This is a genomic window from Arthrobacter ginsengisoli, from assembly GCF_031456935.1.
GTDB lineage: Bacteria > Actinomycetota > Actinomycetes > Actinomycetales > Micrococcaceae > Arthrobacter > Arthrobacter ginsengisoli.
Genome location: NZ_JAVDVQ010000012.1, coordinates 1 through 115,343, shown reverse-complemented (window position 1 = coordinate 115,343; position 115,343 = coordinate 1). Strand labels below are relative to the sequence as shown.

Annotated in this window: 90 protein-coding genes and 1 pseudogene (1 of these 91 running past the window's edge); 49 read left to right on the top strand and 42 right to left on the bottom strand. The window is 64.0% G+C overall.

Features of this window, described 5'->3' with window-relative positions; genetic code table 11:
• On the top strand, positions 1-803 hold the 3' portion of the coding sequence (locus tag J2X01_RS14560) for an adenosine deaminase (RefSeq protein ID WP_310058749.1). It extends 289 nt beyond the left edge of the window; only the last 803 of its 1,092 coding nucleotides appear in the window; the start codon falls outside the window, past its left edge; the stop codon is at positions 801-803.
• A 177-nt stretch (positions 804-980) separates the two neighbouring features.
• Positions 981-2,714 carry a SulP family inorganic anion transporter gene (locus J2X01_RS14555; RefSeq protein ID WP_310058744.1) on the top strand — a complete coding sequence of 578 codons (1,734 nt, stop codon included), beginning with the start codon at positions 981-983 and terminating at the stop codon, positions 2,712-2,714.
• Positions 2,715-2,877: 163 nt separating this feature from the next.
• On the opposite strand, the pseudogene J2X01_RS22040 reads toward J2X01_RS14555, so the two are convergent.
• Together J2X01_RS22040 and J2X01_RS14545 are read right to left on the bottom strand one after the other, a co-directional pair.
• Positions 2,878-2,937 (bottom strand): annotated as a pseudogene (locus tag J2X01_RS22040) (hypothetical protein); the annotation flags it as partial.
• Between the two features lie 262 nt (positions 2,938-3,199).
• Positions 3,200-3,547 (bottom strand): nuclear transport factor 2 family protein, encoded by a 348-nt coding sequence (locus tag J2X01_RS14545; RefSeq protein ID WP_310058740.1) that lies wholly within the window; start codon positions 3,545-3,547, stop codon positions 3,200-3,202.
• Between the two features lie 198 nt (positions 3,548-3,745).
• Between J2X01_RS14545 and J2X01_RS14540 the strand changes: the two genes are divergently transcribed.
• The 5 genes from J2X01_RS14540 (at position 3,746) to J2X01_RS14520 (ending at position 7,770) form a co-directional block, all read left to right on the top strand.
• Positions 3,746-3,985 (top strand): hypothetical protein, encoded by a 240-nt coding sequence (locus J2X01_RS14540; RefSeq protein WP_310058737.1) that lies wholly within the window; start codon positions 3,746-3,748, stop codon positions 3,983-3,985.
• A 59-nt stretch (positions 3,986-4,044) separates the two neighbouring features.
• Positions 4,045-4,932 carry an NAD(P)-dependent oxidoreductase gene (locus J2X01_RS14535; protein ID WP_310058778.1) on the top strand — a complete coding sequence of 296 codons (888 nt, stop codon included), beginning with the start codon at positions 4,045-4,047 and terminating at the stop codon, positions 4,930-4,932.
• Positions 4,933-5,104: 172 nt separating this feature from the next.
• A complete protein-coding gene (locus J2X01_RS14530) occupies positions 5,105-5,743 on the top strand; it encodes a hypothetical protein (RefSeq protein WP_310058734.1) in 639 nt (212 codons plus the stop codon).
• A 216-nt stretch (positions 5,744-5,959) separates the two neighbouring features.
• Positions 5,960-6,832 (top strand): pullulanase X25 domain-containing protein, encoded by an 873-nt coding sequence (locus tag J2X01_RS14525; protein WP_310058731.1) that lies wholly within the window; start codon positions 5,960-5,962, stop codon positions 6,830-6,832.
• Between the two features lie 140 nt (positions 6,833-6,972).
• The gene (locus J2X01_RS14520) at positions 6,973-7,770 is read left to right on the top strand and encodes an alpha/beta fold hydrolase (protein ID WP_310058728.1); all 798 of its coding nucleotides are present in this window, start codon (positions 6,973-6,975) and stop codon (positions 7,768-7,770) included.
• A gap of 314 nt (positions 7,771-8,084) precedes the next feature.
• On the opposite strand, the gene J2X01_RS14515 is transcribed toward J2X01_RS14520, so the two are convergent.
• Together J2X01_RS14515 and J2X01_RS14510 are read right to left on the bottom strand one after the other, a co-directional pair.
• Complete coding sequence (locus J2X01_RS14515; RefSeq protein WP_310058725.1) at positions 8,085-9,860, bottom strand: glycoside hydrolase family 13 protein; 1,776 nt, start codon at positions 9,858-9,860, stop codon at positions 8,085-8,087.
• A 131-nt stretch (positions 9,861-9,991) separates the two neighbouring features.
• The gene (locus J2X01_RS14510; protein ID WP_310058722.1) at positions 9,992-11,260 is read right to left on the bottom strand and encodes a mechanosensitive ion channel family protein; all 1,269 of its coding nucleotides are present in this window, start codon (positions 11,258-11,260) and stop codon (positions 9,992-9,994) included.
• Between the two features lie 189 nt (positions 11,261-11,449).
• Between J2X01_RS14510 and J2X01_RS14505 the strand changes: the two genes are divergently transcribed.
• From J2X01_RS14505 to J2X01_RS14495, 3 genes are all read left to right on the top strand, one after another.
• On the top strand, positions 11,450-12,169 hold the full coding sequence (locus J2X01_RS14505; protein ID WP_310058720.1) for a hypothetical protein: 720 nt from the start codon (positions 11,450-11,452) through the stop codon (positions 12,167-12,169).
• Position 12,170: 1 nt separating this feature from the next.
• On the top strand, positions 12,171-12,959 hold the full coding sequence (locus J2X01_RS14500; protein ID WP_310058717.1) for a hypothetical protein: 789 nt from the start codon (positions 12,171-12,173) through the stop codon (positions 12,957-12,959).
• A 96-nt stretch (positions 12,960-13,055) separates the two neighbouring features.
• The gene (locus J2X01_RS14495) at positions 13,056-14,090 is read left to right on the top strand and encodes an alpha/beta fold hydrolase (protein WP_310058714.1); all 1,035 of its coding nucleotides are present in this window, start codon (positions 13,056-13,058) and stop codon (positions 14,088-14,090) included.
• A gap of 12 nt (positions 14,091-14,102) precedes the next feature.
• On the opposite strand, the gene J2X01_RS14490 is transcribed toward J2X01_RS14495, so the two are convergent.
• From J2X01_RS14490 to J2X01_RS14480, 3 genes are read right to left on the bottom strand one after another with little or no spacing between them, the layout of a single operon-like run.
• Positions 14,103-15,362, bottom strand: coding sequence for an ABC transporter permease (locus tag J2X01_RS14490; RefSeq protein ID WP_310058711.1), 1,260 nt, complete (start codon positions 15,360-15,362; stop codon positions 14,103-14,105).
• Between the two features lie 4 nt (positions 15,363-15,366).
• Entirely contained in the window at positions 15,367-16,329 is a 963-nt protein-coding gene (locus tag J2X01_RS14485) for an ABC transporter ATP-binding protein (protein ID WP_310058708.1), read from the bottom strand.
• A 53-nt stretch (positions 16,330-16,382) separates the two neighbouring features.
• On the bottom strand, positions 16,383-16,646 hold the full coding sequence (locus J2X01_RS14480) for a YegP family protein (protein WP_310058706.1): 264 nt from the start codon (positions 16,644-16,646) through the stop codon (positions 16,383-16,385).
• 198 nt (positions 16,647-16,844) lie between these two features.
• On the opposite strand from J2X01_RS14480, the gene J2X01_RS14475 reads away from it, so the two are divergent.
• The 8 genes from J2X01_RS14475 to J2X01_RS14440 all read left to right on the top strand — a co-directional run bounded on the left by J2X01_RS14475 (position 16,845) and on the right by J2X01_RS14440 (position 23,985).
• The gene (locus tag J2X01_RS14475; protein WP_310058704.1) at positions 16,845-17,150 is read left to right on the top strand and encodes an acylphosphatase; all 306 of its coding nucleotides are present in this window, start codon (positions 16,845-16,847) and stop codon (positions 17,148-17,150) included.
• 95 nt (positions 17,151-17,245) lie between these two features.
• Positions 17,246-17,869 (top strand): dihydrofolate reductase family protein, encoded by a 624-nt coding sequence (locus J2X01_RS14470; protein ID WP_310058702.1) that lies wholly within the window; start codon positions 17,246-17,248, stop codon positions 17,867-17,869.
• A gap of 98 nt (positions 17,870-17,967) precedes the next feature.
• Positions 17,968-18,303, top strand: a complete 336-nt coding sequence (locus tag J2X01_RS14465) for a cupin domain-containing protein (protein ID WP_310058700.1) — start codon at positions 17,968-17,970, stop codon at positions 18,301-18,303.
• A 57-nt stretch (positions 18,304-18,360) separates the two neighbouring features.
• A complete protein-coding gene (locus tag J2X01_RS14460; RefSeq protein ID WP_310058698.1) occupies positions 18,361-19,713 on the top strand; it encodes a diacylglycerol/lipid kinase family protein in 1,353 nt (450 codons plus the stop codon).
• Between the two features lie 190 nt (positions 19,714-19,903).
• Positions 19,904-21,175: an alpha-hydroxy acid oxidase gene (locus J2X01_RS14455; protein WP_310058696.1), complete on the top strand. Its 1,272-nt coding sequence runs from the start codon at positions 19,904-19,906 to the stop codon at positions 21,173-21,175.
• Positions 21,176-21,259: 84 nt separating this feature from the next.
• Entirely contained in the window at positions 21,260-22,162 is a 903-nt protein-coding gene (locus J2X01_RS14450) for an ABC transporter substrate-binding protein (RefSeq protein ID WP_310058693.1), read from the top strand.
• 6 nt (positions 22,163-22,168) lie between these two features.
• Positions 22,169-23,221, top strand: coding sequence for an amino acid ABC transporter permease (locus tag J2X01_RS14445; RefSeq protein WP_310058690.1), 1,053 nt, complete (start codon positions 22,169-22,171; stop codon positions 23,219-23,221).
• Positions 23,218-23,985, top strand: coding sequence for an amino acid ABC transporter ATP-binding protein (locus J2X01_RS14440; RefSeq protein WP_310058688.1), 768 nt, complete (start codon positions 23,218-23,220; stop codon positions 23,983-23,985). The genes J2X01_RS14445 and J2X01_RS14440 overlap by 4 nt, the downstream gene beginning before the upstream one ends.
• A gap of 64 nt (positions 23,986-24,049) precedes the next feature.
• Here the strand turns inward: J2X01_RS14440 and J2X01_RS14435 are convergent, their stop codons facing one another.
• Together J2X01_RS14435 and J2X01_RS14430 are read right to left on the bottom strand one after the other, a co-directional pair.
• On the bottom strand, positions 24,050-24,466 hold the full coding sequence (locus J2X01_RS14435; RefSeq protein WP_310058685.1) for a hypothetical protein: 417 nt from the start codon (positions 24,464-24,466) through the stop codon (positions 24,050-24,052).
• 172 nt (positions 24,467-24,638) lie between these two features.
• Positions 24,639-25,583 carry a TM2 domain-containing protein gene (locus tag J2X01_RS14430; RefSeq protein ID WP_310058681.1) on the bottom strand — a complete coding sequence of 315 codons (945 nt, stop codon included), beginning with the start codon at positions 25,581-25,583 and terminating at the stop codon, positions 24,639-24,641.
• Between the two features lie 447 nt (positions 25,584-26,030).
• Here J2X01_RS14430 and J2X01_RS14425 point away from each other — a divergent pair, with 447 nt between their 5' ends.
• Positions 26,031-26,723, top strand: a complete 693-nt coding sequence (locus tag J2X01_RS14425) for a DUF2510 domain-containing protein (RefSeq protein WP_310058675.1) — start codon at positions 26,031-26,033, stop codon at positions 26,721-26,723.
• Between the two features lie 136 nt (positions 26,724-26,859).
• The gene (locus J2X01_RS14420; protein ID WP_310058674.1) at positions 26,860-28,221 is read left to right on the top strand and encodes an MFS transporter; all 1,362 of its coding nucleotides are present in this window, start codon (positions 26,860-26,862) and stop codon (positions 28,219-28,221) included.
• On the opposite strand, the gene J2X01_RS14415 is transcribed toward J2X01_RS14420, so the two are convergent.
• Positions 28,157-29,329, bottom strand: a complete 1,173-nt coding sequence (locus tag J2X01_RS14415; protein WP_310058672.1) for a sigma-70 family RNA polymerase sigma factor — start codon at positions 29,327-29,329, stop codon at positions 28,157-28,159. The genes J2X01_RS14420 and J2X01_RS14415 overlap by 65 nt on opposite strands.
• 306 nt (positions 29,330-29,635) lie before the next feature.
• Here J2X01_RS14415 and J2X01_RS14410 point away from each other — a divergent pair, with 306 nt between their 5' ends.
• Complete coding sequence (locus J2X01_RS14410; RefSeq protein WP_310058670.1) at positions 29,636-30,055, top strand: ester cyclase; 420 nt, start codon at positions 29,636-29,638, stop codon at positions 30,053-30,055.
• 174 nt (positions 30,056-30,229) lie between these two features.
• Here J2X01_RS14410 and J2X01_RS14405 read toward each other — a convergent pair whose 3' ends face one another.
• The 3 genes from J2X01_RS14405 to J2X01_RS14395 form a co-directional block, all read right to left on the bottom strand.
• A complete protein-coding gene (locus J2X01_RS14405) occupies positions 30,230-31,312 on the bottom strand; it encodes a glycerophosphodiester phosphodiesterase family protein (RefSeq protein WP_310058667.1) in 1,083 nt (360 codons plus the stop codon).
• Between the two features lie 160 nt (positions 31,313-31,472).
• Entirely contained in the window at positions 31,473-32,381 is a 909-nt protein-coding gene (locus J2X01_RS14400) for an alpha/beta hydrolase (protein WP_310058665.1), read from the bottom strand.
• On the bottom strand, positions 32,368-32,820 hold the full coding sequence (locus J2X01_RS14395; RefSeq protein WP_310058661.1) for an SRPBCC family protein: 453 nt from the start codon (positions 32,818-32,820) through the stop codon (positions 32,368-32,370). The genes J2X01_RS14400 and J2X01_RS14395 overlap by 14 nt, the downstream gene beginning before the upstream one ends.
• Positions 32,821-33,005: 185 nt before the next feature.
• Here J2X01_RS14395 and J2X01_RS14390 point away from each other — a divergent pair, with 185 nt between their 5' ends.
• From J2X01_RS14390 to J2X01_RS14380, 3 genes are all read left to right on the top strand, one after another.
• Positions 33,006-33,170 carry a hypothetical protein gene (locus J2X01_RS14390; protein ID WP_310058658.1) on the top strand — a complete coding sequence of 55 codons (165 nt, stop codon included), beginning with the start codon at positions 33,006-33,008 and terminating at the stop codon, positions 33,168-33,170.
• A gap of 131 nt (positions 33,171-33,301) precedes the next feature.
• Complete coding sequence (locus J2X01_RS14385; RefSeq protein ID WP_310058656.1) at positions 33,302-34,795, top strand: APC family permease; 1,494 nt, start codon at positions 33,302-33,304, stop codon at positions 34,793-34,795.
• A 96-nt stretch (positions 34,796-34,891) separates the two neighbouring features.
• Entirely contained in the window at positions 34,892-35,260 is a 369-nt protein-coding gene (locus J2X01_RS14380; RefSeq protein ID WP_310058653.1) for a hypothetical protein, read from the top strand.
• A gap of 48 nt (positions 35,261-35,308) precedes the next feature.
• On the opposite strand, the gene J2X01_RS14375 is transcribed toward J2X01_RS14380, so the two are convergent.
• The 4 genes from J2X01_RS14375 to J2X01_RS14355 form a co-directional block, all read right to left on the bottom strand.
• The gene (locus J2X01_RS14375; protein ID WP_310058650.1) at positions 35,309-36,058 is read right to left on the bottom strand and encodes an ArsR/SmtB family transcription factor; all 750 of its coding nucleotides are present in this window, start codon (positions 36,056-36,058) and stop codon (positions 35,309-35,311) included.
• A gap of 340 nt (positions 36,059-36,398) precedes the next feature.
• Entirely contained in the window at positions 36,399-36,962 is a 564-nt protein-coding gene (locus J2X01_RS14365) for a dihydrofolate reductase family protein (protein WP_310058647.1), read from the bottom strand.
• Positions 36,963-37,446: 484 nt separating this feature from the next.
• Positions 37,447-38,946: an FAD-dependent monooxygenase gene (locus J2X01_RS14360; protein ID WP_310058643.1), complete on the bottom strand. Its 1,500-nt coding sequence runs from the start codon at positions 38,944-38,946 to the stop codon at positions 37,447-37,449.
• 192 nt (positions 38,947-39,138) lie between these two features.
• Complete coding sequence (locus J2X01_RS14355) at positions 39,139-39,792, bottom strand: TetR/AcrR family transcriptional regulator (protein ID WP_310058638.1); 654 nt, start codon at positions 39,790-39,792, stop codon at positions 39,139-39,141.
• Positions 39,793-39,847: 55 nt separating this feature from the next.
• On the opposite strand from J2X01_RS14355, the gene J2X01_RS14350 reads away from it, so the two are divergent.
• A complete protein-coding gene (locus J2X01_RS14350; RefSeq protein WP_310058634.1) occupies positions 39,848-40,360 on the top strand; it encodes a VOC family protein in 513 nt (170 codons plus the stop codon).
• A gap of 291 nt (positions 40,361-40,651) precedes the next feature.
• Positions 40,652-41,032, top strand: coding sequence for a VOC family protein (locus tag J2X01_RS14345; RefSeq protein ID WP_310058632.1), 381 nt, complete (start codon positions 40,652-40,654; stop codon positions 41,030-41,032).
• Between the two features lie 268 nt (positions 41,033-41,300).
• Here J2X01_RS14345 and J2X01_RS14340 read toward each other — a convergent pair whose 3' ends face one another.
• The gene (locus J2X01_RS14340) at positions 41,301-41,624 is read right to left on the bottom strand and encodes a hypothetical protein (protein WP_310058629.1); all 324 of its coding nucleotides are present in this window, start codon (positions 41,622-41,624) and stop codon (positions 41,301-41,303) included.
• A gap of 131 nt (positions 41,625-41,755) precedes the next feature.
• Here J2X01_RS14340 and J2X01_RS14335 point away from each other — a divergent pair, with 131 nt between their 5' ends.
• The 10 genes from J2X01_RS14335 (at position 41,756) to J2X01_RS14290 (ending at position 60,313) form a co-directional block, all read left to right on the top strand.
• Positions 41,756-42,214 carry an excalibur calcium-binding domain-containing protein gene (locus J2X01_RS14335; RefSeq protein ID WP_310058626.1) on the top strand — a complete coding sequence of 153 codons (459 nt, stop codon included), beginning with the start codon at positions 41,756-41,758 and terminating at the stop codon, positions 42,212-42,214.
• A 37-nt stretch (positions 42,215-42,251) separates the two neighbouring features.
• Complete coding sequence (locus tag J2X01_RS14330; RefSeq protein WP_310058624.1) at positions 42,252-42,923, top strand: class F sortase; 672 nt, start codon at positions 42,252-42,254, stop codon at positions 42,921-42,923.
• A 325-nt stretch (positions 42,924-43,248) separates the two neighbouring features.
• Positions 43,249-43,731 carry a hypothetical protein gene (locus J2X01_RS14325; RefSeq protein WP_310058621.1) on the top strand — a complete coding sequence of 161 codons (483 nt, stop codon included), beginning with the start codon at positions 43,249-43,251 and terminating at the stop codon, positions 43,729-43,731.
• Positions 43,731-46,505, top strand: a complete 2,775-nt coding sequence (locus J2X01_RS14320) for a vWA domain-containing protein (protein ID WP_310058618.1) — start codon at positions 43,731-43,733, stop codon at positions 46,503-46,505. Before J2X01_RS14325 ends, J2X01_RS14320 begins: the two co-directional genes overlap by 1 nt.
• Before the next feature lie 58 nt (positions 46,506-46,563).
• Positions 46,564-50,118: a tubulin-like doman-containing protein gene (locus J2X01_RS14315; protein WP_310058615.1), complete on the top strand. Its 3,555-nt coding sequence runs from the start codon at positions 46,564-46,566 to the stop codon at positions 50,116-50,118.
• A gap of 1 nt (position 50,119) precedes the next feature.
• Positions 50,120-52,795, top strand: coding sequence for a hypothetical protein (locus J2X01_RS14310; RefSeq protein ID WP_310058612.1), 2,676 nt, complete (start codon positions 50,120-50,122; stop codon positions 52,793-52,795).
• Positions 52,796-52,880: 85 nt separating this feature from the next.
• Positions 52,881-55,352 carry a SaeA-related protein gene (locus J2X01_RS14305; protein WP_310058610.1) on the top strand — a complete coding sequence of 824 codons (2,472 nt, stop codon included), beginning with the start codon at positions 52,881-52,883 and terminating at the stop codon, positions 55,350-55,352.
• Positions 55,342-58,107: a GAP1-N2 domain-containing protein gene (locus tag J2X01_RS14300; protein WP_310058606.1), complete on the top strand. Its 2,766-nt coding sequence runs from the start codon at positions 55,342-55,344 to the stop codon at positions 58,105-58,107. The genes J2X01_RS14305 and J2X01_RS14300 overlap by 11 nt, the downstream gene beginning before the upstream one ends.
• Before the next feature lie 185 nt (positions 58,108-58,292).
• Complete coding sequence (locus tag J2X01_RS14295; protein WP_310058603.1) at positions 58,293-59,156, top strand: hypothetical protein; 864 nt, start codon at positions 58,293-58,295, stop codon at positions 59,154-59,156.
• A gap of 290 nt (positions 59,157-59,446) precedes the next feature.
• Complete coding sequence (locus J2X01_RS14290) at positions 59,447-60,313, top strand: hypothetical protein (protein ID WP_310058598.1); 867 nt, start codon at positions 59,447-59,449, stop codon at positions 60,311-60,313.
• A gap of 167 nt (positions 60,314-60,480) precedes the next feature.
• Here the strand turns inward: J2X01_RS14290 and J2X01_RS14285 are convergent, their stop codons facing one another.
• The 8 genes from J2X01_RS14285 to J2X01_RS14250 form a co-directional block, all read right to left on the bottom strand.
• Positions 60,481-61,062: a TerD family protein gene (locus J2X01_RS14285; RefSeq protein ID WP_310058595.1), complete on the bottom strand. Its 582-nt coding sequence runs from the start codon at positions 61,060-61,062 to the stop codon at positions 60,481-60,483.
• Between the two features lie 62 nt (positions 61,063-61,124).
• Complete coding sequence (locus tag J2X01_RS14280) at positions 61,125-61,715, bottom strand: TerD family protein (protein WP_310058592.1); 591 nt, start codon at positions 61,713-61,715, stop codon at positions 61,125-61,127.
• Positions 61,716-61,770: 55 nt separating this feature from the next.
• Positions 61,771-62,883, bottom strand: a complete 1,113-nt coding sequence (locus J2X01_RS14275; protein WP_310058588.1) for a DUF475 domain-containing protein — start codon at positions 62,881-62,883, stop codon at positions 61,771-61,773.
• Between the two features lie 368 nt (positions 62,884-63,251).
• Positions 63,252-64,736, bottom strand: coding sequence for a GmrSD restriction endonuclease domain-containing protein (locus J2X01_RS14270; RefSeq protein ID WP_310058585.1), 1,485 nt, complete (start codon positions 64,734-64,736; stop codon positions 63,252-63,254).
• A gap of 307 nt (positions 64,737-65,043) precedes the next feature.
• Positions 65,044-65,166, bottom strand: coding sequence for a LacI family DNA-binding transcriptional regulator (locus tag J2X01_RS14265; RefSeq protein WP_310058581.1), 123 nt, complete (start codon positions 65,164-65,166; stop codon positions 65,044-65,046).
• A gap of 79 nt (positions 65,167-65,245) precedes the next feature.
• Positions 65,246-66,184: a lipid kinase gene (locus tag J2X01_RS14260; protein WP_310058579.1), complete on the bottom strand. Its 939-nt coding sequence runs from the start codon at positions 66,182-66,184 to the stop codon at positions 65,246-65,248.
• 35 nt (positions 66,185-66,219) lie between these two features.
• Positions 66,220-67,893 (bottom strand): thiamine pyrophosphate-binding protein, encoded by a 1,674-nt coding sequence (locus J2X01_RS14255; protein ID WP_310058577.1) that lies wholly within the window; start codon positions 67,891-67,893, stop codon positions 66,220-66,222.
• Between the two features lie 119 nt (positions 67,894-68,012).
• Positions 68,013-68,516: an Lrp/AsnC family transcriptional regulator gene (locus tag J2X01_RS14250; protein WP_310058574.1), complete on the bottom strand. Its 504-nt coding sequence runs from the start codon at positions 68,514-68,516 to the stop codon at positions 68,013-68,015.
• Positions 68,517-68,609: 93 nt separating this feature from the next.
• Here J2X01_RS14250 and hisC point away from each other — a divergent pair, with 93 nt between their 5' ends.
• Entirely contained in the window at positions 68,610-69,707 is a 1,098-nt protein-coding gene (gene hisC, locus J2X01_RS14245) for a histidinol-phosphate transaminase (protein ID WP_310058571.1), read from the top strand.
• A 52-nt stretch (positions 69,708-69,759) separates the two neighbouring features.
• Complete coding sequence (locus J2X01_RS14240) at positions 69,760-71,172, top strand: amino acid permease (RefSeq protein WP_310058569.1); 1,413 nt, start codon at positions 69,760-69,762, stop codon at positions 71,170-71,172.
• A gap of 609 nt (positions 71,173-71,781) precedes the next feature.
• On the opposite strand, the gene J2X01_RS14235 is transcribed toward J2X01_RS14240, so the two are convergent.
• Complete coding sequence (locus tag J2X01_RS14235) at positions 71,782-73,347, bottom strand: RNA-directed DNA polymerase (protein ID WP_310058566.1); 1,566 nt, start codon at positions 73,345-73,347, stop codon at positions 71,782-71,784.
• Between the two features lie 303 nt (positions 73,348-73,650).
• Here J2X01_RS14235 and J2X01_RS14230 point away from each other — a divergent pair, with 303 nt between their 5' ends.
• From J2X01_RS14230 to J2X01_RS14200, 7 genes are all read left to right on the top strand, one after another.
• Positions 73,651-74,007, top strand: a complete 357-nt coding sequence (locus J2X01_RS14230; protein ID WP_310058563.1) for a hypothetical protein — start codon at positions 73,651-73,653, stop codon at positions 74,005-74,007.
• Positions 74,000-74,245, top strand: a complete 246-nt coding sequence (locus tag J2X01_RS14225) for a hypothetical protein (protein ID WP_310058559.1) — start codon at positions 74,000-74,002, stop codon at positions 74,243-74,245. The genes J2X01_RS14230 and J2X01_RS14225 overlap by 8 nt, the downstream gene beginning before the upstream one ends.
• Positions 74,246-74,751: 506 nt before the next feature.
• On the top strand, positions 74,752-77,871 hold the full coding sequence (locus J2X01_RS14220) for a DEAD/DEAH box helicase (RefSeq protein ID WP_374724975.1): 3,120 nt from the start codon (positions 74,752-74,754) through the stop codon (positions 77,869-77,871).
• 197 nt (positions 77,872-78,068) lie between these two features.
• Entirely contained in the window at positions 78,069-79,388 is a 1,320-nt protein-coding gene (locus J2X01_RS14215; RefSeq protein WP_310058554.1) for a hypothetical protein, read from the top strand.
• Positions 79,385-80,527 (top strand): hypothetical protein, encoded by a 1,143-nt coding sequence (locus tag J2X01_RS14210; protein WP_310058552.1) that lies wholly within the window; start codon positions 79,385-79,387, stop codon positions 80,525-80,527. The genes J2X01_RS14215 and J2X01_RS14210 overlap by 4 nt, the downstream gene beginning before the upstream one ends.
• Positions 80,524-82,284 carry an Hsp70 family protein gene (locus tag J2X01_RS14205; RefSeq protein ID WP_310058549.1) on the top strand — a complete coding sequence of 587 codons (1,761 nt, stop codon included), beginning with the start codon at positions 80,524-80,526 and terminating at the stop codon, positions 82,282-82,284. Before J2X01_RS14210 ends, J2X01_RS14205 begins: the two co-directional genes overlap by 4 nt.
• Positions 82,285-82,287: 3 nt before the next feature.
• Positions 82,288-83,625, top strand: coding sequence for a hypothetical protein (locus J2X01_RS14200; RefSeq protein WP_310058545.1), 1,338 nt, complete (start codon positions 82,288-82,290; stop codon positions 83,623-83,625).
• Between the two features lie 144 nt (positions 83,626-83,769).
• Here J2X01_RS14200 and J2X01_RS14195 read toward each other — a convergent pair whose 3' ends face one another.
• The 8 genes from J2X01_RS14195 to J2X01_RS14160 all read right to left on the bottom strand — a co-directional run bounded on the left by J2X01_RS14195 (position 83,770) and on the right by J2X01_RS14160 (position 100,631).
• Positions 83,770-86,922: a helicase C-terminal domain-containing protein gene (locus J2X01_RS14195; RefSeq protein WP_310058543.1), complete on the bottom strand. Its 3,153-nt coding sequence runs from the start codon at positions 86,920-86,922 to the stop codon at positions 83,770-83,772.
• Positions 86,912-88,792 (bottom strand): phospholipase D-like domain-containing protein, encoded by a 1,881-nt coding sequence (locus J2X01_RS14190; RefSeq protein ID WP_310058540.1) that lies wholly within the window; start codon positions 88,790-88,792, stop codon positions 86,912-86,914. The genes J2X01_RS14195 and J2X01_RS14190 overlap by 11 nt, the downstream gene beginning before the upstream one ends.
• Positions 88,785-89,993: a DUF6361 family protein gene (locus tag J2X01_RS14185; protein WP_310058537.1), complete on the bottom strand. Its 1,209-nt coding sequence runs from the start codon at positions 89,991-89,993 to the stop codon at positions 88,785-88,787. Before J2X01_RS14185 ends, J2X01_RS14190 begins: the two co-directional genes overlap by 8 nt.
• Positions 89,994-90,150: 157 nt before the next feature.
• Entirely contained in the window at positions 90,151-93,228 is a 3,078-nt protein-coding gene (locus tag J2X01_RS14180; protein WP_310058535.1) for a type III restriction-modification system endonuclease, read from the bottom strand.
• Between the two features lie 5 nt (positions 93,229-93,233).
• Positions 93,234-95,234, bottom strand: a complete 2,001-nt coding sequence (locus J2X01_RS14175; protein WP_310058532.1) for a site-specific DNA-methyltransferase — start codon at positions 95,232-95,234, stop codon at positions 93,234-93,236.
• A complete protein-coding gene (locus J2X01_RS14170; protein WP_310058529.1) occupies positions 95,219-95,929 on the bottom strand; it encodes a DUF4391 domain-containing protein in 711 nt (236 codons plus the stop codon). Before J2X01_RS14170 ends, J2X01_RS14175 begins: the two co-directional genes overlap by 16 nt.
• Complete coding sequence (locus J2X01_RS14165; RefSeq protein WP_310058526.1) at positions 95,926-99,246, bottom strand: helicase-related protein; 3,321 nt, start codon at positions 99,244-99,246, stop codon at positions 95,926-95,928. The genes J2X01_RS14170 and J2X01_RS14165 overlap by 4 nt, the downstream gene beginning before the upstream one ends.
• Before the next feature lie 470 nt (positions 99,247-99,716).
• Positions 99,717-100,631: a GIY-YIG nuclease family protein gene (locus J2X01_RS14160; protein ID WP_310058524.1), complete on the bottom strand. Its 915-nt coding sequence runs from the start codon at positions 100,629-100,631 to the stop codon at positions 99,717-99,719.
• Positions 100,632-101,307: 676 nt separating this feature from the next.
• On the opposite strand from J2X01_RS14160, the gene J2X01_RS14155 reads away from it, so the two are divergent.
• Positions 101,308-102,075, top strand: a complete 768-nt coding sequence (locus J2X01_RS14155) for a hypothetical protein (RefSeq protein ID WP_310058521.1) — start codon at positions 101,308-101,310, stop codon at positions 102,073-102,075.
• Between the two features lie 22 nt (positions 102,076-102,097).
• Here J2X01_RS14155 and J2X01_RS14150 read toward each other — a convergent pair whose 3' ends face one another.
• The 3 genes from J2X01_RS14150 to J2X01_RS14140 all read right to left on the bottom strand — a co-directional run bounded on the left by J2X01_RS14150 (position 102,098) and on the right by J2X01_RS14140 (position 104,851).
• The gene (locus tag J2X01_RS14150; protein ID WP_310058518.1) at positions 102,098-103,129 is read right to left on the bottom strand and encodes an NAD(P)-binding domain-containing protein; all 1,032 of its coding nucleotides are present in this window, start codon (positions 103,127-103,129) and stop codon (positions 102,098-102,100) included.
• Between the two features lie 74 nt (positions 103,130-103,203).
• Positions 103,204-103,599 (bottom strand): TfoX/Sxy family protein, encoded by a 396-nt coding sequence (locus J2X01_RS14145; protein WP_310058515.1) that lies wholly within the window; start codon positions 103,597-103,599, stop codon positions 103,204-103,206.
• 328 nt (positions 103,600-103,927) lie between these two features.
• Positions 103,928-104,851: an Ltp family lipoprotein gene (locus J2X01_RS14140; RefSeq protein WP_310058512.1), complete on the bottom strand. Its 924-nt coding sequence runs from the start codon at positions 104,849-104,851 to the stop codon at positions 103,928-103,930.
• 600 nt (positions 104,852-105,451) lie between these two features.
• On the opposite strand from J2X01_RS14140, the gene J2X01_RS14135 reads away from it, so the two are divergent.
• Positions 105,452-105,808, top strand: a complete 357-nt coding sequence (locus J2X01_RS14135) for a hypothetical protein (protein WP_310058508.1) — start codon at positions 105,452-105,454, stop codon at positions 105,806-105,808.
• 327 nt (positions 105,809-106,135) lie between these two features.
• Here the strand turns inward: J2X01_RS14135 and J2X01_RS14130 are convergent, their stop codons facing one another.
• The 4 genes from J2X01_RS14130 to J2X01_RS14115 are packed head-to-tail and all read right to left on the bottom strand — an operon-like array spanning position 106,136 to position 112,938.
• Entirely contained in the window at positions 106,136-107,413 is a 1,278-nt protein-coding gene (locus J2X01_RS14130; RefSeq protein WP_310058504.1) for a Wadjet anti-phage system protein JetD domain-containing protein, read from the bottom strand.
• The gene (locus tag J2X01_RS14125; RefSeq protein ID WP_310058501.1) at positions 107,403-110,852 is read right to left on the bottom strand and encodes an ATP-binding protein; all 3,450 of its coding nucleotides are present in this window, start codon (positions 110,850-110,852) and stop codon (positions 107,403-107,405) included. The genes J2X01_RS14130 and J2X01_RS14125 overlap by 11 nt, the downstream gene beginning before the upstream one ends.
• A complete protein-coding gene (locus J2X01_RS14120; RefSeq protein WP_310058498.1) occupies positions 110,849-111,499 on the bottom strand; it encodes a DUF4194 domain-containing protein in 651 nt (216 codons plus the stop codon). The genes J2X01_RS14125 and J2X01_RS14120 overlap by 4 nt, the downstream gene beginning before the upstream one ends.
• The gene (locus tag J2X01_RS14115) at positions 111,496-112,938 is read right to left on the bottom strand and encodes a DUF3375 domain-containing protein (RefSeq protein WP_310058495.1); all 1,443 of its coding nucleotides are present in this window, start codon (positions 112,936-112,938) and stop codon (positions 111,496-111,498) included. The genes J2X01_RS14120 and J2X01_RS14115 overlap by 4 nt, the downstream gene beginning before the upstream one ends.
• Before the next feature lie 277 nt (positions 112,939-113,215).
• Here J2X01_RS14115 and J2X01_RS14110 point away from each other — a divergent pair, with 277 nt between their 5' ends.
• A complete protein-coding gene (locus J2X01_RS14110; RefSeq protein ID WP_310058493.1) occupies positions 113,216-113,953 on the top strand; it encodes a hypothetical protein in 738 nt (245 codons plus the stop codon).
• Positions 113,954-114,064: 111 nt separating this feature from the next.
• Complete coding sequence (locus tag J2X01_RS14105; RefSeq protein ID WP_310058491.1) at positions 114,065-115,255, top strand: acyltransferase family protein; 1,191 nt, start codon at positions 114,065-114,067, stop codon at positions 115,253-115,255.
• Positions 115,256-115,343: the final 88 nt, after the last annotated feature.

Here is a 115,343-nt window from a genome sequence, read left to right as displayed (position 1 = left end):
CCGTGCTGCGGACCGAGCAGGACTTCGCCGACATGACCCGGGCATACCTGTCCCGGGCTGCGCTCGCCGGTGTCCGGCATGCCGAGATTATGCTGGACCCGCAGGCGCACCTGTCCCGTGGAGTGGCCCTGGAGACCTGCGTGAACGGTGTAGCTTCCGTACTGGCCGTTTCGGAGCAGGAGTTCGGCATTTCCACCCTGCTCATCGCCGCGTTCCTGCGCGACCTGTCCGAGGACTCCGCCCTGGAGGTGCTGGAGAAGCTGCTGGCCATGGACGCGCCGATCGCCGGCATCGGCCTCGACTCGGCCGAGGTGGGAAACCCGCCGGCCAAGTTCGAGCGGCTGTTCGCCCGGGCCAAGGACGCCGGGCTGCACCGGATCGCGCACGCCGGCGAGGAGGGGCCGCCGTCGTACATCATTGATGCCCTGGAGATCCTGGACGTCGAGCGGATCGACCACGGCATCCGCTGCATGGAGGACCCCGAGCTGGTGGAACGGCTGGTGAACGAGCTCATGCCGCTGACCGTGTGCCCGCTGTCCAACGTCCGGCTCCGCGCGGTGGACACGCTGAACGAGCACCCGCTGCCCGCGATGCTCGCGGCCGGGCTGAATGTGAGCGTGAACTCGGACGATCCGGCGTATTTCGGCGGGTACGTCGACGACAACTTTGCCCAGCTCAGGTCGGTGATTGGGCTGTCCGAGTTCGATTGTGTGCGGATGGCGGCGAATTCGATCCGTTCCTCGTTCGCGAGCGACGAACGCAAGGCGGAACTGCTGGCCGAACTGGCGGCCTCCGGGCACTAACCTTCCAGTTGCCCTATCACTCCTGGTTGCTAAAACCGGCCGGTGGGAACCAAAACTGACAGGGCAACGTGGGCGACGGCGGTCAGCTCGCCGCACCCACCAACGCCGCCGGCCGGCTGACCCGGTTCACCCTCGGCGGAGGATGTACCGGAAGTCGCGGCGCGGCAGAGTGCTGCTATGACCGAGACCCGACAGCGGCCGACGGGCTGGCTGCGCCAGTTGATGCCCGGGTTCGACGTCGCCGCGCATTATCAGAAAAGCTGGTTCGGCAAGGACGTCGTTGCCGGAATCGTCCTGTCAACCCTGCTCGTTCCGCAGGGCATGGCGTACGCGGAATTGGCGGGACTGCCGCCGATCACCGGGCTGTACACGACGGTCCTGTGCCTGCTGGCCTATGCGGTGTTCGGCCCGTCCCGCATTCTCGTGCTGGGGCCGGACTCTTCGCTGGGCCCGATGATCGCGGCGACGGTCCTGCCGATCGTCGCATCCGATGGGGACCCGCAGAAGGCTGTGGTGCTCGCGTCGATGCTCGCGCTCATGGTCGGCGTCATTATGATCCTTGCGTCCGTCGCCAAGCTCGGCTTCATCGCAGACCTCATCTCCAAGCCCACGATGATCGGCTACATGAACGGTCTCGCGATCACCATCCTGGTAGGCCAGCTCCCGAAGCTCTTCGGGTTCAAGGTGAGCAGCGAGGGCTTCATCGGCGGCGTGGTCGGCTTCGCCCAGGGCCTAGCCGGGGGCGAGGCGGTGGTTGCCGCGGCCGCCGTCGGTATCGCCGGAATCGTGTTGATCCTTGCCCTGCAGCGGTGGCTGCCCAAGGTCCCGTCGGTGCTCGTCATGGTGGTGCTCGCGATCGGGGCGACGTCTCTCTTCGACCTCGCCGACCGGGGCGTTTCCCTCGTTGGGGAACTGCCGCAGGGCTTCCCTCCGTTCACGATTCCCTTCCTGGAGTTTTCTGACTTCGCCCTGATGTTTGCCGGCGCCCTGGGGATTGCGCTGGTGTCGCTGACGGACACCATCTCGACCGCGTCGGCGTTCGCCGCGCGCTCCGGTGAGGAGATCCGCGGCAACCAGGAAATGATCGGCATCGGTGCGGCGAACCTGGCCGCGGGCCTGTTCCAGGGCTTCCCCGTGAGCACCAGCGGCTCCCGGACAGCGGTCGCGGAACGTTCCGGCTCGAAGACCCAGCTCACGGGCGTGACGGGTGCCGTGCTGATCCTCCTGATGCTCGTGCTGCTGCCGGGGCTGTTCCGGAACCTGCCCCAGCCGGCGCTGGCGGCCATCGTGATCACCGCATCAATCTCCCTCGCCGACATCCCGGGCACCATCCGGCTCTGGCACCAACGCAAAACCGAGTTCAATCTCTCGCTCGCGGCATTCCTCGGCGTGACGCTGCTGGGGGTCCTGCCGGGCATCGGCATCGCGGTGGGGCTGTCCATCCTCAACATCTTCCGCCGGGCCTGGTGGCCTTATGAGACGGTGATCGGGCGGGTGCCGGGGGTCGAGGGATTCCACGATGTGCATTTCCATCCGGACGCGAAGCACCTGCCCGGCCTGGTGATCTACCGCTTCGATGCGCCGCTGTTCTTCGCCAATGTCAGGCCGTTCCGCGACAACATCCGGCGGCTCGCGCGCACCGAGCCCAAGCCGCGGTGGATCGTCATCGCGGCCGAGCCCATCACCGACGTCGACACCACGGCCTCGGACGTGCTGCTCGAGCTGGACCAGGAGCTGAACGCGCAGGGCACGTCGCTTGTGTTCGCGGAGCTCAAACACGGGGTCCGGGTAAAGATCGAGCGCTACGAACTGACCAGCCAAATCGACCCGCGCCACTTCTACCGCACCGTCGACGCCGCCGTGGCCGCCTACATGGCCGAAACCGGCGCCGAATGGAGCACCGGGGAGTAACCGGGCACGACACGGAGAGCAGGCCCGCCTCGAACTTCAGGACGGATTCCAGAATGGGCCGCAGCAGGTCGTGGGCCTTCGGGGTCATACGGACGAGCGCACCGCGGCCGTCCTGGGGGTTGATGTCCCGCTGGACCAGCCCCGCGTCCCGGAGCTTCTTGATCCGCTTGGTGGCGCCGGCGCCGGAGATGAGGAGTTCGGCCGCGAGCTGGGTTGGAGCCATCGGCCTGCCTGTACGGGCCAGCAGCGACAGCATGTCGAACTCGGCCCGGGTGATGCCGTTCTCGGCCAGCAAGGTGTCGCTGCGCAACTGGATAATCTGTGCGATCCGGTTGATCCGGGCGACAATGTCGACAGAGCCTATCTCCAGGCCGGGGAAAATCTGCTCCCACTGCTGCCGCACGCGGTCGGCATAACTCCCATCGATGATAAAACGATGGAGGCCGTTCCCACCGAGGGAGCGGCCTCGGCGTGAGCGGCGGGGATTACGCCCAGATATACTCTTCGGCGATCGCTCCGGCACGCCACTTCGCGACCGTCACCATTCGGCTGCCATCCTCGAACTCGCCGATGACACAGGTCCACTCGCCGGATCCGAAGGCGATCGGGTGGGAGATGATTTGGGGCGGTGTGCCACCCACTGAATCGACGAAAGCCTTCATCGCGTCAATGTGCTGTTCGACCCCGCGCGTGGGTTCCTGGCCCTTCCAGTCAACGAGAACGTCATCAGTGTGGTGATGGGCAAAGGTGCCGCTCCAGTCGGCCTTGTTCCAACCGTCGAAGTCGAGATCGTCCATTCCTTTGAGGTTGCGGTCAACGTGTTCGTCCTGCATTGGCTTCTCCGTTCTCCAGGCGCGCCGACGTCGGTATCCGGTCGCGCTGCCGTTCCAACCTTGAGCTTGACGCGCCCAGCGTAGATGAGCGGTCAACGACGTACAACAGTTCCAGCAAACACGGTCCGGTTAGACCCAGGTTTTTGCCAGCGCCGCGTGGCCCCTGCCTGCCTGCCTGCCAGCTCGTTGGCGACGCCGGTGCAGACCTTCGCCCCGACGTATGTGAACATAGGGCTGAACCCGGTAACCATCCACCGTGCGATCGCGATATCCGGTGGAACCTCGCTGCTGCCCCACAACGGATTCCTGGCCGTGTTCAACGGCCTGGCAGGGTTCAAATTGAAGGACTCGTTCGTTCGGGGATTCATCAGTTTCCATGTCCCGCACTACATCGGCATGGTCATCCTCGTCACCATGGCGTCCTTCGGCCTAGCATGACCGCAGGGGCCCGTCACGAGAACAATCGTGAGCGCTGAGGGAACAACCCGGCGCCAGGGATCCCGGGCCACCACCGGGATCGAGCAAACAAGAATCGGAAGGATCTGATCATGAGCAAGAAAATCGGTTTCGTAGGACTCGGGACCATGGGACTTCCCATGGCCATCAACTTGAACAAGGCCGGCTTCGAGGTCATCGGTTATGACGCCTACGAGGGTTCCCGCGAGAAGGCGAGGGCCGCCGGAATCACCGTCGCCCAGACCCTGAAGGAAGTCGCCGAACAGTCCGACGAAGCGATCGTATCGATGGTCCGCGACTACGCCCAGAACGTCGACGTCATCCTGGGCGAGGGCGGCCTGCTCTCCGCCGGGCCCAAGAACGTGACCATCATCGTGATGAGCACGCTGGACCCCGACACGATGAACGAACTCGGCCAGCAGGTCGAGGAAATCGGTTACGCGAAGCTCATCGCCGCCGCCGTCAGCGGCGGCGCCACCGGCGCCCAGGCCGGCACACTCTCGATCATGGCATCAGGCCCGGAGGACGTTGTGACTGCCGCCCGGCCGTACTTCGACGCCGTCGGCTCCAACACCTTCTACTACGGCAGCAAGCCCGGCAACAGCCAGGCCGCGAAACTGGTCAACAACCTCGTCCTCGGCATCAACATGAACGCCGTCGCCGAAGGACTGAAGTTCGGTGCGCAGTACAACCTGCCCGAAGCCGAGCTGCTGAACCTGTTCAAGGTCAGCACCGGTGACAGCTGGGTGGCCCGGAACTGGGACTCCGTCTCGGAGTGGACCGCGGACACCGCCCTCGCAGTGCTGCTCAAGGACCTGAAAGCCGCGCACCTCAAAGGCCTCGAGCACAACGTGGCCATGCCCTTCAACGCCCTGTCCTCCACCCTGCTCTTCGACTCCATGGGCCAGGAGAAGCCGGAAGCCAAGTAGCCGAACCGGAAGATCCTTGCACGGCGTCCCGGGATTGGACTATCCCGGGGACGCCGCTTTGGCGTGTGGCCGAATTCGCCGCTCATGACCTGTTCGGCGGCCGTGGCCTGCCGGGGCGGAGGAGCGGGCAAGGCCCTATCCTCGAATTAGCCGATTCAAAGGAGAACGCATAATGGCTGACTGGCAGGACACCCTTCCCCTCTGGGCCGGCGCCTGGGCCGCCGTCCGTGGACAATCCTCCGTTCCGGAGGGCTCCGGCGTCGTCACCGCACAGACCGGGGAACACGCCCATCCGGAGTACATCCTGGCCTGGCCCGGGAGTGATGCCGACGGCGCCGCCGACGCAGTCAGCCAACAGCCCGGGGCGGTCCTGACCCTGGTGACCGCCGACCCGGCGGCGGCAGCAGGTTACGCCGCGGCCCGCGGCCTGGCCTCGGTAGATATCGCCGTGCTGCTCACCGCCCCCACGAACGAACTGAACACCCGACTGGACCTACCTGAGAACGCCGAGCTTGCCCAGGCACCCCTGGAGCTTTACGACCTCGTGGAAATATCGGTGTTCGACCACCCAGTCGCCAGCGGCCGTATCAGGATCGAGGATGGCCTGGCCTTCATCGGCGGTGTGCAGACCGACACGCCGGAATCCGGAGGTAGCTTCGAGGCGGCAGTTCTGGCAGCCCTGGCGGACGAGGCCTACGTACACGGCGCGGACACGCTCTACACGGTCCTCGGCCCGGGCCAGGTGGCAGCCTACACCGCCTCGGGATGGACCGTGGCCGCCCATGTCATCAGCCTCAACGCGCCCGCGTGAACCCTGAATCCCGCCGGACTTACTGGTGCGATTCACGAGGTGCGGATTCCGCACCGAAAAAAACTACTCACGAGTACAGCTGCCCTTGACCCCTCGCGCCCACCGGGATGCGGTGTAATAGTGGGTCACGACACACAGAGTTAACCTATGCTACTCGCGGGAACCTATCCGTTCTTGGCAAAATGCAGGTGGAACAATTGCTTCTAGAGGAGACCCATGGGCGCGAATACTGCGGAAAACACCACCCGTCGACTGAAAGCTGTACTGGACGTCCTGACCGAGGGGGTGTGGACGGATGAGAAGCTGAATGCCGGAACGGTACTCGGCGAGGCAATCGCACGCGTTCCCCTCAACGAGGATGAGAGTGAGTTGCTGAGCGGCGGGATTCCCCGCGGCCACAAGTCGCTGACCACCGCCACGGCGAGACTGGTCAAGGCCGGCTGGCTGGTCAAGGGCCGTTCGGGCTGGACCATCACCGAAGACGGCCAGCGCGCCACCGTGGCGTTCGCTGACCCGGCCGCCTTCGCCGCAGCGCTCGACGCCGGAACTCCCGTTCCCGCCGACACCCCGCTGCCGTCCGCGCCCGCCGGGAAGCCGGCTGTTAAGGCCGCCCCGAAGGCGGCGAAGGTTGCGGAGAAGGTTGCCGGCAAGGCTGCCAAGCTGGTCGAAGAGGCCGTTGCTCCGGTCGCCAAGGCGGTCCGCAAGCGCAAGGCCCCGGCCGCTGAGGCTCCGGCCACCGGTCCGGCGGCGCCAGCTGGCGACGTCCCCGCCATCAGCGTCGAGACCGTTGAGCAGCCGGAAGCCGTTGCCGTTGCCGGCGACTTCAACGTCCTGCTGGGCGCGCCGGCCAACTGGGCACCCCAATACGACGAATCCCAGATGGAACTGGATCTTGTCGATCAGCTCTGGAAGATCGCGGCGGACCTACCGGCCGGTTCCTACAGCTTCAAGATTGCGCTCAACCGCTCCTGGGATGTGAATTTCGGGGCCTTCGGTGCTTTCGACGGCGCCAACCACGAGGTGCACCACTCCGGCGGCCCGCTGGTCATCCACTACGACCACCGGACCCGCGACATCATCCTGGCATAGGGGCCGAAGCGCACCCTTTTTTGCCCTAACACCAACGACCCTTCGACGCCGGAATCCCGGCGTCGAAGGGTCGTTGGCGTGTCTGGCGTTGGCCGCGTGCGGGCCCTGCCGGCAACCGCGGACCGGCCTAGCATTGGATCATGGAAACAGTCGAGGTTGACGGGCTGCGGATCGCTTATCAGCGGGTTGGCCAGGGACCGGCGCTGGTCCTGTTCCACGGGGTCGGGGAGGACAGCCGGATCTGGGGTCCGCAGCTGGAAGGTCTCTCGGACGAGTTCACGGTGTTCGCCTGGGACGCTCCGGGCTGCGGGCAGTCGGACGACTCTGCTCCCGAGTTGTCCGCCGGGGAGCTCGGCGCACTCACCGCCGGATTCCTCCGCGCGGCCGTACCCGCGAAGCCACACCTTCTCGGGCTGTCGTGGGGTTCCATGGTGGCACTGGAGCTTTACCGCGGGTATCCCGGGGTGCCCGCGTCCCTGGTGCTGGTGTCCGCCTATGCCGGCTGGGCGGGCTCCCTGCCGCCCGAAGAGGTGGAGCGGCGCTTCGCCCAGGTGCTGGCCGAGATCGAGCAGCCGCCGGAGGTTTTTGTCACCGAGTGGCTGCCCACCCTTTTTACGGACAAGTCCGATCCCGCCGTGGTTGCTGAAGTCAGCCGGATCATGGCCGACGTGCGCCCGGCCGGGATGCGGGCCCTGCTCTCCGCCAGCGGCCGGGCCGACTACCGACCCGTGCTGCCCACCATCAGCATTCCCACGCTCCTGGTGTACGGCACAGACGATCAGCGCTCCCCGCTGAGCGTGGCCCACGAACTGCACCGGCAGATTCCGGGCTCAAGACTCGCGGTGATTCCCGACGTCGGGCATCTCGCCCCGATGGAAGCGCCCGACGCCTTCAACGCCCAGGTGCGAAATTTCCTGCACGGCATAGCTGCGGCGTGAGTCGGTCCGCAGACTAAACCACGCTAGAACCGCGTCGGGTCCGGCCGCGGCGGGATCGGGCCGGGATCCGGAATCGGCAGCGGACCGGGGGTGGGGAACGGCCCGGGCACCGGCGAGGGTCCGGGTTCCGGGATCGGCGCCGGGGGCGGGACAGGTCCGGGCTCCGGCGGGAAGGGATCCCCGGGTTGCGGCTCCGGCGTGGTCGGCCCGGGTTCCGGTGGAAACGGCTCAGGTTCGGGTGGCGGCGGGATGGTCATGTCAGGCTCCCTCACTCATCGTTGAACGTGTGTTTCACGGGGTTGGTGGTCCGCGGCTTACCGATCCGGCCGCGCTGCCCCGGCGCGCAGGACCTTCAGCTCCCACGGCCGGAGATGAAGGCGGGGCGCCGCCTCGGCGGGGTAGTTGCCCAGCACCAGTTCCGCACTGCCCCACGCCAGCGGAACGTCGGCGTCGTCAAGCGTCACCTCCTGGTCCTGACCGGAGAAGTTGCCGAGCACCAGCAGCCGGGTATCCGGCAGCGACCGGACAAAGGCGTAGACGTGCTCGTCCCGCGGCAGCAGCATCGTGAAGTCGCCGTGCGAGACTAAGGGCTCCGTGTGCCGCAGCTCGATGACCTTCCGGTAGAAGCTGTACACCGAGTCGGGGTCCTCGACCTGCGCGGCGGCGTTGATGTGGTTGGCGTTGGGGTTGACCGCAATCCAGGGTGACCCGGTGGTGAAACCGGCATGCCGCGACGCGTCCCACTGAACCGGCGTGCGCGCGTTGTCGCGGTTCAGCGGCGCCAGCGCGGCAAGGACCTCCGCGTCCGTGTGGCCCAGATGCGTGGTGGCCTCGCGGTGGTGGTTGAGGACCTCGATGTCGCGGTAGTCGCTGATCGTCCCGAAGGTCATGTTGGTCATGCCCAGTTCCTCGCCCTGATAGACATACGGCGTGCCCCGGTGCAGGTGCAGGATGCCGGCGAGCATCTTGGCGGAGAGTTCACGGTACTGGCCGTCGTCGCCGAAGCGTGACACTGCCCGGGCCTGGTCGTGGTTGCCCCAGTAGAGGCTGTTCCAGCCGCGCTCCGCCAGGCCGGTCTGCCAGTGCCCGAGGGTCTTCTTGAGGTCGGTGAGCTTGAGCTTCTTGGGCCGCCATTTGTTGCCGTCCTCCTGGTCCAGGGCGACATGCTCGAATTGGAACACCATGTCCACTTCGGCGCGCTCCGGGTCGGTGAACAGGACGGCTTCGTCCACGGTGACGCCGGGCATTTCGCCTACGGTGAGCAGCGGGCCGGGGCGGCCGGCGAAGACCTCCCGGTGCATCTCCTGCAGGAATTCATGGATCCGCGGCCCGCCGATGTAGAACGGGCTCCCGTCTCCGTGGAGCATGCCGGCGGCGATGGGCCCGTCCGGCAGAGCGGTGTTCTTGGAGATGAAATTGATGACGTCCATCCGGAAGCCGTCCACGCCCCGGTCCAGCCACCAGTTCATCATCTCGTAGACCGCGGCCCGGACCTGCGGGTTTTCCCAGTTCAGGTCCGGCTGCTTCCTGGAGAAGATGTGGAGGTAGTACTCGCCGGTGGCCTGGTCGAACTCCCAGGCGGGTCCGGAGAACGCCGAACCCCAGTTGTTCGGCGCAGCGCCCGGGCCGGCGCCGGTGCCATCGGCAGCTGCCTCCCGCGGCGGCCGCCACCAGTACCAGTCCCGCTTGGGGTTGTCCGTGGAGGAGCGTGATTCGACGAACCAGGGGTGCTCGTCCGAGGTGTGGTTGACCACGAGGTCCATGACCAGCTTCATGCCCCGGGCGTGCAGCCCGTCCGTCAGCTCCCGCAGGTCCTCGAGCGTGCCGAAGATCGGGTCGACGTTGCGGTAGTCGCTGATGTCGTAGCCGTTGTCGTCCTGCGGGGAGGTGTAGATCGGGGAGAGCCAGACGACGTCTACGCCGAGCCGGTGCAGGTAGTCGAGCCGGCTGATGATGCCGCGCAGGTCCCCGATGCCGTCCCCGTTGGAATCGGCAAAGCTACGCGGATAGATCTGATAGACGACGGCGCTCTGGAACCAGTCGCGGGCAGGAGCCGCAACGGATTCTTCAGCGGGCTGCTCTACCGTCATTGGGGAACTCCTCAGCTGCTCCAGCGGGCTCCGGCGGGCAGCGCCGACGCTGACTCACCGACGTCTGATTATTGAACAGTTCCCGCAGGCAGGGAAGACCCTCCCAGCCCAGGCCGGCCGCCGCGGCCGCATCAGTTCTGCGCGGCGATACTCTTCTCCCGGTCCTCGAACACTTCATCGCTGGGGCCGGTGAACGCACGGGAGCGCTGAATCGCTTCGATCGATCCGGTGAACAGCTGGGAGTCGTGCGGATCGGCCGGGTGCCGGCTGTCCGCGGCGGAGACCCTGCCGGGCCGCTTGGCGGAGGCGGCGGGGGCGGCGGCGGTCGCATCGGGCGATCCGGACCCGAGCGAAGCGGCACCGAGCGATTCGAGCCGCAGGTGGGGGAGCGCCGTCGGGTGTTCCTGCTGCAGGAACAGCACCAGCTCTTCGCGGATCAGGCACCGAAGGTCAAAGAGCGTTGCGCTGTCGGCGGCGCTGACCAGGATGCGGACCCGGACGAAGCCGGACGTCGCGTCGGTGATCTGCAGGATGCCCACACGTTCGTCCCAGAGCTCGGTGGAGGCAAGGACCCTCTTGAGTTCGGCGCGCATGTCCTCGACCGGGGCGCGCCAGTCGAGATCGAACTCCACGGTGCCCATGACTTCGGACTGCCGCCGGGTCCAGTTCTCGAACGGGGTGGTGGTGAAGTAGGTGGAGGGCAGGATCATCCGCCGGTCGTCCCAGATGTGGACCACCACGTAGGTCAGGGTGATCTCCTCGATCCGGCCCCATTCCTTCTGCACCACGACGACGTCGTCCACCCGGATCGCGTCCGTGAAAGCGAGCTGGATGCCGGCGAAGACATTGACCAGGGAGGTCTGCGCGGCGAGGCCGGCGACGATCGAGATCACCCCGGCGGAGGCCAGCAATCCGGCGCCGAGGGCCTGGATCGCGGGGAACGTCAGCATCGAGATGCCCAGCGCCACGATGACGATCAGGGCGACTCCGATCCGCCGGGCCAGGATCACCTGGGTGCGGAGCCTGCGGGCGCGGCGGTTGTCCGCCACGTCCACCCGGTAGCGGGTGAGCACCATGGTCTCGATGATCAGGAGCACCGCGATGGCCAGCCACGCGAGGGATCCGATGAGCGCGATCTGCAGCGCGTGGTCCACGCTGCGGCGCCACCCGGCATCCTCCGTGGTCAGGCCCAGGGCGATCCGGACGCCGATCAGGCAGAGCCCAAATCGCAGCGGCAGCCGCGCCACCCGGGAAGTCTCACGGAGGGCTGGCTGGTTGCGGTTGAGCCGCAGCACAATCCGGCGCACCAGCCAGGAGGCAAGGAGTCCGCCGGCCACCGCGAGGGCGACTGCGAGGATAGGGGCCAGGAAAGGCATGGCGGGATCGAGGACATTTTGCATTACTTAAGCTGTAGCAAGCTTCCGCGGCCAATTGAAATCCTCGGGGTGCAAGGTGGGAAGCGTCACGGCGGCCAACACGGGGACATGCCGCCAGGGACCACAGGGTGCCAAGGGTCCTAAGGCCCTAGTTTCCTCGCGGAAACACCCGAGAATTGTCCAACCAGTCGATTTTTCCCAGGGGGAGGGGCCATGGGCCGCGCCGCGTCATTCGCCACATCCATTTCCGCCCTAAGCGCGGCGGTCATCCTGGCTGGATGCGGGTCACCGGCTGCGGCCCCCGCCACCAGTTCCCCGACGGTGACGCCCGCCACGACCAGCGCTTCGCCCGCGACTGCCACCCCCGCACCGACCGTCACGGTCCCGGCGGGCTGGAAGACGTTCACGACGTCGGACGGCTCGCTCGCATTCGACTACCCGGAGACGTGGACCATCAAGGACCCGGCCGGTGAACCCGCCGAGGGCGGCGTCTTTGTGGAGCTCGTGAGTGACTACGGCAAGACGATGGCGACCCTCCGGACAAACATGGTCACGGGCGCCGAGTGCACCGAGAAGTTCCCCTTCATGACGTACGACGCCGAGCCGGTCCCGGCGCTGACCCAGGGCGGGGTGGCGCCGCGGTTCGTTTACGAGAGCCGGACCAACCCGGCCTCGAGCGATCCGTCGACGTCCCTGAGCCTGGCCTACGGCATCACGTCCGCGCCGGAACCCGCCGGGGAGACCGCCTGCCCCATTTTCCACTTCTTCACCTGGCCGCCCAGCGGCGCCATGTTCGGCGGTGTTTACGACCCGTTCGACACCACCCCGGGAGGTCCAATGCATGTGGATACCCCCGAGGTGTACATGGACACCACGGAATACAAGGACGTCAAGCAGGCAATCACGTCACTGCGGCCGGTCGGAAAGCAATGACGTGAACTGGCCGGCGGTTTCACCCGGCACCGGCCGCCTGGGCCCCGCTGTGGGCATCGCTGTCAGCTCGGTCCTGCTGCTGACGTCCTGCGGATTCCCGGCATCGCCGCCGGCAGGCACCGCACCGGCCAGCCAGACCCAGGGCAGCACCACGACGCCGTCCACCACGACGCCGTCCGCGACGACGCCGGCGTCCGAGGGACCGGCGTCGGGCTGGACGACATTCACAACGACAGCCGGGGAACTGTCGTTCGACTACCCCGCCGGCTGGACGGTCAAGGACCCCGGCGGGGCGCTCACCGGAGAGTTCGTGGATGTCCTGAACGCCGAGGGGAAACCAATAGCGGGGCTGCGGACGAACATCGTTACCGGGGCGGAATGCGTCGACAAGACCGCGTACCAGGTCTACGATTCCGAGCCGATGCTTGCCCTCGCCGAGGGCGGCGGCGGCGACGGCGGGGTGCCCCGCTACGTGTTCGAGTCCCGGGGCGAGGACACGGATCCGGTGGCCACGCAGTCCACCATCGCCGCCTACGGCATCACCATGGTCCCCGAAGAGTCCGGCGCCACCGCGTGCCCGATGTTCCACCTGTTCCTGTGGCCGCCGAGCGGGGCCTTCTTCGGCGGGACGTACAACCCGGAGAACAACACAACCCCCGGGGACCCCTCGCTGCCCTACCTGGAGAAAGCGAAACTCTACGCCGCAACCCCGGAGTACCAGGACATCCGGAAGATGATCACCTCGCTGCGGCCGGCGGGCGCCACGGCGGGTGTGACGGCGGGGAAGTAGCCGCAGGGGGGCCTGCCCCGTGCAGCGACCGCGGGGTTACGCTAGCGGTGCCAGCCCGTTCGTCCTGGCATTGCTTCTGGCACTGAAAGGCCCGCCATGAGGACCAATCCTCGTCGCACGGATGCTTCCCCGCCCGAGTCCGCCCCCGCCGGCGATTCCGCTTCCGGGTCCGGCCACCACCGGCCGAAGCGCCGAAAAGCGCTGCGAATCCTCGCCGCGGCGGTCCTGGCCGTGATCGTGCTGTGCCTGGCGTCGACAGCAGTCAACCTGCTCCTGGAGCGGCAGGAGCGGGCCAGCATCACCCCCTACGGCCAACGGGTCGAGATCACCGGCGGAGCGGTGAACGTCTACCGGAACGGCCAGCCCGGCCAGCCGATTGTGCTTCTCAGCGGCTTGGGAACGGCCGCGCCCGCGCTGGACTTCGCACCGTTGATCCGGGAGCTGGGCGACTTCGACGTCGTTGTCGTTGAGGGATTCGGCTATGGCTACAGCGACCTGAGCGCCAGCGAGCGGAGCAACAAGAACATCAGCACGGAACTCCACGAAGTGCTGGGAAAGCTCAACATCGCTCAGCCCTATACCCTGGCCGGCCACTCGATCGCCGGCTTCTACATGCTGGACTACGCCAACCGCTATCCGGCCGAGGTGGCAGCCGTGATCGGGATCGACGTCACCGTGCCGAAAGCCACGAGCGGGCCGGTGGAAGTGCAGTCAGGAGGTTTGGGCCTGGCGCGGCTGCTCTCCGTCACAGGCGTGGTGCGGGACGTGCTCGCGGTGGCTCCCGGGCTCGCGGAACCCGACGGCGACGCCTACACGCCGGAGGAACGCGAACGCATGCGCCTGATGATGAGCTGGAATTTCGGCAACCAGGCTGTCGCCGATGAAACCGCACGGATCGGAAACAACGCCGCGGACCTGCGCGGAATCAGCTACCCCGACACCCTCCCCGTACTGGCTTTCCTCGCCGACGAAGGATCCGCGGAGACAGCGGGCAAGGCTGCGGCGCTCGAGAACCTCCTGAAGAACGTCAAACGCCACGAAATTGTCCCGCTGGCCGGCGGCCATTACCTGCATTGGACCCAGTCCAGGCCCATGGCCGAGGCGATCAGGAACTTCCTCGCCACCCGGTAGCCGGAACGGCCCTCAGCCGGCCGCCGTCGGGGGCACTCCGGCAACAGGGCGCCGCGCCTTGGAACGCAGTGCGTTCCGGACGTTGACCTTTGAGGTGTAGGAGATGGAGCCGTACTGGAAGAGCCGCACGGCGAGGCGGAGCATCACCGCGGCGCCCACGTAAAGGATCGCAATCACAATGCCGGCCTCGAGCAGGCTCAGGGAGCCGAAGCCGTTGCGGAGCAGGGCGGTCACCGGGGCCGAGAAGGGGAAGAAGGTGAAGATCTGCACGATCACGGACTGCGGATCGGAGACCACCAGGGCCACGGCGTAGAACGGCACAAAGATCAGCGCCATCATCACGCCCATGAAGTTGCCGGCCTCTTTGGCGGTTGGCATCACGGCGCCGATGGCCACCAGCGTGGTGGTGAACAAGGCGAAGCCGCCGATCAGGATGAGCAGGCCCACGGTCATCCGGACCGGGTCCAGGACCAGCGGGGGCAGGTCCGGGGCCGTGAGGCTGAGCTCCTCGGGGAAGAACAGCCGGGCGATCAGGATGGGTGAGAGGAACACGATCATCTGCACCAGGCCGATCCCAAACAGCGCGATCACCTTGCCCGCGATGAGCGTCGTCGGTTTGAGCGTGGTCAGGATCATCTCGGTGACGCGGTTTTCCTTCTCTTCCAGCGTGGAGTTGAGCATTTGCCCGGCCAGGAGCACGATCAGCCCGTAGAAGATGACCAGGAAGAACAGCGGCGGAATCACCGAGCCCAGGCCGCCGGATTCCTTGGTGCCGTCATAGGTGACGGTCTGGATTTGCACTTTTCCGGCTGCGAGTGCGGACAGCTGCGGTGACCCGATCTTCTGTTCGACGGCGTGCGTCAGCATGGCCTGCGCGACGGCGGCGTACTTGCCGTTCTCGAAGATCCCCTTGTCCGCACCGTAGACGTGCACGGCCGTCGTTTCGGGGTGGGCGGGGTAGTCGAAGTGGGCGTCCACGGCGCCGGACTGCACGGCCTGGATCCCGGCGTCGGGGGAGTCCGCGGCGGTGGCCCCGAAGAGTGCGGCGTCGGCGGCGGTGATCAGTCCGGAGGCGTCTGTGTAGGAGATGCTGAACTGGGCGCTTTTCTGCGCCTCGGTTGCGGTGTCCGTGGTGGTGTTGCTGAGGAAGATCAGCCCGAAGACCACGGCAATGATGACCGGAACCGACAAGGTGCCGATCCAGAACCGGCCTTTGGTCACGGTGCGGATGAATTCGAAGCCCACGACGGTGCCCAGATTGTGCTGCGCCACGGCACTACACCCCTTCCCCCGGACGGGGCGGTGTGGTGGCGGGAGGGGAGGGCTTGTTCTGGTCGCCCTTGTTCTGGTCACCGTAGACCCGGATGAAGATGTCCTCGAGGGAGATCTTGGTGGTGCTGAAGCTCCGGACGGTCACGCCGGCGCTGACCAGGTCCTTGAGGATGGCAGCTTCGTCCGTGGCGTCGGTGATGGAGAGCTCCGAATAGTTGGTCTCTTCGAGCGTCACGTCGTAGTGCGGTGAGCGGGGGATGGGACCGCTGTGCCTGATCCGGATGATCCGGCCGCCGTACTTGTTCTGCACCTCGTCGATGGTGCCGTAGGCTTCCGCGGTGCCGTCCTTGAGCAGGATGACGCGGTCGCAGAGCCGCTCCACCTCTTCCATCTGGTGCGTCACCATGACCACGGTGGCGCCGCCGTGTTTCTGCTCGCCGATGATGTCCAGCAGCAGGCGCCGGTTGACCGGGTCGAAGCCCTTCGTGGGTTCGTCCAGGATCAGCAGCTCGGGATTGTTCATGATGGTGACGCCGAGCTGGACTTTTTGCTGCTGCCCGCTGGAAAGCTTGTCCAGCACGGCGGAGGCGCGGTCCGCCAGCGCCACGCGGTCCAGGTACTCAAGTGACCATTGCTTTGCGGTGCGCCGCTCCATCCCTTTGAGCCGGCCGAAGTAGGTCATGATGTCGATGACCTTTTCCTTCTTGTACAGCCCGCGCTCCTCAGGGAGGTAGCCCAGCCGGTTGCCGTGTTCGGGTTTGAAGTCCCGGCCATTGATGTGCAGGATTCCGGCGGTGGGCTCGTAAATGCCGAGCAGGGCACGGATGGTCGTGGTCTTTCCGGAGCCGTTGCTGCCGAGGAAACCGAAGGTCTCGCCGGCGTGTACGTCGAAGGAGAGGTCGCGGATCACTGTGGTGTCGCCGAAGTCCATTCGGAAGCCGCTGATGTGGACCCGTGCTTCGTCCATTGCGGCTCCCGAGTGTGCCGGGCTGCCTGCCCGGGGTCTTGCTGCTTCGCCGCCTAGACGGCGGGGGAATGCCGGTGCCGGCGGTTCGCCGGTGTCGGCAGGCCTGCCCGGGTCCGTCCGGTGCCGCCCCACGCGTTGGTGCGGTCCTCCTTGATCAGGCCGGTTCCGGCGCACTCGCGGACTGCCATGATGCCGTCAGCGGCGGACCGTTTGTCGTCAAATGCCTTGGAAATCGCCAGAACCGTGCCGTCGGCTCCGAGGAGCCGGAATCGGACGTTGGCCTCAGCGTCCGTGAAGATTTCGAATTGTCCAGCCATCTTGTTGTCCTTTCGGGCAATGAGCACGGCGGGAGGTGAGGCACTTCGATGTGCCATGCCGTTTTCTCGACATGTCCCCGCGGCGCATCCAACCATCCTTGCCTCGGAGGTTCGAGGAAAGTAAGGGGCAAAGGTCCCTATGTGGAAAGCGCAGCTTTCTCTGGCGGTTGCCCCCGCAATGGGCGCTAAATTGGGAGCATGGCTGAGTTTCCGAAGGGCGATTCCGGCGAGTGGGTCCGGCTGACTGCACGGGTGGACGGCGTGGTGCAGGCCGTTGGCTTCCGCTATTGGACAGTGCGGCAGGCCGAGGAGCTTGGGCTGACCGGCACGGTCCGGAACAACAACGACGGTTCGGTGGCCATCCTGGCGGAGGGCCCGCAGTCCGTGGTGCTGGAGTTCCGGCGCTGGCTGCGCTCGCCGGAGGCGCCGGGCCGGGTGGAGAACGTGGAGGAATCGATCTCCCGGGCCTCAGGGGCGTTCAGTAATTTCCGGGTGGTGTACTAGGCGCAGATACCCGTTGCTTCGGAGGGGGATCGTGTGCCAGCCTCGAAGTGATCCCGTCGCCGGGGCGACGACGGGCGACAGGGAAGGAGCACGGCATGGGACTCATCCATATCGACCTGTTCACCACGCTGGACGGCGTCGCGCAGGCGCCCGGCGGGCCGGAGGAGGACACTGAGGACGGTTTCGCGTTTGGTGGCTGGCAGGCGCCACTCATAGACAAGGTCGTCGGCGAGCAGATCGACGCCGGGATGGCGGGGATGGACGCGCTGCTGCTGGGGCGCCGGACCTACGACATTTTCGCCGCGTACTGGCCGCAGGCGGACGGGGACATCGCGCGGCTGTTCAACCGCCTCCCGAAATATGTGGCCTCGCGCCAGACACCGGCCCTCGAGTGGGCCGGCTCCACATTGCTCGGTCCCGATGTCGTGGCCGCCGTGCGCGAACTGCGCGACCGGCACGAGAACATCCACGTCATCGGCAGTCTCAACTTCGTGCAGACCCTGTTCGCCGAGCGGCTCTTCGATCGGCTCACCCTCTGGGTTTATCCGATCCTCCTCGGCGGTGGAAAAAAGGTCTTCGCCGACGGGGTGGTTCCGACGAACCTCAAACTCATCGAGCCGGTCGTCACCTCACCGAAGGGTGCGGTGCTGCAGCGCTACGCGCTCGCCGATGGCACGCCCGGCGTCGGCGACATGTCGGCTGTCGACCAGGCGGGCTGAGGCACGGTTTGGACCCCGGGCGAGTCCGGCGTGACGACGTGCCCTGACCGGGGCAAAGGACCCTCGGCAGGCGGCCTGTTTCTGAGTAGGGTGGCCCCATGCAGAAGATATCGCTCGATGCCCTTGCCCGGCAGCAAATAGCGGCGGCGGTGGCGGCACCGAGCGGACGGGCAGCGGATACGGCATTTGGTGGCCATGAGAAGACCCTCCGCCAGACGGTGATGGCCTTCAGGGCGGGCACGAAGTTGAGCGAACACCAGAATCCCGGCGAAGCCACGGTCTTTGTACTGCGGGGCTGCGTCCGGCTGCGTTCCGGCAATGAATCCTGGCAGGGGAAGACGGGGGACCTGCTGATTGTGCCGGACGGGCTGCACAGCCTCGAAGCGGAAGAGGACTCGGCGATCCTGATGACCGTGGCGAAAATCAAGACCTGACGGCACGGCCGCGGTCGAGGAACTTGGCCGGGGCCGGACTACCGCAAGGAGCAGGACATGACTGTCATTCCCCTCGAAGAGGTCCCCCAGACCCGGCGGTGGTGGGCGCGGGCCGCCTACGCCTCGGCCTTCTGTGCTGCCGTGGTCCCGTTGGCGGCTGCGGGGCTGGCGGGCACTGTTGCACTGCTCCTGACAGGTGCCGGCGGCATCGTGGTGACCGTGGCTGCGATCTACTGGTTCCTGATCAGCCGCGGCTTCCTGCGCTGGTGCGCGCTGGCCCTCGCCGTGCTCGCCCCGCTGGTGGTCCTTGCCCTGTTTATGCAAGCCGGGCTGCTGTGGGAGGTCGTGATCACGCTGGCGCTCGTGTTTGTTGCTTTGGTCTGTGCCCGCGCCGCGCTCCGGGAGCGTCGGGAGGGGTCGAAGATGACCGAGTACCCTGCTCCGACGTCACGGCATCCTTTTGTGGTGATGAACCCGCGGTCCGGCGGGGGCAAGGTCGTGAAGTTCGAGCTGCAACGGAAGGCGGAGGAACTCGGGGCCGAGGTGGCGCTGCTCGAGGGACCGGGCAAAGTGGATGTTGCCGCGCTGGCCCGGCAAGCGGTGGAGCGGGGAGCCGACCTGCTCGGCGTCGCCGGTGGCGACGGAACCCAGGCGCTGGTGGCGGGCATCGCAGCCGAGCACAACCTTCCGTTCCTGGTGATCAGTGCCGGCACCCGCAACCATTTCGCCCTGGATCTGGGCCTGGATCGGGAGGACCCAACGGGCTGCCTGGATGCCCTCCGTGACGGTGTGGAGCTTCACGTCGACCTGGGCAAAATCAACGGCCGCACCTTCGTCAACAACGCCTCCTTCGGGGTCTATGCCGAGGTGGTGCAAAGCCCGGAGTACCGCGATGACAAAGCCGGTACCGTGCTGGAGATGCTCCCGGATCTGATCAAGGGCCACAAGGGCGCGCGGCTGCGCGCCATAGTCGACGGCGAGACGGTGGACGGGCCGCAGGCAGTGCTGGTGAGCAATGGTCCCTACGGCAGCCACGACCTCGCGGGCCTGGGCCGCCGCACGCGGCTCGACCGGGGCGCCCTCGGCGCGGTGGCACTCTCGGCCGCCAGCACCCGTGAAGCTGTCGGACTGCTGCGCCGCGCGACGAAGCGCGGGCTGATCCAGCGCACTGCGATGGAAGTCGTGGTCGATGCCGACGCGTCCGAGATCCCCGTCGGAGTGGACGGCGAGGCCCTGCTGATTCCCACTCCGGTGCGCTGCAGCATCGAACGCGGCGCCCTCCGCGTCGTGGTTCCGCGGAACCGTCCGGGCGTCCCGCCCGCCCAGCCTGCCCTGGATCTCGTCCGGCTCCGTGAGCTCGCATGGGGGCATTTGGCACCGTCGTCCGCGGCGGCGTCCGCCGGGGCCTGACTCTGCTCGTGCCTTCTCGTCAGCCTTCTCGCCGGAAAACGGAACATGCGCAGGATCGAGCTCCGGCGTGTCTCGTCGATGGGCGGGTCCGGGAGGGTCGACTAGGCCAGAATCGTCTGATCGGGATCTGCGGTCGCCATGGCAGCTTGTCTACTGAACGATAACGCCCGCGAGTACTGGAAGGCCGTCCTTGAAATTCAGCGAAGCCAAGCAACTCATCCAGGTCAAAGCCCCCGTGTTGTCCCGGCGACGCCGGGTGCTGGCCAACGCGTTCAACGTGGAGGAATACCGCAAGTCGGCACAGCGGGTCCTGCCGGCCGGGATCTTCGACTATCTCGACGGCGGCTCTGAAGACGAAGTGACGCTCCGGCGCAACCGTGCGGTTTTCGATTCCTGGGCCTTGATGCCCAGTTGGGGCCCGGTTTCCGGACCCGATACCGGCACGGCCATCCTCGGGAAAACCAGTGCCCTGCCCCTGACGTTGACGCCCACCGGCGCCACCCGGCTGTTCCATCCCGAGGGCGAGCTGGCCGTCGCGGCGGCCGCCGCCCGGGCCCACATCCCGTACGGACTGGCCGGACTGAGCACCGTGCCGATGGAAACCATCGCCGCGAGCCACCCAGACCTGGACCGCTGGTTCAACTTCGGGCTCACCTCCGACGCCCAGGCGTTGAAGGACAAACTGGCGCGCTGCGATGCCGCCGGATTCACCACACTGATTGTCGGCGTCGACACCCGGGCCTTGGGCGCCAGGGAACGGGACCTGCACAACGGCTTCACGGCTCCGCCGGCACTGACCCTGTCAACCATCACGGACATCGCCCGGCGGCCGTCCTGGTGGATCAACTTCCTGAAGTCGGACGGAATCAGTTTCCCGAACCTGGATCCGCGCAGTCCCGCGGCCACCTCCGTGGTCACCCCGTCCATGTGGCAGCACATCCTCGGCCACTCGGATGCGACCAGCGGATGGAACGAACTGGTTGCCCTGCGGCAGGCGTGGCACGGCAAGATCGTGCTCAAGGGCTGCGTCAACCCGGCCGACGTCGAAAAGGCCGCCCGGATCGGCCTGGATGCCGTCCAGCTGAGCAACCACGGCGGCCGCCAACTCGACCACATGCTGAGTCCGATGGATGTGCTGCAGGAATCCCGGCAGCGGGTGGGCGATTCGATGGAGATCTACGTGGACTCGGGCATCCGCCGGGGAAGCGACGTCCTCAAGGCACTGGCGCTGGGCGCCGATGCCTGCTCGATCGGCAGGGCCTACCTGTACGGACTGGTGGCGGCGGGCTCGCCCGGCGTCGGGCGCATCATTGAGATCTTCGGCGACGAACTGCGGCGTACGATGACGTTAGTGGGCGTTTCCAGCATTTCCGAGTTGAAGGCTCGAGGCGGGGAAATTCTTCGGGACATCCGTCATTCCGGAGAAATCCTTGAAACAAAAGTGTCAGGCAACACGCTTTAACGATTTCTGAACATGCAGGCACACAGTGCCCTCCTCCCGCAGACTTGCGGGAACCTAGTGATTCTCTGAACAGCTAAGGAAACCATGCGCTCCCGATACCTCCTCCCCGTTCTCACCCTGGCTACAGCGCTCGCGCTCTCCGGTTGCGTCGACAACAGCCAGCCCGCCGCCACCGGCGCGGCATCCGGAACCGCTGACGCCATCGAGGTCAAGAAGAATGACGCCATTGCCGCGATGCTTCCGGAGAAGATGAGGACCGCGGGTGTTCTTAACGTCGGCATGGCCAACAACTACCCGCCCAACGAGTACAAGGACGACAACGGCAACCCGGCAGGCTGGTCAGTGGACCTGACCAACGCCCTGGGCCAGGTCATGGGCCTGAAGGTTAACTTCGACATCGGCACCTTCGACAACATCCTTCCCGCCGTCCGCGCCGGCAAGGATGACATGGGCATGTCCTCCTTCACGGACACCCTCGAACGCGAGAAGCAGGTCGACTTCGTCAACTACTACTCCGCCGGGATCCAGTGGGCCGCGCCGAAGGGCAAGACCGTGGACCCCGACAACGCCTGCGGACTCAAGGTCGCCGTCCAGGCCACCACCTATGAGGACACCCACGAAGTGCCCGCAAAGTCGAAGGCCTGCACCGACGCTGGCAAGCCGGCCATCACCATCTTCAGGTACGACGCCCAGGACCAGGCGACCAACGCCCTCGTCGTCGGACAGGTCGATGCCATGAGCGCCGATTCACCCGTGACCCTTTACGCGATCTCCAAGACCAAGGACAAGCTGCAGACCGCCGGCGACGCCTTCGAAGTGGCACCGTACGGAATCCCCGTGGCCCAGGGCAGCGAATTTACGCCGGTCCTCCAGAAGGCGCTCCAGACGTTGATCGACGACGGCACCTACACCAAGATCCTGTCCAAGTGGGGCGTCGAAGCCGGGGGAGTCAAGACGGCGGACCTCAACGTGGCAGCCAAAGGCTGATCGCAGATGAGCGAGCCGGAATCCGGCCGGATGACTGAGGAACCTGGCAGGACGCCGGAACCCGGTATCAAGCCGCGGGCAGGTCGCAAGCCGCGGGTCGGCAGCACACAGGGCAGGGATGATGCACCGCCGGAAGCGATCGTCGCCATCCCGCTGCGCCACCCGTGGCGGAACGTGGTGGCGGTGCTCCTCGTCCTCGGGCTGGCGGTCTTTGTGCTGGACGCCGCCCAGCGCTCGGACTATGGCTGGCCTGATGTGGGCAAGTACATCTTCGACCGCCGGATCAGCCAGGCCGCGTGGGTGACGTTGTGGCTGACCATCTACGCGATGATCGGCGCGATCGTGCTCGGCCTGTTGCTGGCAATCATGCGGCTTTCACCGAACCCGGTGCTGAAGAGCGTTGCCTGGCTGTACATCTGGATCTTCCGCGGAACCCCGGTCTACGTTCAGTTGGTCTTCTGGGGCATCGTGTCCTTGATTTATCCGGTGTTCACGCTGGGCATCCCGTTTACGGAGCCGTGGGTCACCATCCCGAATGAGGTCTTCACCAACCTCTTCATCACTGCCGTGATCGGGCTGGCGCTGAACGAGGCCGCCTACATGTCCGAAATCGTGCGTGCCGGGCTGCTGTCCGTGGACCCGGGCCAGGAGGAGGCCTCAACGGCGCTGGCGATGTCCTGGGGGCAGACGATGCGGTACGTGGTGGTTCCGCAGGCGATGAAGATCATCATTCCGCCCACCGGCAACGAGGTGATCTCGATGCTCAAGACCACCTCACTGGTGGCGGCGATCCCGTTGAGCATCGACCTCTATGGTGTGTCCCGGGGTATTTCCGCCGTGACGTTCACGCCGGTGCCGCTGCTGATTGTGGCCTCGCTGTGGTACCTGCTGTTCACCTCCATTCTGATGGTTGGCCAGCACTTCATTGAAAAGCGGTTCTCCCGGGGAACCGGGCGGATCAGGGCGGGCAAGGAACCGGCGACGCCGGGACCGGCCGAGACTGCGGTCCCCGGCACGACCGCCGCACCGATCGGGACAGACTTTGGAGGAAAAGGATGACGGACGTGCCGATGGTGCTCGCGGAGCGTGTCTCCAAGAATTTCGGCACCAACAAGGTGCTCCGCGGGATCAGCCTGGAAGTCGACCCCGGGGAGGTGCTGTGCATTGTGGGGCCCAGCGGTTCGGGCAAGTCGACGTTCCTGCGGTGCATCAACCACCTGGAACGGGTCGACGGCGGCCGGCTTTCAGTCGACGGGCAGCTCGTTGGCTACCGGCAAAAAGGAGGCAAGCTCTACGAACTGAAGCTCAAGGAAGCAGCCCTCCAGCGCCAGGAAATCGGAATGGTGTTCCAGCGGTTCAACCTGTTTCCGCACCTGACCGCTGTGGAGAACATCACCCTGGCGCCCATGCGGGTGAAGGGCATTTCCAAGGCCAAAGCCACCGCCCGGGCCACGGAACTGCTCGAGCGCGTGGGCCTGGGGGACAAAGGCGATGCTTACCCGGCGCACCTGTCGGGCGGGCAACAGCAGCGCGTGGCCATCGCCCGTGCCCTGGCCATGGACCCGAAGCTGATGCTCTTCGACGAACCGACCAGTGCCCTGGACCCGGAACTCGTGGGTGAGGTGCTCGACGTCATGAAGGAACTGGCCAAGAGCGGCATGACCATGATCGTAGTGACGCACGAGATGGGGTTCGCCCGCGAAGTGGCGGACACGCTGGTGTTCATGGACGAAGGCGTGGTCGTGGAGGCCGGACCACCCCGGCAGATCCTGAGCGATCCGCAGCACGACCGGACCAGGGCGTTCCTTTCCAAAGTCCTGTGACACCGGGAGCGGGGGAGCGGCGCTGACGCGGACTCAGTTAGTGAGTCCGCGCCGGTCCGACGCTCTACTTTGTTACGTGGACAACTACTGCCTTTTCTACAGACTGTTCTACGCCGGCGTTGTCGATACCTGTTACGGTCCAGTTGCTGAGCAATAAGACCGTTTTGCCTGTGTCCGCGTTGTACACGACTTTCTTAAAGCCCAGTGCCGTCAGGTCGTCATCCAATGCTTCGGCGTTCGTCCCTGGCACGACTGCCGGAATGACAGCCGTCAGTGGCGCGGCCGGAGATGCCGGCTCGGCCACCACGGGGGCCGCAGCAGCGACCGTCTCCGGGGCAACTGTGACCGTTGCAGTCACGGTTGCCGTTGCGGTTTGAGTCACTGTGTGAGTGACCGTCGGGGCGGCCTGTGGCGCGCTTGCCCCTGCGCAGCCGGACAATGTCAAACAGAGGACGCCACCCAAGACCAGTGCTTTCTTCATTTCTCCCCATTCACGTATCTCTAAAATTCCTTTGACCTCGTGGACGAGGCCACAACCCTTCGAATTCGTTGCATAAGCCCAGGGTTGAACGGTGCTTTGCAACAGTGACATCACGTAGGGGACCCGGCTCCGGCGGTAATAATCGCCGGAGCCGGGTCCAACAATGAACTGACTACGGAGTGACCTGGACCCGGGCCGCTTCCTGAAGCAGCGGAGTCGTGACGATTACCGTTGACGTACCGGGTTTGATATCAAAGGCAACCTTGCCGCGCGCTTTGTCGCCGGCAGGTACCTCGCCCGAGCCGATCTGATCATCAATGACCAGTTCCGTGTTTGCGGATCGACCGTCGGCGTCCTTAGCTTTGAAGTACAGCGGGTTGCTGGACGTTTCTCCCTTGTCGGTTTCCCAGAGGACATCCAGAATCAAATAGCCGCCGTTCGTCGCCGGGGTTGCCAGCGGGCCCGTGGACGCAACGGGTCCGTAGGCCGCCGAGACGATGGTGATCCGCGCGACGTTCCCGTTGCCCATGTCGGCAGTGAATGGCTCACCGACTTTGGCTCCGGTCGCAGCCTCAGCCGCATTCGTCGCAGCGGGGGCGGCGGAGGCAGCAGTTGTCGCGGCCGGAGCTGCGGCGGGCGTCAACGCCGGAGCTGGCCGCGTAGCGTTGAAGATGAAGCCGAATACCACTACGACTCCAGTGACGATCAAGGCGACCTTTTTGTGCTGGTCATAACCCGCAAGCTTGTACCCGTGTTTGTCCGTCTGCTTGTTGGTGAGGATCAGGATCAGGTCCACAAGAACCCAGATACCGGCGCCGCCGGCCGTGACGAGCTTGAGGATGCCTGTGCCGATCTTGCCCAAGTAGAAGCGATCAACACCAAAGACACCGACGATCAGCGACAGAAGCCAAGCCGTCAGGAAGGACTTGCTACCGACGGCGGACTGTTGTCCGGGCTGCGGACCCTGAAATGCGGTGGGGGCGCCCGGGTAAGCAGAGGGAGCGCCCGGGTAAGCGGTGGGGGCGCCCGGGTAAGCCGAGGGAGCGCCCGCGTAGGGTGCAGGGGCCGGAGGGTAGGTTGCCTTTGGGCCTACGGGAGGGGGTGTTGGCTGGCTCATTGAGACCCTTTCATGGGCAGCCCTGTGGCGGGCAACTGCGGATATGTGTTGGATGCTGTGCGAAGTTTCAACTGGCAACTTAGCCAATTGTGGGGGCGATGTTTGCCTTGGGAACAGACGGGAGCACTCGCGGAGTTAGCGCGCCAGGAAAGGCATCTATGCCCGTTTCCCCCCCAAAGGCAATATGCGGCATCGCCGCCCGTTGAGAGAATACACAGAAAGCTGGCGGGGCCGTCGACTTTGACTTGATGTTAAGCAGTAGGGCCAGCCTGTGACCGGTGGCTGTCCGCAGTTGCGCTGCTCGGAAAGTTCCAGAATGGCGGTAAGACCGGAAGAGTTGCGATAAAGTCCAAGTCAGCCGGAACCTCGGCGATTGAGCATTCGAACAACAATAAGCTGCGGCGCACGGGCAACCTGCGAATATAAGTCTCGGAATGGACTGTCCCGATGGGCAGGATGAAGGGAAACCGCCTTAATACGGCGGCGAATGTCGGAACATTTATCACCGGCAGGCAGCAATTAAACGTACAGCGGACGCTATTGGAACAAAATGCCGTTCAGGCGGAGCTGGCGGCGGCGCAGCTTGCTCAAATGCGGCACCAACAACTCGCCGCAGAGTATCAGCGCCTGTCCCAGTGGGCAGATTCGGAAGTCTCTGCAGGTCGGCTGAGTCAGTCTGATGCGAATGACTATGTTGCGGCGTACTGGCACAACCTGACCACGCCCGCCCCCCAGCCTGCGGACAGGATCACGGCCAAATTCGGCGAGTTCTTAGCTGCGGGACTCAATGTCGGGGGTCCCAGAGCCGGTTGGTACAACGAGGGAAGTACGGCCCGCTATTGGGACGGAAGTGCGTGGACGCACCACACCACGTCGCTGGATATTGCCCGGGAACTGGTCAAACGACTGGCGGCCGAGAGCTATGCCAAGAACGCAGGTCGGACCCTCAGCCCCTACGAATCAAGTCTTCCCTCAAATCGACCCCAAGCAGCTGTCGAATCCGCGACCGTCGTGGAGCCTTACAGGGAGGCTCCGCCCGCGCCACCGCTGCCGCCGTCGGGCTGGTATCCGACTGGGTCGGCCGGTGTTCTGGGCTTCTGGGACGGAACCTCCTGGACCGGCCAGACTCGGTCCGAATAGGTCCAGGGATCACAAGGGCACTCGCTGGCCCTTCCCCTTGTTCTGTTGCCGGGGATGGCCCCGCGACCTTTGTTTCTGGCCGGCCTGCAACGTCACGGAGTTCCGGCCACGGCACGCGGTGGGACAGACTGTTGCCGTGAGCAACTCTCCCCGGGCGGGCCTCGCCGTCGCCGGACTCAGCCTGGGCACGGCCCTGAACCCGCTGAACTCCTCGATGATCGCCGTCGCCCTGGTGGTGCTGCGCGCCGACTTCGGGCTCGACGTCGCCGCCGTCACCTGGGTGATCACCTCCTTCTACCTCACCTCCGCGGCGGGCCAGCCGCTGATGGGCCGGTTCGCGGACCGCTTCGGCCCGCGGCGGCTGTTTATCCTCGGCATGGCCCTGGTGGCCGTGACCTGTGCGCTGGCCCCGTTCGCGCCGAACTTTGCTGTGCTCTGCGTGGCCCGTGCCGTTATGGCCCTGGGCACAGCGGCCGCCTACCCGAGCGCCGTCGTGATGGTCGGGGCACTGGCGAAGCGGGCGCAGGTGAAGTCCACCCGGCCGCTGGGCCGGATCCAGATGGCCAACACGTCCGCGGCCGCCGTCGGACCGGTGGTGGGCGGCCTGCTCGTGGGCTTCGTCGGCTGGCAGGCCCTCTTCCTGGTCAACGTCCCGCTGTCCCTGGCCGCAATCCTCCTGGTGCGCCGGTTCGCGCCAGCGGATGAGGACCGGGAACGCGGCCGGGCCTCGGAGCTGCTGCGGGACTCGGACATTCCCGGCATCCTGGCCTTCATGGGCTCCATGGTCCTGGTGATGATGGCCCTGCTCGATGTCCTGCCGGACTACCGCTGGTGGCTGCTCGGCGCAGGCACGCTGCTGGCCGTGCTTTTCGTGTGGCGCGAACTCCGGTTCGCCCCGCCGTTCCTGGACCTGCGGCTGCTGGGCCGGAACCGGCCGCTGCTGCTGGTCTATCTGGGCTTCGCCCTGTTCAACGGCGTCTACTACTTCGCCTTCTTCGGGCTGCCGCAGCTGCTGCAGGAAGCCGGCGGCTACCAGCCCGGCGTCGTCGGCCTGCTGATGCTGCCGCTGGCCGCGATGTCGGTGGTGGTGACGCCGTTCGCGGTCCGCGCCATCGACCGTTTCGGCGTGAAGCGGGTGCTGATCGCGGGCGTGCTGCTGCTGCTTGTCGGGTCCGGGACGATGTGGCTGCTGACCGCGTCGTTCGCGATTCCGCTGGTGATCGCGCTGACCGCGCTGCTGGGCGTGCCCTACGGGGTGGTCAGCATCGCCTCCAGCCAGGGCATGTACCTCTCCACCCGGCCTGAGGAGCGCGGCGTGGCCGCCGGGATCTTCCAGACCTGCCGGTACCTCGGGGCGATCACGGCCACGGTCCTGATCGGGATTTTCTACGGCACCGGGGTCAACCAGGACAACTGGGGACTCATGGTCCTTGTCATGCTGGGACTCGGCGCGGTGGTGTTCGTGGTCTCGCTGCTGTGGCGGGAGCGGCCAGGCTGAGCGGCGCCGGCGCGGACTCCGCCGGCTTCGCCTCGTCGGGTGAGGATGCGACGCCGGATGGGCTGTCATCGTCAAAGTGATACTGCCGCAGCACGTTGGACCGGGAAGGGTCCCTGAGTTTCTGCATCGCCGCGACTTCGATCCGGCGGACGTGTTCGCGGGTCATGCCGAAAGCGCTTGCTACCGCGTCCAGGCTTTTGTCGCCGCCACCCGTTAGGCCGAAGCGCATCGCAATGACCCGGGCCTCCCGGTCCTCGAGCGTGTCGAGTACGGCATGTACCTGCGCCTTCATCTGTTGATGGAAGAACGACTCCGTCACGTCGGGGTGGGAGGAATCCCACAGCTGTTCGGCCAAGGCTTGGGTACCGCCCCGGCCGTCGGGGACCTGGGTGTCCAACGAGGAGACTGGCGCGTCCAGGGCCAGCAGACACTCGATCTTCCCCAGCGAAATGCCCGTCAGCTGGCACAGATCTTCCGGGCTGCAAACGGCTCCGGTCATAGCTGCCACCCGTTGGGCTGACCGCACTTTCTGCAACTGTTCAACGACGTTGGTCGGCAGGCGGATAAGCCTTGCCTGATCAGCCAGCGCCCCAAGGATGGCATTCCGGATGCACAGCCCGGCATAGGTGGAAAATCGAAAACCCTTGGTGAAGTCGAACTTGCAGACGGCCCTGTGCAGTCCCAGGTTTCCTTCCTGGATCAGGTCCTGAAAGTCGAGGCCCCGGTGGGTGTAGTGCTTGGCGATCGACACAACCAGCCGGAGGTTGGCGTGCAGCAGCGCGTCGGCGGCCCGCTGGCCCAGACGGACGATGGTCCGAAGATCCCCTATGTCCTGACCGGGCCGGGGCGTACCGTCCGCCAAGAGCTGTTCCGCGAAAAGCCCTGCCTCGATTTCCTGTCCCAGTTCCACTTCCTGCCCGGCGGTGAGCAAGTCGTAATGCCTGAGCCGGCGCAGGTAGTCTGCGACGGCGTCGTCGGTGAACTTGCCGCTTGCCGCGAGTATTTGCGGCCCGCCGGGCTCATCCGGCGCTGTTGATTCAGGGACCGGGGCGGCTGCTGCAGGCGAGGAAGGCGTCGTGCCGATGGCCTCGCGGATCGGATCAGCCATGTCATCCCCTGTCAGAAGGTACAAGCTCTTGACGGCAGACTATGCGGCCGGTGCGACAATATCCGGGGCGCAGACCGGCAGGGCGGGAGCGGCGGCAGTCAGGACCTTGACACGCGCGAAGCCCCGGAATATCTTCGGCCTTAACGGGGCATTTCGCCCGTTCCGCACTACTTTTTCACAGTGTTTGCCGGCGCTTCGCGCGGGCCGCTGCCTGGAAGGACGCCCGAACAGCGTTGGGTCTGCACGTTATGCCGGTGTCAGACGCTGGGGGATCCCATTCGGTCTCGCACCTACCAGGAGTCGGAAATGTCTGAAGAAATTAAGTTGATAGAGCGGTTCTACAAGGACGTAATTGAGAGCGGGAATCTCGCCCTTGTTGATGAGCTGACGATGGACGGCTTTGTGGATCACGAGGAGGGCCTCCCCGGGCAACCGCCGGGCAAGGAGGGCGTCAAATACTTCGTGAACACGATGCGGTCGGCCTTCCCGGATATCAAGGTCAAGGAGATCACCCCCTCGCTGAGCGCCGGAAACATGGAAGCATGCCACGTGGTCCTTACGGGCACCCATCGCGGGGAACTGACCGGCATCCCACCAACGGGCAAGAGCGTGGAGTTCGACTGCACTGACATCATCCGCGTCGAGGAAGGCAAAGTCGCCGAGCATTGGGGCACCACTGACAACATGAGCATCATGCGGCAGATCGGCGCCATGGCTATGGCCTGAGGAAAACCCCGCACGACGGCGGCCGGACCGACCGCCGGCGGGCACAACGAAGGCTGTCCACGTTCCGAAAGGGGAACGCAGACAGCCTTTCTGCGTGCGGCGTCAGTCTGAGGAGCTGAGCCCGGCGGCGCGCAGACCGCGTTGAACGGGAGGCGGCCAGCCGCCGTCGTGCATCTAGGCCTTCGGTGCGTAGGCCTTCGGCAGCTTCAGGCCGCGCTCCTCCATGACGGTGCGCAGGCGCGTGGGGTAGTCGGTGATAATGCCGTCCACGCCGAGGTCCATCAGGCGCTCCATGTCCGCCGTGGTGTTGACCGTCCACGGGATGACCGGCAGCCCGAGCTCGTGCGCCTCGGCGATCATGCCGGGGGTGACGGAGCGGAACGTGGGGGAGACGGCGTCGTACCCCTGGGCCGCCGCTGCCTTGGCAAGGGACCCGCCGTAGGTGTCGATGTCGATGCCGCCGAGGTTGGGGCTGGCGCCGGGCTGGCCGATCTGGAGCCACGCGTCGCCGCTGGACAACGCAACGAGCGGAAGCTCCGGGGCGATCTCCCTGGTCAGGTTCAGGGATGACCAGTCAAATGACTGCAACGTGATGCGGTCCGCCGTGCCGGAGGCCTGGATCTCCGTGACCACGGCGTTGGTCAGGGCCACCATGCCCTCGCCGCCGATCTGGCTGCTTTCCACCTTGGTCTCGATGTTGAAGCGGACTTTCTGGGCGTCGGCGTCGCGCACAAGCTGGAACACGTCCTTGAGCTCGGCGATCCGGTTGCCCTCGATGACGTCCTGTTCCGGGTATCCCTTTAACTGGATGAAGCCGCAGTCCAGCGTCCTGATCTGGGCGAGCGACAGCTCGGCTACCCGGTCGCCGACGTACGGGAAGCCGGCATCGCCGGGCGTGGCTTCCGCGGTGTCCCGGCACTTGTCCGCCTGGATGGTGTCGTCATGCCAGACGATGACCTTGCCGTCCGACGTCAGGTGGGTGTCCAGTTCTAGGGTGGTCACGCCCAGCTTCAGCGAAGTGGCGAACGCGGCCAGGGATTCCTCGGTCCACTCGCCGCGGCCGCCCCGGTGGGACTGCAGGTCAACGGAGCCGTTGCGCTCGTTGGTCTTGATGCTGGCTGTTGCCTCTGCGGCAGCTGTTCCGGAAGCGTTCGACGACGGCGCGGAGCCTGCTTCGGTGTTTGAAGCGGCGACGGCGGGGCTCGCGAGCGAGGCGATAAGCGCGGCGGTGGCCGCGGCAGTCAGGACTGTGCGCATGGTGATGGTTCCTCCTGGGTGACCGTTGCCGGCGCTGCGCCGGCGACCCGACCACCCTAGGGAGGTGAGATGGACAGTTGTGTTCGCGCGGCTGGACCGCCGGTTAACACTCAGTCGGCCCCCGCGGCTGCACCTGGCCGCCAGCGCGCCAGTCGTTCTGTCAGACGTTCCGGAGCCAGCCCTGAAGTAGCGGCAGCACGATACTGCTGTTCATTGCGCCGATGTGGTCAAGGCCGGGGAGGACGCGCACATCCCATCCGGCGGCAGTGAGCTCGCGTTCGTGGGCGGCGAGGGACTCGCCGATCATCACCTGCACGTTGTCCCAGGCCGGACCGTAGTCGATCCTGTCCGCCGAGCCGGCAAAAGCCAGCCGCGCAAGACGCGGCGGCAGCGTCACTTGAGCGTCGTCGAAGGCTTGAAGCGCCTCATACAGGGTGACGAATTGCCGGGTCTGTGCCTCTGACGTCTGGACCGGGAAGGCGTCCCAGTCGCCCGGTTCAATCTCGCTGACGTCAATCCCGGCACCATCCACCCCGACGTCGGCCGGCTGGCGTTGGGCGGCCGCTTCGCTGGCCATCCGGTGCGCGGAGCGCGTGACAGAAAGCATGCTCTGGTAGGGGCCGTCGAGAGGCGGAAAGCCGCCCATGGCCAGCGCCCAGAGCCGGTCCGTGCGGACGGCAAGCTGCAGCCCGGCCAGTGCCAGCCACGAGTACCCGTAATAGGCGAAGGTATCGGCCCCGGCCGCGTCCGCGATGGCCAGCAGGTCGGCCGCGACATTGGCCGGGGTCAGGGTGTCCGGCGCGGGGTGCGCCATCCGGTGCCTTTCGTAGTCCGCCGAGATGACGCGGTGCGAGCGGCAAAGACCGGCGACCAGGTTCGGCCCCAGCTCAGGGTCCGCACCCCACCGCCGCATCGTCTCCGCTTCCGACGGCGGATAAGGCTCGATCCGGACGGGGAGCAGCACGGAGCGCCCCGCTCCCTGGACGGCTACGGGAATGGCGGTGCCGTCGTGCAGGACAGCCTCAAGGGTAGGGGGAACGTTTCCTCCGGGGTCCTCAGGTGCGACCATTCAACACCGCCTGCAATTTCTCGAATGACTCGGTCCATCCGTTCCGGTGCAGGTCCAGCCGCTCTTCGGTCAGGAACGGTCCCTGTGAGAGCACCAGGCGCGTGGCTTCGCCGGTGCTCCCGAGCGAGAGGTCGACGACGGTTTCCCGGTCATCCGGCGTCGGTTCCTCCCAGCGGAAGGTGTACACCAGGCGCCAGGGAGGATCGATCTCCAGGAACTCGCCTGAGAGGTGGAAGGGTTCGCCGTCCGGCGGCGTCATGCGGAATCGGTAGCGGCCGCCCTCGGTGAGGCCCAGTTCGGCTGCAGGGATGGTGAAGCCGTGCGGACCCCACCACTTCACCAGTTCGGTCGCTTCCGTCAGCATCCTAAAGACTTCTTCCGGGGGAGCATCGAGCGTGCATTCCAGGTCCAGGACCAGTCCGCCAGTTTCCTCATTCATCGTTCAACTCTGGCATTCCGGGCCCGCTGACGGAAGGGGATAGGGCTGGTGGCGGCTGTCCGGGGTGGGCGCGCCTGGAGATGGGCCTTGACTCAAGGAAAACCACAGCACGCTGGACGAGAATGCCGGGCACGGGCGGCGCATGGGCGCTGAGGTGCTACGCGGGAACGGGAGAAGAGGGCAACGTGAAGAGCAGCAGCTCCGGTGACGACCATCCAGAGCGCGGGGGCGTGCGGGGGTGGGTGATCATCACACTGATTTCTGCCGTGGTGATCGCGGGACTTCTGGCGATCGCCGGCCCGCCCATGGCGGCCCTGTTTAGCATGGTGGTGGAGCGAGCAGGTCGGTAGCCAGGAATCGCAGGTCCTGCGCCGGGAGTTGCCAAACTGAGCCGAGAAGATCACAGTGAAGTAGGTCACATCGAGGCCGGGAGTCCGGCCGCGGCTCGCAGGAGCCGGGTACCCCGCTGCGGAGGTCAACCATGAGCACCACGTCCGACAAAGTCTTCGATGTAACTCCCGAAGGTGACGAACCCACGCTCAAACGGGTCCTCGGACCCAAGCTGCTGCTCCTGTTCATCGTCGGTGACATCCTGGGTGCCGGCGTCTATGCCGTCACCGGAACCATGGCAGGCACGGTGGGGGGCATCGTCTGGCTGCCGTTCCTGCTCGCTTTCGTCGTCGCGACCCTGACCGCCTTCTCCTATTTGGAGCTGGTCACCCAATACCCGCAGGCGGCCGGCGCGGCGCTCTACACGCACAAGGCGTTCGGGATCCACTTCGTCACCTTCCTGGTCGCGTTCGCCGTCGTCTGCTCCGGCATCACCAGCGCTTCCACCTCCGCGAACGTCCTTGCCCAGAACTTCTTTGGCGGCCTGGCGATCAACGGCTGGATGGAGATGCCCGGACGGGAGGTGGTCACCGCGGTGGCGTTGGGCTTTATGCTGCTGCTGGCGGCCATCAACCTGCGCGGCGTGGGGGAGAGCGTGAAGTTCAACGTAGTGCTCACCCTGGTCGAGATGATCGCCCTGTGCATTGTGATCGGGGTCGGCTTCTACGTGATGGCCCAAGGGACAGGGAATCCCGCAGAGATCACGGTCTTCACCGACAACCAGGACAAGGGCCTGTTCCTGGCCGTCACGGCGGCCACGTCCATCGCGTTCTTTGCGATGGTCGGCTTTGAGGACTCGGTAAACATGGTCGAGGAAACTAAGAACCCCGAGCGGATCTTCCCGCGGACCATGCTGACCGGCCTCGGCATCGCCGTGATCCTCTACATGCTGGTGGCCATTTCCGTGGTCAGCGTGCTCACGCCCACCGAGCTCGCGGGGATCCGGGAGGCCGAAGGCGCCGCCCTTCTTGAAGTGGTGAGCAAGGGGGCGCCGGACTTCCCGATCGACAAGGTCTTCCCGTTCCTCGCGGTCTTCGCCGTGGCCAACACCGCCCTGATCAACATGCTGATGGCCAGCCGGCTGATCTACGGCATGGCCCGCCAGGATGTCCTGCCGCGGCCGCTCGGAAAGGTCCTGCCGGGGCGCCGTACGCCGTGGGCCGGGATCCTGTTTTCCACCGTCCTGGCGCTGGGGCTGATCTGGTATGTCACGTCCGACCCGGAGAGCAACGTCGTGGCGAACCTCTCGGGCACAACGGCGTTCCTGCTGCTGTGCGTGTTCACCATCGTGAACGTGGCCTGCCTTGTCCTCCGCCGCAAGCGGGACCCCAACCGCGAGGTGTTCTTCACCTCGCCGGGGCAGCTACCCCTGGTCGCGGCCCTGCTGTGCGCCTTCCTCGCCGGACCGTGGGTGGGCCGCAACGTCATCCAGTACCAGATCGCCGGGGGACTGATGGCGATCGGCGTGGTGCTGTGGTTCATTACCTGGTTGATCAACAGGAGGACCAACACCCGGGAGGGCGAACCGGTCGGCATCCAGAACATCGGCAAGGACGACCAGGTCCCGCCGCCACCCCGCCACTGACCACGTGGCTCGCGACCGACAATTCAGCGCGGCCACCTGGTAAACCGCCGACTCCTTATCGTCCCGCTCCCACATCGCAGAAATCAGGAGCACGTGATGAAAACAGTTCAAAACGTCGCAGCGGGCGCAGCGTTAACTGCCGCCCTCGCCGGCGGCGGCATGTATCTCGCGATGGCCGCTCCGGACGGCGCAGCGACAACGTCCACAACACAGTCTGCTTCCCAGCAAAAGGGCAGCCACCAAGCCAACGGCATCACCGAGCAGCTGCTGACCGGCGACACGGCCGCCCGGGTGGAAGCGGCCGCGAAGGCCGCCCACCCTGGGGCAAGCGTCGTCCGGGTCGAAACCGATGCGGAAGGGGCTGCCTACGAGGCGCACATCCGCAAGGCCGACGGGACATCAGCGACGGTGAAACTGGACGTCTCGTTCAACATCACGGGCACCGAAGCGGGCAAGCGGCGCTAACGGCCGCCCACCACGACGGCGGCGCCGGGGTTGCGCTCGCGGTCCGGCTCAGGTGTACATGAGGGAGCCGGGGGTGGTGAGCAGCTCGCCAGTTTCCAACCAGGTCTTCAGGCCGGAGAGGATCATCGGCCAGCCGCCGTAGAGCTGGTCGTTGGCGCCTTCGCGGAGCTGGTCGTGGGTGACGGTCAGGCGGCAGGAATCGCCCACCGGTTCGATCTCCCAGGTAACCCGGGACGTGCCTTCGGCCTTGACGTCCTCGCCCCAGAGCGCGCGCATGCTCTGGACAAGCCGGCGGGGCGGGTCCACCTCCAGGTTCTCGCCCTCGCCCAGGGGTTCCCCGCCCCTGGGTGCCATCTCGAACCGGGATCCCGGCGTCCAGTCCGAGGTGATGACGGACCCGAACTGGTACTTGCTGCGGATCTCGCCGTCGGTGATGGCCTCCCAGAGCCGCTCCCGGGTGGTCTTAATATAGATTTCGAAGATCTTTTCCATGGGACTTTCCAATCTGGTTTTGAGGTCGCTGAGGCCAGCGGCCCATGGTTCGGCATATTTGCTCACCCAGCGGTCGTGGACCAGCCGGATGGGCACCGGATTCAGGAAGTGGAGTTTCTCCCGCCCCCGACGGCGGGTCACCACCAGGCCGGCTTCCTCCAGGACCCTGAGGTGCTTCATCACGCCGTAGCGGGTCATCTCGAAGCGGGCCTCCAGGGCGTGGAGGGTCTGCCCGTCGTTCCTGAACAGTTCGTCCAGGAGATCGCGGCGGGTGGCGTCGGCCAGAGCCTTGAATACGGCGTCCACAGCTCCAGAATAGGTGACTGATTGGTCACATGTCTAGGGATTTTTCGTGACCGCGCGGTAAAGGAGCGCACGAAAGATGTCCAAGAGCGGCAGCAGGATCAGCCCGGATGCAAACTGTGGTTTTGGTCGCTCTGTGGCCCGGCGGTGAACCGGCGGGGCGGCCGCCGAGGTCCTTTCCGGCTTCTCTGCGTTTGTCGACGTCGCCACCGCCGGGGGTGAGGACGCGCAGGCCCGCGCCTCGACCGGGGAGTTCGTCAGCGAAGGCGAGCATGTTCTGAATGGATCGCCCGAACCGATTCGGCGTCATGATGACGAGGGTGGCGCCGTCGATCAGTCGCGCTCAGCGCCTCGTCTCGTACCTGGTCACGACCACGCCGCCGGGAAACGTCCGCGTCTCCACCAGGTTTAGGTTTTCCCAGCTTTCCAGCAAGGTGAAGAACGGCGTGCCGCCGCCTACCAGGACCGGATGGGTGGCCAGCACGTACTCATCGATTAGCCCGGCCCGCATGGCCGCCCCGGCGAGCGTTGCGCCGCCGACGCTCATCGGGCCGCCGTCCTCGGCCTTGAGCCGAGTGATCTCGGCGATCGCGTCGCCGGTGACCAGGCGGGTGTTCCAGTCGACCTTGTCGATCGTCGAGGAGAACACCACCTTCGGGGTGTCCCGCCAGTTCCGCGCGAACTCGATCTCCGCCGGGGTGGCGTTTGGCTGCTGGTCGCCGGTCGGCCAGTAGGAGCTCATCGTCTCCCACAGCTTGCGGCCGTACAGCGACAGGCTGCTAGCCCGCTCCTGGTCGAGCCACCACTGGAACAGTTCGTCGCTCGGCTCGCTCCAGCCAATGTCGTCGCCAGCCGCGGCGATGTAGCCATCCAGGGTCAGGTTCATTCCGTAGATCAGTTTCCGCACGGCGCCAGCCTTCCGTCTCGTAGTAGTCGAGGGCGTCATCAAACTCTGCCGTCCCGCACATGATCAGCAGCATCCCGTCCCTCATGGAGCCACCGTAAACTGCCAATGATCTGGATGCCATAGCCTTCGCTCCGCGTTTCAACTGAGCTGCCCGGTGCCAGCGCGGGGAGGCTGTGCCGTCAGGGAAGGAGCGACTTTAGCGGCGGTCGGCTCCGAGCGAGGTCCGGACTTGTGGGCCGCCATTCGTGCATTGCAGGCTGAAGCGGACCGTGTGCCTGACCCGGCCGGACCGCTCACAAACTATATCGACGCGCTTTATGCTTGGGCAGCCACCCATCCCGAGGTCGACCCCAGGGCGATGTGGACAATCACCGATCCATTGATCCGGGATCACCGGTAGGCCGCTCGGGCTACTTCGACGACGCGACGCTGCCAACAAACAGGCGGCATGGTTCCCCGGACGGTTCACTTGGAAGCCGGTGCGCTATGCCGCGATAGGCGGTCCGAACCAAGTGGTGAGGGCGTCGCCGAGGCCGAGCCGGGTTAGGTCTCCCACCCAGGCCACATAGCCGTCGGGCCGAATCAACACGGCGGCGGGAGCAGCGACCGCCCCGAGTGCCGGAAGCTCCCACGTACCGGAGTATTTGGCGTCGATCAACTGAACCCGATCTGCCCATGGGGTGATGTCAAGACCGCCCGGCTCGCCGAGATTGAGCAGCACGGGCCGCCCATTGTGCAGCAGGGCGAAAACCCGCAGCGGGCCGCCCGGGGTGACCAGGTCGAGATCGGGCATGCGGCGTCCCAACAGCGGGTGACCCTCGCCGACGTCGTAATGAACGTCCAGACCGGACTGCATCGCGGCGAAGCGCTTGCGCGGCTCCTCCATGCTGAGGAGCTCGGCGATGACCTCGCCCGCGGCCTTCGTGCGGTCGTCTGGGCGTCGAAGCGCGACACTCGCCATCGTGTTGCGCAGCACGCGGGCAGCCACCGGGTGGCGCTCGGCGTGGTAGGTGTCCAGGAGGCTTTCCGCTGATGTCCGGTTGACCACTTGGGCGAGCTTCCATCCCAGGTTCACCGCATCCTGTACACCGATATTGAGGCCCTGCCCTCCGTCCGGGGCGTGCACGTGCGCGGCGTCGCCGGCCAGGAGGATCCGCCTGTCGCGGTAGGCCGCGGCCTGCCGCGTCATATCGGTGAACCTGGAAATCCAGGTGGGGCTGTGGACCCCGTAATCGGTCCCGCACGCGGCGATGAGCGCTTCGCTGAGGTCGTGCAGGGTGGGTTCGCCCGCGGGCCCGACGTGCTCTTCGGTCACCATGACCCCTACCGGGCCACCATCCTTGTAGACCACCTGGCCGTCGCGGATCTCGTATTCCAACCTGCCGAAGGAATGGATGCCAAAGGCATTGTGGTGGATCCCCAATACAGGCTCCTCGGCCATCTCGACCTGGGCGATCAGGCTGCTCGTCGTCGGATCCCACCCGGGGAACTCGATGCCGGCCGCCTTCCGGATGAGACTGCGTCCTCCATCGCACCCGACGAGATATTCGGTCCGCAGCGACTCGCCGTCGGACAACTGGACGTCGACGCCGGTGTCGTCCTGCGCGATGCCGGTCACCTCACGTCCGCGACGGATCTGCACCGCCAGTTCCCCGACCCAGCCGGCCAGGATGCGCTCGATGTGGTTCTGCCACAGCCCGAGTCCGTAGTTGTGCCGGGTGGGAAAGTCGCTGATGTCCAACCGGGTCCCGGCGAAACCCGCGACCTGGGCCACCTGTCCCTCCGCGAGGAACCGATCGGCGATCCCGCGCTGATCGAGGACCTCGATGGTGCGAGAGTGCAGACCGCCGGCGCGCGAGCCGACAAGGTCCTGGCTGGCGCGCCGCTCGACGATTACAACGTCGACGCCCGCCAACGCCAGTTCGCCCGCCAGCATGAGCCCTGTCGGCCCTCCGCCGACGATCACCACCGCATGCCCGGTCATCGCCACACTCCGATCGACAATTCACGCATCTTGCTACTCCCATTCCGTAGGTTCTGGCGTTCGGCGATTATCCGGCACGACCCGGGGCTTGCCGCAAGCCCCCTCGCGGGGCATCTGGGAATGCGACATCGAGCGATCACAGCAGCCGCCACGAAGCGCCCAACTCCACACGGGGGATAGGACGAACGGCGGTCATCCGCGACGGCGGGTGAGGGCAGTCAGCGTGTCGACGATGAGTGACCTGTGTACGGCGGCAGACCAGCCGTGGGCTCTCCGGATGTGCACGACCGTGTCTGCGCAGAGCAGAACGTCGGTGACGACGGTGAGGCGTTCAGGGTGCAGACCCTTCGCGAGGAGGCCATCGGCGGCGGCATGGTCCCAGAACGACCGGCACAGCTGGATGGTGGCGTCGCGTCCGGCCTGGGCGGCTTCGGCGAGCTCCGGCTCAAGGCCCTCGGCCTGGGCGGCCACCTCGAACAGCGGCCCTGCCCGCTCCGCGATACCGACCGAAACGTCGGCGAAGGCCTCGATCCGTTCGGCCAGGGTGTGGGCGGTCATCGCGTCCTGAACCCCAGGGCGGTGGGCGACATCGACCGGCTCTGCATCACCCACGAGAGCCTGGTCGACGACACGGCTGAACAGGGCTGCCTTCGTCCCGAACCGGACGTAGACGGTACGAGCAGCGACTCCGGCGCGCTCTGCGATCTGGGCAAGAGTAGTGGCCACATAGCCCTGATCGAGGAATAGCACGCTCGCGGCCCCGATGAGCTGGGCCTCGGTTTGGGCCACTCGCCTGGCTCTCAGGTCCGGAGTGGGAAGGGATTGCCGCTTGACGTCTTCGCTCATAAGATGCAGTGTAACTGCATAGATACAGTGAAACTGCAATTAGGGAGGTTTTTCGATGATTCCGAAACTGGCCGGGGTGCACCACCTCAAACTGCCCGTCTCAGACCTGGACCGGTCAATCCGGTGGTACGCCACCCGACTCGGCTATCAAGTCGTCATCGAGTTCCGCGAGCACGGTCGCCGCACCGGCGTCGCGATGACCCATCCCGACGGCGGGCCCGACCTCGCGCTGAACCTCAACCCGGACCGGGCGAAGGCGTCAGCCGGCTTCGACTACTTCTCCATCGGAGTATCCGACCGAGCCCGGATCGAGGCATTGGCGGCCCACCTAAGCGACCTCGGCGAGGCCCATGCCGGGGTGCACTTCGCCACGATCGGATGGATCCTGCCGATGCTGCACGACCCCGACGGTCACGAGGTTCGCTTCTACTCGATGGAATCCCACACCGAGATCGACCCCGCTGCCCCGCTCGTCATCGACGACGCCATTGCGACCGCACGGGCCAAGGAGGAGCTTTGGCGTGCCGATAGGGACGCGTCCACTGGCAAAACGGGTGGAGCGCCATGAACAGCGCGGCCCAGATCGCCGCGCTTGTACGGCCCCTGTTTCGGTCCGGCATGGGACCCTTTCAGGATGCCATGCACCCCTGTTTCCGCAGGACTAATCCGGTCCATAATGGCCACATAAGCATCGGGGACCCTCGCGCAGGTGATGGGTGGCGCGGCGTTGAAGAGTCCCGGGTGGCTGCCCCGGCTCGGCGCAAGGGGCGGTCACGGGCTCCGGAATAGGATTCCGGGGACCGAAACCGGGGGGAACAACGCCGTCGCTGCGGTTATCAACGCACTGAAGGGAATCATCATGCTCAAGGATTCAAACATCATTGCAGTCCTCCCCGCGAAGGACATCAACAGGGCGAAGGAGTTCTACCGGGACAAGCTGGGAATAGAACCCTCCGATTCCATGGAGGAGGGCAGCGTGATGTACCGCTGCGGCCAAGGAACGGGCTTTCTCATTTACCAGACCGAGAATGCAGGGACAGCCAAGAACACCCAGATGGGCTGGGAGACGGACAATCTCGAACGCGAGATGGAGGAACTGCGAGGCCGCGGCGTCGTCTTTGAAGAATACGACTTTCCCGGCCTGAAGACGGAGAACGGCGTTGCCACCGCTGACTGGGGGAAGGCGGCCTGGTTCCTGGACAGCGAGGGAAACATCATCAACATCTCCCAGCGGGCGTAGGCCGAATGCCCCGATGCGCTATCACCTACGGTCGTTCTGAGCGCTGAGAGCAGCTATACGTGATAGCGCAACGGGTGTTCCCCGCGGAAACGTGGACGGTCCCGAAACAGACTGGCTTCAGTCGCGCAGTACCCACGCGGCGTTGTTGGGCTGCAGCCAGCCGTCCTTGGCCATCGGGTCGGCGCTGAGCAGCACGGGTCCGGCCGGCAGTTGACCGGCTCGGTTCCCATTGCGACGGCGATGAAGAAGTCGGCGCTGCGTTCGCAGATCAGCAGTTACCCGGCTTCGACGCGCCAGGAGCCGCCGTCGCGAGCCGACTTTGGATCCACCCGAGCCTCCAGCGGGACGTCGACCTCGGGAAGCCCGAGTTCCTGCCCCTGATAGAGATGCGCCGGGCCGGGTAGACCCAGCAGCGCCACGAGCGCGGCCCGCATCGCACGAGCTCGCCGCCGCCGAGCCGGGTAACGGGCCGGACGATGTCGTGGTTCTCGAGCGCCGACGTCGGGGTGGCGCCGTGCAGCTGGCGTGCGGCTGAGAGCTCGTTCCCGCGGCCCATGCCTCCGGATCCCAGCCGAGCTGGGTGTTCAGTCATGACCCTCAACCAGCCTTGCAACGTCATGCAGGACACAATTGTGCCGCTCCGTGGATCCAATTACCCTCCAAGTTTCAACCATCACATACACTTCAGGCGTCAACTATCGCATCGCATAAATATGGGGAAACATGAAAAAAATTACAGCAGGTCTCACCTTGGCAGCAGTCATGGGGCTTTCGGCCCTGTCGGCCACGCCCGCCACGGCAGCGACCCTGCCATTCGTGAACTGCGATGCTGCAGCAGCACTGGGGGTCTACAACATTCCCGCGGGCACACCCGGTTACGGTATTCACCTCGACCGCAACAGGGATGGCTTCGGATGCGACGCAGCTGGTACGCCTGCGTACGACGCTTCCATCGTGGCGGGGCTCGTTGCTGCGCCCGTAGCCACGGTGGCTCCGAAAGCTCAGGTGGCTCCAAAAGCTCAGGTAGCAACAAAGCAGATCGTACGGGTTCCCGTTGGAGGAGCGGACACGGGCGTAACGACCAAGAGCACCGATAACACGGCCCTCCTCGCACTCGGAGGTGGCCTCGTCTTGGCTGCCGCAGCTGCCGGTACCTTTGTCGTTCGACGCCGCAACGCCTAATCCCACCTATCAGAACTGATCGGACACACTTTCTCAAATGATTAGTTCCACTAGGGATCCCCGCAGAGGCCGTTTTGCCTCTGTGGGGGTTGCCCTCTTAATTCTCACAGGCTGCGCTAACACAGCACCGGCGCAGCAGTCAGCCTCGGAAATGCCGTCATCAGTCGCTTCTTCCGCGACAGCCGGACCGGCAGAGTCGTCGGCCGCACAGTCCTCCGATCCAGCAACGACACAGTCGCCCGTGATGGCAGCCTCGCCGCCGGTTTCACTTAATATTCCTTCCATCCGGGAACAGTCCACGCTCCTCCACCTCGGCTTACGAGCCAATGGATCTCTCGAAGTACCACCCGACGGCCCGACCGCGCCGGCCAGTTGGTACAACGGCTCCCCCACACCGGGAGAACGCGGACCGGCAGTCCTGCTGGGACACGTCAATGCGGTCGGTGGCGGACCGGGGGTCTTCGCCAACTTGCGCCGTCTCAAGGTCGGAGACACCCTTGAAGTCACACGTGCAGACGGAAAAACGGCCATCTTTGAGTTTTACCGAGGCGAACAGTTCGCAAAGGACGCTTTTCCGTCGCAAACCGTTTACGGGGACACAGAAGGGTCTGAGCTCCGCGTGATTACGTGCGACGGTTACGACCCAGCAACCGGACTGTTTGACGACAACTACGTAGTTTTTGCGAAGCTAGTATCTCCGTCGACGTAGCCGGATTCCTAAAGACCCCAGACCTCCAGTCGTTGGCCGCGTCGACAAACACCAGGCATTCCTTGACGTGACCCGCCGATGGCGTCAACAACTGCCTTCCTCCTGTGTGCGCCTGTCGAGGTGGTATTTTCCACGCTAATGCGGGGCTGGATATCGAAACACGAACGACGCACTTTCGCGATGTTATGACGGACGCTCGTCAAGCCTTACTATTAGCGATAGTGGGCGAAAGCGTTCCCCCGCTGCATCGACGTTGTCCGCAAAGCCGCGGCAAGTTGAACTTTTTCGGTTGTATTCGTCGATGGTTTATTGGGGTGTAAGAAGTTTGTCTAGCGGCAGTAATCCATTTGATTTCAGCAAATACAATTCGTCAGGACCGGCGCCGTCTTCTGCGCCCTCGCTGACGAACGGGCAGCCGCAGGCTCCCGCGGCAGCCCCGTCGGGCAATGCTTCCTTCGGCTTTGGCAGCCAGCAGGCCGCGGCGGACCTGTCTCCTCAGTTTGGCGCGGCCGCCAAGGCACCCGTCATCTGGCTTGCCGGCGCCATCGCCTGTGCACTCGTCGCGATCGTCGTCGCAGCCGGCTTCGGCGCGTCACCGCCCCTGGCGATTTCGGCATGGTTCGTGGGCGGCCCCATCGCCATCGCCCTCATCGCTTGCTTCTCGCTCCGGGACACCCGCGCTCGGACCCATACGTTGTATTCCGCGGACGCCAGGGTGCCCTGGATCTACCGGCTGGCACTGGTCTTGAGCCTCGCGGCCGTAGTGGTTAGCGCACTGAGTATTGCCAACTGGGTGGGGCGGCTCTGATGCGGCGCGTAGTGGCCGTACTTGTCGGCCTGGCTCTGAGCCTCCCGCTGGCAGTTGTTAGTGCCGGCGCAAGCGTCGCAGCCGAAATGCCGCTGACCCAAGTTGCAGCCGAAACGCCGCTGACCCAAGTAGACGGTTTCCGAGCCTGTATCGCCGGCGGCGGCGTGACGGACATGCTGTTGCTGGTCGATGAGTCCTCCAGCCTGAACCGGACCGACCCGAATTACGCGCGGGTCACCTCCGCATCGTACCTGGTGACGCAGCTGGGCGGCTTCGCCTCCGAGTCCAGCGCCGAGGTCAACGTTGCCGTCAGCGTCTTCGCCAACAGCTATACGCAGATTCAGCCCTGGACACCGCTCAATGCCGGGACCTTGCCGCAGCTGCAGTCAGCGGTCAATTCGCTCAAGGACCGAGTGAGGGGCATGGAGACTGACTACTGGACAGCCCTCGACGGCGCACGCAAGGACCTCGCGGCCCGGGCAGCTGCCCGGACGGACCAGGAAAGCTGCCAGGCCCTTGTCTGGTTCACCGATGGTGGCCTCAACTACACCATCCGAACCAACGATGCCGACAAGGCCGCCTACGGGGCCGCCAAGCCCTTCGCCCCCGACATCGAGCTCACGAGCGCCGAAGCATCGGAGAGTGTCCGGGCAGCAGCAACGACAGATATCTGCCGCCCTGGCGGCGTGGCCGATCAGCTCCGCTCCTCGCAGGTGGCCCTCTTTGGTATCGGGTTGCAGGGCAGCGCTGAGAGTGCCGGTGACTTTCTTTTCATGGAGTCCGTGGCAACTGGAGAATCCCGCAGCGACGCAGCAGCCTGCGGCAAGTTGATTGATCCGGTACCCGGCGAATTCCACCTCGCCACTGATATTGACAGCCTGCTTTTGGCCTTCGACGGCATCAGTTCACCGGGCAGCCGCCCCATCACGCAGGACGCTGGCATCTGCCAGGTTTCGGTCTGCATCGATAAGGCCCACCGTTTTGTCCTGGATCAGTCGACGCCGGGCGTCCGGGTGTTGGCAACCGCGGACGGCACCAATCTCGCGGCATCCCTGCTGAATCCTGCCGGGGAAGTCATCAACCTGCCGAAGGGCAACATCGGCAGCCCAGCATCGCTGATGTCTGATGACAACACCCTGACGTACACGTGGTTGTCTGATAAATCGCTCACCGTTTCGATGGCTGAGGGTGCCTCCAAGTCAGGCTGGAGCGGACTTTGGCAGCTCGCCTTCACGGACCCGAGGGGACAGTCCGGCGGCAAGACCTCAAAATCCAGCATCCACATCGCGGGAAGCCTCAAACCGGCCTGGCTGAACCCGGCTGCGCCCCTGCACGTGGGGGAGACAATTCCGGACGTACGGCTGGGCCTCGTGGATGCCGCGGGCAAGAGCATTGACGCGGCATCCCTGCTCGGAGAGGTGCGGCTGTCCGCCACTTTGGTAAGCAGCCAGAGTAAGTCCTCCGTGGTCGCTGCCGCCCTGGGCAAGGACGCGATTGCCCCGTCGGTGACATTGGACCTTTCCGGATATCCGGTGGGAGCGGCCGAACTGGTCCTGGAGCTTTCCATCACCACCGCTGCGACGACGACGGCGGACGGCACCCCCGTGCCAGGCACACCATTGGAGCCGGCGCTGGTATCGGTGCCCTTGGCGCTGCTGCCGCCGGCTGAATTCCCCATCCTTGCCAGTAAAATCGATTTCGGTCAGGGCGAGGGAAACACAGAGCTTTCCGCCACATTGCCGGTCTCCGGTGTTGGCTGTGTTTGGCAGGTCCCGGACCAGGCGCCCGAAATCGTCGCTGCACCTGCGGATGTGGGCGCCATCGCGGTGTCCCTGGGCAAGGCGAACTCAGCCGAGAACTGCCTGAACGTCAAAGACATCACCTCGCTTCCCCTCACGTTCAAGGCCGAGCAGGCAGGGAATGGCTCGGTCAACGGTCGGGTCGCGCTGATGATCGCGCCGGACGGCGAGCCAGCCAAAGCAATGCCGGTCAAGGTGGAATTCACGGCCAGCATGGCCAAGCCGCTCAACAGCACCAATTTCCTGCTGGCGCTCCTGGTCGCCCTCATCCTTGGCCCGGGAATCCCGCTCCTGTTTCTCTATGCTGCCAAGCGGTTTGTCTCCAAGGTTCCCGGCATCTCGCTGTCCGCAGAACTCATCCCCGTCACAGTGGAGCATCAACGGGTGCTGCGGGACGGCCAACCCTTCGGCTTGCGACCCACGGACCTCACCGACCTGGTGCCGATGAAACCCTCGGGCTCCCGCTCGCTGATGATCAACGGACTGGAACTGAAGGCGCGCTCCGGTTGGTCGCCGTTGGGGAGCGGCTTTGTCAGCGTGCTTGCGCCGGGGCGCATCGGCGCTGGATCGGTGCCGCCGGGAACTGATCGCAGCGGCGTCAACGCTCGGCTGCCGCTGGCCGTCCACAACCATTGGGCAGTGTTCCGCGACATTGGAGCCGACCCCGCCACCTGCTACGTGCTGGTGCTGGTGAGCGGAACAGCGGCGGCCGCACAAAAGAGGGACATCGAGGGGGACATCAACCGGCGCCTGCCGGATCTGCTGGCCCGCCTGAACGACAAGGCCTCAAAACTGGAGGCCGACCGGGGCGGGAACCCGTCAGCGGGCGAGCAGACGCAGCCTCCCACGTCAGCCTTTTCCCAGCCGCTGCAACCCGCAAACGGACCGTTCCAGCCCGGCGCCGGGTCCGGGCAGACTCCTGCCGCGGGCGGGGAACCTGGCGGGTTCAGTCCGTGGGGGACACCGCACTCGTGATTTTGCCCTATATCAAGCGCACCACAGCCACCCCGATCAGAACAGGCAGGCAGCAACAATGCGGAAATTCCTAATAGTGGGCTGCGGTGGTTCAGGTGGTTCCACCCTGGCCTTCATGATGGATCAGCTCACCTCCGAGCTGTCAGCCCACGGAGTCACCGGTATCCCTGCGGGGTGGCAGTTTGTCCACGTTGATGTGCCGGTGGCCCCAGACACTCGAATCCCCGGCGTCGGCAACGTTGCCCAGCAGGGTGGTGGATACATTGCGACCGGCCCATCAGGGGGAAGCTATACCGTTCTGGACAACGCGCTGACCCAGACGCTGAGCAATGCCAAGGCACTGGGCCAAATCGGCACGTGGGCTCCGCGGGACCCGGCGCAGATCACCGTTCCCATTCACAGCGGGGCCGGTCAAATGCGGGCGGTGGGACGCATGATCACGCTCAGCAAGGCCGCCGAGGTCCGGAATGGCCTGGAACAGGCATTCCAGCGGCTCAACAAGGTGGAAACCAACAGCGAAATGGCCCAGCTGTCCGTCCCCGGCCTGGGTAAATTCAACGCTGCAGAACCGCCGATCGTCCTGGTCGTCTCGTCCATGGCCGGCGGCGCCGGAGCATCCATGGCCCTTGACGTCTGCCGGCTGCTGTCCCTGGTGCCCGGCGTTACTCCCTCGCTGGTAGGTGTCTTTATGCTGGCCGCCGATGTCTTTGACGGGCTGCCGTCAGACGCCCGCGGGGGTGTCCGGGCCAACGCTCTGGCGATGCTGGGCGAGATCGTGGCTGCACAGACCAAGGCCGCCCAGGACCATGACCTGGCCACGCTCGCGGCGCTGGGACACGGGAATGGTGTGACCGGTGAAAAGCCCTTTGCCCGGGTGTTCCCGGTGGGACGCTTCGCAGGCGTCAACCACACCATGTTCGGTGATGGCACACAGGATGCCGTTTACCGGGGGCTCGGCCGCGGGCTCGCCGCCCTGATGCTCAGCGGCAAGGCGGCTGCGGAGTTCGTGTCCTTCGATCTGGGCAACAACTCCGGAGACAAGGCTGCGGTCCGGGACTACTTTGGCTGGGGCGTCGAACCGAATGAGCTCCCCTGGGGCGCGTTCGGGTTCGCGAGCCTCAGCATGGGCCGCGACCGGTACCGCGAATACGCGGCGCAGCGCCTCGCCCGGACTGCCGTGGACCGGCTGCGGACAGGACATCTCCAGCCAGGAAACAGCGCCTCATCGGTTGCACAGGTCACCGCCCTGGTCTCCAGCCAGTGGAGCAACATCTCTACGTCGCTCGACCTGCCGGTAGCGGCCGACGGGCCGCTCACCCAGCACGAGGTCATGGCGTGGTTCACCGGGACGGCTTTCAGCCGAGCGGACGCCGGCCAGCTTGCCTCCGCCATCACCGATGAGCAGATCGTCCCGTTCATCCCTCCGCCCGGCGGAATTCAAGCGACACAGTGGCTGCCTGCCCTGCGCCAGAGGCTGCAGGAACGCAAGCCCGCCCTCACCAACGGGACTGCTGAGTCGGCCTACCAGTGGGGATACACCTATAAGGGCGTCCTGCTGACGCGCTTCACGAAGTTGATGGAAGACGCCGTGGCGCAATCAGGATTGCCCTACGCCCGGGCCATTGTCGAGCGCCTGGAGACCCTGCTGCGGGAACAGCTCATCGTGACGTTGAAGGGTATGGCAGCCCTGGCCCAGCCCAACGTGGCCGCTGTCCCGCCGCAATTCGAGGGCCAGCTTGCCGGCATGAAGGTCATTGAGAACGGGCAGTCGGTCGTGGACCGGCTGATGGGGGCACTTCGTGGCCAGACAACGGACCTGCTGTACTCCCAAGCCGCCGGTTCGGCCGCAACAGTCCTGACCGCTTTCATTTCGGACGTTCTGGGGCCGATGCGGGAAGCGCTGTCCGAAGGGCTGAACATCCTCGATCACGCGGCGGCTGCCCTCCCGGCCGCTGTGGGCCTCGCCAACGTGGCCACGGACCAGTACGCAGCCTGGCCGTCGGATGAAAACCTCAATGTTCCGCAACGATTTGACGTCGCGGACAACGAAATCCTGATCACCGAATCCAAGACGTTCTCCGTGCAATACGAGTCGGACGTGGCGCAGACGGGCGGTGGCGCTGCGGGAGTGAAGGGATTCAACGACGCACGGCAGGTTCTGGGCGGCCAAGTCATCCGCGGCCTGTGGCCAGTGGCGGGCGGGCACCAGGCCCCAGGAGGTCTCCTGGAAGTGACTGCCGGCTGGCAGCCGGGAGAGTTCAACCGGGATCCGTACAGCCACGCACCGTTGACCCCGTCGCGGGCTCGCTTCATGCTGCACACTTCACCGAAAGACCTGCTCCAGCGGGCGCGCGCCTTTGTCGGCCGGCCCGGCGAGGCATTCGATAAGTTCTGTTCCCTGTCCTTGCGCGATTACGTGCGCGGCGTGGATGCCAGCCAGTCCGACATCCCGCAGCGGCAGGCGGATGTGATCGCCAAGTTCACCGAGGCGGTCAACCGTGCTATCCCACTTATCAGCGTCAATCCGGACGTGGTCCAGCAGTTGCACGGGACGTCGGTGGCCTACCGATTCAAGTTCTCCTCCGTCCCGTTCGGCGAGCTCGACGAGGTAAGCCAGGCGCTGGTGGCGTCGATTAAGGCGGATCCGAATATCGCCGCCGAAACGGCCGCCATTCTGCAGCGCTCCCTCACTGCCGACACCCGCGTTCAGCGAATCGATATCTTCGGGTCCTATCGCAACTACTCGCCCCTGGTCTTCGACTCCGTCCTGTCGCCCGTGGCGCAGCAGTGGGATGGAACGTCGCTGCCGGAACGCAAGGGTTTCTGGAGCCAGCGGCGGTCACGCCCGCTGGCTGCCTCGTTGCCGATGGGGGAGAGCGAACGACGGGCGATGGTGGGCGGCTGGTTCGTTGGCCAGATCACCGGCCAGCTCCGCCTGCCGGAACCGCCCTACGACGAAGCCGTCCAGGTCTGGGACCAGACGGACGGCCGATGGATCCAGTTTCCCAACCCGCTGCTGACGCCGCCCAAGCAATTCCTGGCCAAGTCCTTCGACTGGCTGCCGGCAGTTCTGGAATCTGTTCTCCTGGCCGTGGCCCGGGCACATCAGGCACCGGTACTTTCCTCGCTGCGCCCCTACCGGCTCCTCCGCGAGCTTTATGATGCGAGCCCGGAAGAACCGGCGGCAGGCCTCTTCGAGGTAACGGCCATCCAGACCCTGACGGGGTGGCTCGGCACTGGGCAGACCCTGTCCGGTAGCCCCAGCCGGGTCCCCGGCATCGTGGCAGGGAGCACCGTGGCCGAACGCCATGAGCTGACCAAGGAGTGGCTCCAGACCATCAGAGCGCTCGCAGGGGATCACTTCATGCCGCCGGGACGCCTCAAGGCTGCGGGCGGCGGATCCTTTTCGCAGATCAGCACCCGTAAGGCGGCCAGCGCGACGCCGCTGTTCCGGGACGTGGCCGAGGACATCTACGTAGTGCTGGGCGACCTGTTGACCCATCTGGACACCGCTCACCAGCGCGCACTCCACCCCGGAAAGCACGCTGCGCTGCCTCCTGCCCCGGATGACCATGAAGATCCCCTCGCCCTCCCCATGATGGGAGCCTTCTGAGATGGAAGCGCTGACGGTTTTCCTGGCCCCCCGCGGAATCACGGCAGGTGTGCGCGAGGCCCTAACAGACTGGTCGGGGCTGGGTCTGATTGACAGCTTCATCTGGATCGAGCCGGGCATGGTTTCTGCCACCAGGGTCAACGGTCTCCTCGTGACGGCCGGAAACCAGGACGGCGTCAGCCTGCAAAGCCTGGCCGGCACCGGCAGTTACGACCGGATCCGGCTCTGCGTTCTCGTACCCGGCATCGCAGGACATGAGCAGGTGGACTCTTCCATCAGCCAGCGGATTGCCGAAATGCTCGAATCCTCGTTCGGCGGCCGCCCGGTAGTCAGGGTCCGTGCGGTTGTGGCACGCAGCGGTGAGACGGCAGTGCTGGACGGGCTGGCCCAAGGGGGCTGGCACAACCTCGTGCTGAGTCCCGAGGAATCCGCTGGCCCGGGACTGGGCCACCACCAGCTTTACACCACAAATGACCCCTTTGACTGGGGTGTTCATGCGGCAGCCACCTGTGCCGGCGTCCTCGGTCTCTGGTCCGGCAGTACGGAATCACTGCTGGACGGGGAGGCGCCGCTGCCTGGTGAGAGGGCCAGGCTAGTCCGCGCCTTCTACCGGACCATGGATACAACGGCCGTCGGGGCCGAGCTTCGCGACCAGGTCCTCTCGCTGGGCAACGGCGTGCCATTGCCCACCTACTTCGGCGCATCAGCCGTCTACATCGAAGACTCCGGATTAGCGGCACGGGTCATGGCGGACCAGCTGTGGGAAAAGCACGGACGGTCACTGCACGGAGAACGGGAACACTCCGCCCCGCAAGCGGTCACCGCCATCGGTCCCTGGGCCGCATTCAAGATGATGTTCGGGTTCCTATGGGCGGCATTGAAAAACGCACCGCGCAGTTGGGCCCAGCGCGTGGCAACCCGGGTGAAGTCGGAAACCGCAGCCGCAGTGCACGGACTTGTCTTCGGCTCGGCGCCGTCGCAGTACAAGGTGATAGTAGACGGCGTCGACCGTGACGGACTGCCGGTCTCCTGGCTGGAGGTCCGGGAAGCGGCCGAAACCCTCGAAAAACTGCTCGACGACGCCGGGACACCGCGTGAGCACCGCGCCCCTGCTGACCTGGCCTCGTTCTGGCAGGACTATGCGGACGGGGCGCTGACCCTTATCGACGCCGGCGAACGTGTCACCGCCCTGCCGCCGGTCCAGGTCGGGACGCAGCGGGCCGTACTCCGGCGCACCAGCGCCGCCGTTCCGGGCCCCGACTCCGGATTCTCCGACATTCCGACGCCCCTTGCGGCCGTCATCCAGCTGGATTCGCTGGAGCCCTACGATTTTTTGGGCACCCTCAGTATGGAGGGGCGCCTGCAGCACGCAGCGGGCGATCCCAATCTGGGCATCCCCGCCAGCACAGCACTGGAAGCACTGCGGCGCTGGAAAGTTGTCTCCGAGGAAAGCTACGCCGTCCGGGTGGGGACCAGGATTGGCCAGAGCCTGATCTCCGTCCGGAGCGAAGTCCAGCAACTACTGGACCAGATCCGCAGGGCGGCCAGTGCCGACGACATGCTCGCCGGCGTGTTGGCACGACAGAAAAAACTGGCCCTCTGGATGAAGATTCTGCTGGCCGCACTGCTGCTCGGGCTGGTGGTCACGGCGGTTTTGGTCGCCCAAGAGACGCTGGATCCCCTGAAGGGTTCCGGCATCGGCGCGGGCCTCGCAGTGGTCTGGCTGATAGCCACGCTGCTGATTTTCATGAACGGGCAGCGGGAACTCTTCCACCTGATGAACGCACGAAGCCAGCTGCTCAGCGACGACGAGATTTCGCGCCGGAACCTGAGCCACGCACTCCGCGACCTGCACCGGCTGGGCGGCGCCTACAGCCAGTTCCTGGCATGGTCCCGCATCATCGGCACCGTCCTGGCTGAGCCGTTCGGCCGGGCCGACGATCAAGCCCGGACCCAGGCGAAGTTCGTCCAGGGCCTGCCCCTGAATGTCAAAGTTGGCACGGCAACGGTGCAGCCCGCGGCCGTCGCGACCGCTGCCGCCCAGCTGCGGCACGATATCTTCGCCGTCGGCTGGCTGACCCGGCCGTGGGAGCGGGCCAAAGCCACAGCCGGAGACCTCATCGGGCCCCGCGGATATGAGCTGACGGCCCACCCCGAAGCCATCTACCGCCAGTCCGGGGACGGTGAGCTGTCACTGCTGCGCCTGTGGATTGGTGCGCTGGACGCGGCGGGCACCGACTCGTCCCCGGGGCAGGAAATCTGGGCGGGTGTGCTCAAGGACATCACAGGCCCACGGTCCGCCATATCCTCGGGCTTGGTGTCGACCGTGAGCGAGGTACGCGACTCGGCGGTGGTGCAAACGTCCTTGGACGCCTTTATGTCCGGCGTGGACAGCACTCCTGACGAAGGACGGCTGGGCCATTTTGATGGCGCGGTGCTGACCGACCTGGCACGCAATGCCGGTCGCGCCGCGGTGGAGCGGAGCGTGCCGTTCGGCTCTCATTCCGGCCTGGCCCGGCAGGCCGGCCTAATCCAGCTCAGCGGCGGGATCCCGCAGCACGAATTCCTGGTCGCCCGCCCCGCCGACGGGAATTCGTGGCTGGGAGGCGCACCGCAGAGAGCATCGGAAGATGACACCGGCGGCAGCTTCACAATGCCCGAGGGTCCCACCTTCTGACACCCCGGGGCGGGGCTGCATGCCCTTCCCTTTGTCGGATGCCAGGGCCGGATCGTAAGTACAGACAGTGAACGAAGAGGCAAATATGAGAGATCAGAAGTACCAGACCCGGCTCTCGGCATTGACGCTGTGGGCGGATATGGTGTCCTCCCGGGGGTATGTTCCGCCCGCAGCGGAGGACCTGTCCGCCATTGCCGAGCACAAAAAAACCGACACTCCGGGCCTCGACCAGAGCCTGGTCGGCCCGTGGCGGGATGCGCTCAAGGAACTTCTGAAGCAGCTCGCTTTCAATATTGCCGATCCCCACCTGCAACTGAGCCCGGAATTCGATGAACCCGGACCGGGTGCCGTCAGGATCGTCGAGCCCACGCCCGAGCCCACACCGACGACGCTGGTCCCCGTGCCGGACCGTCAGCCCAGCCAGGCAGGGTCCCAGGCAACGGATCCAGCCTTTCTGGCCCTGAAGACCTGGCGGAACAAGGCCATCGCGGAGAAGCGCCTGTCTCCAAGCAACCTCAAGGAGGCCCAGCTTCGATTGCTGGTCAATTCAGGGCAGACGACGGAGCTGGAGATCCGCTCCGCGTTTCCGCCCGCCGTCGCGAAATATGCAGGGGAGATGGCCGGTGTCCTAACCGGGCTCCACACATCCGGCGGGGCAGCCGATACGGCAACTAAGCCGGAGCCGGCCCGGAATGAGCCGGCCTCGAGCGCACGGCCAATGGCCGCGGCCCCGCAGGTATCGTCACCGCAGGCTGCGCCAACGCGGGCCGCGCCGCCAGTGCCGCCCGCTCCGGCCAAGGCCCCGGCTGCCGAGAAGGCACTCGACCCCGCGCCACGTGCCGCCGCGGAGATTGATCCGTCCGGTTTCGCGGCCTTCGACTACGGTTCCCAGACACAGGCACAGGCCCATGTGGAGGCCCGCAAGGATTCACAAGGCCGACGTTGGTACTCGTGGCCGGAGGCGCAGTCAGCCAGCCCGGTAACGATCTATCGGCTGATCTCCAGCGACGAGCATGAGCCCTACGCGCCGGACCAGGCGGAACTCGTGGCGGCGACGACTGCCGTCGAATCCGTTGACGAACGCCCCTTCACCACGGCGACGCGCTACTTCCAGGTGTGGCTGAATGAGGGACCGACCATGGCCGAGGCCATGGCGTCCCAGCCGACGTTGTACGCCCGGGGCGGATACGTGGGGGAAGTCGGAAAAATCGAAATCCGGGAGGACGAGGGCCGCGTCGTTGGCAACTGGAGTGCGCTGCCCGAAACTCAGAAAGTCCAGATTTTCCGGATCCCGATCGAACGCGCTGCCACCGGTGGCGGCGACCAGCGTTACCGGATACTCCAGGACTCAACCAACCTCGGCGGCTTTGTCGACGCCGACGTCCAACGGGGCAAGACCTATCTGTACCAGGTCTGCGCAGAGGCTTCCCTGGGCGGCGACGTCCGCCTTTCCAACCCCGTGACCTCCACCATCAAGGTCACCGCGGTGCTGGAACCTGTCACTGACATGCGCGTTGAGATGACCCGCGACAACGAATCCTCGCTGTTCGACCTCCGCTGGGGCTCCCCAGCCGGGGGCAATGTCGTGGTCTACCGCACCGAGGAGCCTCCTCAGGCCGGCCTGGAGCTGGAACCGCTCTCCGAGGATTCGCTGCGGATCAGCGGACTGATGCCTGAATCCCGGCTGTCCAACCCGGTAGAGGTCGTCGACGGCGGCGCCACTATGCTCAGCATCCCGTGGCCCGCCGGCTGGACACGCGCCTACTTCACCCCGGTGACGCTGTTGGGCGGAATGGCACATGTGGGCACCGCCATTTTCAAGTCCCGCAACGACAAGGTTCGGAATCCCAGGATCGTGGAACGCGTCAACAGCCAGATCCTCAGTTTTGAGTGGCCGGACGGTGCCGATTCCGTCATGGTCTACATGGGTGCCGCCGGCCAGGATCCGGAACTGGCACTCAACAGCCAGGCCATCGAAATTTCACAACCCGATTACCGGCGCCGCGGTGGACTGCACTTCACCGGGGAGTTGCTATCCACGGGGTGCGACGTTCACCTGGTCCCCGTGAGCTTCGAGGCTGGCGTGAGGGTGTCCGGGGCCATCACCACGGTTAACTACCCGTATATTTTGCGGCTGAACTACCAGGTCGTGGAGGCAAAGAGCTTCCTCGGGAAGGTGACTGGTGTCTCCGTCAGCGTGCAGACCTCAGAGGCAGGCGTGAACATGCCCGCCTTCGTGCTGGTCTACAACCCCGACCGGCTGCCGCTGACCACCCGGGACGGGACGGCGTTGAACATGGTGCCGGCGGTTGACGGCACTTCGACTCCCTCACGCCGGTTCACGCCCGGCGGCTCCGGGCCCGACGGGCCCGTTGCGTGGAAAACCGATCCCGGGTCGTGGGCAGCGGAGGTCAACCCTACGGGTGGATTCGTCCGCCTGTTCGCCGATCTGCCGGTGGATGTCCTGCGCCATGTAGCGCTTCTCGATCCGCTCGTGGAGACCCTTCGCTTGACCGGTGCGCCGAGCAGGGGCAAGAGGTTCTTTGGTGGCCGATAACTCGACAGGTCCGCCACCGGTCACGCCGCGGTGGGGTCAATTGACCTATACATCCTTCGACCCGGACAACGGGGCCGGCGGCTGGCAGGTGATGAGCACGGCGGGCGGGCTCAGCGACGCCGAGATCGAGTCGCTGCGGCAGAGGATTGTCACGAGGTTCGACTCCGCAACTCCACTGGGTTCTTTTCCCAATGCGGCCGAGCTGGAAGCCATGCCCCGCCGCCTGACCTACATTGCCGACGGCAGGGGCCGTGGCGCCTACTGGCACAGCACCATGGCGGGCCGGGACGCCACCGGCAGGCCCGGGAACGTCTTCAGCCACGTCCTGCTGGATCGGGACACGGCGCAGCCGACGCCGGCAGTTCGGCCGATCGAGATCTGGCGTTCCCCTGGACTGTTGTGTCCCTTTGGGCAGGACCAGGTGCGCGAGGCCGTGCTGCGGGAGGACGCCATCCCGTCCTTTGGGGAATCCTTGGGCCGGCAGGATGTTCTCGATTTCCTCTTTGACCAGACCGAATGGCGGGTCGGGCTACTCAGTGCGCTGCTGGACGCAGTCTCGGCTGCACTGAACGGCGGCCCTGGCGTGGTCCTGATTACCGACTCTGCGGAGTCCGCCGCCCTGTGGATCGCGGCGGTGAGCCGGCTGGCGCCCGCCGGATGGGTCCGGCAAATGAACTTTTCAGTGTACGAACGGGCTGCAGGGCTCGACGCCGTTTTCGACCGGGGCGTGCATCTGGTCGGTGTGCCACGGGCCGACGCCGACGCCCTCCCAAAGCACTCCGGATTCATCATCCTGGATGAACACGAAGTGCCAGACCTTGGCGAAGTGGGCGGCCGGCCACATCAAGCCCAAGCGGGTTCCCTGATTGAGCCGACCCACTGGTCGGCACTGGCCCAAGCTGCTTTGGTGGATCGGGCAACATTTGCTGCCGCCACTTCCATGATGGATGACGTTGCGGTCCGGGTCGGCGATACCGGGCAGGAGCCGAGCTGGGCTCTTGCGATGGCCGCCCTGCTTCTGCCGGATCTCTTCGGCGACTACGAGGCCGAGGCAGCGGCCGTGGTCGCGCGCCACTCGCCGGATTCCTTGGCCGGGGATGAGGAACTGATGCAGCTGGCGCGGGCCACCATGCAGTGGAGTCGCGGCGACTCCGCAGGCGAGGCGTGGGCTGAACTTGAGCGGGACAATGCATCCACTCTGATGCGGCAGGTTTTGATTCAGACTTATGTGCAGCGGTCGCTCGAGGACGATGACTGGTTGGCCCGACCCGGCCCTGTCCCGCTACCGTCGGATTACCGCGCGGAGTTCAGCACCCGGGCACTGCGACAGGCCGCGCGGGCGGCGATCCTGACGCTGCAGCATAAGTTTACCGGGGAGAAATCGTCCGAGCTCCCCACCAGGGCCCTCAGAATCTTGGATTTCATCCACCGCGCTGGCCTCGTTAGTGCAGGGGACGGTTCCGGTGAATCCGTCGACGATGCCATCGCAGAGATCCTCGAGCGAACACTCTTTCAGGTTGTCGATGACGACGAACGGGCAAAAAGGTTTGTTTTCGAGGCGGGGGCTCTTCTGGCAGACCCCCTGCGACAGGAGGTTCTGGCAGCGGTTCAAAACAGTGCGAGGTTCCTTTCCGAGCCGGCCGGTAACCGGCTTCCCCCGGCGTTTTGCGACTGGCTATTTGGCGCGTTCCCTGCCTCGGCAGTCTCCAGCATGTTCTCGGAGCCGTACGCCGCCGTGCCTGCAATGGCCGTTGAGCAAGCCATCTGGTCGTGCCGGAACGGGCAGGGTCACATTGATGGAGTCCGGGTGGTGGCGGCGACGGGGGTCTTGGAACCAAGACAAATCGACGTCGTGTCGGATTCCGTCGTGGCTCAGGTATTTAGCTTTGAGCCTCCTTGGCGTTCTGCCGAGCTGCTGTTTCTCGAACTCAGATTTCCCGGCGAGATGCTTTCTGGTTTCTTCCCTCCGGCGTTGTTGACGGAGGAATGGTCCGAGCCGCTGGCTGAGCTTATCGACGTTGTACAGGACCGTGAGCCCAATGCCCCCGGATCCCCGGAGGTGCGGTTTGCCCAACTCCGGCGCGCCGCCAAGTTCTCGGTGCCGAGTGGCTCCCCGGATGAAGCGCGGGCCGGCGCTGACTGGATCCTGAGCGCGGCCGAGCATGCAATGAAGGTCGTTGACGGCCGCCTAGCGCAGGAACTACGAGCGCTGGTAATCAAGGCTGCAGTGATCGCCGTCGCCAATCCTCGGAGCCGCTTGGAGCTCCCCAGGGAAGTGCAGAGCCATGTAACGGATTATGTTTCCGTTCCGGCCGATGGAGTTTTTGAATTCCTTCAAACCTCCGTGGATACCCGGGTACTGGGCCAAGCAGAAATACAGGAACTGACCCGCCTCGCCATTGAGACAGCGCCCGGCTATCCGGGCGCGGAGGACGTTCCAGGCGATTTCATGTCCGGCATGACCGTATTTGCCGGGACCGATCGCATACCGCTGCTCGAAGTTCCCATCCGCCATGCCATCCGGACAGGCCAGACAGATCCGCAGTCCATGTGTGACGCGATCCTGGCTAAGAACTGGAACCGAAGCTTCAACACCGGATCCGAACGCCTTGTGGAAAAGATCTATGAGGAGCGCCAGAAGTTTTCCCGGGAATGGTGGAAAAAGCTCCGCCAGGACGCTGGGTCCACCGAGCTGGATACTGCAAAGCCCACGCGTTTCGGCGGATTCATGTCCGCAATGAGAAAGGATCGATGATGCCCACATACATACTGGAGGGCACGAGCGAAGTCCAGCTCCGGGTCCGCCCGCTCCGCCTGACACTGCGTGTCGAGGGTGGAGCATCACTGGCCAGGCTTGAAGCCGGGCAGAACGGCCGCCGGCTGGAATCGGTGGTCCGCCCCCCGGACGGGATTATCTTGCCGGCCGTTGAGGAGCTGACGGTGGTTTCCGTGTTCCCCTTGGGCCAGGAACGGTTTCCGTCGCCCACCGTTCTGCACCTAGCCGTGTCCGTGGAGGACAACGCGTCCTTGGATCCGCAGCGCGCCGTGCTGGTGCCGATTGATGTATCCGGCCTGGAGCGGAAGGACCTGATCTCGGTGGAACGCGTCGGGGAGAACTTGATCCTCCGGGTGGCACATCACCAGGAGGACGCCGATCTGGGCCCGCTCGGAAACGCCGCCCGCGTGGCGACGCGGGAAGTTCTGGGACTTCAATGGCTGGACGAAGCCGCTGCCTTCAACGTGATGGTGGCCTTGGACGGATCCGGCTCGGCTGTCAACCTGGTGCGGGACGGCACCGTGAGCGCTTTGGTACAGGTGCTGACCGGAATAGCACAGGTGATAGCGGGCGGCGATCAGGTGCGCGCCGCCGTCGTCGACGGCTCCGTTCATCCTGTTCCACCGCACGACCTGGCCTCACTCCCGGCGGGCGTCGTCGCCGCACATCAGGCTCTGGTGCCTTCCAGCAGTTTCCGTTCCGCCTTCCCCCGGCCTGAGAACCTCAGTCCTGCGGCGGGCACGATCGTTTATCTACTGACGGACTCTTTGCCGGCGGACATCCAAGAGCTGGAGATTTTGGGGGAGCCGGGCGAAGTACGCCACATCATTGCGGTCACGCCGGAGGCAGCCTGGCAACTGCTCGGTGGCACCTCGGTTTCGCACACCGTGGTGGAACCGGCACGTTCGGGTGCAAACCTTGAAAGCCATTTGTTGGGTGAACCGCACGTGTTGCGTGGCCTGGTTAGATCATTGCTTCAGCCTTGCCTCAGCGCGAGCTCGGAGCTATTGGAAGGCGTTACGCTATGACCCGTTGCCCTGGTTGTTTCCAGCACCTGCCCGAGGATGGCTATCTGTGGATCTGCCGATCCGGACGGTGCCCCACCGAACGTGACGATGTCGCGGGGCGCTACGCCGGCAGAGACGTAGAAAACGGGCCGCTGATCTATCGGCTGCGCCCCGCCAACGCGGGCAAGAACTGGGCACCCGAAGTTCCCACAAGCTGCTCCGAGTGCAAGCAAGCCGTCCAGGAAGCCTGTGTGCGGTGCCATCATGAATTGCTGCCTGGCTGGCGCGACGGTCAGGCCACGTGTGTGGCAATGAACGGATCCCGCGCCACCGGTAAGTCCCTCTATATCGCCGTTCTGGTGAAGCAGCTGGATCAGCTGATGGCCAAGATGAACAGCACCGTGGAATTCGCGGACCCCCGCACGCGCGAGAACTATACGGACATTTACGAGAAACCCCTGTATGAGTCACGCGGTCTGATGCCCCCGACGCCGAGTGCTATCACGGACAGTTCCTATCAGCGCGAACCCTTGATCTTCAGTCTCGGCATCCTGAACGGGGCCCGGAGGTTCCTGGTGATCCGCGATGTCGCCGGCGAAGATATGGAAAGGCCTCCCGCTGACACGACGCCACTGCAATTCCTGGCCAACGCCGACGCCGTGTTTTTCATGTTTGACCCGATGGCAGTTCCGGAGATCCGTGCCAAGCTGCAGGACCTGATTCCAACCCAGCGCCAGCTCGGCGGTGACCCGCACACGGTGTTGGGAAACCTGATGAATATCATCGGAGCTGCCACTCCGCGCCTGGCGGTCATCCTGTCCAAGTTCGATGCCATGCACGAGCTGCGGAACGTCGAGGACGTTGACTGGCAGTCCATCATGTCCAACTCGGGAGCTGCGTTCCTCCGGGATCCGAGCCTTGAGAGCGCGGAGTACCAGCAGGACGACGGCGAGCTCCTGCACGAGGAGGTCCGCAGCCTGCTGCACAAGCTTAACGCCGGCCGGCTGGTCCTCAGCCTGGAGAATCCCCACAGCGGAAAGGCGATACCGTACCGCTTCTTCGCTGTGTCGGCTCTGGGGGAGGCCCCGCGCGGGGAATCCGTCCACCCGCGGGGGATAGCCCCCTTCCGGTGCCTGGATCCCGCCAAGTGGGTCCTGAGCCTGACCGGAGCAATATGACACCACGAACGTGTGACCAATTTCGGGGATCTGGGCTTGGTCACGAGCTGCGCAGGCGGGAGGGCGCTTTGAGGCCGACGTCGAGGCCGGCGCCCGTCCGGGAGTGATGGAGAAGGAAGAGCGTTGAGGTAGCGGCGGTCCGGGTTTTCCCGGACCGCCCCCCGCTTCTAGTCCAGCGCGATGCCGAAGTCCGTGGCGACGCCACGGAGGCCGGAGGCGTAGCCCTGGCCGACCGCACGGAACTTCCACTCGCCGTCGTGGCGGTAGATCTCCGCGAATATCATGCAGGTTTCGGCTGACGCGTCCTCGGTGAGGTCGTACCGGACCACTTCGTTGTCGGTCTCCTGGTTCACAACCCGGCAGAAAGCGTCGCGGATCTGGCCGAAGTTCTGGCGGCGGGCCTCTGCCTGGTCAATCGACACCACGATGACGATCTTCTCGATGTCCAGCGCGACGGCGTCGAGGTCGATCAGCACCTGCTCGTCGTCGCCCTCGCCTTCGCCCGTGCGGTTGTCGCCCTGGTGAACGATCGAACCGTCCGGGGATGCAAGCTGGTTGTAGAAGATGAAGTCGGCATTCGAGCGCACCTTGCCGTTAGCTCCAATTAAGAGCGCAGAAGCGTCGAGGTCGAACTGCTCGCCGGCGGTGGTCCGCGGGTCCCAGCCAAGACCGATCATGGCTTTGCGGAGTCCCGGGTCGGCTTTGGTCAGGGACAGGTTGCTGCCCTTGCTGAGAGTCAGGGTAGACAAGAGGTTCTCCTTCAGTTTGGTGTGTACGTTCAAGAGGGCTAAAGAACGCTGGTCCCGTTGGACTAGAGGGCGGAGGCTGCGGCGCCGAGGACATCCCCGGGCGTGCGGCCGTTGGCCGGAGTGCCGATCGCCTGGAAGGTCCAGGCGTTGCCGTTCCGTGAAAGCTTCGACATGACCATGGCGGTGTACGGGCCCGACTCGGTGAGGTCGTATCGAGCAACTTCCGGGCTGCCCGCGGCCGAGTCGTCGATGACCCGGCAGAACGCGTTTTCGACCATGTTGAAGGTCTGCTGGCTGTAGCTGGTGATGACGAACACGATGTGCTGGACAGCCGGTGAGACGGCGGGCAGGTTGACCATCATGGTCTCGTCGTCGCCGTCGCCGGCGCCGGTGAGATTGTCCCCGGTGTGGCGGATGGAGCCGTCCTTGCTGGTGAGCTGGTTGAAGAAGACCGTGTCCAGGTGCTTGCCGTCGGCGGCGAACATGACGGCCGAGGCATCCAGGTCGATCTCAACGGTCTTCTTTCCGCCGAAAAACCCCTTCTTGGCCGGAACTGCAGAGTCCCAGCCGAGACCCAAACGGACATTCGTCATCGAATCGCCGTTCTGCTTCGTCAGAGATAATGTCTGGCCTTTTTGCAAACTCAAACCCATTGATTTTCTCGCATTTCTTAGTGGTGGTTGTTGCTTTTTGTTTGCTGGTAACGAGCTAGTTGTTTGCGTCCGCGGACTCAAGCACTTCGACCGGATCGGCGACGCTCTTACTCTTGTTGCGCAGGATCGATCCGGTAAAGGCGGCGCCGATGAAGACCACGCCGATGAGGCCGGTGATGATTTCGTTGATCGGGGTCACGATGGTGATCAGCAGGATGACCGCCAGTGCGCCGATGGCCCAGTGCGCGCCGTGGTCCAGGTATTCGTATTCGTCCAGCGTTCCCTCCCGGACCAGGAAAACGGTCAGCGAGCGGACGAACATGGCGCCGATGAAGCCCAGTCCCAGAGCAATGATGATGGGGTCCGAGGTGATGGCGAAGGCACCGATCACGCCGTCGAACGAGAAGGACGCGTCGATGACCTCAAGATAGAGGAAGAGCATAAAGGCGGCCTTGCCGGCCAGTTTGGCGGAACCGGAGGGACCGGAGTGAACCACGCGGTCCGCGTCCGCCGCGTCGACGTCGCCGTCTGCATCGACGTCGAAGAGGTTGCCGAGGCCGTTCACCAGGAAGTACGTGATCATGCCCAGCAGGCCCGAGAGGAGCACGATGCCCTGCTTCTCACCCGAGACGGCGCCGGCGATGGCCAGCGCGGCCATGCCTGCGATCAGGGATGCGCCCTCGAGTTTGCCCAGCCTGGCCAGCGGGATTTCAAGGAACTTGATCCACTTGATGTCACGGTGCGCGAGGATGAAGTCCAGGAACAGCATCAGCAGGAACATTCCGCCGAAGGCCGCGATCTGCGGGTGCGCCTCGTGCAGCAGGTACCCGTAGCTGCCGGGGGTATGCGGGTCACCCTTTTCCATCGCCAGGGTGACGGCTTCCACGGGGTTCAGGCCCGCTGTGACGCCGACGATCAGCAGCGGGAACAGGATGCGCATGCCGAACACGGCAATGATGATGCCGACGCTGAGGAACATCTTCTGCCAGAACGCGTTCATCCGCTCCAGAATTCGGGCGTTGACGACCGCGTTGTCGAAACTCAGGCTGACTTCAAGAATGCCCAGGATGATGCAGAGGATGAGCGCTTCGGGCCCGCCATAAAGAAAAGCGACCACTAACGCAATGATGGTGACCGCGAACGACCATCCGAATGTCTTGAGGATCAAGCTGGAACAACTCCTGGAATGACGGGTCCTGTCCGGTCAACGACGGCAGGACGGCGAAAAAACATCCCGGAAGTTATCCCCCAAGACTTCGTGGCACTATCCTATCCGCAGGCTGCGACGCTTTGTCCTGGGCCCCGTATATTGACTGTGATTGTGACTCGTCCCGAAACACATGACGCACCTATAGCTGTAAACCGCTGTAAGCGGCAGCAAAGTAATGAAGCGTCGTTGCCCGCCACTGGTGGTGGTGAGGAATGTCTTGTTCGCTAAGAACCCCCGTTAGTCACAATGACAAACGGGGGTTCCTCATGCCTGATATCTACTTTTCCGAGCTTCGAAATGTGCGGCCATCTAGCCCACGATGGTCTCTACTTTTCGCAGCCGACTCCGTCGCCATCGCGGTCCAGGCTTCGACGGTAGCCGGGCTGGCCAGCATAGATCGGAGCTGCCCCGGCAGCCTTCACCGCTGCGCAGTTCGGGTAGTAGGCCGCGGCCGGCGCCGGCGGCACGTAAGGTGCGGGAGCGGGTTTAGGCGCGGGTGCGGGCGCCGGAGCGGGTTTAGGAGCAGGCGCGGGGGCGGGCGCGGGCGCAACAAACGGTGCGGGTGCCAAGGGCTTAGGGGCCGGGACCGCCGCTTCGGCCGCGGGGGTAGCTTCCTCCTCAGCCGCCACGACAACCTCAGCTTCAGTTTCATTGGTCGGAACCAACTGGCCGGAGCAATCATTAAGGACGGCCGCCATCGCGTCGTGTTCGGTCTGCGTTACCCACAGGTCATAGGTCGCTTTGACGGCGATCTGCCGGGCAACGTATTCGCAGCGATAGCTCTTGTTCGGCGGCAGCCAGGCCGCCGCATCGCTTTCGCCCTTCTTGACATCTGTCGGGCCATCGGTTGCCTGCAGGTTCAGGGGATCGTTGGCGAAAGCCATGCGCTGCACGCCGGTGAGCTGCTGGGCACCCTTTATCCATGCGTCACCGAGCGCGACAACATGATCGATCTGCACGGCGCTGCTGGTGTCGGGACCCCGCTGGAAATTGATTGTCGTAGCCGTGTAGGGATCGGGTGCAAGGATGCCGCGCTCCACCTTGCAGGTCGAGTTGTCGACAAATTCGACCTTGGTCAGGTCTCGCTTGAGTATGTCGTTCCGGGTGTCGCACCCATTCCGGTCAACATCTGCCCAGGCCTGCCCGTACATGGCTCGGGCGCTGTACCCGGGTGAAGAGGCAGTGTCCTTGACAGGGAGAAGGGCGAGGAGATCCACGGCCTTGGTTCCGAAGGCTGGTTGGCTTTTCGGGGCGGTGTAACTGACGCCTGCGGCGAGTTCCGTGAGCCTGTCGGGGTCGAGCGGTTCCCCGGTGTCCGTCGGGGACGGCGTGGGTGAAGGAGTGGCCGACGGCGACTGCGCTGAGGCGCGGGACGCTTCTTCTGCCCGCTTGGCATTTTCAGAAGCCGCTTGGGCGGCAAGGCTTTCTGCCGACGGAGGCGGCAGGGTTACCGCGCCGGCCACCATGACGACCAGAGAGGCGGCCAGGACGATGCCGCCAACTTTTCGTTTGCCTGGCAGCCGTGCCCAGGAGCCGCGGCCCGTGACCGCAACATAAAGGCCGGTCAGTGCCGCAGAGATGGCGAGGAATATTAGTGCCCCACCCAACCCGCCGCTGGCGAAGCCCAACCACATGGCCAAAAGAACAAGCGCTCCGACGACGAATGTTGAGACTTTTGGCTTCTTCGGTGGCGTTGGTGCATCGAAGGATGAGCCCGGTGACTGCCACGGCGAGGGCTCCTCGCGCTTGCCAAAAAGCGACGCGAGCGATTGCTTTCTATTCAATTTAGAATCCCCATGTTTTTGGCCCATCAGCTACGTTGATGAGTGCCCAGATCAATGACGCGAACCTGCGTCAAGGGGAGTTTATGGCATGGATTCGATTTCGTTGCTTCGGATGTCGAACGGAGACAAGCGTCAGCGGGCAGGCGGCAAATGCTGGCCATCCCGCCGCAGGATTACAAAAATCTCTTAGCCTCTAAATGTTTGTGTAACTCCGCTGGGCGCTCATCATTCCCTTCGCAGGTTTGCCCTACGGTCCAGCCACGCCCTGCATGACCTGCGAGGCCGGGGCGTCCGAGACCATGGGGGGCGAGGTAGTCCGTTTCATAGCTGAGGCTCATGACTGCGGTCTCGACGCGTTCCCGGGTTTCGTCGGAGTAGCCCACCAGCCGTTGACAACCCGGGAGACGGTGGCCGGGGAGACGCCGGCGTGCTTGGTGACATCGCGGATGGTGACCACTGTTCCTCCTCCCTTGTGCTGGCCGGACCGTGTTACGCAAACGGTTTACGTAATCGGTAACAACGCCCTCAGGAGGGGCCTAGGCTCCCGGTCCGTCGAACAACGCGCTGGTGCTGCTCTGGGGCACCACCACGTGGACGGCGTTGCGCTGGACGGTGAAGTCGGTGGGCGTGGTGGTCGCGATCTCGCCGTCGAGGTTCACCGGCAGCGGCTGGTCGGTGACCAGCCGGACACGCCTGGTGGTCAGGTGGTACACGCGGTCGTGTTCGATGAAGCTTCCGTCCTTGAGCAGCCGTGCGATACTCACATGCTCCCGGAGCGGGCCGGCCAGAATTGCGTAGATGTCAAGGGTGTGATCGTCGATCCCTGCGGTGGGGGAGACCGTGTTGCCGCCGCCGTAATGCCGGCCGTTGCCGACCGCCACCTGAAGCAGATCCTCGAGCTCCAGCGGTTCGTGGTCCCCCTCGGGGAACTCGAGGCGGGCCCGGAACGGCTTATGTCGTGCATAAGCCCGAAGCGTGGCGATGCCGTAGGCCAATGGCCCGATGTACCGCTTCAAGCGGGGGCTGAGCGCTTCGGTAACCGCCACCGAGAGGCCCACGGATGCGACGTTGAGGAACGGCTCACCGTTGGCCCGGCCGAGGTCGATGTCCACCACCTTGCCTTCGGCGACGGTGGCGCACGCCTCGGCCAGATTGTTGGGTATCTCCAGCGTGCGGGCGAAGTCGTTGGCGGTGCCCAGCGGAAGAACGCCGAGCACAACGTTGCTGCCAGCAACCCGGCCGGCGGCGTAGGACACCGTCCCGTCGCCGCCGCCGACAACGATCAGGTCGTGCCCGTCCGCAAGCGCCCGGTCAAGCGTCCCGGCCAGGTCCGCCCCGGACAGCACGCGGTGCACGGCGGAGATGGGCACGCCTGCCTTTCGAAGGGTGTCCACGGCAAGTTCGGGTGCCGCCCCTCGGCGTGATCCGGCGTTGATCACAACGGCGGCAGAGCGTGCGTCCCGGGCAGCCTTCATGTGGAACATGGTAGGCCGCGGACCTGTGAATTCCGTTAGCCGGCCACCGCCGCCTTCGCGGCCTGCGAGGCCTGCATCCACTCGCTCAGCCACGGGGCCCGGACGCTCGACGTGATCCGGCAGTCGGCCACGAAGGTTCCCCTGGCGCCGGCGTCGATCCAGTCCTGGAGCGCGGAAAGATCCGCCAGCGAGCGGATGATCGCGGATTCGGCACCGAGCGCGCGGGCGATGCCGCTGAAGTCCACCTCGGGGATCAGCATGGGCTTTTCGGTCAGGCCCTGGGAGCCGTACTGGTGGATTTCGGCTCCGTAGGCGGCATCGTTGTAGATCACGACGACGGCGCTGCTGGCCGCACCAATCAGCGATTCGAGGTCGGACAGGCCCATCAGGAAACCGCCGTCGCCGGAGGCCAGCACCAGAGTGCGGCCGTCCTCCACTGCGCGGGCTGCCCCGACGGCGCTGGCAAGGCCCAGCCCGATGGCCTGGTAGGCGGTCCCCACCATGACCAGGTCCTGCGGCCTCGGGATGCGCCAGTACATGGGTGCCCAGCCGACGAAGTGCCCTCCGTCCTGGACCACCGTGCGGCGCTCCGGCAGCACCGCATCCAGTGCCGTGGCAAGGGAGCGCGGGTCCAGCCGGCCGTCCGGGGTCTCCGCTGAGCCTGGATGGTGGGCCGGTCCCTCGGCCAGGCGTTTGCGGGCTTCCGCGCGCCAGGCTTCTGCGGGGCTGGCGTCCGGCGAGGCCGGGACATCCAGCATCGTCAGGATGCGTCCCGCAGCAGACTTCACGTCCGCGCTGACGAACGTGTCCACCCGGGGGTGCGTCGGCTGCAGGGCGGCGTCGATCTGGATGACCGTGCTGTCCGGGCCGAGCAGGTGCCCGAACCGCATGGTGAAGGGGCTCAGGCTTGCCCCGGCCACGAGGACCACATCGGCCTCACCCATGAGCCCGGCCGCGGTGTCCGTGCCGAAGCCGCCCGCGACGCCGAGATACCCGTCGCCCTGGAGGAGGTTGAGCGCCAGGGCGGTTCCGGCGGTCAGCGCGCCGAGGCGGTCGGCGAGCTCCCGGAGCTCCGGGCCGGCGCCGGCGAGATGCGCACCGCGGCCGGCGAGGATCAGCGGCCGCTTCGCCCCGGCGAGCAGGCGGGCAACCTGCCGCAGGCCGCCGTCGACGTCGTCACTCACCGCCGGTGCCAGCGGCGCGGGAAGCTCTTCGTCGGCCGCCTCGAGTGCCGCGAGATCGTAGGGTATGGCAATCACGACGGCGGTGCGCTTAGTGAGTGCGTACTGCACCGCCTGCTGCGTGATGGAGCCCGCAGCGTCGCGGGTCACGGTGAAGGTGGCCGCGCCGAGACCCGCGGCGATGGCCGTCTGGTCCACGTCCTGGGGCCGGGCGCCGCCGCTCGGAGCGTCCCCGGTGACCAGCACCACGGGGATTTGTGCCTGGACCGCCTCTGCGAGGGCGGTGAGTGCATTGGTGTAGCCGGGGCCATAGGTGGTGGTGCCCGCTGCGAGACGTCCTGACGTCCGGTAGTAGGCGTCGGCCGCGGCGATGGCGGCGCCTTCATGGCGGACGGCGGAGAAGCTGAGGCCCAGCTTTTCCGCGGCGTCCAGGAAGTAGACGTTTCCGTTGCCCATCACGCCGAAGACATCGCTGATGTAGCTGCTGAGAACCTGCGCCACGCGGCCGGAGACGGTAAGAGTAGTCATGCAGGAATCTTCTGCGCTGGTCCCTAGATAGGCAAGAGAGGCGAGTTTCATTGGGATATTTGGCAAGAGTGGCGGATGTAACTGAAAATATGACCACTTGTGGCGTGCGTCACGTGGATTTACCTCGAAGGGCGGGATTCCTGTTCGGAGAGCCGGCTCAGGAGGCCGTCGTAGCGGGGCGGCATGAGTTCCAGTACGGAAATGGCCGTGCTGGTCCGTTGGATCCCCTCGATTTCCAGGATCTCGTTGGTGATGCGGTAGAGATCGGCCGTACTGCGGGCCACCACCTTGGCCATGAGGTCCGCGTCCCCGGTGGTCGCGTGCACCTCGATGACCTCCGGGATCGCGGCGAGTCCGTCTTCCACCGCGCCCGTTCGCGTCTGGCTGATGGACAGTGAGAGGAAAGCCATCAGGTCATAGCCAAGCGCGGCGGGATCCAGCCTCCGGCTGAAGGAGCGGAGGGCGCCGCTGCGCTCGAGCCGTGCCAGCCGGGCGTGGACCGTGTTCCGTGCGACGCCGAGCGTCCGCGAAAGTGCCAGGGCGCTGGCTTCGGGATCCTTGTCGAGGGCCATGATGATCCTGCCGTCGAGGGAATCCAGGGCGCGAGGGTTCGGGATGGTCATATTTTCACCACGGAGAGTAGAAGTTGAGCAGAAGTCCCAATGGTTTGAGGGTATCTTGCATTGTGGGCGGGGTCACAATCATGATCGATATTCATGACCCGTGATCAGCTCCTGACCGCACCGGACACCGCGTTTCCCACCCTTCGTGGCGCGGTGGCCGGACTTCCGCCCTACGTCCCGGGCCGGCGCAGCGCCGGCAGGGACATCGCAGCCCTCGCCAGCAACGAAAGCCACTACGAGCCACTGCCCGCTGCCGCCGCTGCGGTGGCCGCAGCGGCCGGCACGATGAACCGCTACCCTGACAGTGCCGCCGTCGAACTCCGTGAACGGATTGCCCGCCACCTCGGCGTCACGGCCGGAGAAGTCGCGGCGGGACCCGGCAGCGTCGGCGTCCTCCAGCAGATCATCACCGGACTGTGCGACGCCGGGGATGAAGTGATCTTCGCCTGGCGCTCATTCGAGGCCTACCCCATCCTGGTTGAGCTGGCAGGCGCCCTGCCGGTCCGCATCCCGCTGGACGGCGCTGAGGGGCACGACCTTGACGCCATGGCCGCGGCCGTCACTGCCCGCACGAAGGTGATCCTGCTCTGCACCCCGAACAATCCCACCGGCGTCCCGATCAGCCACGAACGTATCGAGGCCTTCCTGCGGTCTGTCCGCTCCGACGTCCTTGTGGTGATCGACGAGGCCTACGTGGAATACGCCGAAGCGGGCAGCGGCCCCGATTCCCTGGCGCTCTACCGCCAGTACCCGAACGTCTGCATCCTGCGCACCTTCTCGAAGGCGTACGGACTCGCCGGCCTGCGCGTGGGATACGCCGTGGCGGCGCCCGATATTGCTGAGGGACTGCGCCGGACCGCCCTTCCCTTTTCGGTGAGCGCGCTGGCCCAGAAGGCTGCCATCGCGTCGCTGGACGCCGGGGAGGAGATGGAAGCGCGGGTGACCGCCGTCAAGCAGGAGCGCGTACGGATGGCAGCGCTCCTGGAAGCGCAGGGCTGGAAACTGCAGGCGAGCCAGGGCAACTTCCTGTGGATCCGTGCGGATGACCGCCTCCTGGCGAGGCTGGTGGACGCCTTTGACGCCGCCGGCATCATGGTCCGGGCGTACCAGGGCGACGGCATGCGGATCACCGTTGCCGATCCCGCCTCCAACGACCGCGTGCTCGGGCTCCTGGCAGCCCACGCGGCCTGACCACTCACTGACCCTTTACCAACCCGTTCCGCCTACAACCAGAGGAATCCTCATGGAACAACAGACAAAGACGTCTGCCCGCGCCCTCGGCGCGGCCCTTAAACCCCGCCAGCTCACCATGATGGGGCTCGGTAGCGCCATCGGCGCGGGCCTCTTTATCGGCTCCGGCGCAGGCATCCAGGCCGCGGGCCCGGCCGTGCTGATCTCCTACCTCGTGGCCGGCACCCTCATCATCCTGGTGATGTGGGCCCTCGGCGAAATGGCCGCCGCCAACCCGGACAGCGGCGCCTTCTCCGTCTATACCGCCAAGGCCTACGGGCCGGTGGCCGGTGCCACGGTGGGCTGGCTCTGGTGGCTGCAGCTCGTGGTGGTCATCGCGGCCGAAGCGCTCGGTGCGGCAGGCCTGCTAGCCACCATCTTCCCGGCCCTGCCGGTGTGGCTGATGGCCTTCGTGTTCATCGTGGTGCTCACCGCCGTGAACCTCACCAGTGTGAAGAACTTCGGCGAGTTCGAGTTCTGGTTCGCCCTGCTCAAGGTGGCGGCAATCGTCGGGTTCCTCCTGGTGGGCGCTGCCCTGCTCTTCGGCTGGCTGCCGGGCGTCCAGTCGCCGGGCCTGACCAACTTCACCGGTGCCGGCTTCGCACCCGACGGTTTCGCCGGGATCGCCACCGCACTCTTCGTGGTGGCGTTCGCGTTCGGCGGCACCGAGATCGTGTCCGTGGCGGCAGCTGAAACCGCGGAACCGGCCCGCAGTGTGAAGAAGGCAGTCCGGACGGTGCTGTGGCGCATCCTCATCTTCTACATCGGTGCGATCTTCGTCATCGCGGCGGTGGTTCCGGTAGGTTCGGCGGGGCTGAAGAGCCCGTTCGCCGCGGTGCTGGACGCCGCCGGCATGCCCGGCGCAGCCACCGCCATCACCCTGGTGGCCGTAGCGGCACTGCTCTCCGCCCTCAACGCCAACCTCTACGGCGCCTCAAGGATGGCGTACTCCCTTGCCGAGCGCGGCGAAGCGCCACGCCTGCTTGCCTCGGTGTCCAAGGCCCGGGTCCCGGTTGTCGCAGTCCTGGCCAGCGTCGCTTTCGGCGTGGTCACGGTTGTGCTGGAGCTGGCTTTCCCCGAGATGGTCCTTCCCGTCCTGCTCAACATCGTGGGCTCGACCTGCCTGCTGGTGTGGACGTCCGCGCTCCTGGCCCAGCTCGCGCTGCGCCTCCGCGCCGACCGCGACGGAACGGAACTTCCCCTGCGGATGCCCGGCTTCCCGTGGCTCACGGGCATGGGTCTGCTCATCCTCGCGGCGATCTTCACGGTGGGATTCATCGGCGAGGACTCCCGTCCCCAGCTCCTGAGCACGTTCGCCCTCGTGGCGCTACTGGCGGTGGCGAACTGGATGCATCACCGGAACCGGAAGGTTGTGCCGGTGGTGGAATCCGCGGAGCGTGCCAAGGCCCCGGTGCTGATCGACTGAATCAGGGGATGCGGACCCACCTCGCGGGTTCGGTGCACGCGGAGGGCGCGTCCGGTCTGGCGGGGGGCGCCCTCCGCAATGCTTTGCCGACACCTCCAGCTTCACCACCATTTCCGCCGGCGCGCCATCGCCGCTTACTCGTTCCTGGGGTTCGACGCCGTCACCACCCTCACCGAGGAAACCGTCGAACCCCCGTCGAGCGACCGATCGAATTCGTCAGGCTCGGGCCCCAACTTACCCGCGATCCGAGTAGATGCCATCGGCGTCCGACGCCGGCGGCCAAATGATCCGCCTGCTGGCGGTAGGTGGACTGCTGTCGCATCGAAACATGTGTATGACCGACTAATTTTCGTCTCGGAGGCTCCGCCGGGCCTCCCAACTATCCGGGGATGCAGCGATCCAACGAGAAGATTTCGAGAAAGGGGTATGGGAATCGCCTGCTTACGAACTCGCGCCATTCCGAGAAAACTTGAGCATTACCGCCGCGGGGTTGCCGGGTCGAAGATACGTTTCGTATCCCTAGGGATACGAGTCGCTCAAAGCAGACGCTCGAGAACTTTCGGCGCCGGGCGGGCTGAGCTTTCACATCCGGAAGCGAAAGTCCTGAGTCTATTCTGAGTACGGTCCTCGTCCCGAGATTCCACCCCCGTTTAGTCGTCGAGGAGCCTCAGCCTTGTGAAAAGGTTTGTACGGGTTAACCGCGCTTAGGTCGACGAACGAGACTTCGTCATCTAGGAGCGGTTCAAACTCGGCATAGAAGGATTGGGGAACTGTGGACCATCTCTTACCTCGAAGAGCGAATTGATAGTAGATCAGCCAATACTCGTCCCGGCGGTAATCTGTTGGTGATTCTTCCTCAAGTATTTCGATAAATCCACTAACACTCTTCAGCCCGGAAGCATCCTCGGCCAACAAAGCCATCATCAGACAATCCCTTGCCTGGACTATGGAGTCAGCCGCGGCCTTCGAGGGGCTTATTCCGCTCGTTAGCAGCGTATGGAGTACCCACGTGGCGGCGTCTGTGCGAAGTGCGTTCGCATGTTCCCGAAGAGTTACATTCAGTTCAGATTCTCGGGCCTGCACCTCCGAAACGCCCATCACGGCCAAGAGTCGACATGCAGTCCCGATGGCAATCGGTCGCAAAAATCCAATGTGAAGAAGGCGATCTACAATTGGTCCGCGGGCGTGCTGAGGGAAGGAATCCTCGGCTAGGGCCTCCTCGATCGCAACCAGTACGTAGCGTAGGACTCCGTCCTCGTTGTCTGAAGCAGCTAGATCAATCGCATCATCCAGCGCATCCAGAATTCGGTGCAGAGTGTTTGGCCCCCGCAAGGCTGAACGAAAGTGACGCATCCATCGGGGCGACGACGCGAGCGGCATCTCCCTAATGCTCGTCTTGCCGGGATGAATAGAAAGTTTCAGCTGCGCGAGTTCATCGCGTACGGCACTCACAAATGCTTCTGCGCAGTCGCGGTTCGCCGCGACGAAGACATAATCATCGATGTAGCGGACAAAGTCGAAACCCCGCTTCCGCAAGGCGTGGTCGACTTGACTAAGTAGTATCTCCCCAGCTACCGCGGAGGTTCCGGGGCCGGTTGAAATACCAGTCGTCTCACGGCGCCGGGCCTGCCTGAGAACAGAATCAAGCCGATTGACCCAATCTGACTTATCGTCACGGTTCACCTTAGCCATTGGGAGACCATGAACCGCCCAGGGGAATGCATGAGTATAGATTGAGCCGTAGAAGTTGGTGACATCGACCTGCGCCCGGAACCTGCTATCTGGCTTGACTAGTGATTCCCAATCGTGGCTTGTGATCATGGAGAAGACTCGGCCGTCGTCATGTTCCGACACACGTATGGCGCTCGACGGATTCGAGAGGACCGGCTTCCACTCATTCCACGATGTCTTCAGATGTCGGCTGATAGCGGCGAATGCTCGAGGGTGAGATATCTCCATATTTCGAGGCGCGAGATCATAGCGTGTAGCCCTAGCGGCAATTGCACCAAATCCATCGGTTCTCTTTACGGGGAGGGAGTTGAGTTTGCTTGCGATAGCCGGAGTGAAGGCGCCGGATACAAAACAAGGTGGAAACTCGTCACCGCGCTTGGCGACCCTGGGGAAGAAGTTGTGCGCGAGCAATCCAACTTCGAGTTTCTGGGCATTGAGCGTCACGGTTACCTCGAGTTTTTATGGGCGGCATTTTATCGCTGAAAGGCAGTCGATGAACTAGCCTAGCTTGGGTTCAGCCAGCTTTAAGCCGCGGCAAGGAGAACCCGCGCGGGGATCCGCCCTCTGCGGGCGCAAAACGTAATGGGACGCAGGCATAGAGCTTCTCGCAGAACCGGCATTCGAAGGGATTCCGCGGCAACGCTTGGCGGCCTCCTATCGTAAGGGCCTGCAGGATTTCGGCCATGCATGGAAAGAGATCGCGGGTGGCCGGGCGGAGTGTTTAGGGCTGCCGGTATGCTTCGCACCATGCAACTTGAAATTGATGTCAACGCGGCGGGACTGCTTGCCCAGGTCATTCCAGTCCTCCTGATTTTCGTTGCGCTGGAAGATCGGCTTAACCCGGCGAAGATCCAGTCCACGACATGGCGTCACCGCCTGAAGCAAGCGACAGAGCTGTCGGTCGGTGCCGGCATAGTCTCTCTTCTGCTCTGTCTGTGGGTTGTGATCGCAAAGGCGCCCAATTTCTTCACGACAATTTTTGTAGGTATCAGCATGTTCTTCCTCCTGGCCAATTTGTTCCTCCTGTTTGCCGGCATGTTCGGCAGAGAAGATATGGAGTCGGGGACAGTCGTTGCCAAAACGGTGAAAATTCCGCATGAATAGCGACGAGATTTGGCTCCTCCAGCTTTGGGGCGGTGTCATCGGATCTTTCCTAGCGGCAGTCGTCGGCGGTCTGGTGGCATTGATGGTCGTTCGGCTGACGAACGGGCACCAGTCGAAACTCGATGCCAGAGGACGCGTAATTGCCGCCATTGGCGACTTCAATGCAGCCGTCGATGCCATTCCACGCAGCCTCTCGAACGGTCGGGAGCCAGTACAGGTTTTAGTCATGCAAGCGTAGGCCGCCGCTACGAGGATCATGATGGAGTTGGATAGCTTGCGGCTCGCCAACGAACTGCGGCAGTGGCCTCCTGAGGTGGGGGGATTGGCCGTCAGGGTCATGTCTTTGCGCATGGATGGCGACGTGCAGCGGGCGGACGAGGCACAGAAGCTGCTGGGGAAAGCCGCAGTCTCCGTCTCCGCCCGCATGATGCTCTGGTCGAGAGTTCCTCGCGGAACAGCCGAGGCGTGGGCTTCAGAGTTGACGTCTGAACGCACGAGTTTCCGGGAGGCAGCATCGGCATATCGCACGTAGCTGTTGACGCCGCCACAAGCGTCGCTGCCATGCAGCGTCGAGGTCGCAGGTGGCCGGTGCAGAGACCGACATACGGTGTCGGTGCCGGTGCGAGTTATAGCCATTCGCCATGCTAAGGGATGTCCCATATAATGCAGGGCTTGGTCTTTGTCACTGCCACCAAATACCCTGGCCCAGTGACTAATTTCATTGGGGGAGTGCCAGCGGCTCGGTTGCCCGAGGGCTTGTACGAAATTCTAAACACGGACGCACTGGAGAGTCTGCTAAATAGCGAGGCAGACCTGGAGCCAGTCTTCGCGGACATTGATGACGACGACAGTCCGGATATTCTTTCCCGCCACGTCGCCGACGCTGTCCGCCAAGCCCTTGAAGCAGCCAGGCCCACGGAACGGGTGGCCCTAGCAAACAAACTCCTCCAGGAGTTGAAGCACGGCGACCGCATTAGTGAAGGCCCTACCCAGCTTCAGTCCCTGTACCGCCCAGACACCCTGAAGCGCCGCAACCTTCGCCGCCCCGCAACTAAGCTGAGCGACTCGGCACTCCTCACCAATAGCAAGGACGAGCCGAACCTCGCCGCGGAACTCCGTACCGAGATCGAGTCCGCCAACACCGTGGACCTGCTCTGCGCCTTCGTCCGGTGGACGGGCCTCCGCTTGCTCCATCCAGCGCTTGAACAGCTCAAAGAGCGCGGGGCCAAACTCCGGGTCATCACCACGACCTATATGGGCGCCACAGAACGCCGCGCCATCGACGAGCTCGTCACCAGGTACGGGGCCGAAGTGAAGATCAGCTACGAAACCCAGGCCACGCGTTTGCACGCCAAAGCATGGCTGTTCCGCCGGAACTCCGGTTTCGACACCGCCTACGTTGGCAGCTCTAACCTCAGCCAAGCGGCCCTCCTCGATGGCCTCGAATGGAACGTCCGGCTCAGCTCCGTCGGCACGCCGGCACTACTAAACAAGTTCGAGGTCACCTTCGACAGCTACTGGGCTCAGCGCGCCTTCCAAAGTTACGATCCGGAACGCGACGGCGAAAAGCTGGACGCCGCCCTGGAACGCAACGGCGGCCGGCGGACGGCAATCCCCGGGGCAGCCACCGGCCTTGAGTTCCAGCCCTTCCTCCACCAGGAGGAGATGCTTGAAGACCTGGAAGCCGAGCGGCTCAAGGGCTTCAACCACAACCTGCTGGTCGCCGCCACCGGCACCGGCAAAACCGTCATCGCGGCGCTGGACTACAAACGCCTCTGCGAGGCGGCCGGGCGGGACTTGAAACTGCTTTTTGTCGCCCACCGCCAGGAAATCCTCAAACAGGCCATGCGCACCTACCGTGACGTCATGCAGGACGGCGCCTTCGGCGAACTCTACGTCGGGGAACACAAACCCAGGCAGTGGAAGCACATATTCGCCTCCGTCCAGTCGCTGTCATCCCTCGGCGTTGAACAGCTGGCACCGGACTTCTTCGACGTCGTGGTGATCGATGAATTCCACCACGCCATGGCGCCCACCTACGGCCGGATGCTGGACCACCTGCAGCCGCAGCAGCTCCTCGGACTGACCGCGACGCCGGAACGCGGCGACGGTATCGACGTCGCCAAGCAGTTCTTCGACGGCCGCATCGCCAGCGAACTGCGCCTCTGGGATGCCCTGGACGCCGACCTGCTGGTGCCGTTCCACTACTTCGGCGTCTCGGACGACGTCGACCTCAGCCAGTTGGAGTGGAAGCGCGGCAACTACGACGCCGCACAGCTGAACAACCTCTACACCGGCAACGACGCCCGCGCCGCCAAGGTGATCCGCGAACTCCGCGATAAGGTCACCAGCACGGACCAGATGCGGGCCATCGGCTTCTGCGTCTCGGTCCAGCACGCCCACTACATGGCGGAGGTGTTCAACCGCGCCGGCATAGCCTCCGTTGCTGTCGACGGCAGCACCGGCGACGCCGACCGCGCGGCGGCGCTGGAGAGGCTCCGCCGGCGGGAGATCAACTGCATCTTCGCCGTCGACCTTTTCAACGAAGGCCTGGACCTGCCGCAGGTGGACACCATCCTGCTGCTCCGGCCCACGCAGAGCACCACAATTTTCCTCCAGCAGCTGGGACGTGGGCTGCGTCGCGCCGAGGGCAAGGCGGTGCTGACCATCATGGACTTCATCGGCCAGCAACGCCGCGAGTTCCGCTTCGACCTGCGCTACCGAGCGCTGACCGGCTACGGGCGGAAGGAGCTGGAGAAGGCTGTTGAGGACGAGTTCCCGTACTTGCCGTCGGGTTCGCAGATCGTGCTGGACCGGGTGGCGCAGAAAGTCGTGCTGGACAACATCAAGGCGCAGCTGCGGTTCAACCGGGCGCAGCTGGTCCGGGACATTGCCTCCTACGCGGAGACGGAGCTGGAGGCGTATCTCGAGCGTTCCGGAAACGACGTGAAGTCGATCTACCGTTCGACCAGGGATTCGTGGACCGGCTACCTTCGCCAGGCTGGCCTGATCGACGGGTTCTCGCCGTTGGAGGCAGTCCTTAGCGGTAGGATTCAGGATTTGTCGGACGCCGAAGAGAGGAAGCTCCTCGGCCGCATGGCAGCGCTGATCCACGTGGACGATCCGGAACGCGCCGAGGCCTACTCGATGCTTGTCGGCCCCGACGCGCCCCGCTACGCGGAGCTCGGCATGCGGGAACAAACGTTCGCCCGCATGCTGTTCTACATGCTCTGGGACGACGGCGGCGATTTCCAGTCGTACGACGCCGGCCTGGACTATCTGCGCGGCTACCAGTTTGTGTGCAGCGAGATCCGCCAGCTCGTGAAGCTCGGCGTGGCCGCGTCCAAGCATGCGGCCAAAGGCCTGGGCGCGGGGCTGCAACACGTTCCGCTGCTTTCGCACGCGACATACCGGCGCGAGGAAGTCCTGGCGGCGCTGCAGTACGGTGCGCTGGAGCTTGGCAAGAACGTACAGCACCGCGAGGGCGTGGCCTGGTGCCCGGCGACGTCTACGGACGCCTTCTTCGTTACCCTCAATAAGGATGACAAGAAGCATTCGGCAACCACGATGTATAAGGACTACGCGATCAGTCCGGAGCTGTTCCACTGGGAGTCACAGAACGCAACGTCGCCGGGCAGCCCGACGGGCAAGCGCTACTTGGACCGGGCTTCGCACGGCTCGAAGATCCTGATCTTCACCCGGGATACGGCCGAAGACGAGACGGGACTGACTGTTCCCTACATGTGCCTTGGGCAGGTGGACTACGACCAGCATTCGGGAGAGAAGCCCATCGCGATTAGATGGAGGCTCCACCGGCCGATGCCGGCAGACATGTTTTCCATCGCAGCAGCCGTCGCCCAATAGATACCTACGCCCAGGCGACGATAGGAGCGCCCAAAGGCAATTCGTTGGCGGCTTTCCGTTTCCAGAAATCTTGATCTGGTACGGCCTAGCCAGCCCGACCCCTCGTCTGAGTTTGCGGCGACATTCGCCGTTACCACTAGCGTGGCGTCTCCGCAGGGGCAGGTGCTGACGCTATGATCGCACAATAATTAAGCGGCTTGACCACCCATGAGATTTGGTCGACGTCTTGGGGCATGTCGAAAGGAAACGAGTGGCAAAGTACGCCACCTGGCGAGTTCGCCAAACAATATTTGCGCACAGGTGGAACAACGTGGTCGCGTGCAGCGCTGCTGCGGCCGGTGTTGAGTCACAGCGGTCTGTCGGGTAGGCGTCCGGGGAAAATGGGTTTCTGGCAAACAGGGTACATGGAGTTCCATGAGGCAACTGGCGATGGCCCCGACTATCAAGTCGAGCCAAGGCCCCCCACATTTACGTGTTCTAAGTGTCAGGTGGAATTTTCCTCGGATCGGGATCTGCGCGTACACAGCTTTGAAGGCCATACGGTCAAGCGTCCGGTTCTGGTGTTCAAAGGACGGGAGTGCGGCAAGAGTCGGCTGACGATCACGGCGAAGACCTCCGAAAAGGATTGGGAAATCCGGAATGCTGACATCGTTCAGATAAACGGCACAACGACCTCCATCCCACGAGCAGTCGAAGCCTTAACGACTCAACGCAGTGGAATTCTCGATGTTTGCTTGGTTAGCACTGATGCCGTTCATACATCCCAATTTGAGTTCGCGTTTTCAGAGAGAGATGATCTCGAAGGTGTGGATGCTGCTTTGTTTCACTTCATTGATGGCGGAGAATTGAGCCTCCGCGCTATCGATGACTTCATCATGCGCTCCAAGGCTTACCGGACGGCCGGGGGGTACCTGTCCGGGCTCGCCAATTATCTCTACGGCGCGCTAGCGCGCGAAGGCTTAGCCGAATCAGGGCTGCGAAGCAATATAGGTGGAGGCGGCGGATACGAAGGCAAGTACGACAAAGCAGTGGCCGCACTGGGAGCATTCGATCGCCCTCCAGCAGAGGCTATTTGCGGTATCGTCGCCTTCCACTACAACCAATTCCATCGCGCCATGACCAAAACCAAGAGTCAGCGCGTTGCTGAGGTCTCCCTGCGCTTCCAAGCCTTGCTTAGAGGGCAGCCTTGGCAGTCTGCTGGGCTTTTGCGAGTGGAGCACTCGAGTTTGGATTATGCGCTCAGTGATTCAAGCATCGACCAAATCCTTGCATGGAGCGCTTTGCCTCTGGATGGCACCGCTGAAACCAGCATTGTGAATTTCGTTTCTCAAATTGGTGCACAGCTCCCGCGTGATGCCTTCAAACTGCACCTAGTAGCGGCAGAGCATTCACTCGCACTCGGGGATTTTGCTAAGGCACGTCACCACAGTGAGAATCTCTGCCATAGCCGCGAGGCGGCGACTTGGTACGCAGACTTTAGACAACGACTTCAAGTTCTAGGAGTACACCAGCAGTGAATGCCGATTTTCAGCAACAGCATGGCGTGCCGGGCACCGATCCCGCCTCCGATGTACCTCAGGAACCTGATGTCAGTGAAGCACGCTCGGTCATCATGAGTGCTGCGCAGAAAGACGACCGGCCCAAATCGATTCTTGAATTGTTTAGATTCGCATACGCCTTGTCGGGCCGCAGACTCGGTCTCACGCCCCGTGACTTTTCCGTTTTCCATGTAGATAAGGCCGCCGAGCAAGAGGAAAACGATACCGTAAAGCAATTGGCAACTACCGATCGGTTTCTTGCGGTACCGCCGGTCTTACTTGCGTCGATAGCGGAGCACGATGTTAATGGACACGTCGTTCGAAGAGTCCTTGAGTTGGTGAGAGTAGCCCTGGCAGGTCACACTCTTTTCCAACCCCATGCCGTCAGACTTTTCGAAGTACGGACAGCGCCAGATCTTTTCAAAGAGATAAGTGACGCGGCGCAGAGGATTGATTTCGACGCGTTAGGTCTTCAGAAGGCCTCGGAACTTAATGGGACTGGGCGTGAACGTCTTCGGGTAAACGCAGTCACTACTTATGGACTCCTTCGTATGCTCTGTGGTCAGTGCACTCTTGATCAATATGTTGAAGCTATGAATACGTGGGTCTGGCGGGCGCAACACCGTCGGAGCGACTTGAGAACGGCTGCGCTGTTGGCGACCGCTAAGAACACCGATGCTTTAGGCGAGCTCTCGCGACACATGGGTGGCCTGATCACGACTACAAAAAAAGAAGCAGATGACCTGCGTGCGCAGGCAGCTTACCAGCAGCGTCTTGTCGAGCAGGAGCGGGCAATCGGAAGTGTGCTCGCAGTGGATCTGGCCAGCGCGCGGGCGGAGGCAGCCTCTCTAACTCTTCGAATAGAGGAGATGTCTCGCCGGCTTTCCGAGGAACAGAGTAATCGGGTGGTGGACAAGAGCCACCTTGTGGACGATTACGAATCTCTCAGAACCCGAGTCATCAGGCGACTAACAGGTCAGGTTGAGCTGCTTGACGACGGACTGCACGCCCTTCGCCGCGGGAGCACGAATGTTGCAGAGGAGTTTGTCGACCGTGCCCTAAGCGCCATCAATGCTGAGGTCAAGAGGCTCAAGAATACGGATGGGGACGTGAAATGATTGCTGGATTTGACTTCGGCACGACCAACAGTCTCATTTCTGTGGTCGTACGGGATCGTGTCATAGACGTTTTTGATGATGAGGAGGGACGTCCACACCCCTCCGTGGTTCGCTACGAAGGCGAAGAAGTTATTGTCGGTCGTGAGGCCCGTGACGCCCTTGAAGAGGTGGGGCTCGGCGTCCACGGGACCACGGTACGTTCCCCCAAGTTCCTGCTGGGGAAAGAGGTGGTCAACGTTGGTGGCGTAGATCGCAGCCCAGTTGACATCGTAGCGGACGTGATTCGCCACGTGCGTTCTGAATCACTTCAGAGTCAGCGCGGTGTGCTGGGTTCACTCGATCGGGCTGTAGTGACAATTCCGGTGAGCATGGATGGCCCGAGGCGGGCTGCGCTTCGAGAGGCGTTTGCCAGAGCTGGAATTTCCGTGGCCCAGTTCGTTCACGAACCCTTGGCCGCTTTGTATGGCTATCTCCGGGGTGCGGCCGACTCGGAGAGCGAGATCCGGGGCCTGATGAGGCGAAATGTGCTTGTCGTCGATTGGGGTGGCGGAACACTGGATCTAACATTGTGCCGAATTGAACCGGGGCGAATCTTGCAACTCCGTAATGGCGGCACTGATCAAGTAGGTGGGGACAAGTTTGACCAAGTAATCCGTGACGAGGTTGTCAAGCGCTTCTCGATTGAGCATGGAATCTCAGAAACCGACCATCCGATGCGCGATGCGCGTCTTCGGCTTCTTCGGGCCACAGAAAAAAATAAGATTGCACTCTCTGATCGGGCGGAGGCGACTTTCTACAGTCGCGACTACTTCCCGGAGTCCGGCACTACCCTTGAATACACTCTGAGTCGGCAAGAACTTGACGCCATAACACGGCCACTTGTCGCGCAAGGAATAAGAGAAGTAGAGGCGCTCTTTGACAGCGTCGGGATGGCTCCTGCTCAAGTCTCACTCTGTCTCGTGGCCGGGGGAATGGCTGCAATGCCAAGTATCAGAAGCCGCCTGCACGAGCTGTTTGGGCCCGAACGAGTACACGTACCAGCTACGAGTGCAACACTCGTTTCGCAAGGTGCCGGATGGATTGCACATGACTCGCAGCGGCTAGTTCTGGCAAAGCAAATTGAGCTCGAGATGGCACGCGGATCCAGACTTCCACTCTTGAGGGCCGGAACGCGCATGCCGGGCGACGGCGAAGAGCGCCAAGAGGGGTTCCATCTCTACTGCACAGATCCCACAGACGGTATCGCGAAGTTTCCAATCGTTGCGCCATCGCAGCTGTCTGAACAGCCGCAGGCAAGTGATCCTCGAACTACGTTGGGCGTCGTCGCCATAGCAGTGGACCATACTGCACCGCCGCTAGTCGAACGTCTCGAACTCGATGTCCAGATTGATCAGGACCTTATCTTGTCTGTAAATGCTTCTTCAAGTCAGCGCAAGGATCAATCTAGCTCGTCGTACTTTGACCTGGAGTTCGGGATAGGACTTCCTGGAAGCAACATGCAGGAGTTTCTTGATGTCGCTGATGCGGGTGCCTGGACGGGCGGTGGCGGCCTGGCTATTCGCGCTAACGTGGCTGATCAGAAGAACGCAGCCCTTATTCCCGGGGATGTGTTGCACAAACATAACCCCGGTGCGTTCGCAAGGCTTTCCGACCAGGCTACGCAAGAACAGCTAACTGAACACCTCTACTACCAGCCTTGCGCCGTATGCAAGCGCCAGTGGGGTGATCCGGCTTGTCGGTGTGGGTCGGTGGCCTAAGGGATGGCGGCGCAGCAACTCCTCGTTCGGATTGTCAACGGCGAATCCGCCACCATAGCGCAAGTCAGGCGCCCTGTTCGACTGACTCCGAATGGCTATGGCGGCATAGTGTACGAGGCTGCGGTCTACCCTGTGCTCGACGGGGACGTGGTCGACCTCGCAGGGCCATCATGGGAGGTGGAGGACTGCAATAGGTTCCTCCTGGCGGGCGCAAGGGTGCCGTATGCGCCAAAGGCGAACGATTTGTCTCCCCGGCCCAAGTCCATTGAGTTTCACGGTGAGTGGAATGTGGACACCAATGGCTTTGGTCATTATGTCGTCTTCAATGGCTCCGAGCGCCTCGCCAGTGATGTTGTTAATGCACTAGAAGCCGCCGGCCTCGCGATTCAGCGATGGGATGTCAGCCACCGCCCCGCCAGCGACGGCAAGTTTTATGACTGGTTTGCCCGTCTCCGGTCAAAAGGTACCCACGACGAGGCTGTAGCTCGGGTTTCCGCGGTGTTCTCACCTGCTTTCGTGGGTGTTGAGGCTCCACCCGCGCCGACCGCCACGCCGTTTGAGGATCTTGCGGCGAGGGCTGAGCAACTGCTCGACCAAACGGTCGAACTACGAGATCGTCTTAGCCAGTCGGAGCGAGAAGTCGCACTCCTGCGCCAGAGGCTCGCGGTTGTGACTAATCACGAGACCAAACTCTTGGGCGATATGGATCGCACGCTGGCTTACCAGAAGTCCCTCCACGAGCAAATCTCAGCATTGAGCCGTGCTCAAGAACAAAGCGCCGAAGCAAAGGCGTACTTGGTCAGACAGTCGGACACAGAAGAGCTTCTGGAACTGGCACTCAGCGAGAACTCCGAGCTGCGCAACAGTGTCGTTGACTTCCGCAATCAGGCAGAGGCAAGCGAATCCAGAATTCTGACCTTGGAAGCGATAGTCGCTGCCCTTGAAGACAGGCTTGACGAGCTCGGGCAACAGGACCGAGAGCGGCGCCGCGCTTCTGCTGCCCGAGTCGCCCCTCGTCGCGGCGTTTCCGGCTTCCTGGATAATGCCTTCACGCGCCTCACATTCGTTCTCGACAGCGTGGAAGTGCTAGCGAACTTAGACGCGCCCGCGTCTGTGCTGCGGGTGCTGGCTCAGATAGATATGGGCGAGCTCCTGGGAAAGGATCTCGAAGGCATGCGCGGTTGGCGCGAAGTCTCAAAACTCGCCACAGGCATAGCCGGTAGCGAGGATATGGGACGGATCTACTACAAGCCGGACGGTAGCGGAGTCCTCGTCAGCGTCCACATCAAACAGGACGAAAAGGAACAGCGCCGCCATGTTGACAGGCTTCGCTCGGTTTGACATCTGAACTGCGCATCAATATCCGATGTGGTTGTGTCAACAGAAACCCGTGAGCCCACCATTGAGGAACCAACACGCTATCGTGCTCGGCTGGGCATCCGTATCGCGTGATGGTCGAGGCTTCGGGAATGTTGTCGTTACGGGTTAAGGCCTCAAATTAAGCGGCTTGATCTCCGCGCCATCCTTGATCAGCCCCAGCAAGTCATCTTGCCGCGCCTGGCCCAGCGTCAGCCGGTACTTCGCGAGTCCGGCCAGCATCTGCTTCGTTCGGGGTACGTCACGGCTCAAAGGGTGGTCCAGGAGCCTACGCTGGATCTTGTGATTTCCAGGGTGGATCCAGTGCGGAGCAAACTCGGTGCTGGAATCTTCCGGGTGTGCCGCAACGTCAGCTGCAGCAACGGAGAACAGGGTCTCCCACGGGTCCGTGACCCCAGGCTTGAGCACTTCATCGCCGTGCGCTTCGGCCACATTCTTCCGCACTGCATGCCCCAGATACCGGTGCACCCGGCCCTCCCGCTGTTCGAAATCAACTGGATTGCCTGGCACGTTCCAGTGGATGACCGAGTGCGCCCACCAGTGGAAGTCGATGCCTTCCTGGCCCACCGACGTCGACGCCAGCACGAACGGCCAGAAGGGGCTGTTGAATGCCCGGCGGACGTCGGGCATACGGTTGCTGTCGCCGTCGTCCGTTTTGGCATTGCTGTACCGCACGGCGAAGCGGACGCCCATCCGGAGGTCCTCGTGCGAACCGTCGGGATACTTGGCGAGCATCTGCGCCGGCTTGAGGGACAAGGAACGCCGGATGTCATCGGCCATCGCCCACAACTGTTGGGTGGTGATCTCCCCGGGGGCCTGCTGGCTGCGGAGCTGGAAGACGTATTCGTCCAGCACTGCCTGGAGGTTTCCGGCTTCGCAGTAGCGCAAGACCTTCTGCCAGTAGTCGCCTTCGGGATAGAGCTTGTCCAGCAGCTCGGTGGCGTCGAGCCGGTTAAAGAGAGTGCGCAGGCCGCTTGCGGCAAACACGGCGGCCTTCCACAGCTCTGTGCCGTCGAAGTCGTCGGGCACTACGCGCCTCAGTGCACGGTAGAGGCAGTTCGCGGGGGAGTTGACGGCCAGGTCTTCAAGCCCGTCCTCCCAGCCCGACGGCTCACCGGCCACGGCGCCCAGCATCCGATCAACGTGTGCCAGATAGAGCCCGGCCTCGGAGCCACCTTCCTGCTCGGTGTTCCCGCCGTCCGAGGCTTTGCCCTGCTGCTGGGTGTACTCGTCCAGCTGCCGTAGCTCCCGCATCACCAATTTCGCATTGTTCTTCCACTCTGCCGGCAGAGCACCCGGCACGGAGAAGTAGGACGCCCAGGCACCGAGCCGGCTGGCCGGGTCCACGACGGCGCCGCCCACCATCGCCGTACCGGCGGCTGCGGCGGCATCCCGAACAGCACCGCCGGGCACCAAGGAACCACTCAATGAGGCACTCTCCAGCGGATCACCTGCAAGTGCCAGAGCAGCATGGGGGATGAACAGAGCCAGCGTGGACATGGCCTGGGGCTCACCGTCGCGGACACGGAACCGCAGTCGGCCGCGGAAGCGCTTGCGGGCCTCGGCGGAGTTTTCACCGTGCAGCGGCGACCCCTCGAGGATCTGTCGTTCGGCCTCGTAGGAGAGCATCGTGGTGATCGCCGTCGGGGCAGCGTTCCATGCGGAAAAGACCAGCTGTTTGGTGACGTCAGTACCCACCTCAGCAAATGCGCCGGAGGGCGATAGGTAGGGGAGCGACGGCGGCATCCACAGCAGCTTCCACCAGCCCTGGCCGATAGTGTGCTCGCGCACGGCCCGGAACTTGGCGTTGTCGGTTTCCAAGGCCCCATATCGGCGATAGACATCGGCGTCGATGGTCGCCAGCGCCGGCAGCACCAGGTCAACTGCTTCGCGGTCGCAGTGAATCCTGCCGTCCAGCATCCTGCCCACCTTGTAGTCGGTAAGGAAGTGCGCGAACATCGGCACAGATTTCCAGTACTCCATGGGATTGCCGGTGCGCGTCGCCCGGAACAAAGCGGAGAGGGAGCGAAAACTGGTGAGATCCCCGGCCCGGACATCCGTGGGAAGCATCGGGATGACGGCAAGCATGTCGTCTTTTCCAAGCTGGGGCCGCTCCGTGCGGCTCATGAACAACTTCAGGCCGTCCTCGATGCGGTGCGTCAGCGCATCGTCGGGGACCTGCTTCAGCAGTTGGGTCCGTCGCCCGTCCAGATCAGCCTCAAGGTTTTCCATGTACCCCGGCCGCTCACTGCTCAGGAAACGCAGCAGCTGCCGGAAGTCTGCGGCGTGGTCGTCGCCGTCTGCTTCATTCGCACCGGTGTGCGCCTTGTATGGCGTGGCGGAGAGCAAGATTAGTTTGGCGCCCTTGTAGTTCAGGAACTGGCGCGCAAGCTCGGCTGCAGGATCCTCGTCGTCGGGCGCGGTGCCGGGAGAGTAAAGCAGATCGCGGAAGCGCTGGAACTCGTCCAGAATGATCAAATCAGGCTCCAGACAGTCCAATCCGGCCTGGGCGAGGTCTCCACGGAGCCCTCCGATGATGGCGCTCATGCGGAGCCGGACATTGTCAGTTCCGGCGGTCAAGGCGTCGCTCATCGCCGTTTCAAAAGCGGCGAAATTTCCGCTCTTCGTGGCGAGCTGTCTGAATTTGTCACACACCGAGGTGACGAACCCTTCGGGATGCAGTTCGGTGAGGCGTTTGATTTCCCAGCTGAATCCGGGAACGCCAGCGCCCGCCCTCAACAGCTCGACCGCATCATCCCGGCGTTCGGTAGTGATCACTCCGAGCTGTTCGAGGATCCGAAACAGCACAGCCCGTTCTCGCGCCTGGCCGGTTGCCCCTCCGACGTTGAACGACGTGCCCGGCGTCAGCGAGATGAAGTTGACCCGCTTCCGTGTTCCCGGCGCCGCCGGAACATTGAGCTTGGTCAGCTCGGCAGGCAGCAGCGTCAGCCGGCCCGACTCAATGATGTCCTTCTGCCCGGTAACGTTCAGCCGGCCGATGTTCTGCTTGGCCAGGTCAGCATTGGAACAGACGTAGACGACGTCGATGCGGTCCACTCCGGAATCCGGCCGGTCGAGCCGTTCGATCGCCTTCGCGACAACGCCGCGGGCCACCATGCTTTTGCCCAGTCCCGTCTCGTCCGCGACGAGGAAGCGGTCCGCCGGCTGGTCATCCAGATAGAGGCGCTTGAAGACGTGTTCCACAGTCCGGCGCTGAAAGCCCCGAAGGCCGTCCAGCGCGGGCGTTGCATCAAACCCCATGAAGTTCCCCCATATCTAGTGCCTCGGTGGCTGCCGTCCACAGTGCGTGCAGCTGCTGAATCTCTGGATCATCGCCGCGAAGGGCAAGCAGCCGGTCCATCACTAACTTCAAATCAGGGAAGACCGAGCCAGCGTCCGGACCCGCCATGGCCCCCACCATCGCTTCGAAGAGTCCGGCGGTGGAGCCGTCTCCGAACCCGGAGCCGGCGAACCATCCCGTGCCGGTCCCGGACCCTGGAAGGGCGTCTTCCGGGGTGAGGAACAACAGCAAGAACTGCCGGAGCTTCTGCGGGTCGTCCAGTTGGCGGGCGATGATCTCATCCAGCCTTCCCGCCGGATCGGTGCGTAGGCTGCCCTGGATCACCGTGCTCTTTGACAGCCCGGCCGCCGGGTCCTCCAGCGTGAGCACCAGATAGGGCGTCACGTCAGCCAGCGGGATGGCGTGGAAGGCGTGTTCGTGCTGGCCGCCGGAGGGCTCGACGACGGCGCTTGGCTGGGGGAGCGAAAGCAGCCGCAACTTTGCATTGAACTCGGGCTTCGGCGACCAGTTATGCGAGAGGGTCACCGTGAACGTGTTTTTGGCATCGCTGTCGGGGACGGCATCGAGGAGGAACCGCTGGGCGGCAGCCTCCCGCAAGGCGTTTTCCAGCCGGAAGGCGGCAACGTCCTCTTCCGAGCGGGCTGCGCCGCCGGTGCCCAGATAGTCGGCGAAGGGCACGTCCTTGAGGCTTTCCCGGATGCGCTGCACCCCTAGGCGCTTCTTTGCTCCCCGCATTTCCAGCAGGAACTCCACGTTCTTAGTGAAACCCGCTTCGGTGGCGTTGGCCGAGCCAAGGAGCGCGTAGGTGAAGTGGTCGTAGTCGCAGAAGTAGGCCTTGGCATGCAGGCCGGTCAGATCATCGGCCACGCGCTGGATCCCGGACTCGTCCGTATCGCTCTGGCCCGACTCCGAGGATTCAGGAATGCCGAGCTCGTCAAAGGCCTTGAACGACGTGCGTGTATCGGCAACCGTCTGTTCCTGGAGAAGGTTCAGCTGATCGTCGCGCGAGTAGACGTAAAGGTTTTGCGTCCAGCGGTCCTGCAGCCGGCCGATCATCTTGTCATCGAGGAAGGGCGAGATGACCAGCTTGTCGTAGCCCAGGAAGGCGGCGTTCCCGGTTTTGTTGTTTAGCGCGACGAAGTTCTCCGGGTCGCGGAGGTGCGCCACGATGGAACCCTGTTCGAAGTCTTCTCCCCTACCCATCGGCCGAAATGCCAGGCGGTGGATATCCTCGGGCAGGTCCCAGCGGACGTCCGCCAGGCGCGAAGCGAGTCCGTGCACCCTGGCCAGCCTCCCGGCGTCGGGCGTCACGGTGCAGAGGTCGGGCAGCCCGGCGATGAAGCGCGCCAAAGGCCCGCTGTCCGGGCCCACATCCTCGGTATCCTGCACGGGTTCGCCGTCCAGACGGACAAGGAGATCCCAGCTGGCGTCGGTGGTGAGGTTACGGCTGCTGCAGAGGAAGCGGTAGCGGCGCTCGGTGTCGTTCTCGAATTCGAGGAGCCAGATCTTGGGGTGGAACAGTCCGTGCCTGACGCTGACCTGATGGACCATAGGCTCCAGCAGCGCGAGCAGGTCCGAGGCGTCCGAGGGTGCCTTGATGTGCCCTGCCTGGCAGAAGATGTCCACACGGTTGGAGACTTTGCGCAGGGCGCTGAGCACCGCCACCGGGTTGGTGAATTCTTCCCCGGATCCAGCGACGAAGCTCAGCGGTACTGACAGGGCACTCGTCATGTCCAGGGTGAACGTGGTTCCCACCGCGTGGGAGAGCCGGAACCCTGCCGGCGGGCGCAGCTGCTGGGTGAGCGACTGCCTGTTTGCCGCCTCAAGCATGTGATTGTCCTTCCAAGGCCAGCCCGGCGTGGATATCCAGGACGTTTCGCCGCACTTGTGCCCAGCGGAAGGACAGAGACGCGACCTGCGCGGGCGGCTGCCAGGCGCGGAGCCGGCGTTCGTTGCGGAACCGCGAGTTGGACTTCTTCATCAGCTTCTCTCGGATTTCGACGGCGGCACGGAATTCTGCGTTGTCGATCAGTTTGCTGGGGCTCAGTGCTGCCTCAGCCATGGCCCGCGCGAAGTCGGCGGTGTTGCTGTTGATACCGGGGTTCAGTGCCTTGGCACGGTCGAGGTAACCGTTCATGTCCCATCCTGCGAGGAGTTCGCGCTTGCTGTCCCGCTGGTCCTCCCACGATTCAAGGAGTTCCTGCGTGGACTCCAGCGTGTCCTCACCGGCGTTGAAAACGGACGCCGAGCGCTCGGCGAGCAGGTGCTGGTAGAGGATCGTGGCGCCGTTGTGGATGAAGGAGAACGACTCTGCGTCGTTGAGCCACTGGGCGGGTTCACCCTCCGCGCTGCGGCAGGACGGGTCCAGCCAGGGAGCCCAGAGTCCGGGGGTGGGGCTGACTTCAGACCCGACGACGTGGGCCAGCATGGTGCCGGGGCAGGTGGTCAGGATGCGTTCCTGCAGCCAGCGGGCTTCGTCGTGCGTGAGCGTGAGGCCGCGTTCTTCGGTCTGCGGGAATCTTGCGGGAGGCTTCGGAAGAGTCTGATTCCAGACGGAGTCGTTGTTTTCGCCGTCCTCCGGGGAAGAGGAATCTGTGCACATTAGTTGGGCTACGGCTGAGCGGTCAGCGTCGGGATTGACGATCCCGTAGCGCCGCAAGGCCGACCAGTACGCGGCCGAGGGCAGCTGCCGCACGTTCCTGCCAGCGTCACGCCCGATGTAGCTGTCCTCACCGATTTCTTTGAGCCGGCCGATCAGCTGCCGCTCGGATTCCTCGGACCGCTTCCGGAGGTCCTCAGGGTTCTTGGTACTGCGGTGGGCGGTTTGATAAGCCCACGGGACGAGGAGCATGTATCGAGCGCCCAGATGCAGCACGGATGTACCGGGGAACAGGCTGTTGCTGATCGCGTCGCGCAGCTGCCCCATGCCCAGGTCGTCCGTGGTTTCCGGCGTACCGAAGAGCTTCACGAGCTCGCGCATCTTCGAGTTTTCCTCGGTGGACGCGTCGAGCCAGGAGATGAGAGAGGTCATGTGGGTGCGTACTCGATTCTGCTAAGTCGGACGGAGGCTTCGGCTGATTCGGTCGATGGATCCAGGCAACCATCGATAAGCCGTCAATACGTCTCAACGATCGTTCTCCGATCAGCCGGCCCCCGCGCATGGTCACAACAGCCTGTGCCCTCGTCGGTCAGGCTTCCGGACCGACGAGCTGCATGAGCTGGCTGTAGTCAGTCACAACGTCGTAAGTTACGTTTTCATCGTCCTTACGTCTCAGCTCGGCGAAGAACTTGCGAGCACATTCGATCTTGGCTTCCTCAACTTTGCGCAGCTGCATCGAGGACAGAGAGCCCTTGGTCTCTGCCACAAAGTACACGTGCTTGACGGCCCCCTCCTTGAAGGCGATGGCCCAGTCAGGGTTGTACTCGCCGACCGGGGTTGGGATGACGAAGCCGCGCGGCAGCTTGGCGTAGACGACGACCTCCTTGCTAGTGTCGAGCTCGGTGACGAAGGCGCGTTCGCCCTTGGAATCGGTGACCACGTAGTCGTAGATGTGCTTCTCAAGTTTCTCCCCAGCCTTGGCGAAGTCCTGCTTCGTCTGGTTGGCAGTGAAAATAGCGGTGTCATGTCGCTCGGCAAGCGTGTCGTACGTCAGGTGTTGAACAATCACGGTGGCCTTCTGCTCGTTGATCAGCCGTGCGGCCTCGGTAATGAAGTGCTCCGGGTTCTGGCGGTACTTCGCAAAAGTGATCGGTCTGACGCCACTCAAGATCGCTCCGGCCGTGTGGCGGGTGAGCTGGGTCTTCTCTGTGATCTCACCGATTAAGTCGTACTTGACTTGTGACGCCGCCGAGATCGTCTTGTGTGTTTTTGTTGAGCTAACAGAGAAGCCGTTCCCGGTCGCCAGAGCGTCCGAATCGAGCGCAACACGTTGCTCTCCGGACTGCACGACGTACTGCATTGCGGTGACGTTCAGGTGGGCGTCGAGCGCCCCGACGCACTTGTCGATCAGTTCGGTCGAAGCAAACTCGACCTGGTAAACGGCCTTGTGATTGATCCGGTTCCAGAGATCTTTGAACTCCTTCTTGGCGAAGTTCTCTTCGTTCAGCGGGATGCGCTTGGGCTTGCGTCCATCATCCGGCACGGGGACGCCGCCATAGAGTGCGTCGACGACCGGCCAGAGGAAGTCGATAACTGGCTTGAGCACTTCAGAGTTCGGCTCAGCGAGGGTATTCGTCTCGCGTGCGGCCTTGTACGCCTCGGAGATAGTGTCGTCGTCGTTGATGTAGTCATTCTTGACGAGGTACTTGTACAGCGCATTCGCCAGGGCTTCGTCGACGATGCTTTCGCCAGATTCGGTTGTGAACGTCTTGCCCGCGAAGTATTTGACACTGGCCTTCCGGGGACGGGAGGCGAGCGACTCGTTGATCTCCTTCTGTAAGCCCGCCACGAAGTCGGTGTAGGACTCGTCGGTCACGACGGTTAGCTCGTTGATGTCGTGCACGGTGACGGGATTGTCCATCCGCTCGCCGTGTTGGTCGACGGCGAGCCGCAAACCGCGACCGATCTCCTGGCGGCGGGAGGCGGTGTTGTCGCTCTTCTTGAGCATGCCCATGACAAATACGTTGGGATTGTCCCAGCCTTCGCGCAGCGCCGAGTGGCTGAAAATAAACCGCACCGGCTCGGCGAAGGACAGCAGCCGTTCCTTATCCTTAAGGATCAGGTCGTAGGCGCCGACATCCGTGGACTGGCCGGCGTCCTCGCCACGTGCGGCCACGCTTGGATCGACCAACCGCTTGGTTTTCTTGTCAATCGAGAAGTAGCCCTGGTGCGTTTTCTCCGCATGGATCGACTCCAGGTGGTGACGGTATGCTTCCGCCTCCGCGTCGAAGTCCAGCTGGCTCAGCTCGTCGGCCGCCAGTGCACGGTACTCATCCTCGAAGACGCGTGCGTAGTCGCCGAGCGTGTCTTCGCGTTCGTAGTCGCGGTACTTCGCCACCTCGTCGATGAAGAACAGCGACAGTACCTTGATGCCTTGGGCGAAGAGCTCGCGCTCCTTGTCCAAGTGAGCGCGGATGACCTCGCGGATCTGGATGCGGCGCTTCGCGTCTTCGGTAACATCGGCGGTGATCTGCCCGGCAGCCACGATGCTTCCGTCGCTGAGTTCGACGACGTCGCGGTTGGCGTCGATGCCGGTGATGATGAGGTCCTTATATGCCTCGATACCATCGGAGATGTCATGGAGTCGGGCTCCTACGTCGAGCCTCTTGACCTGCCGCTTGATGCCACTCTTGGTCTGCACCTCCAGCTCGACCCGTGCACGGGGCTTAGCCCCCTTCGCGATCTCAATCCCATCTAGATACAGGTAGGCGGTGCTCCCCGCAAGTCCCTTGACCATGATGCCGCGTACGGAGATCTTCTTCACGAGCTTCTGGTTGTAGGCGTCTAGTGCGTCCAGTCGGTGCACCTTGTTGTGCTCCACCTTGTGGGTCGCCGAGTAGCGCAACACCATCAGGGCATTGAACCGGCTCAGCGCCTCCAACGACTTGGCCGCGCCGATCTTCTGCGGTTCGTCGATGATGACGATCGGCCGGTTAGTGCTGATTACGTCAATCGGCCGGCGTGACTGGAAATCGTCGAGCACGTCGTAGATGCGCCGGGTGTCCTTGCCGACAGCGTTGAATGCCTGGATGTTGATGATCATCACTTGCACCCCGGCGTCGGAGCTGAACCGCTCCAGTTCGTGTAGCTGTGAGGAGTTGTAGACGAACGAGCGCGGCTTGGTGCCGTATGTCTGCTGGAAGTGTTCGGCGGTGATGTCGAACGACTTCTTCACACCCTCGCGGATCGCCACACTCGGCACGACGATGATAAACCTGCTCCACCCGTAGCGTTTGTTCAACTCCATGATCGTCTTGATGTAGACGTAGGTCTTGCCTGTCCCTGTCTCCATTTCGACGTCGAGGTTTGGAGCGCCTGCCGCAGATGCCTTGCTCGTAAGGAGTGCCTTCGATAATGGCAGGTTTCGGCTGCGCTGTGCCGCCTGGATGTTCTCCAGCAACTGCACCGGACTCAACATGATCTCTGCGTTCCGCAGGCCGGAGTCCATTGACTCGGGAATGTCCAGGGTCGGCTGGTCTGACTGCAGGGAGCGACCCGGGTCGATCCGATAGGACACCCCATTGTCGCGAGGCTGCCCGGCGAAGCAGTCGACCACCGCATCGACGGCATCGGTCTGGTACTGCTGCACCTTGAACTGAAGCTTCATGGGGCTCAAATCGCCTTTACGTCAGTCGCGGGCGAGACTTCAGCGAAGACCTGCTCAGCGTTGATGCGATCAGCGTCTGTCGCGAATCCGGAGTCACGAAATACCGCACGAAGTGGTTCGCGGCGCGCGATCTCACGCACCAGGGCCGGAGTCACCTCGTCGTCGAAGCACGCGGACAAAGCGCCGTTTTCGACAACGAAAACTTCCTTACCATCGACAATTTCCACTTCGATCGGCATGGTCAGTTCGAGCCCCCAATCAAGCAGCACTTGGAACAGCAAGTCCTCCCCGGTTCTTTCCGGCTTTATGCTGTCCGTAAAGAGCTCAAGTTCGTCCTGGCTGAGTGCGTCTGGCACACGGAGAACGTCTTCCATGTTGGTTGTGTCGACCTTCAACGCTCGGAACCCTGCGTCCAGCAGCGGTGCCTTGTTTTGAAATTGGGCAGCGATGAGCCTCAGACGCTGCTTGCCGATCTCTGCCACCGTGGCCGGCTTGCCGAGTTCATTCAGCAACTTGATCGCGTTGGTGGTGACCTTCCGGGCAGTGCCCTTAGCAGTTTTCAATGAAACGTTGAGGTCTTCAGCTATCTGAATTCCGATGAACCGGCATTGGCTACCGGTTGTGAGATTGAGTTCCAGAACTGCATGAAGCGCCGCGCCGGAGCCAGCGAACATGTCGAGCACAAGGTCCTCTCCGGATACGCCCACCGCCTTGTAGATATCCCGGAGTAGGTACTCGTCCTTCGGGTTTGTGAAGACTTTCTCTCCAAACAATGTCTGAAGACGCTTGGATGCCGCGCGTCCGTCCACGTATCTGATACTTGTCAGACTTTGAGTCTCTGTGTTCGCCAAATAAGTCTTGTTGTTCGGAACCGTCGTATGGTCGGGACCAAAGTGAACTCGACCTTGAGCGACACGCTCGCGCATGTTAACTTCCGGGTAGCGCCACCCAGTCGAGGGCATCTTGCACGGTTTGCCCGTCTGAGGGTGAAGGAGTTCGTAGACGTACTGCCCGTCATTGGGCCCTGAGATGTTGTCTGGGAAGTAGACGCCCTTCAGATCCATCCAAGTGTAGTGCTTGCTCGCGGAGATAGGATCGCTAGGCGGAAAACGTTTGAACCATTCCTTGGCGGCCTTATTGATTGCGATCCAATCGTCGCCGTGCGTCTTGCGGAATCCGTCAAATGCCGCATAGATCTGTTCGAGTCCTTCCTTCCGCTCCACCCACGCGCCAACGTTTGCGGATTTATTCTTCACGAAGAACACGATGTACTCATGCTGCATAGAAATGTAGCCTTGGTCATTCTTGCTGCTGTTTTTGAGCACGATCTCGCCAACATACGCATCACGACCGAGCACCTCAGTCCCGAGGGCGACGAGATTGCTGTGCTCATTTTCGTCGATCGAGACCACTAGTACGCCATCGTCAGACAAGAGGTTCCTGGCGAGCTTGAGGCGCGGGTAGATCATGCTGAGCCAGTCTGAGTGGAAGCGACCGTTGGCACTTGAGTTGGACACCATCGCCACACCGTCGTCGCTCACCTGCCCGGAACGCTTCAGTTCCTCATCCCGAGTTCGCGCAAAGGTATCGGCGTATATGAAGTCGTTTCCAGTGTTGTAGGGCGGATCGATATAGATCAGCTTGACCTTGCCCAGGTAGGACTCCTGGAGGAGCTTGAGCGCCTCGAGGTTATCTCCTTCGATGAACAGATTACGCGTGGTGTCGAATCCCACTGACCCCTCGGGCACCGGGCGAAGCGTCTTGGCGATAGGCGTATTCGCGGCGAACAGTGCCTCGCGCTTGCCGGGCCAGTCGAGCTGGTACCGCTCCTGCGGACCCTCGATGACGTGCGCGGATAACTCCTGACGCAGCAGGTCGAAGTCGATCGCGTTTGTGGGGTTCCCGTCGTCGTCTCGTCCCTCCGTTATAACCGTGGGGAACAGTTGGGCGATCTTGTCGATATTCCGTTCAGTCAGGTCGGGTGAGTGCATCAGCAGTTTGTCCACGGGGGGTCCTCGGTCATCGGAGTTGCAGTGTCAATAAGAGGGGCAAGCTCAGCCATCCGGTCCCGGAGCTGGCGTCGCAATTCCACCTTGCGGTTGAACTGCGGTTCTGTTCGGAGCTTCTTTTCCAGGGCAGAGACCTCGCGTTCGAGCTTCCAAACGGTCTGTAGTCTGGCAGCGATCTCCGACATTTCCTCGCCCGGCCGCAGCGTCACCGGCGTCAGCGGGTCTAGGAGTGATACGTAGAGGGCCGGCAGAGTGATCGCGGTCGGGAGTGGCTGCCGCTCCGTGTCGGCGGGCTGCCATCCGGTCGAGTAGTAGGCGCTGAGCTTGGGTGCTCCTACGCCAAGCTGCTTGTGTGCTGCGACCATACGAACGAACCGATTGGCGCCGTCGCCGCGCGTGATCTCGAAGATGACCGGGAATGGGATCGCTTTGTCGATTGCAGCGAGCACCGGCTCGGACAGGTCGCCAGCCTTTGTGTCGATCTGGAAAACCTGCACCTCGGGCACCATAGGGCTGCCGGGGAGGTTGATCGTGACCTCTGCGAGCTTGTAAGCCCAGGTTATGCGCTGGACCTCTGACACGAATCTATCTCGGACGGTGTAGATGACGGTGCCGTGCTCGTAGAACCTCTCCTTCGGCACGCGGCTGCCAAACTTCGCCGCTATTGGCCACCGGTACAGCAGGTCAGTCATCGACGGGCACCCCCACGTGCGCGGTCGACGACTGCAATAAAAGCGATCAGCTCGAAATCATCCAGGCCTGCGATGGTCTGGGTCAGGGCCGTGGTGTGGCCCCCGCTGAAGAGGCTGTCGATGTCGCGTTCCTCGGTGACCTCGATCATCGAGTGGATCGCATCCGTGAGCAGTTCGGAGTACTTGCTCATTTCGGCGCCCTCGCGCGTAGCTGCATTAAAAACATGCACGGCGGCTGTGATGGGTTCGTCGTAGGGGCGACAACCCCCGCGGATGAGGTCGAGCAAGTGCTTGGCCTCGGTGTGGTCGGCGATGACATTCCCGTCGTCGTCTAGGTACACGAGGTAGTGCGGGTGGAGCCGGTTGCCACGGTTGATGTTCTCGTCGGTTTTCAGGTTCCTCAGCACGAAAATCACGCCGGGCTTCAGCCCGCTGGCGGGGTCGGCGGGGATCACGGCGTGGAGGCCTTTCGGGGCCGAGGCAATATCGCCGTACTCCTTAATGTAGCCGAGCAGGTCCATCCGGAAGTCGTTGAGTCCCAGGTCGGTGATCGAGACACCTGTGCGGACGTCTTCCAACTCGATGACCTCATCCTGGAGCTTTCGGAGCTGTTCTTTGCGAAATGCCGCGTCGGAGTCTTCGACGTTGAGGACGTTGTCGTTCGCGGTGCCCGCGAGGTCGGCGATCACCATGCGGTTCTCGACGCGCTCTTTGAGATTGATGTACTCATCAAGGGAGATGTCGGGCCAGAAGTTCACCAGCTGAATCTGGGCGTTGATGGAGCCGATGCGGTCGATGCGGCCGAAGCGCTGGATAATCCGGACCGGATTCCAGTGGATGTCGTAGTTGATCAGGTAATCGCAGTCCTGAAGGTTCTGGCCCTCGCTGATCACGTCCGTGCCGAAGAGGACGTCCAGATCACGCGTTTCATTCGGCATGGTCAGGTGGCGTTGCTTTGAGCGCGGGGAGAACAACGCCATCACCTGCTGGAAGTCGAACCCGGTACCCAAGCTCGTCTTAGAGCCGTGGCTTCCGCCCGTTATTACGGCGGCCTCGAGCCCAGCCTTCTGGAGGGTGGGGGCAAGTTCGCGGTAGAGATAGTTGGCGGTGTCAGCAAAGGCGGAGAACACCAACACCTTGCGGTTACCCGCATTGATTGGATGTGCGGCCTTGTCGGTGATGAGCTGTTTGAGCCTCTGTAGCTTCAAGTCGTGGGCCGGGACGACTTTGCGCATCTCGTCGAGCAACTCGCGCAGAGTCTCGCGGTCGTTCCACAGGTCGCGCTGCCAGGACTCGATGTCGAGATCGTCGAGGTCGATCTTGATCTTCTCGCCGAACGAGAGCGCCTCGACGTTCGCGTCGTCCTCGTCATCCACATCAAAATCGAGACCCGCTAGGTCAGCGCTCACTTCTGTGAGCGGGCCTGCGTGGGAGTCAAGGCGCTGCAGGGTCCGATTTACGGAGCCCTCGATCTTCGCCAGCGTCAGCCGGAATGCGTCAACCGAGCTCTCCAGCCGCTTGAGGAGGTTCACGGTCATGAGCTTCTTCAGGCCTTGCTCGCGGCCCTTCTGGCCGAGGTTGGAACGGGCGCTGCCTGCAGTGACGTTGTAGAGGTCCTCGTACTTGCCGATCCTGCTCGGGAACACGTACGCCAGCGGAGTGTAGACAGCGAGGGTGAGGGCCTGGAGCTGCTCGAAGATGTCATTGAAGCTCGGTGCTTCCGCCAGGCCGGTCAGTGGTTCACGGATTGACATGGGTGCCAGCCGTTCGGGGAAGGCACCAATGTCTGTGGTGTCGTAGAACGCTTGGATGTGCTTGCGCGACCGAGCGATCGTCACCGAATCGAGGAGTTCGAAGAAGTCGAAGTCGAGCATCTGAAGGATGCGCTCGCTCGTGCGGTCCTCCGGGGAAAGCTTGGACCATTCGTTGAAGACGCGCTGGGCGTCGCTGAAGACCTTCTCGACCGTCGTCGAAATGTTCAAGTGCTGGGCTAGGTTCTCCGACTCACCCTCGTAGGCGAGCTGGAGCTGATTCTTCAGGTCGTTGAAACGGTTGTTTACCGGCGTCGCCGACAGCATCAGCACCTTGGTCTTCACGCCCTCGCGGATGACCCGCCGCATAAGCCGCTGGTAGCGGGACTCTTTCTCTTCGGCGTAGTCGGCGTTGCGGAAGTTGTGCGATTCGTCGATGACGACCAGGTCGTAGTTGCCCCAGTTGATCCGGTCCAGTCGCAAGCCCAGAGACTCGCCACCGGTGCGCGAGAGGTCGGTATGGGCGAGGACGTCGTAGTTAAACCGGTCTTCGGCAAAGATGTTTGTCGTGAGGTTGGCGTTGTAGTTCGTCCAGTTCTCGGCGAGCTTTTTCGGACAGAGCACTAGCACCGACTTGTTGCGCAGCTCGTAGTACTTGATCACCGCTAAAGCGGTAAACGTTTTGCCGAGGCCGACGCTATCGGCGAGGATGCAGCCGTTGTAGGTCTCCAGCTTGTTGATGATTCCCGTCGCCGCGTCGCGCTGGAAGTTGTAGAGGCTCTGCCAGACCTTCGTGTCCTGGTAGCCGGTGCGGTCGTTGGGCAACACGTCCTCGTTGATCTCATCGAGGAACTCCGCGAACAAGTTGTAGAGGATCAAGAAATATATGCGCGCGGGGGAGTTCTCTGCGTACACGCTGGCGATATGGTTGTGGACCGCCTCGGTGACGTCGTCGAGCTGTTCCGCATTGTTCCAGATCTGGTCGAACAGCTGGATGTACTGGGCCGTCATCGGGGCCTCGTCGATGCGCTGCACCATGTTCGAGACTGCGTTGCCGCGCTCGTAGCCAAGGTCGGCGGTGGTGAAGCCCTGGAGCGGCATGTACGCGGCTTTTTCGTCCACGACAGCGAACTGCTGCATCGGGTTTCCAGTCGCGTTTGACCGGAAGGTGACCTTGCGGCGCACCCACTCGGCGCATTCCTTCGCGATTGCGCGCTGGGTGAGCTTGTTCCTGAGCCGCACCTCGAACTCGGAGCCGTGCAGGTTCGACTCGGCTCGACCGTCCGCGGGAATGAAGAACTCGCGCCGCTCTTTGGGGAGTTTGCCGGTGACCTGAGTCGTCAGGAACGACGGCGACGTGAAAATGAATTCCAGCTCATCGACCTGCTCCAGTTCTTTGCGCAGAGCCTCAAAGGCGAAGATCGAGAACGTCGACGCGGCGATGCGCACCTTGGACCCGGACGTGACCTCGGCCTTGAGATCGTCACCGAGCAGGTCGTTGACGTTGTCGATGATCTTCACAAGCCCCCCGGCAGAATCAAGAACCTCTGCTAGTTCAGGGCTCACTCAGCCGAAATTTATCATGAAATCTGGTGGTTCAGGCATTTGCGCCATCGGCATTGCAAGCTCATTCAGGGCGGCCCGCTTGGCTGGCCATCAGTATCGGGCCAATCGTCCATCCGCGTTCGGCGGGACTCGGCTCTTGGGGAGTCGCTCTAGGTCCCGTCACGTGAGGTAGGCGCTACGGGCGACTACAGTCAACGATGCCCCGTTAACCGAATCCCCCCAGATCCAACGGATCGTACGACCCCGCAAGCCGGCGCCAGGGACCGTGTCACCTTGTTGGTTCACCCCCAGAAGGGGAAGACCGCGGGGTCTGTCGGTTTCGAGACTTTAACGAGCTGCTTCGCTGGACTGCTAGCAACCAGGCGAAGACATCCGCCTGCCTGAGCGGGCAAGTGGCGTCCCAAGCTCGCCGGCCTGCGGTGCGGCTCTAGGTCCGGCCCTCGGCCGCGGGTGCTTGCCATGCCCCTCCCTCACATGTCATTTCCTTGTGCTGTGCCGTACAAATCTCCCTGAATCGCGGCCGGCGCGAGGCGATCGCGTTCCAAGGCATCGAATGTCCTGCCATCGACTGTCTTCCAGGCGGTTCGACCATTGACGCTTCCGCCCACGACCGCGGCCGCGGCGCCGCTGGGACTGTTGAACTGGTGGTCTTGCTGGAACACGATCTGAGCCCCTTCGATCGTCGCTATTCCTTGTGCGAGCAAGGATTCACGTCGCTTGATGAGGCCCGGTTCTGCGCTTGGTGCCGGCACGGCATTACCGCGGGAGCCCCGCCTGACCACCAGCCCCGACGCGTTGGCGTAGGCCGTGGCGTTGCAACCCCGCTCCCGGAGAATAAGTTCTTCGTGTTGCATGCCGACAGCCGCGCGGGGGACGGATTGAAGCTCCTGATGAACCGGGTATCCCAAGGTTGCAAGGAGCATAGAGACCGTTTCCATGTACTCTTGGCATTCCCATTCGAGCGGAACCGGCGTGTGAGGGTTGCTAGCTGAGTTTCCGTTTTCTAGTGCGAATCGGGCGGCAGCGGTTGCCCTTTGAATCGAAAGCCACTCCAGGTAGGCAACGTGCGTGCTAGTCCAAGTGTTAGTCAGGGATACAGCAACGAGGGCCCTCTCCCAGAATTCTTTTCCGGAAGCATGTTGAGCGAGTCTTGTGCCCACATTCTGTGTTTGCCCGATATAGCAGCGTGGAGCTTCTTCGTCGGACGGGCCGAACAGGAAGTAAAGTCCGACCTGCCGCGCCTCAGGCATCTTGGTAAATTCTGCCAGTAACGGACGGGGGATTTCGAATACACGGACAGTCCTGGTGGTGATTTCTGCCTGGCGTATACCTGAAGGATCACCCTGCGGAAGGAAGATCTGGATAGTTTGAGGTCGCAAATTCAAGGAGACTCCGGTTCACGTTGTTGGTTGGGCACGGCGATCAAGAACGACGGTGCCACACTCACTGACCGTCATGCCAGATTGAATAGAATCGAGTTTCGGTCGACGGGACGCTAATACTGCTCGCAGGTCGGTCTTGGTGGCACACGGACAGCATTGTCATCCCGGTACGAACCATTCACTTGGGTCACTGGACGTTTGCCGCGCCCGCTCCAACCGCCTACTTCCCAGCGATGTGCTCCGCCACATATTCTGCGGCCGCCCTGGCTTCGAGCATCAGAATGTCGAGCCGACAGCGGGGGCCGCTGCGCCAGCGGTGGCGGGGGCATTTCTTCTGGAAGCGCGCAGTGAGCCAAAGCGGAGTGACGTAGCTTCCAATGAAGGCCCTTAACTGGGCGCTACGTGACCACGCGTTGTGACTTGCCGGTCGCGATGTGCTCGGCATGTACCGAGCGTCCTCCTGAACCAGCGCCAGCGTGACCGGAGACCGGCGCCGGGCGGTTGCTTCGGGGGATCGCAGGAATAGCCCCGCACCGAAGCGGCGCGGGCTGGCCCGCTCCTGAAGCGCCGAAGGTCCGATTCCCCCAAAAGTGCGGGACACTGGAAGTCCCGAACCACGAAAGCGGGCCACGTTGATTAGTCTCCAGCACGATGCCGACGGCTTCACCCGGCTGAGTCCATGGGACTGAGCAGTGCCGGCGGCGCTGGCCATCTCGATCCGCTGCTGTATCCGTGGGACCCGCCCGTGGCCTCGGGTGTCATGGACGGCAATGACTTCCGGCCCCTTGAGCGTTCAGCCGGACTGGATGAAGCCCTCGCGCAAGCCAGCGCGCCACCGCTGGAAGGCCGTTCCCTGGTGGTCTCCATCGGCTCGAATTCAAGCGCCGACGTGATGCGGCGGAAATTCGCCAACTACCACCAGCCTGTCAGCGCGGTCCTGCCGCTGGTCCGGGGGCAGCTCCACAACGTCGCCGTCGGCCACTCCGCCCACGTGAGCAAGGCCGGCTACATCGCCGCCGCCCCGTATCCGCTGATGGGAGAGTGCACAGCGGTCTGGCTTTCGTGGCTGGACGATGTCCAACTGCTGGCCCTCGACGAAACGGAGCCCAACTACCGGCGGATCCAGCTCGACGGCGAAGCCTGCCCGCTCGCGGCGGACCACGGGGAACGTCCGGAGGAGTTTTCGCTGTTCACCTCGCGCTGGGGCGTGCTGACCGACGGCGACGGCGGGAAGCTTCCCTTCCTCGACCAGCCTGCCCTCTTCGGGCTCCTCGCCGGCAGCGGCACCGGGGACCTTTTGGAGGAGGGGAAGTCCGTGTTCGACGGGCCGCCGGAGCTTGTTGCCGAGCAGCTCGCGATGCCCTCGGTCCAGGCTTGGGCCAGGGACTGGTTCAGCTCGGCGGGCCTCGCCGCACCCGTTGACTTCGACGGGCCTGGCGCGGGGTAGCCACCCCTCTGGGACGTCGCCTTTACCGGGCGGCGATGTTCTGGGCGATGTGCTGTGCAATGTATTCGGCATCGCGGCCCACGCCTGCCACGATGGACGAGCCGTGCCCGGTCAGCCACGGCAACCCGACGGCGTACAGGCCGGGGTGTTCGGTGACGCCGCGGTGCCGGGGGTAGTTCCATTCGTCCAGCACCGGGATGTCCAGGATGCTGAAGTCCAGCCGGTATCCCGTGGCCCAGAGGACCGTCGTGACGTTGGCGGCTTCGAGGTTCAGCCGCGCCGGCTCCGAGGGAAGCCAGTCGTCCTTGCGCGGCGGCTCCGGCTCCGGTGCGGACATGCCGGTGGCGGCAATGTAGCTGTCGAACATCGGCTTCATCCGCTGGTAGAACGCCGCCTCGACCTGGTCCAGGCGTTTCGGAAGGTCATCGCTGAAGACGAGGTCGCCGTCGTCGGCTGCTTCCACATGGCCGTGCAGCCGGACGCCGCGGCGGCCGAGGTCCCGCAGGTGGATGTCGTGGCCGCCGTCGGCGCCGGACACTAGCGGGTTGCAGGCGAACCTCGCCGCGGGGGAGGGCAGCTGCCCCACGGTGAGGCCGTTCAGTCCGTAGTCGGGGCCGAATTGTGCAAGCTGCATCATCCAATAGAGGAGGTCCTGGCCGCGGTACCGGCGCGGTGCTTCCGTGCACGTGGACACCGCCAGGTGGATTTCGCGGCCGACGGCGAGCAGTTCCTCGGCGATCTGGCCGCCGGACTGGCCGGTGCCCACGATGAGCACGGCACCCTCGGGCAGTTGGCCCGGGTTGCGGTAGCTGTCGGTGTGAAGTTGCAGGATGTGGCCAGGCAGTTGTGCCGGGAGCGCGGGAATTTTCGGCTTCTGGTAGCCGCCGGTGGCGAGCACCACGTTCCGGGCCCGCCAGCCGCCCCGGGTTGTGGCCACGTTGAAGCCGCCGCCCTCCGCGGGCGCGATGCGCGTGACATCCGCACCCGTCCGGACAGGAGCGCCGATGCTCTCCGCATAGTGCCGGAGATAGCCGATGAGGTCATCTCGCAGCATGAATGCTTCCGGGGCGGGGCCGTCATACGGCATGCCGGGCAGCGCGAGCGAGAGCGCGACAGGGGCGGGAATGGCTACTTCTTCGCGGCCTTCGCCTTTGGAGCCGTTGGGGATTTCGGGGCCTTCGGCGGCAGTCCGGCCACATGCTCGAACGCCCTTTCCACCCACGCCCTGGCCCGGGCCTTATCGCCGTCGCCCTCGGCATTCCAGATCTCCGGCAGCCCGGTATAGCCGCCCATCGGGCGCTCGGCCGGCCCGAACGGAACGGTCCGCTCGGTACTTTCGAGCGTTTCCTTGTCCGCTTCGCCCAGCTTCACACCGATGGTGGGGCCGAACAGGCCGGCGAACATGTTGCCGTGCACGAACGCCCCGAGGTTGCCGAACATCGGTTTGACCACCACCTCGGGATGGTCGGGAAGCACCGCGCGGAAGTGTTCCTTGTCGGCGTCGGACGCTTTGGGCATTTCCATGGTCTTCCTCCGGTAACTGACGGTCACGGACTGGTCTCCCTGCAGGATATGCCCGCGACAGGGGACGGTACAGGTGGTCCCGGCGTCGTGACGTAGTCCAGGACCCGGAAGTCAGCGGTCATCGCGGCCTTGGTAATTCGGGTGTTCACGCGGTGGTTGGCTTCGGCGTTGAGGAAGTTCCGCGAGAACAGATGGAAGCGGCGTTCGCATCTCATCTAAAACCACTGGCATCTTCAGCGGTCGCCGCGAATGTCTATCGAGTCTCGGTCGTTCAAGTCCAGTGGCGGCGTCAGTCTCGGTACCGCCGCCACTGGACTGTGACAGTCGCCTAGAGACCTGTCTGGCTCACTCCGTACTCGGCCTGCGCTGAGGTGTAGCCCTCGAATAGCAGCTGGTCGACCAGCCCGGAACGCGAGAAGGAACTGTATTCGAGGTACGACTTGGCCTTCTTGGCGGCCTGTTGGTTCCAATCGACGGTGACACGGTCAACAGCCCACGTCGCGTCATTGGTCGAATACTTCTCGAACTCCAGCTGCCCGATCAGACCGGTGCGGGAGAATGCGGTGTACTCAAGGTAGTCAGCAGCTTTCCGCAGGGCGTTCTGCTGGCTTATCGTCCCCCTCTTAGCAGCAGCTTCAGCCTCAGCAGCAGCCTTCGCGGCGGCGTCTGCTGCAGCCTTCGCGGCAGCGTCGGCATCAGCTTTCGCCTTGGCAGCAGCGTCCGATTCGGTCTTGGCTTTGGCGGCAGCATCGGCGTCAGCTTTTGCCTTGGCGTCGGCGTCAGCTTGAGCCTTGGCTTCGGCCGCTGCAATCGCAGGGTCCTTTGTGGGCGTGGCTGAGGGAGTAGCGCTGGGAGTCGCCGCGGAGACCTTCGGGGTGGAAGCAGGAGCAGACGCCGGACCGGAGCCGGCACGGGCTGAGTTGACGACGATGCTGAGAAGAATGACCACGCCTGTGACGATCAGGGCCATTTTCTTGTGCTTCTCGTAGCCCTCCAGCGGAAAGCCCTGCTTGTCGCGGGTTTTGTTGGTCAGCACGAGGATCAGGTCGATGAGGGCCCAGATGCCGATGCCACCCAGGGTGATCAGCTTGAGGATGCCCGTTCCGACTTTGCCGAGGTAGAAGCGGTCTGCGCCGAGAATCCCCAGGAGGAGGGACAGCAACCACGTCACGAGGAACGACTTGTGGCTTTGCTTCACCTGACCGTAGCCGTATGCCGGCGGGTAAGGTGCGAGGTTGGGGTTTTGGCTCATAAGAGTCCTTTCAGAGGACACCTGACCAACGAGCGATGCGAAGCGTGCGTGGTGGGTGCGGTGTTGGACGCCGAATGAGGGCCGCCCGGCTCGGAGCGCCGATCGCAGAAGCGGTAGGCGGCGCGCTGAAAGGCTTGGAATAACAGGATCGCTTCCCCCAATAGCGTCACGGGCATCTTTGCCCGTAAACGGATGCTACACCTTGTCCGTTGAAGGATAAAGTAAAACGATTGATGACTCGATTTCTACCGGCATTTGGACCGCGACCCACGTCGCCGAGTTCATTTCATTGCTGGTCAAACTCGCCACCGGTCTAACCACTTCCGAAAGAAGGACAAATTGACAGCACCCGAAACGCCAGGGCATCCGCTCCCGCCGGCACCTCAGGCCCCGCACTCTCCTGCTCGCCAGTTGGGACGGGAAGTATCTCATGCACACCTATCGGGAGATGACAGCGGACAGAGCAGCGATTCAGGCCCGCTAGGATCGGGCGGGCCGTCGCTGAGGACGCCCCCGCCGAAGGCGGTCCTCTTCGCTGGGGCCAGCCTGATCTTAGGGATTTTGCTCGGAATCGTAGGAACTACAACTGTTACGGCCGCGGTGAACGACGCCAACGCGAAAGCCGCTGCTGAAGCTGAAGCAAACAAGCCGAGGCCGCTGCCGGACGCCGTTGGAAAATGCAAACTCACCTCTGAGAAAACCTCGGCGAAGCTTGGCGACGGCGGTCGCAGCCTTTCCCTGGACAACAAGGGGAAAGACGACTCCTCGGGTTTGACAATGACGCAGATCGACTGCGTTCTCGAGGCCCTCAACATGCCTGACTCCATATACGACCAGATGGGCACCACTAGGGCGCTTGATGGCACGCAGCGAGACAGTTGGGGTGCCTTCAGTGTCTCTTGGAATTACCACCCGGATAGTGGGCTCAACGTAAATATTAAGGAATCGGTGAGCTAACAGGGCCGATCTCAACGAGAAGTCCCTTACTCGCTTTATAGACCGTACTGAGACTGGGCGGTCAGCGAATATCGCTGACCGCCCGAAACGAAGATGACGACCGCCGATCTCGTGCGCGACGTTTCTGTCCCTTTCGGCGACGAAGACCCGCTGGCTCGTGGTGCCCCAGCTGGGTGATGTTCCTGAAGCCGCCCAGGAGCCACTTCTCCTGCTTCGCTCCGGTGTTTGTGTGATCCTCGGCCAGCCGCACGGCCACCCGATCCGGGGCGCCAGAGTCACGGAGTAGTCCCTACACGCCGACCCAGTGGGCGGAGCACTAAGCCGTTATCACCGGGCGCGCGCTCCAACGGCAAGTCTCTGCCGCGCCCAGTCCCACCGGATCAGCTCCTGCTCCAACCGGACTGCCGGGCCAAAGGTGCCATCCCCCAACGCTTGGTACAGCGCCGACTCCTCGCCGGTCAGCCGCGTCAGGGCAGCCGTTGAGGGCTGCGGCTCGCTGCCCCACACGTCCCGGTGCTCCAGCAGGGTGGCCTCATCCATCAGGACGCTCACCACGTGCGGGTGCACTGCCCTGAGCTCGTCCAGGATCCGGAAACCGTGCGTATCCAGGTCCCCCCAGTACAGGACTTCGCAGTCACGCAACCAGGCAGCATCGCGCAGGGACGAGAATCCGTAGCCGCCGCCATAGATCGCCAGCGAGCCCGTGCGTTCCGGCAGGGCCAGGAAGTTCACCAGGTTCTCGGTGACGATCACGGACGCCACCGGCAGCCGCAGCGAGCTGAATGCCTCGGCTGTGACGGTGATGTCCCGGGCGCCGCCAAGCAGCGGAACGGCGGGGTCCAGCATCCGGAACCGGACCAGCTCGGGTGGATGCGCGAATCCGTGCCGTGCCGCGAAGCGGGCGGCGGGCGTCCGCGCTGCAGACTGACCCAGCAGGGAATCCGGTTCCGCCGGGACTTCCGGCAGGTCTTCGCCAACGGACGCTACTTCGGGGAGCGCCTCCGGACGCAGGGCATCTGCCAGCGCATCGATCACCTTCCGGTGGTTTTCGATGAACTTGGTGTGCACCCTGGGCAGGCTGAGCTGTCGGACGTATACCCCTGGATCAGGATTGTCCCGCAGCCACAGCGCCACCCGGGCGGCCGTCAGCGCATCGGCTCCGAGGTCCAGTAGCCGCAGCGGCCGTCTCAGCGCCCACGCTCGGAAGGCAGGGTTCAGGGCCGCCAACTCTTCGGTGAGCCCGTGGAACCGGGCAGCGTCCTTCGATCTTCCAACAAACGCAATCTCATTGTCCGCCGCCGCAAACACCGCCGCGGCGGGCAGCAGGTTGGCGCCGATGGTGCTGCGGCCTACCTCCGCCGTCTCCAGGGCGTAGTGACCCGTGGAGCCAAACAACTCCGCCGCCCACGCGCGGGCCGCAGCGTAGTCACTCCGGAGCCCGGCCGCCGTCGGACGCTTCAGCGGGCGGCGGCGCGGGTACAGTCCGCTGGGTTCCAGCAGCTCGCGCAGCAGCGCCCCGCTGTCCCAGGCCTTCTGTGACTGGGCGCGGAGCACCGCCAGTGTGGTCCAGCCTTGAGCCCGGCCGGCCGACGACTCAGCCGGCACGGCGGTCCCGCTCGTCCCGGTACTCCTGGATGGTCATGTTCCGCAGCTGGGAATCGTTGCCGTTGGTGTTCGCGACGAAGCCCACGTGCGCGACGAACGGTTCAATCACATGGATCTTCTGCAGGGGCGTGACGATCAGCAGCTGGAGCTTCATCCGCTGGAACAGCTCCAGGCCGTAGCGCGCGGACTCGTCCGAGCCGCGGCCGAAGGCCTCGTCGATCACCACGAACCGGAAACTGCGGCCCTTCCCGGCGTTCCGGCCACTGCCGCTGCCGCTGCCGCTGCCGCCGGCGCTGCCCTGCCCGGACCCGAGCCCGAACTGGAACGCCAGTGCCGCGGCGAGGATGGTGTAGGCGAGCTTTTCCTTCTGCCCGCCGGATTTACCGCCGGAGTCGGTGAAGTGCTCGAACTCCTCGCCGGTCTCCGTCCACTTCTCGGAGGCGGAAAAGGTGAACCAGTTCCGCACGTCCGTGACCTTGGCCGTCCACCGTTCGTCGAGCGTGGTGTAGCCGTCCCGGCCCCGGAAACGCTCGATCAGCCGCGACACCTGCAGGTACTTCTGCTCCGAGTACTGCTCCTCGTCGCCGATGGTGCCCTCCGAACAGGCCCGCAGGTCCATGCCGAACTGGCGGACATCCAGGTCCGTGGTGTTCTGGTGCTCCAGCTGGATATGCCGGCCGGCGTTGTACTCAATCCCGGCCAGCGAGAGGTTGATTTCGCCGATCCGGTTCACGATGTCCTGCCGGCGGCTGTCCAGGAAGGCGTTGAAGGCCACCACCTCGTGGATGGTGTTCTGGTTCAGCGAGTCCTTGAAATGGGCTTCGAAGCGGGGCAGGTCGTTGCTGGCCAGCTGCTCCAGGAGCCGGTTGAAGTCCCCGGAGGCCTCCAGGGCCGCGTCGATTTCGGTGGTCTCGTTCGGGTACTTGTTCCGGAAGTCGGCCATCAGCCGCACCGTGGTCTCCGCCGTGCGGGCGATCCGTTTGACCAGCGCATCGATGATGTCCGTCAGCCCGGCCCGGACGGTGCTTTCCACCGCCGCGGTGTTTTTGTACGTCAGCGGTTTGTCCCCGAGCGCCCCGGCGGCGAGCTTCGCGACGGCGGCCAGCAGGCCGGCGTCGTCGGTCAGGGGCTGCCCAGCCAGGACGGCGGCGCATTCCTCGATCGCGGCGGCGATTTCCTTGGCCGCTTCCTCATTGGCGCCGATCCGGCGCTGGAGTTTGTCCGCCTGGTCCTCCAGTCGCCCCAGCCGCCCGGCCATCTCCGTTTCCCTGGCCGCGAGCTGCTGCAGGACATCGCTGGCGGACTCGAGCTCGGTTTTCTCTTGTTTGAGGTCGTCGATCCGGCGGGCGGTGAGCTGCCAGCCGATCTCGGCGAAATCCGTCACGGACCGGACCGTGCCGAGCTGCTGGTTCTGCCGTCCGAGCGCACCGAGGTAGTGGTCCACCTTGCCGAGCCGGGCGCTGTTGCCCTGGAGCTGGCCGCGGACCTCGTCCTGCTCGGCGAGGAAGCGGGTGACCTTGTCCTGGTTGTCCCAGCCGAGCACGTAGTTGCGCCGGTCGGCCAGGTCCTTGCGGTCGTCCTTCTCATGCCGGCCGCGGCCGCCCTTGAGCTGGCCGTTGAGGGTCAGGGCCTTGGGGTACCGGCGGAAGTCCTCCAGGTTTTCGCAGCAGAAGTAGTCGAACCGGCCGCTGAGTTCGTCGAGGAGGAAGTCCCGGAACGGGGTGCCCTGCTTGATGACGATCTTGGCCGCCAGCGTTCCCGGCCCGGCTGACCTCGGTGCAGACGACTCACCGACCTTCAGGTACACCAGCCGGCCGCGGAGGTTGTTGCTGTCCACCCACTTGCTCACGGCCGCATAATGCTCGGCGGGTACCAGCAGGGAGAGCGCGAAGCCGTGGAGGGTGCGTTCCGCAGCGCCCTCCCACTCGGCCTCGCCGTCGCGGACCCGCAGCAGTTCGCCGGCGTAGGGCAGCGCGTTTTCCGGTATTCCGGTGCCGTCAGAGAGCCGGCGGCGGAGCTCCAGCTGGGGGCGTGGCAGCAGGTTGGGGCGGGACTGCAGGCTGGTCAGTTCGGCGGCGATCTCGGCGGCGCGCTCGGTGAGGGTTGTCCGTTCGATGGTCAGCGTGGTGCGGCTTTCCTGCAGCCGGAGGGAGTTCTCGCCGAGCTCCGCTTCCACCCCGGTGAGGCGGGCGCGGTTGGCGTCGAACAGCACCCGGTCCTCGGCGGCGGGCAGGCCCAGGCCGGCGGCGGCTTCCGTGTAGTTCTCGAAGCGCTGCCGCTGAGTGCGGGAATCCCCGGCAAGGCGCGTAACCTCAGCCTCAATGGCGGCCAGCCGGCCGCCGCCGTTGCTGCGGATGTCCTCCTTGACGCCGGAGAGGTCGTGGCGCAGCTGGCTGACCGCGGTGGACAACTTGCTGCCGTCCTCCCGCAGCCGGACTCCGGTACCCGCCAGCTCCGCCTGGTGCTCCCGGCTCAGCGTCAGCTTCTGGTCCGTGAACCAGGCGTGCAGCTGGTCCCGCTGTGCCCTGGCGACCTCGTCCTCGGCGGTCAGCCGGGCGTGCTGGGCGGAACCCTCCTTGATGGGCGTCAGCAGACCGATCTGGTCCTTGGCCCGCAGCACGGCGTCGTGGGCCTTTTTCAGGTCGTCGAAGTGGTGGATGAGGTTGCCGATCCGGGCCTCGACGTCGTCTTCCTCGAGCATGTTGGTGCGCACGAAGGAAGTGATGTTCTCCACCTGCTTCATGGACACGGTGCGGTGGAACAGCTCCATGGCCTGATTTCCGCCGATGCCGAACTGCCGCTTGAACGCCGCCGCGTAGGGGTCGAAGGAATCATGGACGGTCACGCCCGCGGCACGGAGCTTCTTTTTCAGCTTCGCGGGGTCCTGGCCGAAGTTCGCGAAGTCCGCCGCGATGGACTGGTCCGTCTCGGCGAGGGAGTAGAAGCGGCTGGGCTGGCCGGCCTCCTGCATGGCCCAGAGCGTGACGGCCAGGGTGACCGATTTGCCCAGCGCCGCATTGTGGAAGACGCCGAGCACCACGGTGAGGGTTCCTGTCCCGCGCAGCGCCACCGGCTTGGAGTATTCACCCCCGGCGCTGCGGGTGCTCTTGTGGAAGCCCCGGACGTAGGACATCAGGGTGCGTTCCTTCTTCTGCGCCCCCGCGGCCTTGTTGTACTCGATCCTGTTCGCCGGCAACAGCAGCGTGGTGATCGCGTCCACCACGGTGGACTTCCCCGAGCCGATGTCGCCGGTGAGCAGGCTGTTGGCGCCGTCCAGCCGGAACGTGCGGATCCCCTGGTGGAAGGTGCCCCAGTTGAGCAGCTCCAGGCGGTGCAGCCGGAAGCCCGGGGGAGTCCCGGCGTCGTCCGTCACGTCGTGGCCGGGGTCATCCAGGCTGAACAGGCTGTCCTGCAGTTCGGTTTTCAGTTCAGCGGTCATCTGCTTTCCACCTCCGTTACGTCGGTGCCGTTGCCGGTTCCTGCTCCGGTGAGCGACGAGCGGTAGTCAGCCAGCCGGGCGTCGAACTCCTCCAGCCACTGCGCGTCCACGTAAGCCTTCAGGATGCGGGCCACCTCATACGTTCCCACCTGTCCGCGCAATTTCCGCAGGAAGCCCAGCTCCACCACCTTCTTGATGTTGGCGCCGAGCTGGTCCAGGATGCGGGCCTCGTTGCTGGATTCGGGCAGGAACACCGAGACCATGTCCGCGATTTCCTCCTCGGTCATGATGAGCCGGAGCTCGCTGCTGTTGGTGTCAAACTCCAGCATCCGGCCGCGCAGCAGGGCCAGCAGCAGGCTCACATTGAAGGTCAGCTGGCGCCGCGGGATCAGCCGGGGGAGGGTCCCGTCCGGGTCCTCCCGGGACTTCAGGAACGCGTACCCCTCGGATTCGTCCAGGATCAGGTCCAGCCCCAGCACGGACACGTAATCGCGGACCTGGGAGGTCAGGGCAAGCAGCGACTGCCAGATCTTCTCGTCCGCTTCGGCGTAGATCACGCCTTTGAAAAGCCGGGTGACGACGCCGGGAAGTTCCTCCGGCGTCCGGGCGTCGGCGGTCCTGGCTTCCGGTGCTCCGGCGGGGTTCATGCGGGCCTTCCAAAGATGATCTGGTCGATGGTGGCCTCGCGGATGCTTCCATCCGGCAGCTGCCAGGACAACTGCTGTGTGGCCTCGGGGTTGATGCTGGCCCAGTCCGACTCGGTGGCGAGCTGGTAGTAGGCGACGATCTCGGCGAGGCCCTGCTGCAGCGGGTGGGCGTCGGTGATGTCCGCGAGGGTCGCCTGCTCCGCGTCGGACAGGACAGCGTCGATGCTGGATTTGAGCCGCTGGGTATCGACGTGGAACTGGCTGAACAGGGCGCCGGCGTCCACGTCTGTGTCGTCGGCGGCAACGACGTCGTCGTCCACCATCACCTTCCGGCTGGGCTCATAGAGCGGCCGCTCGAACGGCAGCGACACTTCCACGGACGGGGCGGCGACGTCCAGGAAGACGCCCGACGGCGGCGCCTCCCGGGTGCCCAGCGCGCCGGATTCGATGCTCCGGATCAGCTGCATGATGCGTTTGTTTTCCAGGAAGACCTTGTCATCGAGGAGCCGGCGCATCTGCTGGGACAGCTGGCGGACCGTCGCCTGGGTCTGCTCGACGGCGGGCAGCCAGTCCTGGTGGAGGTTGGTCACGGCGTGGAGGTTCGCCGTGCCGGACAGCGCCTCGATCTGGGTGGCGCGCTGCAGCAGGTCCCGCAGTTCGGTGCGCAGCTGCGGGGACATCAGGTAGTCCCAGAAGCCCTGGAACGTCCGGCCCTGGAGGGAGCTGCTGATGTCCTGCTGGTTCGCGAAGATGGTTTCCAGGAGCTCGCCCTGGCTGCCGTCCCAGGTGGCGATCTGTTCGCGGACCTGGCGGTCCAGTTTACGGAAGTTCTGCTCCACCTCGCGGAAGTCGGAGAGCAGGTCCTTGGCCAGGGACGTCAGCTGCTGGAAGTGGTCCAGGGCTTCCGGGGCGGTCATGACCCTGATGTTGCCGTCCCTGATCCGCTGCATTTCCGCGTCGATCCCGTCGCGCTGCCGCTGAAGCTCGGCCAGCCGCACTTCCGGGTCCGTTTCCGACTGCTGCACCAGGGCCTTGAGGACGGCAAAGATACTGGTCAGCCGCGACTGCGTGGCCACGAAGTCCCGGCCGCGCAGGCTTTCCACCCAGTGCACCACGTCCTCCGCCGCGGCGGTGAGATCGTAGCGGGGCTCGTCCTGGCCGGGCACGTAGTATTTGCGCAGCCAGGCCCGTTCCGGGGCGGCCCACTCGTCCAGGTACTCCGACGCCGGGCGGGGGAACTTGTCCTCGCCGAGGACATCGCGCAGGCCGAACAGGACGTCGTCCAGGTGGTCGATCAGCTCCTGGCGGCCGAGGTCGCGCTGGTTGGGACCGGTGAAGGCCCTGATGAAGAAGGAGACTGCCAGCGGGGCGTTCTGCGCGCGCAGCAGCGCCCATCCCGCGTGGTTCTCACGCAGCGAACTGATTGCGTAGTAGTCCATCGTGTCCTTGGTGCAGCGGTGCGTGCTGAGGGTTAAGGCCTAAGGTACAGGCGTCCGCAGACAAACCTGTGGAGGCGAAGTCACCCTGCCTATTTTAGAGCGGGGTGCGCCCGGCCGTCGTCGTTCCATCCTTGCCCAACGCCCCGCCACGCGTGGTGTTTGTCAAAGGGTGTTCTGCTTCCGCGCGGACTCCACTACCTTTTTTCTATGGCCATGGGCAAGCAACGGTGCTCTGACCCCCTGCAGGAATTTCTACTCAGAAGGAGTGGGAAAGGTCATGAAACCACGAACCAAAATCTTCTTTGGCCTCATCGTCCTGTTGCTGGTTATTGGCGGGGTGACACTATTTGCCCTCGACACCACAAAAAGGAGCAGGGCCGCGGAGTACAACCCGCAGATCAACCCTGCCGACTTCACCACCAACATAACCAATCAATACTTCGCCCTCCCGGTCGGGAAAAAACTGACCTACGAGACCACCGAGCAGGGAAAAGTCACCGAGAGGGTTGAAATCGAGATCCTGCCGGAGACCAAGACGATCGAGGGCGTGGAGACGGTGGTGTACCTGGATAAGGAATACAAGAACGGGCAGCTCGTCGAGGAAACCCGGGATTACCTGGCGCAACACAAAAACGGCGACGTGTGGTACTTCGGCGAGGAAGTGGACAACTACTGGAATGGAATGTTGTTGAACCACTCCGGCAGCTTCTTACATGGAAAAGACGGGGCAAAAGCCGGCATCTGGATGAAGGCCGAGCAGCGCGCCGGCGATTCCTACCGGCAGGAATTCTACGTTGGCCATGCGGAAGACATACGGGACACCGTCGCTACCGGCGAGACCGTCTCCACGAAATCCGGCACCTACACCGACTGCGTCAAGGTCTACGACTGGACTCCGCTTGAAAGGAATGCGCGGGAGCATAAATATCACTGCCCCCAGGTCGGTGCCCTGGTTCTTACCGAGGACCTGCAGACAGGGAGCCGGTCAGAACTCGTGAATGTTGCCCTGCCCTAGATTTCCGACAGCGCATCCTCCTGCCGTCAGCTCTTCCGACACGGCACGGCACCGGCCAGCGCAACGCCGCCAGCTGGAGGTCCAATGTAACGAACTGGTAACATCAGGTGAATGCGCTCTAATTCTGGTCACTCAAGAGTCACGCAGCTGGACGGCCTCAGGGGGCTCGCCGCCCTGGTGGTTGTTGCCTGTCACGTCGTGTCGACGCTCCCGGGAATCGGGAGCGCGGTAAGCGGCAACCGCTCCGCGGCACTCACTTCCGCGCAGACGTGGGCTGTTTTCTCTCCGCTGCACATCCTCTGGAACGGCACCCCGGCGGTCCACGTCTTTTTTGTGCTCTCCGGCTTCGTGCTGGTCCTGCCATTCACCAGGCCGGGGGCGGCCAGGAGCTGGGCCCAGTACTACGCCAAGCGTTTTTTCCGGCTCTACCTGCCGGCCTGGGCGTCCCTTGCGGTCGCCGTTGCGTTGATTGTCATCATTCCCCGGTCGGCGTCGCCGTTGCAGAGCCCGTGGGCGGACATGTACGTGATCCAGCCCGGCCTGGGCCAGGTCCTCAAGGACGGGCTGCTCCTGCTGAACGCCAGCACCATCAACACCCCGCTGTGGTCCCTCAAATGGGAAGTCGCGTTCTCTCTCCTGCTCCCGGCCTACGTCCTCATCGCCCTCCGCTGGCGGCGCTTCTGGCACCTGAAAATCGGCCTTGCCCTCGTGCTGGCCGCGGTGGGAGCCCTGCAGGACCTGGACTGGCTGTCCTATCTGCCGATCTTCGCGATCGGGGCGGTCCTGGGCGCTGAACGTGAGCGGATCCGTGAGCTGACCCGGTCCTGGCCCCGCTTCGCCTGGTTCGTCGTGGCCGCCACGGGACTTTTCCTGGCCAACGCCGAATGGATCAGCCCCGAGCAGCCGATCCCCGGCGTCGAGGCCGTTGTGACGGTGGGCGCGACGCTGATCGTCCTGCTGTTCGTGTCCTGCGGCTCGGCCAAGCGGCTCGGGGATACGGCCGTCGCGCAATGGCTGGGACGCGTGTCCTTCAGCCTCTACCTGGTGCACCTTCCGATCATCCTGGCCGCCGTCACCTTGCTGCGCTCCGTCTCGCTGCCCCTCGCGCTCGCCGTTTCCGTGGCCGCTTCGTTCGTGACGGCCGAGCTGTTCTACCGCTATGTGGAACAGCCCTCCCACCGGCTCTCGATGGCCGCGGGACGCGCCGTGGCGCGCCGGACTGGCCCCGAACCCCGCGCGGACCGCACGGAAGCCCCACCCGTCCGTGCCATGGCCGAGGCGGCCTCAGGTCACAGCCGCTAGTCCGAAAATGAGATGACCTGCCTGTGGTCGGGGCCAGCGTGTGGGTGTCCGGAGGCGACATGGAGCCTCCGGTGGTCATGAAGATGGG

Excerpts from the sequence above, each read along its gene's own strand:
- J2X01_RS14555 (WP_310058744.1), top strand. The coding sequence starts at position 981 with ATGACCGAGACCCGACAGCGGCCGACGGGCTGGCTGCGCCAGTTGATG.
- J2X01_RS14545 (WP_310058740.1), bottom strand. The coding sequence starts at position 3,547 with ATGCAGGACGAACACGTTGACCGCAACCTCAAAGGAATGGACGATCTC.
- J2X01_RS14530 (WP_310058734.1), top strand. The coding sequence starts at position 5,105 with ATGGCTGACTGGCAGGACACCCTTCCCCTCTGGGCCGGCGCCTGGGCC.
- J2X01_RS14525 (WP_310058731.1), top strand. The coding sequence starts at position 5,960 with ATGGGCGCGAATACTGCGGAAAACACCACCCGTCGACTGAAAGCTGTA.
- J2X01_RS14520 (WP_310058728.1), top strand. The coding sequence starts at position 6,973 with ATGGAAACAGTCGAGGTTGACGGGCTGCGGATCGCTTATCAGCGGGTT.
- J2X01_RS14515 (WP_310058725.1), bottom strand. The coding sequence starts at position 9,860 with ATGACGGTAGAGCAGCCCGCTGAAGAATCCGTTGCGGCTCCTGCCCGC.
- J2X01_RS14510 (WP_310058722.1), bottom strand. The coding sequence starts at position 11,260 with ATGCAAAATGTCCTCGATCCCGCCATGCCTTTCCTGGCCCCTATCCTC.
- J2X01_RS14505 (WP_310058720.1), top strand. The coding sequence starts at position 11,450 with ATGGGCCGCGCCGCGTCATTCGCCACATCCATTTCCGCCCTAAGCGCG.
- J2X01_RS14495 (WP_310058714.1), top strand. The coding sequence starts at position 13,056 with ATGAGGACCAATCCTCGTCGCACGGATGCTTCCCCGCCCGAGTCCGCC.
- J2X01_RS14485 (WP_310058708.1), bottom strand. The coding sequence starts at position 16,329 with ATGGACGAAGCACGGGTCCACATCAGCGGCTTCCGAATGGACTTCGGC.
- J2X01_RS14480 (WP_310058706.1), bottom strand. The coding sequence starts at position 16,646 with ATGGCTGGACAATTCGAAATCTTCACGGACGCTGAGGCCAACGTCCGA.
- J2X01_RS14475 (WP_310058704.1), top strand. The coding sequence starts at position 16,845 with ATGGCTGAGTTTCCGAAGGGCGATTCCGGCGAGTGGGTCCGGCTGACT.
- J2X01_RS14470 (WP_310058702.1), top strand. The coding sequence starts at position 17,246 with ATGGGACTCATCCATATCGACCTGTTCACCACGCTGGACGGCGTCGCG.
- J2X01_RS14465 (WP_310058700.1), top strand. The coding sequence starts at position 17,968 with ATGCAGAAGATATCGCTCGATGCCCTTGCCCGGCAGCAAATAGCGGCG.
- J2X01_RS14460 (WP_310058698.1), top strand. The coding sequence starts at position 18,361 with ATGACTGTCATTCCCCTCGAAGAGGTCCCCCAGACCCGGCGGTGGTGG.
- J2X01_RS14450 (WP_310058693.1), top strand. The coding sequence starts at position 21,260 with ATGCGCTCCCGATACCTCCTCCCCGTTCTCACCCTGGCTACAGCGCTC.
- J2X01_RS14445 (WP_310058690.1), top strand. The coding sequence starts at position 22,169 with ATGAGCGAGCCGGAATCCGGCCGGATGACTGAGGAACCTGGCAGGACG.
- J2X01_RS14440 (WP_310058688.1), top strand. The coding sequence starts at position 23,218 with ATGACGGACGTGCCGATGGTGCTCGCGGAGCGTGTCTCCAAGAATTTC.
- J2X01_RS14435 (WP_310058685.1), bottom strand. The coding sequence starts at position 24,466 with ATGAAGAAAGCACTGGTCTTGGGTGGCGTCCTCTGTTTGACATTGTCC.
- J2X01_RS14430 (WP_310058681.1), bottom strand. The coding sequence starts at position 25,583 with ATGAGCCAGCCAACACCCCCTCCCGTAGGCCCAAAGGCAACCTACCCT.
- J2X01_RS14425 (WP_310058675.1), top strand. The coding sequence starts at position 26,031 with ATGGGCAGGATGAAGGGAAACCGCCTTAATACGGCGGCGAATGTCGGA.
- J2X01_RS14415 (WP_310058672.1), bottom strand. The coding sequence starts at position 29,329 with ATGGCTGATCCGATCCGCGAGGCCATCGGCACGACGCCTTCCTCGCCT.
- J2X01_RS14410 (WP_310058670.1), top strand. The coding sequence starts at position 29,636 with ATGTCTGAAGAAATTAAGTTGATAGAGCGGTTCTACAAGGACGTAATT.
- J2X01_RS14405 (WP_310058667.1), bottom strand. The coding sequence starts at position 31,312 with ATGCGCACAGTCCTGACTGCCGCGGCCACCGCCGCGCTTATCGCCTCG.
- J2X01_RS14400 (WP_310058665.1), bottom strand. The coding sequence starts at position 32,381 with ATGGTCGCACCTGAGGACCCCGGAGGAAACGTTCCCCCTACCCTTGAG.
- J2X01_RS14395 (WP_310058661.1), bottom strand. The coding sequence starts at position 32,820 with ATGAATGAGGAAACTGGCGGACTGGTCCTGGACCTGGAATGCACGCTC.
- J2X01_RS14385 (WP_310058656.1), top strand. The coding sequence starts at position 33,302 with ATGAGCACCACGTCCGACAAAGTCTTCGATGTAACTCCCGAAGGTGAC.
- J2X01_RS14380 (WP_310058653.1), top strand. The coding sequence starts at position 34,892 with ATGAAAACAGTTCAAAACGTCGCAGCGGGCGCAGCGTTAACTGCCGCC.
- J2X01_RS14360 (WP_310058643.1), bottom strand. The coding sequence starts at position 38,946 with ATGACCGGGCATGCGGTGGTGATCGTCGGCGGAGGGCCGACAGGGCTC.
- J2X01_RS14355 (WP_310058638.1), bottom strand. The coding sequence starts at position 39,792 with ATGAGCGAAGACGTCAAGCGGCAATCCCTTCCCACTCCGGACCTGAGA.
- J2X01_RS14350 (WP_310058634.1), top strand. The coding sequence starts at position 39,848 with ATGATTCCGAAACTGGCCGGGGTGCACCACCTCAAACTGCCCGTCTCA.
- J2X01_RS14345 (WP_310058632.1), top strand. The coding sequence starts at position 40,652 with ATGCTCAAGGATTCAAACATCATTGCAGTCCTCCCCGCGAAGGACATC.
- J2X01_RS14340 (WP_310058629.1), bottom strand. The coding sequence starts at position 41,624 with ATGACTGAACACCCAGCTCGGCTGGGATCCGGAGGCATGGGCCGCGGG.
- J2X01_RS14335 (WP_310058626.1), top strand. The coding sequence starts at position 41,756 with ATGAAAAAAATTACAGCAGGTCTCACCTTGGCAGCAGTCATGGGGCTT.
- J2X01_RS14330 (WP_310058624.1), top strand. The coding sequence starts at position 42,252 with ATGATTAGTTCCACTAGGGATCCCCGCAGAGGCCGTTTTGCCTCTGTG.
- J2X01_RS14320 (WP_310058618.1), top strand. The coding sequence starts at position 43,731 with ATGCGGCGCGTAGTGGCCGTACTTGTCGGCCTGGCTCTGAGCCTCCCG.
- J2X01_RS14315 (WP_310058615.1), top strand. The coding sequence starts at position 46,564 with ATGCGGAAATTCCTAATAGTGGGCTGCGGTGGTTCAGGTGGTTCCACC.
- J2X01_RS14310 (WP_310058612.1), top strand. The coding sequence starts at position 50,120 with ATGGAAGCGCTGACGGTTTTCCTGGCCCCCCGCGGAATCACGGCAGGT.
- J2X01_RS14305 (WP_310058610.1), top strand. The coding sequence starts at position 52,881 with ATGAGAGATCAGAAGTACCAGACCCGGCTCTCGGCATTGACGCTGTGG.
- J2X01_RS14290 (WP_310058598.1), top strand. The coding sequence starts at position 59,447 with ATGAACGGATCCCGCGCCACCGGTAAGTCCCTCTATATCGCCGTTCTG.
- J2X01_RS14280 (WP_310058592.1), bottom strand. The coding sequence starts at position 61,715 with ATGGGTTTGAGTTTGCAAAAAGGCCAGACATTATCTCTGACGAAGCAG.
- J2X01_RS14270 (WP_310058585.1), bottom strand. The coding sequence starts at position 64,736 with ATGGGCCAAAAACATGGGGATTCTAAATTGAATAGAAAGCAATCGCTC.
- J2X01_RS14260 (WP_310058579.1), bottom strand. The coding sequence starts at position 66,184 with ATGAAGGCTGCCCGGGACGCACGCTCTGCCGCCGTTGTGATCAACGCC.
- J2X01_RS14255 (WP_310058577.1), bottom strand. The coding sequence starts at position 67,893 with ATGACTACTCTTACCGTCTCCGGCCGCGTGGCGCAGGTTCTCAGCAGC.
- J2X01_RS14250 (WP_310058574.1), bottom strand. The coding sequence starts at position 68,516 with ATGACCATCCCGAACCCTCGCGCCCTGGATTCCCTCGACGGCAGGATC.
- hisC (WP_310058571.1), top strand. The coding sequence starts at position 68,610 with ATGACCCGTGATCAGCTCCTGACCGCACCGGACACCGCGTTTCCCACC.
- J2X01_RS14240 (WP_310058569.1), top strand. The coding sequence starts at position 69,760 with ATGGAACAACAGACAAAGACGTCTGCCCGCGCCCTCGGCGCGGCCCTT.
- J2X01_RS14230 (WP_310058563.1), top strand. The coding sequence starts at position 73,651 with ATGCAACTTGAAATTGATGTCAACGCGGCGGGACTGCTTGCCCAGGTC.
- J2X01_RS14225 (WP_310058559.1), top strand. The coding sequence starts at position 74,000 with ATGAATAGCGACGAGATTTGGCTCCTCCAGCTTTGGGGCGGTGTCATC.
- J2X01_RS14205 (WP_310058549.1), top strand. The coding sequence starts at position 80,524 with ATGATTGCTGGATTTGACTTCGGCACGACCAACAGTCTCATTTCTGTG.
- J2X01_RS14200 (WP_310058545.1), top strand. The coding sequence starts at position 82,288 with ATGGCGGCGCAGCAACTCCTCGTTCGGATTGTCAACGGCGAATCCGCC.
- J2X01_RS14195 (WP_310058543.1), bottom strand. The coding sequence starts at position 86,922 with ATGGGGTTTGATGCAACGCCCGCGCTGGACGGCCTTCGGGGCTTTCAG.
- J2X01_RS14190 (WP_310058540.1), bottom strand. The coding sequence starts at position 88,792 with ATGCTTGAGGCGGCAAACAGGCAGTCGCTCACCCAGCAGCTGCGCCCG.
- J2X01_RS14185 (WP_310058537.1), bottom strand. The coding sequence starts at position 89,993 with ATGACCTCTCTCATCTCCTGGCTCGACGCGTCCACCGAGGAAAACTCG.
- J2X01_RS14180 (WP_310058535.1), bottom strand. The coding sequence starts at position 93,228 with ATGAAGCTTCAGTTCAAGGTGCAGCAGTACCAGACCGATGCCGTCGAT.
- J2X01_RS14170 (WP_310058529.1), bottom strand. The coding sequence starts at position 95,929 with ATGACTGACCTGCTGTACCGGTGGCCAATAGCGGCGAAGTTTGGCAGC.
- J2X01_RS14155 (WP_310058521.1), top strand. The coding sequence starts at position 101,308 with ATGGGACTGAGCAGTGCCGGCGGCGCTGGCCATCTCGATCCGCTGCTG.
- J2X01_RS14150 (WP_310058518.1), bottom strand. The coding sequence starts at position 103,129 with ATGCTGCGAGATGACCTCATCGGCTATCTCCGGCACTATGCGGAGAGC.
- J2X01_RS14145 (WP_310058515.1), bottom strand. The coding sequence starts at position 103,599 with ATGGAAATGCCCAAAGCGTCCGACGCCGACAAGGAACACTTCCGCGCG.
- J2X01_RS14140 (WP_310058512.1), bottom strand. The coding sequence starts at position 104,851 with ATGAGCCAAAACCCCAACCTCGCACCTTACCCGCCGGCATACGGCTAC.
- J2X01_RS14125 (WP_310058501.1), bottom strand. The coding sequence starts at position 110,852 with ATGACCGCTGAACTGAAAACCGAACTGCAGGACAGCCTGTTCAGCCTG.
- J2X01_RS14120 (WP_310058498.1), bottom strand. The coding sequence starts at position 111,499 with ATGAACCCCGCCGGAGCACCGGAAGCCAGGACCGCCGACGCCCGGACG.
- J2X01_RS14115 (WP_310058495.1), bottom strand. The coding sequence starts at position 112,938 with ATGGACTACTACGCAATCAGTTCGCTGCGTGAGAACCACGCGGGATGG.
- J2X01_RS14110 (WP_310058493.1), top strand. The coding sequence starts at position 113,216 with ATGAAACCACGAACCAAAATCTTCTTTGGCCTCATCGTCCTGTTGCTG.
- J2X01_RS14105 (WP_310058491.1), top strand. The coding sequence starts at position 114,065 with ATGCGCTCTAATTCTGGTCACTCAAGAGTCACGCAGCTGGACGGCCTC.